Raw genomic sequence first — 110051 nt, 5'->3', positions numbered from 1 at the left:
CCGGATGTGCTCGGTGTGCACGAAGAACTGGTAGACGAGGCTGACCGAGAAGCCCCAGAAGATCAGTGCCGGCGGGACGCCGAGCAGGGGGAGCGGGAGCCAGAACACGATCTCGTGGGCGTTGTTCCACTTCTGGCGCAGCGCGGTGGCGAAGTTGAAGTACTCGCTGGAGTGGTGCGCCTGGTGGGTCGCCCAGATCACCCGCACCCGGTGCGCGACGCGGTGTGCCCAGTAGAAGAGGAAGTCCACCCCGAGCACCGCGATCACCCAGGTCCACCAGGCGTCGACCGGCAGCTGCCAGGGCGCGAGGTAGGCGAAGAGCACGGTGTAGAGGACCAGCGCCCCGGTCTTCCACGCCGTCATCGTCAGCACCGACATCGCGCCGGTGGCCAGGCTCGCCACCGCGTCGGGGCGCGAGTAGGCGCCGGGCGGGGGAGCGGCGCCCGGCTCGTCCTCGAGGAAGCGGGCAGCGAGCGCCTCGATCGCGACGAAGAGCACGAAGAACGGCACCGCCAGTGCGACGGGGTCGCGCAGCGGCTCGGGAAGCGCGCTCCAGAGGTCGGCAAGTGGCTGCATCTCGGTCCTTCGGGGGGTGACGGGGGTCACGCGAGGATAGTCGGAAAGGACTCGAGAGGAGGCGGAGTCGTCCTAGCCGCGCAACTGCGCCTCGACCCGCTCGACGATGTCCTCGACCGGCGAGGCGGCGTCCAGGCTGGTGCCGATCTCGTCGGGCTCCAGCGGCTCGAGCGTCTCCATCTGGGAGCGCAGCAGCGAGGCCGGCATGAAGTGGTCGCGGTCGGCCATCCGGTCGGTGAGCAGCGACTCCGCGCCGTACAGGTGCACGAAGAAGGTGCCCGGGTCGGCGCTACGCAGCACGTCGCGGTAGACCCGGCGCAGCGCCGAGCAGGTGACCACGGTGCTCACCCCCCGCTCGCGGTGCTGCGCGGTCCACCCGGCCAGCGACTCCAGCCACGGCCAGCGGTCCTCGTCGGTGAGCGGGCGCCCGGACGTCATCTTGGCGATGTTGGCCGGAGGGTGGAAGTCGTCGCCCTCGGCGAGCTCGAGGCCGAGGTCGGCGGCGAGGCGGACCGCGATGGTGGACTTGCCGACGCCGGAGACGCCCATCACCACCAGGTGCCGCGAGGCCATCAGAGCACCGCCCACAGCGCGGCGCTGATCACGAACGCGGTGAGGCCGAGCGTGGTCTCCATGACGGTCCAGGTCTTCAGCGTGGTCTTCTCGTCCATCCCGAAGAGCCGGCTGACCAGCCAGAAGCCGGAGTCGTTGACGTGGGAGAGCACGGTCGCGCCGGCGGCGATGGCGAGCACCAGCAGCACCAGCTGGACGTCGCCGAGCGCGGCCGCGCTGGCCGCCGGCGCGAGCAGTCCGGCGGCCGTGGTCAACGCGACGGTGGCCGAGCCCTGCGCCACCCGCAGCAGGGTCGCGATCAGGAACGCCTGGAGGATCAGCGACATCCCGAGGTCCGACAGCGACGTGCTCAGCGCCTCGCCGATGCCGCTGAGCTCGAGCACGCCGCCGAACATGCCCCCGGCGCCGGTGATCAGGATGATCGAGCAGATCGGTCCCAGCGCCTGGTCGAGGATCGTGCTGACATCGGCCATCGACCGCCCGGGGCGCCCCAGCACGAAGATCGCCGCCAGCACGGTGATCAGCAGCGCGACCGTGGTGTTGCCCAGCAGCATCAGCGACTCCGCCCAGGTGGCGCCCTCCTCGATGGTGCCCGCGGTGATCAGCGTGGACAGCACGGTGTCGAAGGAGATCAGCACCAGCGGCAGCAGCAGCAGCCCCAGGACGGTGCCGAACGCGGGAGCCGGCCGGTCGGCGTCGGAGGTGTCCTCCACCTCCCCGAACAGCGCCGTCGGGATGTCGACGTGGAAGCGCCGCCCGAGCAGCCGGGAGACCAGCAGCGACCCGACGTACCAGGACACCACCGCGACCGGCGCGCCGATCACCAGGGTCAGGCCGATGTCGGCGCCGAGCCGCTCGGCGGCCGCGACCGGGCCGGGGTGCGGCGGGACCAGGGCGTGCATGGCGGCGAACGCGCCCGCGGCCGGCAGCGCGTAGAGCAGCAGCGAGCCGCCGAAGCGTCGCGCGACGGTCATGATGATCGGCAGGAAGACGACCAGGCCGGCGTCGAAGAAGATCGGGAACCCGAAGAACAGTGCGGCGACGCCGAGCGCCAGCGGTGCGCGCCGTTCGCCGAAGCGGCCGATCAGGGTGTCGGCCAGCACCTGGGCGCCGCCGGTGACCTCGAGCAGGCGACCGATCATCACGCCGAAGCCGACCAGCAGCGCGACCGAGCCGATCGTGTCGGCGAACCCGAAGATCAGCGCGTCCGGGACGTCGCCGACCGGGATGCCCGCCGCGATCGCGGTCAGCACGCTGACCAGCACCAACGACACGAACGCGTGCAGCTTGACCCGCATGATCAGGAAGAGCAGCAGCGCCACCGCGCCGGCCGCGATCAACAGCAGCACCGTGGTGCCGTAGGCAGGTTCGATTGCTTCCACGAGAGCTCCCCCGTACGTCGCTGCCTGCCCCGAGCGGGCCGGTCCGCCACACGGTGCCGTATGGGCCTGCCTCAGGTAAAGCGGGTCAGGATCGCCTGGGCCAGCTCCTCGGGGGCCTCTTCGGGGATCCAGTGGCTGACGCCGGGCAGCTCCACGAAACGGTAGTCACCGGTCACGAAGTCGCCGCAGGCCTCGGCCGGCGCGCGCCCGATCGCCCAGTCCTGGTCGCTCCAGACCATGGTCGTGGGCACCGACACGGCGGGCAGCTCGGAGAGGTCGGAGCGCATCGCGCGGTACCAGTCCAGCGCCGCGGTCAGGGCGCCCGGCTCCTGGAGGTGGCGCACGTAGGAGTCCTGGAGCTCCTGAGGCACGGCCGCGCCGTACATCGCCCGGATCCGGCGGCCGTCGTCCTCGCTGAGCAGCTCCTCGGCACGGCCGCGCTTGCGGAAGACCTGGATGTACGACGCCCGCTCGCGCTGGTCGGGGTCGTCGCGCAGCGCCGTGCCGTACGCCGCGAGGTGGGGCACCGAGACCGCGGTCAGCGTCTCGAGGCGCTCGCCGTGCCAGGCGGCCACGCACCAGGCGACCGCGGAGCCCCAGTCGTGCCCGACGAGGTGGAAGCGGTCCAGGCCGAGCGCGTCGGCCAGACCGACCACGTCGGCGGAGAGCAGGTCGGTGGTGTAGAAGTCCGCGCCCTCGGGGCGGGCGCCGGGGGAGTAGCCGCGCTGGTCGGGGGCGATCACCCGCAGGCCGGCCTCGACCAGCCGCGCGGCGACCTGGGTCCAGGAGCGCGAGGTCACCGGGAAGCCGTGCAGCAGCATCACCGCCGGGGCGTCCTCGGGTCCGGCGAGGCGGACGTCGAAGGTCAGCTCACCGACGCGCACCGGCACGGTCGAGCCGAAAGCCCGACCGGCCGGTGCCACGGGAATGCTCAGTGCCGGCGGTCTGCGCCGGGGGTGCCGCCACCCTTGCGGGAGCGGACCTTGTCGACGGCGGTCTTGATCCGGGCCTGGTTCGCGGGCTTGCGGGCCTCGTCGTAGAACTTCTTGGCGATACCCAGGGCGGCGACGTTCCTCATGATCTTCATGGACCCACGGTACCCACGCGGCCTAGCGGCACGCGGTCGCAGTGAAGGCGCGTGTGGCCGCCTCGACGATGTCGCCGGGGGAGGCCTCCAGACGCCCCTCCAGCCAGGTCGTGACCAGCTCCGCGACACCGCCGATGAACATCAGTCCGGCCATCTCGCCCGCCTCGTCGGCCCAGGCGGTGGGGCCGTAGAGGGCGCGCGCCTCCCGGGCGGCGAGCTGGGCGAACTGGCGCAGCAGCTCGTTGCGGCGCGGGCGCAGCGCCGGCAGCGCGGCGGAGGCCACCATCGCGACGTGCCCCTTGCGCGGGTCGGCGGTGAGGATCTCGACGAAGGTGCTGATGGCGACCCGGATCCGCTGGGTCGGCTCACCGTCGGCGGACTCCAGCGCGGCGAGGCTGCGCTCGGCGATCTCGTCGGCGATCTGCTCCATCACCGCGGTCAGCGCGGCGTCGAGGTTGGTGAAGTGCTCGTAGAAGTAGCGCTCGGTGAGGCCGGCCTCGGCGCAGACCCGGGTCATCGTCACCGCGGGCCCGTCGCGGCGTCCCCAGACCTCGAGCGTCGCCTCGAGCAGGCGACGGCGGCGCTCGGCGGATCGCTCGGCGGCGCTGACTCCGCGGTACTGCCCCTCCTTGACGGCCATGACACAGATATTGACAGACAGCCCTGTCTGAATCAAAGTGGAGGTCGGATGTCGTCTGCGTCACACGCCTGCAACACACCTATGCCGCGCCCTCGGGAGGCCGCCCCATGACCGTCACCACCCCACCCACCAGCCGGGAGCTGGGGCGTCCGCGCTTCGGCTGGCCGCTGATCGGCGAGAGCCCGTCGTACGCCCGGGACCCGATCGCGATGTTCCGACGGCACTGGGAGGCCGACGGCCCGGTCTCGGCGATGGGCTTCGTGGGGGAGCCGTGGGTGATGCTGCTCGGCCCCGACGCCTGCGAGAGCGCGCTGCGCAACGCCGACAAGGCGTTCGCCAACGGGCCGGCGTGGACGTTCCTGGTCGGGCCGTTCTTCCAGCGCGGGCTGATGCTGCTCGACTTCGAGGAGCACCACCTGCACCGGCGGATCATGCAGCAGGCGTTCACCCGCGACCGGCTGAGCGGCTACACCGCCGGCATGCACCCGGTGATCGCCGAGGGCGTGGGGCGCTGGCAGGCCGGCGAGGGCTTCCGGGCCTACCCGGCGCTCAAGCAGCTGACCCTCGACATCGCCGCCGAGACGTTCATGGGCGGGGCCGAGCACACCACGCCCGAGGAGATGGACCGGATCAACCGGGCGTTCATCGACTGTGTGCAGACCGCGGCGGCGCTGATCCGCAAGGACGTCCCGTTCACCCGCTGGCGCCGGGGGATGAAGGGGCGCCGGGTGCTCGAGGAGTTCCTGCGCGGCTACCTGCCGGCGCGCCGGGCGACCCGCACCGACGACCTGCTCTCGGTGCTGTGCCACCTCGAGACCGAGGAGGGCGAGCGGTTCAGCGACGACGACGTCGTCAACCACATGATCTTCCTGATGATGGCGGCGCACGACACCTCCACCATCACCCTCTCCACGATGCTGCAGCACCTCGGCCAGCATCCGCAGTGGCAGGAGCGCTGCCGCGCCGAGTCCGAGGCGCTGGGCCCGGCCCCCACCCTGGCCGAGCTGGAGCAGCTGACCTCGCTGGACCTGGTGATGAAGGAGTGCCTGCGCCTGGTCGCGCCGGTGCCCGTGGTCGTGCGGCGCACGGTGAAGGAGACCGAGGTGCTCGGCGTGCGGATCCCGCAGGGGCGCTACGTGGCGCTGGCCCCGCAGTTCAGCCACCTGATGGAGGAGTACTGGACGTCGCCGGAGACCTTCGACCCCGAGCGCTTCGCCGAGCCGCGCCGTGAGGACAAGTCGCACCGTTACGCCTGGCAGCCGTTCGGCGGCGGGGTGCACAAGTGCCTGGGCCTGCACTTCGCCGGCGCCGAGGTCAAGGCCGTGCTGCACCACCTGCTGCGCGAGTTCACCTGGTCGGTGGACCCCGGCTACCGCGCCCCGATGAACCACCACTCGCTGCCGTTCCCCAAGGACGGGCAGCCGATCGACCTCGTCCGCCGCTGAGCCCCACCCCCCAGAGAGCAGGAACCCTGATGAAGATCCCCGTGTCGAAGACCCCGCCCCGCAGCCTCGACGGCACCCGTGTCGTGATCACCGGAGCCGGGCGCGGCATCGGCCTGGCCACCGCCCACCGGTTCACCGCCGCGGGGGCCCGGGTGGTGATCGGCGACCTCGACGACGACGTCGCGGCCAAGGCGGCGGCCGAGGTCGGGGGAGGGGCACTCGGGCACGTGGTCGACGTCGCCGACCGCGCGTCGTACGCCGCCTTCATCGGCTACGCCGCCGCGCAGGGGCCCATCGACATCCTGGTGAACAACGCCGGCATCATGCCGCTCTCGCCGCTGGTGGAGGAGAGCGACGAGTCCACCGACCGGATCATCGACATCAACCTGCGTGGCGTGATCACCGGCACCAAGCTGGTGGCGCCGGGGATGATCGAGCGGCGCCGCGGCCACGTCATCAACGTGGCCTCCGCTGTGGGCCGGATCGGGGTGGCCAACGGCGCCACCTACAGCGCCAGCAAGTACGCCGTGGTCGGCTTCACCGAGGCGATGGCGGCCGAGCTCGCCCCCAGCGGCGTCGACGTCTCCTGCATCCTGCCCACCGTCGTGGCGACCGAGCTGGCCGCCGGCGTCTCCGCGGCGCGCGGGATGAAGCCGGTCAAGCCCGAGGAGGTGGCCGCGGCCATCGTCGGGGTCGCCCAGCGGCCCCGCTTCGAGACCTGGGTGCCGGCGTACGCCAAGGGCGTCTACTACTCCTCCAACACCCTGCCGCGCCGGCTGCGCGACACCCTCAGTCACGCGATGGGAGCCGACAAGGCGCTCTCCGACGTCGACCGCGCGGCCCGGGCGGAGTACGAGCGGCGGGCGGCGCACTCGCACTGAGTCGCCGGGTCATGGAGTCGCCGGCGGTGGTCACTCGAAGTCGACGACCAGGCGCGGGGGAGCGGTGAGCGCGAAGACCCGGAACGGGGTGCGGCCGCCTCGGCGCCCGATGAAGACCTGGGTGATGCCTTCGTAGGCACCGGTGGCGTGGAGGTCGACGACGTCGCCGCCGAGCCGTCTTCGAACGGGGCCGCGGCTCTCCGGCGTCAGAGTCGGCGTCCCGGAGACGTGCAGTTGCAGGATCGTGTCGCCGGCCAGGTCGACCACGTCGCCACTTCCCTCGAGCACTGCCTGGTCGACGTACCGCACGTCCCAGCCAGGGCTGCCGGTCCCGGTGAACCTCAGCACGACCCGGTCGTGACCGGAGTGGGTCACTACCGCGGCGCTCGTGAGGATCAGGTCGTAGGGGTCGCGCTGTTCGTGCAGCCGTTGATCGGCACCGGGGATCTCCGAGGACCGCGGGGACGACCCGGGCGAGGCTCCCTCCGTCGCGGCCAAGTCTTCGGCGTCGCCGCCGCACGACGTCACAAGCGCGAGCGAGACGACCACGCTGGACAGCGCCACCAGAACTCTCATGCCCGGTGAGACGCCCGAGGTCGACGAGCGGTTGTCCGCCGCAAGTGCGCGGCGGCTGCACAAAGTTGTCGCTCCTCCGACGGCCTCAGGTTGCGGGGAGGGTGCGGGGCTCCAGGCCGTACCGATAGGGCACGCGGAGGTGTTCGCGCAGCGTCGTCCCGTTGTAGTCGTGGGGGTATAGGCCGCGGTCTCGGAGGATGGGGATGACCTCCTCGACGAAGGTGTCGATGTCGGTCTCGTTGACGTCGGGTGAGACCCAGAACCCGTCGACGGCGTCGGCCTCGAACCACTCCTGGAGGTGGTCGGCGATGACCGTGGGCGGCCCGATCGGTGTCGGGTGGTAGTCGATCACGCCGTGGGCGAGGACCTCGCGGAGCGTCCACCCCTCGCGAGCGACCTGGAGGGCCTTGGCTGACCTGGGGTCGAACGGGCTGGGGCGCGCGGCGCTCAGCTGGACGGGGGTGAGCGGCTCGTCCAGCGAAATCTCGCCGAGGGGCAGGTTGAGCATGGCGCCGAGGTGAGGGAGACGGCTCGCGAAGAGGTCCTGGTTCAGGGCGACGCGGCGTTCCACGGCGTCCTGGACTGTGCTGCCTAGGGCTGGCATGACTCCGGCGAAGTACTTGATGTCGTCGGGGTTGCGGCCTGCTTGGCGTGCTGCCTGCCGGGCGGCTTCGCGCTGGGCGCGAGCGTCGTCGATGGTGAAGGCGGCCCCGATGACGCCGTTGGCATAGCGTCCAGCAATGGTCAGGCCGTACTCGCCGCCACCGGCGGAGAAGATGACCGGCTGCCCCTGCTCGGACGGCGGGATGGGCAGCGGTCCGCGGGAGGCGACGTAGGTGCCACGCAAGTTCACGGGCTGGACCTTGTCGGTGTCGACGAAGACTCCCGTCTGTGGGTCCTTGACCCAGGCGTCCTCCTGCCAGCTGCCCCAGAGCGCTTGGACAACCTGGATGGTCTCGTGGGCGCGTGCGTAGCGCTCGGGGCGGTCGGCGATCGTCTGTCCGAAGTTGGCGGCGGCGGTGGGGTCGCTGGTGGTGACGGCGTTCCACCCGGCGCGGCCGTGGCTGATGACGTCGAGCGCCTTGAACTGGCGGGCGATGTTGTAGGGCTCGTTGAACGTCGTTGAGCCGGTGGCGACAAGGCCGATGCGTTCGGTCGAGCGGGCGATCGCGGCCAGCGTGAGCATCGGGTCGAGGGTGGCCTGAGGTACCTCGCGTTCGATCCCACGGGTGATGGCCAGGGAGTCCGGGAGGAACAGGAAGGCGAAGTTCCCGCGCTCAGCTGCCTGGGCATAGCGCACCTGGGCGTCGATGCTGGTGTAGTTGGCGGGGTCGACGCCGGCGGCGCGCCAGGCCAGGCCCTGGGAGCCGTAGCCGGTTCCCAGGTGCATGCCGAGAATCATCGTGCGGTCGGTCATGGGTGTCCTTGTCGAGGGGCAGGATCAGGCCCCCATGTCGGGTCGGGAGCGCACGCCCCGGTGGGGAATGCCGCCAGGGCATCTCGCATCTGTCGCGTGGTGGGGGTGCTCAGAAGGCGCGACCCGCCACGTCGGGGCGATGCGAGGACGCCAGATGCTCGCGAAGCCGCTGCGCGGGAAGAGGTGCGCCTTCGTCCGCCAGCCAGTCCTGGGCGAAGACGTCGAGATCAGCGACGTAGATGGTCGTGTACGCGCCCGACTCGGGCTCGAAGCGCCACGACTCGGCCAGGGAGCCGGCATCGACCGGGTCGAAGCCGAGGCTGGCGACGAGGGCAGACACCGCCCGCTTGGCCTCGGCGTCGTTGCCGGCGACGGCGAGGCCGGAGCGGTCGGGTGCGTCCGCGGGGCGTGCCAACGAGGGGATGTGGTGGGCGACGATGTTGTTGAACGCCTTGTTGACCACGGCTCCCGGCAGAAGGCTCGATTCGTACTCGGCCGTGGTCAGCGTCCCGGAGTCGAGGACCTGGATCCGACCGTCACGCGAGGGGTAGTAGTTCCCCGTCGACAGCACGATCTTCCCGACGAGCGCCTCGACTGGAAGAGCGTCGTAGGCCACCAAAGGCACAGCGAGGACGACGATCTCGCCGAACGCCGCCGCCTCGGCGGCCTCGCCCGCCCGCGCGTTCGCGCCGAGCTCGCCGACGAGGTCGGCCAGCGACTCGGGACCGCGGGAGTTCGCCAGCACCACTTCATGTCCTGCGGCGACCGCAAGGCGCGCGATCCCGGCGCCGATCGCCCCGCTGCCGATGATTCCAAGCTTCATGTCATCTCTCCTTCATGGGGTGCCCGGACGGAGTGCCCGGCGGGCGAGCGCCTCGACCGTCGCGGTCTGGCCCCTGCCCGTCGGCTCCGAGCCGGGCGCTCATCGCAGGAGCATCGTCCAACCTTCACATCAATGCGAAGGTCAAGTCGTGGAGGCCTCGACGCCCTGTGGGGTGCGTCTCCAGTCGGGCGCCTAGGGCGCGGCCCGCCGTTGCGATCGGGGGCCCCGGTCCATCGCCTCGAGGTAGCGGTTCAGCGCATCGCGGTTCTGCTCGAGAAACGCGATGCGTTCCGACATGCGCTCCCGCTCACGTACCAAGAGCTCGCGCAGCTCGGGATCTGGGTCGGCGACGACTATGCCGTTCGGCTGGTCGAGGCACGGAAGCATGTCGCCGATGATGCGCGTCGGGATGCCGGAGTCGAGCAGTCCGCGCACCTTCATCACGCGGTCGACAAGGTACTCGTCGTACTCGCGGTAGCCGTTGTGGAGGCGCCGCGGCGCGATCAGGCCCTGCTCCTCGTAGTACCGAAGCAGCCGCGGAGCAACGCCGGTTCGCTTCGCCAACTCGCCGATACGCATCTCGGACCCCTTCGTCAGCATGACATGCATGTGAAGGTTAGCCCAACCGCTGTCACTCGACTTTCGCATTGCTATACATTCGTACTGTACGTTCGTATAGAGACGGAGGCTCCGATGAGCAGGCTCGGATGGGAACTGGTGGTCGGCGCGGTCATGGTCGTCGGAGGCCTGGTGATGTTCTTCGCGTTCCACGACGTGGAGACTCCGGTCATCGGCGTGCGCCAGGGCGGCCTGGTGATCGCGGTGCTCGGCGCGGTCGAGATCGCGGCGACCGCGTGGGCGATGGTCCGGTCGAGGCGACTGGAGTCCTGATGCCCGTCACGCGCCTACTCGACGGTGTGCTGACGGTGCTCGCTGAGCAAGGGGTCGGAGCCCTGAGCGTCCGTAGTGTCGCCGTGGCGGCGGGCGTGTCGCCGGCCCAGGTGCAGTACTACTTCCGGACGAAGAGCGAGCTGGTGCGCGCAGGCTTCGACCACGCGGGGGAGCAGTTCCTCGCAGACGTGGAGGCCGCAGAGGCCACCTCGCTGATGGACGTCGTGCAGCAGTGGCTCCCGCTGGACGATCGGCGCGAGCGCCGCGCTCGCGTCTGGCTCGCCTACGCCGCCCTCTCGGCCGTCGACGCGGAGCTGGCTGCCACCTCCGCGCAGCTGGACCAGGAACTGCGTCGATGGTTCGTCGACCAGGGCCTCTCGGACCAGGCGGCCGCGCAGCTCTTCGCGATGATCGACGGCGTCACCGTCCAGTGCCTGATGCTGCCTCAACCGGAGCGTCGCGCGCTCGTCGAGCGCACGGTCGTGCCGTTCGTCGCGGGACTGCGCGCCATCACACCCGCGCACAGCAGGACCTGGGCCGCGACGTAGGTGAGCATCACCCAGAACCCGACCGCGGGCGGGGCCAGGTCGGTGAACGCGTTGAGCGCGATCAGGCCGTCGGAGACCAGGAAGACGACGCCGCCCACCGCTGCCCAGGTGTGTACGCCGGTGGCCAGGACCGCCATTGCGGACAGGCCCCCGGCGTACAGCACGATCGCGGGCAGCAGCACGCCGGCCTCGCCGGCGCACAGCGCGACGAGCGCGAGCGCGCCCGCGACGATCGGTACCAGCGCGAGCGGGTGCCGGCGCAGCACGCTGGCCTCCCGGTAGGGCCAGAACGCGGTGACGTAGCAGAGCTGGGCCAGGAGGAAGAAGCCCACCATCGCCAGGAAGCCGGCCTCCTCGCCGAGCAGCCGCGGCACCGCGTCGCCCAGCCAGGAGAAGCCGAGGGCGGCAAGCGTCCAGGTGACCAGGCGCCCCCGCGGTGTCGGCACCTGGACCGCCAGGGCCCCGGCCAACAGCGGCATCAGCAGCACCTGGGTGACGTCCGCGAGTCCGTCGGCGTCGAGCAGCAGGGCGATGAGATGCACGAGGGTGACGGCGCCGAGTCCGGCGACGAGAACCCGGGCGACCGGACGCAGGGGAGGCATGGGCGGCAGCCTAGGCGCCGAGGACCCAGTCGATCTCGATGCTGGTGGGGCGGTGGTGGATCCGGACGTCGAGGCCGCTGTTGGTGCCGGACGGCGGGACGGGTGGTGGTGGGGCCTTCGAATGGTGGGTGTGGCCGGTGGGGGTGGTGACCTCGACGGTGTGGCGGGTGTGGCGCTCGCTGGTGGTGCGGTGGCGCCAGCCGGGGGCCTCTTTGGCGTAGTTGCAGGCCGCGCACAGTCCTTGGCCCTGGTCCAGGGTGGTGGTGCCGCCGCGGGAGCGGGGGGTGATGTGGTCGCCGTGCCGCACGGGCGCGTCGCAGTACGGCGTGCGGCAGGTCTCGCCGTCGCGGGCGAACAGCATCCGGCGCAGGCCCCCGGTGAACAGCTGGGCGCGGGAGTCCATCGCGACCAGCGCCCCGTCGGCGGGGTTGGTGTACAGCCGCCGGATCGCGACCTCCGCGTCCGGGTCGCCCAGCAGGGTGGCGACCACCTTGGCGGGCACGGGGCCGTAGCCGACCAGGTGCGCGGGGGTGGACTGGTCGGGGTCGAGGAGCATCTCGGCGCTCATCACCAGCTGGATCTCGATGCGCCGTCCACCGGGGGTGGCGGGCTGGTCGAGACGGGCCAGGAACTCATCGGCGATGATCTGGTCGCGGGTGCGGGTGTCGTCGCACGCCTTGAGATGGTCGGCGCGCTCGGCGAGGGCCTGCATCGCCACGATCGCGTCCCAGGCCGGGACGTCGGCGCTGATCCTCACCATCCCCTCACCCAGCCCCCGGTGGGTGACCCGGCGCCGGGCCCGGGCGCGGGTGGCGCGCTGGGCGGCGCCCTCGGCGTCGAGGGCGTAGGCCAGGCGGCGGGTGGCCAGGGTGAGCTCGCGGTTACCCATCTGGCTCAGCTGCGGTGCGAGTGTGGCGTCCACGCAAGCCCGGTCCTCGCGGGTCAGTTCGGCGCTCTCGCGGGCCAGGATCTGCGCGCGGTGCTCGTTGAGGTCGCCGCGGGCCAGCGCGGCCAGGGCGTGGGGCAGGTCCTCGACCAGCGCCACCGCGAGCGTGACGTGCTCGCGGCCCGCGTGCGGGGACTCCCGGCGTGCCAGCGCGACCTCGTGGGCGACACCGCGCCCACACCGCTGCGCCGGGACGCCCCGCGCGGCGTCCTCGGCGCGGCGCCGCGCAGCCAGGTCCGCGGTCAGCCGGGCCTTGGCCGCGGCCGCCGCGGAGGTGAGCCGCTCCAGGCCGGCCAGCTCGTCGACCAGCGCGGCATCGCTGAGCCCCGCGGGTTGGACCGCGGCGAGGATCTCAACCCAGAACTCACCCGGGCGCTCGGCTGCCTCGCACTCCCCGCGCACAGGCGCGTCGGCAGCGTCGTCGCCGCCGTTCAGCCCGTAGCCGGAGAGTTCAAACATAGAAACGATTGTAGTCAAGAGAGGTCGCGCAGGTAACCCCCGCAAGCCAATCTGTGGAGAACTTCTCGAGCAGCGTCTGCCCAGGTCAGAGGCGGTTGCGCCGAGGGCGGGTGGCCAGCCCGACCAGCACCCCGACGAGCACCCCGATCACGGTCTCCACGCCGCGGTCCCAGAGCAGCTCCCCGGTCGGCGCGGGGGAGACGAGGTGGATCATCAGCAGCGCGAGCGGGGTGATCCCGATCAGGGCGATGGCGTAGTTGCGCCCCACCCAGAGCTCGGCCCACGCCTGCATCGCCACCACCATCGCGATCAGCCAGAGGCCGTCCGCGTCGAGGGAGAGCAGCAGCGCCGCGGTCCCGAGTCCGAGGAACGTGCCGAGCACGCGGTGCACCCCGCGCAGCACCCCGGCCGAGAGCTGCGGGGAGGCGAGCGGGACGACGGCGCTCACCATGGCCCAGTAGGGGTGCCCGATGCCGGAGGCGGTGGCGATCGTGCCGGCGAGCAGCACGCCGAGGGCGTTGCGGGCGACGTGGCGCCGGGCGACCTCGGCGTACGCGCCCCGGCGCAGCGAGGTGCGCCGGGCCTGTGTGGGGCGTCGCCAGCCGTGCCAGAACGCGTGGACGTTGCCGACGAGCACCGAGAACAGCGCGGACGCGGCGGCGACGGCGGCGGCGATGCCCAGGTCGCCGGGGGAGGACGGGAGGGAGGCGCAGGCGGTGAACGCGAAGATCGGGAACAGCGGGCCCGGCGGGTGCCAGTCTTGGGCGTCGGAGAGCAGGGAGGTGGCGCTGGCGACCAGGGCCGCGACCGGTACCGCGAGCCAGGCGCGATGCTCGGAGAGCCCGACGAACACACCCAGCGTGCAGGCGGCGGTCAGCACGCCGGCCAGGGTCAGCTGCATCTGCGCGCGGGAGAGGTGGACGTGGTTGCGCCCGTAGAGAGAGGTGAAGGCGCCGAACGCGGCGTAGATGGACCAGTCCAGGTGACCGACGGACCACAGCAGCAGCAGTGGGACCGACACCGAGACGCAGGCCCGCAACGCGACGCGGTGGGCTCCGGCGTGCGGACCGACGTGGACGAGCTGGCGGGCGTGGGTGCTGAGGGTCGATCCGGAGGTCACGGCCGCTATTCTCCGCGCATGTCTTATGAGTTCGACCGCGACACCGCCGTCACCGCCACCGGCCCCGGCGAGCACGAGGCGACCCTGGCCGCCGGCTGGTCGGTGGGCGAGGGGATCAACGGCGGCTACCTGCTGGCGATGATCGGCAACGCGCTGCGCGCCACGGTGCCCGGCAAGCCCGACCCGCTCGCGGTCAGCGCCTACTACCTGTCCGCGTCCACCGCCGGCCCGGCCGCGGTGACCACACGGGTGCTGCGCGACGGGGGCAGCGTCGCCACGATGGCCGCGGAGCTGCACCAGGGCGACGCCGCGCGGATCAGCGCGCTGGCGACGTACGGCGACCTGTCGGCGCTACCCGACGACGTGCGCACCACCGCGCAGCGGCCGGCGATCCCGCCGCCGGACGAGTGCGTGCCGACCACGATGTCGCCGGAGAGCATCCGCAAGTCCGCGCCGCTGATGGAGCGCTTCGACATGCGCATCGACCCGGCCCACATCGGCTGGGCGATGGGGGAGCCGTCGCGCCAGGGTGCGCTGCAGGCGTGGTTCCGCTTCCCCGACGGCCGCGAGCCCGACCCGATCTCGCTGCTGCTGGTCCTCGACGCGCTGCCGCCGGTGACCTTCGACCTCGGGATGCCCGGCTGGGCGCCGACGCTGGAGCTGACCGCGCACATCCGCGCCGTACCGGCACCCGGGTGGCTGCAGGTGCGCCACGCGACCCGCAACATGGCGGGCGGCATGTTCGAGGAGGACTGCGAGATCTGGGACTCCACCGGACGCCTGGTGGCGCAGAGCCGTCAGCTGGCCCGTCAGCCCCGGCGGTAGCCGGCGGGCCTGGCCAGGCCGCAGATCCAGCGCCGCCGCGGGTGCTCGGTGACCGTCCAGAGCAGGTCCGTGCCGGGCCACCAGGTCAGGTCCTCGGGACCCATCGGGGTCGCCCACCGGCGCCGGCGCAGCGCACCGGGCTTGCCGACGTAGAGCGAGCCCAGGGTCCACGGGCCGTGGGACGCGGTCGCGTAGAGACCTCCGGGAGCCCGCACGGCGCCCTGCATCCCGGCCACGCCCGACGACTCGATGCTGAGCAGCCGGGTCACCTCCTGCTCGTCCGGCGCGGGCAGAAACCCCTCGCCGAGTGGGAAGCGGGCCAGCCGCCGGGTCTGCTTGCGCCGGCCGTACTCGCCGACCACCAGCTCCGGGGGCGAGGCGCCGCGGTCCAGCGAGAGGAACGAGTAGCGCAGCCGGTCCAGGCCCTCGGCGGTCTCGGCGCGGTGGGTGAACCGCAGCGGCAGCACGTAGCGGTAGCCCAGCGACTCGTCCGCGTGCTCGTCGGGCACCCGCAGGATGTCGTCCAGGTGGAAGGTGTGGAAGCCGGTCGCGGTCGCCGCCACGTGCAGCCACGGACCCGCCCAGACGATCCCGCCCGCGTGCATCTGCAGCGGGGCGCAGCGCGCCTGCGGTCCCTCCAGGGACGGCGTCACCAGCAGCACGTGGCGGTAGCGCCGGGTCCGCGGGTCGAAGAAGCTCACCCGGGAGCCGTGCTTCTCGCCGTCGACCTCCTTGGCGTACCAGGTGGTCACGAACAGCCGGCGCGGCTCGCCGTCCGTGCCGGTGTAGTGGCCCGACTCGTGCGCGTCGCCCGAGGAGGAGATGCCCTGGGGCCACCAGCGCGGGTCGCGCCGGTCGTGGGCGTCCCAGGTGAAGGCGCGGCGTACGGCGCGCCCCGGCGCCCAGGTGCGGCGCCCGCGCCGGTTCAGGTCGCTCAGCACCGCGTCCAGGCCCACCCGCCCGCCGTAGCGCCGGGCCAGCGCGTCGATCTCGGCGGTGTGGTCGCGGCCGCGGCGCAGCGTGAGCCCGTCGGCGTCGGTGGGGGTCTCGGGCATGGCCGACACGGTAGCCACCGGGTCGTGAGCCCGCACCACCGGCGATGATGAGGCGGTGAGCTCACGCATGCGCGTCGTCGGCGCGGCCATCGTCCGCGACGGCCGGGTGCTCGCCGCCCGCCGTACCGCCCCCGCCTCGGCGGCCGGGCGCTGGGAGTTCCCCGGCGGCAAGGTCGAGCCCGGCGAGAGCCCCGACGACGCGATCCGGCGCGAGATCGCCGAGGAGCTCGCCTGCCCGGTCCGCGTCGTCGGCTGGCTCGCCGGGCTGGTCCCGATCGGCGAGACCCACGAGCTCGCCGTCGCGCTCGTCGAGCTCGTCGCGGGGGAGCCCGTGCCGTCCGAGCACGACGCGGTGCGCTGGTTGAGGGCCGAGGAGCTGGGCGACGTGGACTGGCTGGAGCCGGATCGGCCCTTCCTGTCCGAGCTCGCCCGGGTACTGCGCGACGCCGCTGGGGATCGGGGAGAATCGGTGTCCGTGAGAGGCATCTTCTTCGACGAGGACGACGCCCGGGCCGCGGCCCGGGCCCTGGCGCGCGCCGGCTATGGCGCCGAGGTGACGCGGGAGCGGCTGGCCGGCGAGGACGACGACGAGGATCACCCCTGGGCCGTGCTCAGCGACGCCCCCGAGCCGCAGCTCGAGCTGGTCGTCGACGAGTACGAGGGGTGGCTGGACCGGGGCCCCGAGGCCCCCGTGGTGCGGCTCGCGCCGGTCGAGCTGCCCGACGCCCCGAAGCGGGTCAAGCGGCCGGACTAGGGTGGGGCGCATGACGCAGACTCCCGACCAGCGCCTGCTGCTGGTGCACGCCCACCCCGACGACGAGTCCATCGGCCAGGGGGCCACGATGGCCAAGTACGTCGCCGAGGGGCGCGGCGTCACGCTGGTCACCTGCACCGGCGGCGAGATGGGCGAGATCCTGGTCCCCGAGCTCGAGCACCTCGGCGCCGACCGCGACGACACCCTCGGCGAGCACCGCAAGGGCGAGCTCGCCGCCGCGATGGCCGCGCTGGGGGTCACCGACCACCGCTACCTGGGCGGGTTCGGGCGCTACCGCGACTCCGGGATGAAGTGGCACGAGGACGGCCATGCCATCCCCGCCGACGACATCCACGCCAACGCCTTCTGGGCCGCCGACCTCACCGAGGCCGCCGACGAGCTGGTCAAGGTGATCCGCGAGGTGCGCCCGCAGGTGCTGGTCACCTACGACCAGTTCGGCGGCTACGGCCACCCCGACCACATCCAGGCCCACCGGGTCGCGATGTACGCCGCCCAGCTCGCGGCCGTGCCGTCGTACAAGCTGGAGCTGGGGGAGCCGTGGGAGATCGCCAAGATCTACTGGGGCGCGATGTCGGAGAGCCGGATGCGCGCCGGGCTGCGCGCCCTGCGCGACGCCGGGGACACCGCCAGCTTCGAGGGGATGGACCCCGACGGGCCGCTCCCGCACTTCGTCACCCCCGACTCCCAGCTCGCCGCCGTCGTCGACGGCACCGAGTACTTCGACAAGAAGATGGCCGCGCTCGAGGCGCACGCCACCCAGATCACGGTGGACGGCCCGTTCTTCGCGCTCTCCAACAACGTCGGCAACGAGGCCTGGGGCCTGGAGTTCTACCGGATCGCGAAGGGCACCCGCGGTGAGCTGAACGAGGACGGGCTGGAGACCGACCTCTTCGCCGGACTCTGAGGGTGGAGGCCCTCGCCCGGTCCGGGCTGGCGCTGCTCGCCCTGCTCGCCGGGACCCTGACCAGCCTGTCGCTGGTCGCCCTGCACGGGCGCTGGTGGGGGATGGCCCTCGGCCTCGCCGCCACCACCGCCGCCCTGGTCGCCACCCCACGGGTGTGGTGGGGCCGGCCGGCGTTCTGCCTGGGCTGGATCGCGGTGATCGCACTCGTGCTGCCCGGGCGGCCCGAGGGCGACTACGCGCTGGCGGCGAGCCCGTCGGGCTACCTGGTGCTGTTCAGCGCCCTGGTGGTCCTGGTGTGGGGGCTCGCGACGATGCCGCGTCGGGCTACGCCACCCGCCTAGTATGGCGCCGTGACTTCTGATGCTTCCCCGACCGCGCGCGAGAGCAAGGGGGGACGGGTCGTCGTCCTCCTGCTGCTCGGGCTGGTCCTGCTCTTCGGTGCACTCTACGCCGCGGCCTACGCCTTCGCCGGTGCCGGCGTCCCCCGCGGCACCACGGTGTCGGGAGTCGAGATCGGCGGCATGAGCCGCGCGGAGGCCCGCGCCGAGCTCGAGGAGCACCTTGGCGAGCGCGCCCGCCGCTCGATGACCCTCGAGGTCGACGGGCGCACCCAGCAGGTCAGCCCGGACAAGGCCGGCCTGTCCCTCGACGTGGACGCCTCGGTCGAGGCCGCCGGCGCCGAGCGGAGCTGGTCGCCGCGCCGACTGTGGGAGTACTACACCGGCGGCGACGCGCTCGACGCCGTGGTGAGCACCGACGACGACGCCCTGGCCCGGGTCGTGACGCGGCTGGACAAGGGCGTCGGCACGCCTCCGGTCGAGGGCGCGATCGCGTTCAAGGCAGGCAAGGTCAAGGTCACCGAGCCCGTCGTCGGCGAGGGCGTCGACCCCGACGAGGCCCGCGACGCCCTGGTCGCGGCGTACCTGTCCATCGACGGGCGCGCCGAGCTGGACCTGCAGCCGGCCGAGCCCGAGATCGACGCCGACGACCTGCAGGAGGCGCTCGACGGGTTCGCGAACCCGGCCGTCTCGGCGCCGATCACGCTGGTCTTCGACGCCACCCGGGTCACCCTGCGCCCCGTCGACATCGGCCGCGTCGTCACGATGGTCGCCGAGGACGGCGAGCTGGTGCCCGAGCTCGACGAGAAGCGCCTCACCGCCCGCGTCGACCGCCAGATCGGCGACGCCGGTGCGCCCGTGGACGCGCGCGTGGAGCTGGTCAACGGCAAGCCGAAGGTGATCCAGGGCAAGCCCGGGATCGACTACGACCCCGCCGACATCAGCGACGCCTTCCTCGAGACCGCGGTCGCGGCCTCGGGCAAGCGCGAGATCGCGGTCGAGGCCAAGGTCGCCGAGCCCGAGTTCACCACCCAGGACGCCCGTGACCTGAAGATCACCGAAGAGGTCTCCTCGTTCACCACGTACTACCCCTACGCGGAGTACCGCAACATCAACATCGGCCGGGCCGCGGAGCTCATCGACGGCACCGTGCTCGAGCCCGGGGAGACGTTCTCGCTCAACGACACGGTGGGGGAGCGGACCCGCGAGAACGGCTTCACCGAGGGCTTCATGATCAGCAACGGGATCTTCAAGGAGGACCTCGGCGGCGGCGTCTCGCAGATGGCGACCACGCTGTTCAACGCGATGTTCTTCGCCGGTCTCGAGGACGTCGAGCACAAGCCGCACTCGTTCTACATCGACCGCTACCCGGTCGGGCGCGAGGCGACCGTGGCCTGGGGCTCGGTCGACCTGCGGTTCAAGAACGACACCCCCTACGGCGTGCTGATCAGCGCGAAGGTGTCCCCGGCCAGCTCGGCCGGCCAGGGCGCGGTCACCGTCAGCATGTGGTCGACGAAGGTCTGGGACGTCTCGTCGGTGACCGGGGAGCGGCACAACTTCACCCAGCCGCAGACCCGGACGATGACCACCCCCGACTGCTACCCCAACAGCGGGTACGGCGGCTTCGACATCGACGTCACCCGGATCTTCAAGAAGCCCGGCTCCTCGGCCGTCGAGCGGCGCGAGGTCTTCTCGACCACCTACACGCCCTCGGACTCGGTGATCTGCCAGGACCCCGAGCCGGAGCCCAAGCCGAAGCCGAAGCCCAAGCCGAACGCGAAGCCCAGCACCGAGCCCGCGGCCGAGCCGGCCGGGCGTCAGGCGGGGCGTCAGGCCGGGGTGAGGTAGCGCGCGGCGTGGTGGCGCACCAGCCCCAGCGCGCCGTAGAGCGCCACCGCGGCTGAGTTGTCGGGCTCCACGTGCAGCCACACGGTGCCGGCGCCGGACTCGCCGGCCCAGTCGAAGAGCTCGTCGAGCACCAGCCCGGCCAGGCCGCGGCGCCGGTGCCCGGGCTCGACCTCCAGCGCGTGCAGCCCCAGCCAGTCGCCGTGCAGGGTGCCGCGGCCGACGGCGACCAGGGCGTCGCCGTCGTGGGCCTGGACCAGGGCGTGGTCGCCGTCGGCGGTCAGCTCTGTCTGGAACCGGGGGCCTGGAGAGGGGGAGCGTAGGGAGGAGGCGCGTCGGGAGCGCCTGGCCTTGGCCAGCGAGCCGACCCAGAACTCCGAGTCCCCGTGGCCCAGCGGACGCCAGCCGCGGTCGAGGAACGCGCGCTCGGCCTCGCTGTCGACCTCCACCTGGGCCAGCGGCTCGCGGCCGTGCTCGGCGTAGAAGGCGCCCACCGCGGCGACCGCCTCGTCGTACGACGTGCCGGGCTCGCCCATCGCCAGGCACGAGTTGGCCCGCTTCAGCGGCCGCCCGCGCGGCGCCGGATCCAGGCGCAGCACCCACTCGCCGCCGTCGGCCACCGCGACGCGCTCCAGGCCCGGCCACAGGGCCAGGGTGTGCTCCTCGCAGGCGCGCGCCGAGAGCCGGTGGTGCACCGAGGGGCGCGGCGGCACCGGCTTGCCCGAGACGATGTCGGCGATCGCGATCCGCACCGCGACGCCGTCCTCGCGGCGTACCACCACCTCGCCGGAGCCCCAGGACTCCGCCGTGCCGAGCACGTCGGTCATCGCCGGGCCGCCGGTGGGCCCGCTCTCGCCGCGGACCAGGCGCCGGATCACCACCCGCTGCCCGACCACGTGCGGGCCGAGCAGGTGCTCGCCGGTGGCGGGCTGGTCGGGGCCCCGCTCGGTATCAGGAATGCCGGGTTCCGAGTGATCAGGCATGGGGGGATACTAGGGTTTGCCGAGCATCCGCTCTCGCAAGTGCTCTCAGGAGGAACTGGTGACCTACGTCATCGCCCAGCCGTGTGTCGACCTCAAGGACCGCGCGTGTGTCGACGAGTGTCCGGTCGACTGCATCTACGAGGGCAAGCGGATGCTCTACATCCACCCCGACGAGTGCGTGGACTGCGGCGCCTGCGAGCCGGTGTGCCCCGTCGAGGCGATCTTCTACGAGGACGACACGCCGGAGCAGTGGAAGGACTACTACACCGCCAACGTCGGGTTCTTCGAGGACCTCGGCTCGCCCGGTGGCGCGGCGAAGATGGGTGAGATCGACAAGGACCACCCGTTCATCGAGGCGCTGCCCCCGCAGAACCAGGAGTGAGCTCGCGCCGGGTCGGTGACGACCCCGTCTCGCGACGGCTTCCGGACTTCCCCTGGGACAAGCTCACCTCGTACGCCGCGCAGGCGCGCGGGCACGCCGAGGGGATCGTCGACCTCTCGGTCGGGACGCCCGTCGACCCGACCCCCGAGGTCGTCCAGGCGGCGCTGCGTGGAGCCGCCGACTCGCCGGGCTACCCGCAGACCATCGGCCTGCCGGAGACCCGCCAGGCCGTGATCGACTGGCTCCAGCGGTGCCTGGGCGTCACCGGCGTGGGCCTGGATGCGGTGCTGCCGGTGACCGGCTCCAAGGAGCTGATCGCGAACCTGGCCCTCCAGCTCGGGATCGGCGCCGGCGACCTGGTCGCCTACCCGGAGCTGGCCTACCCGACCTACGAGGTCGGCGCCGCGCTGGCGGGCGCCCGGGCGGTGGCGACCGACTCGCTGACCGCGCTCGGCCCCGAGGTGCCGGCGCTGCTGTGGATCAACTCGCCGTCCAACCCGACCGGCAAGGTGCTGCCGCTGGAGCACCTGCGCAAGGTCGTCGCGTGGTGCCGTGAGCGGGGCACCGTGCTGGTCTCCGACGAGTGCTACATCGAGATGGCCTGGGACCCGAGGAACCGGCCGATCTCGGTGCTGCACCCCGACGTCTGCGGCGGCTCCCACGAGGGGATCCTCGCGGTGCACTCGCTGTCGAAGCGCTCCAACCTGGCCGGGTACCGCTGCGCGTTCGTGGCCGGCGACCCGGCGCTGGTCGGCGAGCTGCTGGCGGTGCGCAAGAACCTCGGGCTGCAGATGCCCGGACCCCAGCAGGTCGCGATGGCCGCCGCGCTGGACGACGACGCCCACGTCGCCGAGCAGCACGCCCGCTACGCCGAGCGCCGGGCGGCGCTGGGTGCGGCCTTCGAGGGCGCGGGCTTCCGCATCGACCACTCCGAGGCCTCGCTGTATCTGTGGGCGACCCGCGACGAGGACTGCTGGGAGACCGTCGCGTGGCTCGCCGAGCGGGGCATCCTGGTCGCGCCCGGCGCCTTCTACGGCCGGGCCGGTGGGCGGCACGTCCGGATCGCGTTCACCGCCACCGACGAGCGGGTCGCGGAGGCGACTCGCCGGCTGGCCTGAGTCGCTGCTCAGTCGGCTCTGGGCTGTCGGCTCTGCTTCAGTCGGCGACGTCGACGTGCACGTGGTCGCGGTGCTCGAGGATCGCGGCCGTGGCGGCGTCGCGCCCGCTGGTGTCGATCTTGTAGTCGCGCCACCCCGCGGTGGAGCGGCGCGCGGTCCAGATCTTGCCGTCGAAGATCACGGTGTCGATGTCGAGGCGCTGGGCCTGGGCCACCAGGTAGCCGGCGATCGCCCAGCCGCGGCGCTTGTTGTCGCGGTTGATCGGGCGCACGAACACGTCCACCGCGCGGCCCTCGTAGTGCGCCGAGCCCTCCTTGTGGCCGCTGGAGACGCCCTCGGGGTCGAAGCCGCCCATCGGCAGCGGCCCGAAGACGGCGCGCAGGTCGCGTCGTACGGCGGCGGCGCGGTCGGTGAGCCCGGCCTCGTCGAGGTCGTCGGACTCGCGCTCCCGGTCCCCGCTGACCACGCAGGTGAAGGTGCCGCCCGGCGAGTTGCCAGTCAGCGCCGAGGCGAGCGCCCGGCCGTCGGCGGCGTGGTCGGCGTAGGCGTCGGGGAACCCCGAGCGCTGCACCTCCTGGGCGGCCTCGGTGATCGGCATCGACTCGTAGCCCTCGACCCGCTCCAGCGCGTCGTAGAACTTGTTGGTCGCGTAGACCGGGTCGAGCACCTCCTCCTCGGTGCCCCAGCCCTGCGAGGGGCGCTGCTGGAACAACCCGAGGGAGTCGCGGTCGCCGAAGTCGATGTTGATGATCTTCGACTCCTGGTAGGCGGTCGCCAGCGCGATCGACGCCGCCCGGGCCGGCATCTGGCGCTGCACCGCGATCGCGGTGATCAGCGCGGCGTTCTCGGCCTGGTCGGTGGTCAGCTCGACCTCGCGCCCGTCCACGCTCGCCGTGCAGCCGCTCTGCCCGGGCAGCCGGACGACGCCCTCCTGGACCGCGAGGACCGAGACGGCGAGGACGGCGAGCAGGCCGACGCCTGCTCCCGTCCAGCGCAGTGCCTTGCCCATGCGTGTTCCTCGGGTGACTCGGGGAGTGGGTGTTGCGGGGGTGGGTGTGGGGGGTGGGGCGGGGCTCAGTTCGCGTGCAGGATCGCGTTGAGCTCGACGCCCTCACCGCGCCACGGCACGGCCTCGATCGCGCCGGTCACCGAGTTGCGGCGGAACAGCACGTTCGAGGCGCCCGACAGGGTGACCGCCTTGACCACCTGCGGCTTGCCGTCCATGTCCTTGACGGTGACCTTGGTGCCGGCGGTGACGTAGCAGCCCGCCTCGACCACGCAGTCGTCGCCCAGCGAGATGCCCAGGCCGGAGTTGGCGCCCAGCAGGCAGCGCTCGCCGACGCTGATCACCTCCTTGCCGCCGCCGGACAGGGTGCCCATGATCGAGGCGCCGCCGCCGACGTCGGAGCCGTCGCCGATCAGCACGCCGGCCGAGATCCGGCCCTCGACCATCGAGGCGCCGAGGGTGCCGGCGTTGAAGTTCACGAAGCCCTCGTGCATCACCGTGGTGCCCTCGGCCAGGTGCGCGCCGAGGCGGACCCGGTCGGCGTCGGCGATGCGCACCCCGGACGGCATCACGTAGTCGACCAGGCGGGGGAACTTGTCCACCCCGTACACCGTCACGTGCTGCCCGGCGGCCTGGAGCCGGGCCCGGGTGCGCTCGAAGCCGGCGACCGCGCAGGGGCCGGCGGAGGTCCACACCACATTGGTGAGCAGCCCGAAGACGCCGTCCATGGAGATCTGGTGCGGCACCACCAGCCGCGAGGAGAGCAGGTGCAGGCGCAGCCAGGCGTCCTCGGTGCTCGCGGGGGCGGCCGAGAGGTCCGTGATCTGCACCAGCCGCACCTCGCGCCGTACGGCGCGCACGTCGTCCTCGCCCTCCAGCGCGCTCAGCTCGGCGGGCGCCGTCGGGTCGGCGGGGGCCGCGCCGAGCGCCGGCTCGGGGAACCACACGTCGAGGATGGTGTCGTCAGCGGTCACGGTGGCCAGGCCGAAGCCCCAGGCGTTAGCAGCAGTCACGCTCCCCAACTCTACGTAACGCCACCCACCCCGCGGTCCGGGGCACGCGCCGCGGACCGGAATGGATTGGTGGGGTGGGGGAGCGGGGCGTAATCTGGGAGGCAAGGCGTCTGAGCCGTCATCAGCGGCGAGCCTCCGGAAGAACGACGCGCGAGCGCTCACTAGAACCGGACGGGTGGGCCCGTCACAGCCTGCGATGAAGTGGTCGCCCGCGTGCGGGTGGCAAGCGAGGTGGTACCGCGGCGTGAGTCGTCCTCGTGGTCTGGACACGATCGACCCGACCCGCCACCAGGAGAAGCCACCGATGACCTACCCGAAGGTCGCCACCAGCGGCACCAGCAACGTCCCGTCCTCCCCGCGCTTCCCGGAGATCGAGGAGCGGGTGCTGGCGTACTGGAAGGACGACGAGACCTTCCAGGCCAGCGTGCAGGCGCGCGAGGCCGGTGCGAACGGCGAGAACGAGTTCGTCTTCTACGACGGCCCGCCGTTCGCCAACGGGCTGCCGCACTACGGCCACCTGCTGACCGGGTACGTCAAGGACATCGTGCCGCGCTACCAGACGATGCGCGGCAAGCGCGTCGAGCGCCGCTTCGGCTGGGACACCCACGGCCTGCCCGCCGAGCTCGAGGCGATGCGCCAGCTCGGCCTGAAGACCACCGACGAGATCCACGAGCTCGGCGTGGAGAAGTTCAACGCCGCCTGCCGCGAGTCGGTGCTGCGCTACACCGGCGAGTGGCGCGAGTACGTGACCCGCCAGGCGCGCTGGGTCGACTTCGACCACGACTACAAGACGCTCAACCCCGACTACATGGAGAGCGTCATCTGGGCGTTCAAGAGCCTGTACGACAAGGGGCTGGTCTACGAGGGCTTCCGCGTCCTGCCCTACTGCTGGAACGACGAGACGCCGCTGTCGAACCACGAGCTGCGGATGGACGACGACGTCTACAAGAGCCGCCAGGACCCGGCCGTCACGGTCGGCTTCCGCCTCGAGCCGCTGCCCGGGCGCCCCGACCCGGTCCTCGACGGCGCGCACGTGCTGATCTGGACCACCACCCCGTGGACGCTGCCCTCGAACCTCGCGGTGATGGTCGGCTCCGACATCGACTACGTCGTGGTCGAGGCGCCCGTGCCCGGCACCGAGGAGACGGCGCGCTACCTGCTGGCCGAGGCCCGGCTGGCGTCGTACGCCCGCGAGCTGGCCGGCGAGGACGGCGAGTTCACGATCCTCGGCCGCTACCGCGGCGCCGACCTGGTCGGGCGCCGCTACACGCCGCCGTTCTCCTACTACCTGGGCCACGAGAACGCCTTCCGCGTGGTCGCCGCCGACGACGCGGTCACCACCACCGACGGCACCGGCGTGGTGCACACCGCCGGCGCGTTCGGTGAGGTCGACAAGGAGGTCACCGACCGCGAGCACATCGAGGCGGTGATGCCGGTCGGCAAGGACGGGCGCTTCACCCACCCCGTCGACGACTACGCCGGGATGCTGGTCTTCGACGCCAACCTGCACGTGATCGACCACCTCAAGGCCGCCACCCGCGGCGCGAGCGAGGGGACCGGCTCGGTCACCCCCGGCACGGTCCTGCTGCGCCGCGAGACCTACGACCACTCCTACCCGCACTGCTGGCGCTGCCGCGAGCCGCTGATCTACAAGGGCGTCTCGTCGTGGTTCGTCGAGGTCACCGCGATCAAGGACCGGATGGTCGAGCTCAACCAGCAGATCCACTGGGTGCCCGAACACATCAAGGACGGCCAGTTCGGCAAGTGGCTGGAGAACGCCCGCGACTGGTCGATCACCCGCAACCGCTTCTGGGGATCGCCGGTGCCGGTGTGGAAGAGCGACGACCCGGCCTACCCCCGCATCGACGTCTACGGCTCCTTCGAGGAGCTCGAGCGCGACTTCGGGGTCACCGTCACCGACCTGCACCGCCCCTACATCGACGAGCTGACCCGGCCCAACCCCGACGACCCGACGGGGCGGTCCACGATGCGCCGCGTCGAGGACGTCCTCGACGTCTGGTTCGACTCCGGGTCGATGTCGTTCGCGCAGGTGCACTACCCGTTCGAGAACGCCGAGTGGTTCGAGCACCACTTCCCCGGCGACTTCATCGTGGAGTACATCGGCCAGACCCGCGGCTGGTTCTACACGATGCATGTGCTGGCCACCGCGCTCTTCGACCGCCCGGCGTTCAGCTCGTGCATCAGCCACGGCATCGTGCTCGGCTCCGACGGCGCCAAGATGAGCAAGTCGCTGCGCAACTACCCCGACGTCAGCGAGGTCTTCGACCGCGACGGCGCCGACGCGATGCGCTGGTTCCTGATGTCGAGCCCGATCCTGCGCGGCGGCAACCTGGTCGTCACCGAGGCCGGCATCCGCGACTCCGTGCGCCAGGTGCTGATGCCGCTGTGGAGCAGCTGGTACTTCTTCACCCTCTACGCCAACGCCGCCGGCGAGAGCGGCTACGAGGCGACGCCGCGCACCGACTCCGCGCACCCGATGGACCGCTACATCCTGGCCAAGCTGCGCCAGTACGTCGCGCAGGCCACCGGCCAGCTCGACGAGTACGACATCGCCGGGGCCTGCGAGTCGACGCGGACCTTCGTCGATGTGCTCACCAACTGGTACATCCGCCGCTCGCGCGAGCGGTTCTGGGCCACCGGCGCGGTCGAGGAGAGCGAGGCTCACGACGCCTTCGACACCCTGGCCACCGTGCTGGACGTCCTCTGCCGGACCACCGCTCCGCTGCTGCCGCTGACCACCGAGGAGATCTGGCGCGGGCTGACCGGCGGGCGCTCGGTGCACCTCACCGACTGGCCGACGCTCGACACGCTGCCGGCCGACGACGCGCTGGTCGCCGCGATGGACGCGGTGCGCGAGGTCTGCTCGGCGGGCTCGGCGCTGCGCAAGGCCGCCAAGCTGCGCAACCGGCTGCCGCTCGCGCAGCTCACCGTGGTGGTGGGCGACGCGCAGGCGCTGGCCGGCTTCGAGGAGATCATCGCCGACGAGCTCAACGTGAAGTCGGTGCGGCTGCTCGACCTGGCCGCCCCCGAGGCCGCGTCGTACGGGGTGTCGCAGAAGCTCAACGTGAATGCCCGCGCCGCCGGCCCGCGGCTGGGCAAGGACGTGCAGCGCGCGATCAAGGGCTCGAAGTCCGGGGACTGGTCGGTCGCCGAGGACGGCACCGTGACCTCCGGCGGGCTGGCGCTGGTGGAGGGGGAGTACACCCTCGAGACCGTCGCCGCGGGCGCCGCGGACGGCTCGGCCACCGGGGTGCTGCCCGGCGGCGGGTTCGTCGTGCTGGACACCGGCGTCTCGCCGGAGCTGGCCGCCGAGGGCCTGGCGCGCGACCTGGTCCGCGCCGTGCAGCAGGCGCGCCGCGAGGCCGGTCTGGAGGTCTCCGACCGGATCACGCTGACGGTGGACGGCCCCGGAGCCGTGCTCGAGGCCGTGCGCACCCACCAGGCGCTGGTGGCCGGGGAGACCCTGGCCACCGAGGTCGTCATCGGCGCCGGCGCGCCCGAGGGCGCCACCGAGGCGCCGGTGGGCGAGGGGGAGACGGCCACGATCTCGGTCGCCCGGCGCTGAGGGGGCGGTGGCTGGTTGGATGGCACCATGACGCAAGCCGCTGTGACCCCGCTGGACCTCGAGGCCGACGTCGTGGCCCTGACCGAGCAGCTGGTCAACATCGAGTCGGTGAGTCGTGCCGAGGGCCCGATCGCGGACGCGGTCGAGGCCGCCCTGCGCGCCTACCCGCACCTGCGCGTGACCCGGCACGGTCACACGGTGGTGGCCCGCACCGAGCTGGGGCTGCCCGAGCGGGTGGTGATCGCCGGTCACCTGGACACCGTCCCGCTCAACGACAACCTGCCGGCGCGCCGCGACGGCGACCTGCTGCACGGCCTGGGCACCTGTGACATGAAGGGCGGCGACGCGGTCATCCTGCACCTGGCCGCGACGCTGCCCGAGCCCAACCGCGACGTCACCTACATCCTCTACGAGGCCGAGGAGATCGAGGCGGTGCACAACGGCCTCAAGCTGCTCGCCGAGAGCCACCCCGAGCTGCTCGAGGCGGACTTCGCGATCCTGATGGAGCCCTCCAACGCCTCGGTCGAGGCGGGCTGCCAGGGCACGCTGCGCGTCGAGGTGCGCACCTCAGGGGAGCGCGCCCACTCCGCGCGCAGCTGGCGCGGCGTCAACGCCATCCACAAGGCGGGCGCGATCCTGCGCACCCTGGAGGAGTTCGAGCCCCGCAAGCCGGTGATCGACGGGTTGGAGTACCACGAGGGCCTCAACGCCGTCTTCGTCTCCGGTGGCGTCGCCGGCAACGTGCTGCCCGACGAGTGCGTCGTCACCGTCAACTACCGCTTCGCCCCGGACCGCTCCGAGGCCGAGGCCGAGGCGTTCTGCCGCGAGCTCTTCGCCGGCTACGACGTACGCCTCACCGACACCTCACCCGGAGCGCTGCCCGGCCTGACGGTGCCCGCCGCCGCGGCGTTCGTGGAGGCGGTCGGCGGCCAGGTGGCGCCGAAGTTCGGCTGGACCGACGTGGCGCGCTTCAGCGCGCTGGGCATCCCGGCGGTCAACTTCGGCCCCGGCGACCCGGTGCTGGCCCACAAGCAGGAGGAACACGTGCCGATCGAGCACATCACCCGTTGCGAGCAGCAGCTGCGGCGCTGGCTGGGAGGCTCCCGATGACCACGCCACCGGCCACCGACCCCGTCGGCGAGCACGACCGCACCCGGGTGCGCCGTCGCGGCGCCGAGGTGATGCGGCGCAGCCAGGTCGACCACGGCACCACCGACCAGCGGCTGCTCGACTCGCGCGGGCCCAGCGACTGGGTGCACACCGACCCGTGGCGGGTGCTGCGGATCCAGGCCGAGTTCGTCGAGGGCTTCGGTGCGCTGGCAGAGCTGGGCCCGGCCATCGGCGTCTTCGGCTCCGCGCGCACCAAGGCCGACCACCCGCACTACGCGATGGCCGAGGAGGTCGGGCGCAAGCTCGCCGAGGCCGGCTTCGCGGTCGTCACCGGCGGCGGTCCCGGCGCGATGGAGGCCGCCAACAAGGGCGCCTCGGAGGCCGGCGGGGTGAGTGTCGGGCTCGGCATCGAGCTGCCCTTCGAGACCGGGCTCAACCAGTGGGTCGACAAGGGCATCAACTTCCGCTACTTCTTCGCCCGCAAGACCATGTTCATCAAGTACTCCCAGGGCTTCGTGGTCCTGCCCGGCGGCGTCGGCACCTTCGACGAGCTCTTCGAGGCGCTGACCCTGGTCCAGACCGGCAAGAAGACGTCGTTCCCGATCGTCCTGCTCGGCGTCGACTACTGGCAGGGGCTGATCGGGTGGCTGCGCGAGACGGTGATGGCCGAGGGCAAGATCTCGCCGCAGGACCTCGACCTGATCACGCTGACCGACGACGTCGACCACGCCGTCTCGCTGATGGTCGAGGCCCGACACGGCGACTGGCCCGCCGACCCCGTTCCCGAGCAGCCGGAGTGACGCCATGGTCTGGTTCTTCGCGGTCCTGATCGTGCTCGCCATGGGCGGGGTCGCGCTCGTCGCCGCCGGGCGGGGCGACCCGCTCCTCGACGTGTACGACGACCGTCCCGACGCCCTGGTGCCGGCCGAGGGGCCGCTGCGCCCCGAGGACCTGCGCCGGGTGCGCTTCTCGGTGGCCTTCCGGGGCTACCGGATGTCCGAGGTCGACGCCCTGCTCGACCGGCTGGCCCGCCAGCAGGAGGACGCCGCCGGCGGGCCCGGCGCCGTACCGCCCGCGGACTCGCGTGGCGGCCCCGACCCGGACTAGGGCACACTGCCCGGGTGTCCACGCAGGTGATCATCTACATCCTGACCGCCCTCGCCGCGGTCGTCGTCGTGCTCACGAGGGTCCGGCTGGGCTCGGAGACCGGAGGTGCGGGGCAGTTCCGGGTCGGCCGAGCGCTGCTGAACCTGCACACGGTGGTCGGTGCGCTGGCCATCGTGACATGGCTGGTCTTCCTCCTCGCCCCGAAGGACTCGGCGCTGGGCGGAGCCGGGTTCGGCGTCGTCTCGCTGGGCCTGTGGTGGGTGGTCGCGCTGGCCGGCCTGGCGATCCTGCTGCGCTGGGCGCCCACCCGCGGCAAGCACGCCTCCGGCAGCCGTGAGGACACCTGGAGCGACGGCCCCGCGCTGTCGCTCCTCGCCCACGTCGGCATGCTCGTCGGTGCCTGCGTGTTCACCGGCGCCTACCTGGTCGCCGCGGTCTGACCCGCGAAGGCTCATCGATGCTCCGCTCACGTCTCCCGGTCCTCGTCGCCGCCCTCGCCCTGGCCACCGGGCTGACCACCGGGCTGGCCACGCCGTGGGCCCCGGCGGTCTCGGTTGAGGCCGCGTCGTCGCAGAGTGCCGCTGAGCGGTCCGCGGTGGTCGAGACCCGGGTGATCGGCCGCTCGGTGCGCGGGCGCGCGATCCGGGCCTTCCGCCTCGGCGAGCCCGGGCGGAAGCGGGTCGTGCTGATCTCGACCATGCACGGCAACGAGCGCCAGACCAAGCAGATCCTCGAGGCGCTGCGCGACGGCCCGGCGATCCGCGGGCTCGACCTGTGGGTGATCCCCACCTACAACCCCGACGGCTTCGCCCGAGGCACCCGCAAGAACGCCCGCGGGGTCGATCTGAACCGCAACTTCCCCTACCGGTGGGCCGACCTCGACGGCAACTACGAGTCGGGCCGGCGACCGGCCTCCGAGCCTGAGACCCGGGCGGTGATGGGCTTCCTCGACGACGTCGAGCCGCACCGCGTCCTGAGCTTCCACCAGCCGCTGCACGGGGTGGACACCGACACGAAGTCGAAGGGCTTCGCGCGGCGGGTGGCGCGTGGGCTGCGGCTGCCGCGCAAGACCTTCTCCTGCGGCAGCGTGTGCCACGGGACGATGACGATGTGGTTCAACCACACCTTCGCCGGGTCCGCGCTCACCGTCGAGTACGGCGCCGCCCCGCGCCGGCGCACGATGCGCGTCGACGCGCCCCGACAGGTGCTGAGGATCTTCGGGGCGCGTCGCTGACGGGCCTCAGCGGCCCTGGAACTCCGGCTTCTGCTTGGCGATGAACGCGGCCACCGCGCTCTCGTGGTCGGCGGTGGCCCCGGTGCGCTGCATCATCCGGCTCTCGAAGGCCAGCGAGTCCTCGAAGCCGTGACCGGCGGCGTAGGAGACCGACTGGCGGATCGAGGCGAGCGCGACCGTCGGGCCGGCGGCCAGGCGGACGGCCAGCTCGCGCACGGTGCTCTCGAGCTCGGCGGGGGGCACCACGCGGCTGGCGAGGCCGATCTCGAGCGCCTCGGCGGCCGGCACCGTGCGGGGGAAGTAGAGCAGGTCCAGCGCGCGGGCCGGACCGACGAGGCGCTGCAGGGTCCAGCTGGCGCCGGTGTCGCAGGAGAGCGCCACCCCGGCGAAGGCCAGGTTGAAGCCGGCGGTGTCCGCGACGATGCGCAGGTCGCAGGCCATCGCCAGGCTCGCGCCGGCCCCCGCGGCGACGCCGTTCACGGCCGCCAGCACCGGCTTGTCCATCGTGGCCAGTGCGGTGACGATCGGGTTGTAGTGCTCGTCGACGGTGCGGAACAGCTGCTCGCTGGAGTCGCTGTGCAGGATCTCGATGTGCTCCTTGAGGTCCTGGCCCACGCAGAACGCCCGCCCGGTGCCGGTCAGCACCACGCAGCGCACCGCGGGGTCCTCGGCGACGCTGGTGACGGTCTCGCGCAGGGCGACCTTCGTGGCCACGTCGAGGCTGTTCATCGCGCCGGCGCGGTTGAGGGTGATCGTGGCGACGCCCTCGGTGACGTCGAGCAGGACGGGGGACTCGGGTGACTGCGTGTCGGACATGGCGTGACCCTATCGGTGGGCGAGCGCTCGGAGGGTTCGATCCCGCGCAGGTGGGTACGGTGCCCAGCGCCCCGGGTGCCGCGACGAGCGTGTCGCAGCGCCGCGCAGACCCCCTCGCGAGACCGTGGCCCGACCTGTGGTCGGCGTCACTTCGCTGATGGGGGATAATGGTGCGGCGCACGGCCCCCCCCGGACCTCCGGGGAGGACGCACGGGGCGCGCAGGTACCACAACACGTACTCACAGAAGAGGTGCACGGATGGCGGCAATGAAGCCTCGGACGGGTGACGGTCCACTGGAGGTCACCAAGGAGGGCCGGGGCATCGTGATGCGCGTGCCTCTCGAGGGCGGCGGCCGCCTGGTGGTGGAGCTCAACGCCGAAGAGGCCGGGGCTCTGGGCAACGCCCTCAAGGACGTCGTCGGCTGATCGCCGTGACATCCCCCGCATCGACCGCAGTGACGCCCCAGCTTCCCAGCCAGGTCTCGCCGCCGGAGTTCGCGCTCAGCGCCACCGCCGCCCACGCCATCCTCGGCGTGGAGGTGGTGGCGCTGCCCGTCATCCCCGCACCCGGCGCGTCCGCCTCCGAGGACAGCGGCGCAGTGCTGCTCGGCCCCGGGGGCGCGGAGCTCTCCGAGGCGCTCGGGGTGGACCTCCTCGAGCTGCTCGAGCAGCAGGAGGCGACCGGCCGCACCGGTGAGATCACCTCGTTCCCGGTGCTCGGCACCCAGGGACTCGACAACGACCGGCTGAGGACCGTTCTCCTGGTCGGCGTCGGCGAGCAGCAGCCCGTCGACTTCCGGCGCGCCGGCGCCGCGCTGGCCCGCGCCACCCGGGACCGCTCCAGCCTGGCCACGACGCTGCCCGCGATCGCCCCCGACGGCGGCCTGGAGGCCTTCGTGGTGGGCGCGATGCTGGGCTCCTTCGTCTTCCACTGGCGCTCGGAGGGACCCGAGCACCACCCGGTCGGCCGGATCGTGCTCGCCGGCCTGCCGGACGCGGACGACGACGCGCGGGCCCTGGAGCTCGACCGGGCCCTGGCCCTCGGCGGTGCCGGCTGGCGGGCGCGGGTGCTGGCCACGGTGCCCTCGAACCTGAAGAACCCGGGCTGGCTGGCCGAGCAGGCCCGCCTCGTCGCCGACGAGGCCGGCCTCGAGATCACCGTGCTCGACGAGACCGAGCTGGCCGCTGAGGGCTTCGGCGGCATCGTCGCGGTCGGGCAGGCCTCCGCCACGCCGCCGCGGCTGATCCGGCTCGACTACACGCCGCCCGGCGCCGATCGTCGTACGCCGCGGGTGGTGCTGGTCGGCAAGGGCATCACCTTCGACACCGGCGGCCTGTCGATCAAGCCCGGCGAGGCCATGGTCAACATGAAGCGCGACATGACCGGCGGCGCCGTGGTGATCTCGGTGCTCGCCGCGCTGGCCGACGTGGGCTGCCCGGTGCGTGTCACCGGCCTGATCGCGGCCGCCGAGAACGCCGTCAGCGGCAACGCGCTGCGCCCCGGCGACGTGATCCGTCACTACGGAGGGCGCACCAGCGAGGTCACCAACACCGACGCCGAGGGGCGCCTGGTGATGGCCGACGCGCTCGCCTTCGCCGCCCGCGAGCTGAAGCCCGCCGCGCTGGTCGACATCGCCACGCTGACCGGCGCGATGAAGGTGGCCCTGGGGCTGCGCACCGGCGGCTTCTTCGCCAACGACGAGGCGCTGGCCGCGTCGATCCGCGAGGCCGGCGAGGTCTCGGGGGAGACGCTGTGGCGGATGCCGCTGGTCGCCGACTACGAGGAGAAGCTCGCCTCGAAGGTCGCCGACGCCGACAACGCCGCCGGCGGGGCCGGCGCCATCACCGCGGCGCTGTTCCTGCAGCACTTCGCCGGTGACGTGCCGTGGGCCCACCTCGACGTCGCCTCGGTCGGCGACTCGCCCGAGGACGTGCACGAGTGGACGGCCGGTCCGACCGGCTTCGGCGCCCGGGCCCTGCTCACCTGGCTCGGCCGGCCCGACCCGCTGGACGGGGTCTCGTGAAGGGGCTGACCGTCCGCTGGTCGCTGCATGAGGCTCCGGCCGGAGTCGAGGAGGAGCTCGCGTCGTACGTCGCGGACTCCTCGCACGCCCGGTTCACCGGGATGGCCGGGCTGCGCTTCAAGACCTGGCGGATGCGCCCGGGGGAGTGGTTCGAGGGCTGCTACGTCTTCGCCACCGATCAGGCGCGCGCCGACTTCCAGGCTGGCTTCGCCGCCGGGGCCGCCGACGCCCCCGGCTCGAAGATCATCGGCAGCGCCCCGGTCCTCATCGAGGAGTGCGACATCGTCGCCATCGCCGAGGGCTGGGACGGCTTCCACGCCACCCCCCGCGCCTGACCCGCCGACTCGGCGCGAGCTCGCACCCAAAGCACGCCGAGTCGGCGTGAACTCGCGCCCGCAGCGTGCCGAGTCGGCGCGAACTGCGGAGTTCACGCCGACTCGCGTCGCACGGCGAGTGAGTTCACGCCGACTCGCGTCGTACGGCGGGTGAGTTCGCGCCGACTCGGCGTAGGGCGGGTGGGTCAGGCGCCGGCTTCGGGGGACCAGACCTTCTTGGCGGCGAGCAGGCCGTCGCCGACGGGGAGCAGGACCGAGAGCAGGGCGTCGTGCTCGGCGATGCGGTGGCCCAGGGAGCGGATGGCGACGGTGTCGGCGTCGCGCTGGGACGGGTCCGCCACCCGGTCGTGCCACAGGGCGTTGTCGAAGACCACGATCCCGCCGGGGCGCAGCAGGCGCAGCGCCTCGTCGAGGTAGGCGCCGTACTCCTGCTTCTCGCCGTCGCAGAAGACGAGGTCGTAGTGCCCGTCTGTCAGCCGCGGGAGCACGTCGAGGGCCGAGCCGGAGATCGTCCGGGCCCGCTGGGCGGGGATCCCCGCGTCGCTGAAGCTCCGCTTGGCCAGGCGCTGGTGCTCGGCCTCGATGTCCACCGTGGTCAGCACGCCGTCCGCGCGCATGCCGCGCAGCAGCCACAGCCCGGAGACACCCGTCCCGGTGCCGATCTCGACGACGGCGCGCGCCTCGAGCAGGGCGGCCAGGAAGCGCAGGGCGGCGCCGGCGCCGGGGCTGACCGGCACCACGCCCATCTCGTCGGCCCGGCTGCGGGCAGCCGCCAGGACGTCGTCCTCGGCGACGAACGCCTCGGCGTAGGACCAACTCGCGGGCTTGATCGGGGTGGTGATGATGACCTCCTGGGGCGAATGCCTGCACTGGCCGGGCAGACGACCGACTCGGGTGGACTCTATCGCGACCGGTCACAGGGAGGATCGGAACAATCGTGTCACCCCAGGCGTTGAACGCAGGGAAGTGGGGGAGCAACCCGTGGCTGGTTCACAGGCTCCTCTCAGCAGCGGTTCCTAGGGTGAGGAGGCACGACGCTTGTTCACCTCGAGCACGCGCAGCAACGCACAGGAGGCCCCGGTGGGCACCACCGAGACCGGCAACCAGTCCGGACTGAGCTGGGACGAGATCGTCGAGCAGCACTCGGGACGGGTCTACCGGCTCGCCTACCGGTTGACCGGGGACCGCCACGACGCCGAGGACCTCACCCAGGAGGTGTTCGTCCGCGTCTTCCGGTCGCTGTCGACCTACACCCCGGGCACCTTCGAGGGCTGGCTGCACCGGATCACCACGAACCTGTTCCTCGACCAGGCCCGGCGCAAGCAGCGGATCCGCTTCGACGCGCTCTCCGACGAGCGCGCCGGCCGGCTGGAGAGCAGCACCCCCAGCCCGGACGCGGCGTTCGCCGAGCGCACCTTCGACGACGACGTCGAGCGCGCCCTGGCCACCCTGCCGCCGGACTTCCGCGCCGCCGTGGTGCTCTGCGACGTCGAGGGCCTGAGCTACGAGGAGATCGCCGACATCCTGGGCGCGAAGATCGGCACGGTGCGCTCGCGGATCCACCGTGGCCGCGCCATGCTGCGTACGGCGCTCGCCCACCGCGCGCCCGCCGCCGGCCGGGTGCGCTACGCCGGTCCCGCTCTCGGCGAGAGCACCAGCGGCGCCGGAGGGGACCGATGAGGCAGCCGCTGGGCCACCTCGGCGACCGGGTCAGCGCACTCCTGGACGGCCAGCTGCCGCCGGAGGAGGAGGAGCGCGCCTGGGCCCACGTGCACCGCTGCCACCCGTGCCGTGACCTCGTCGAGCGCGAGGGCTGGGTGAAGACCCGCCTGGCCGGGCTCGACCTCTCCTCCGCCGACCCCTGCCCGGACCGGCTCAAGGGGTCCCTGCTCGACGCCGCACGCCTGCACGCCAGCACGTACGGCTCGGCCGGCGAGTCGGCGGCCGCGGGGCCTGGCGCCGTGTGGGTCGTCGACCGATCGCGGCACCGCACCGGGCTCGTCGTGCTCGGCACCGGGGCCCTCGGCGCGGCGATGGTCGGGATGCTGGCGCTGGGCACGCTCTCCGGCGGCGCGGGCGCGGACCGCCGTACGCCGCCCGCCGAGATCAGCCCCGGCCGCCAGATCGCCCCCGCCTCCCCAGGCTCCGTGCAGAGCCCCAGCACCTCGCCTTCGCGCCCGAGGGCGAGCACCTCGACGCGGTCGCGTCAGCCACGCAGTGGTCCCGCTCTGGCCCGCCAGCACACGATGGAGTGAGATGGACCCCGTGAACCCGGACGACGAGCCCCGCCACCAGCGCGACGACGCCCCCAGCGACGCCCCCAGCGACGCCCCCCGCGACGACCTCGCGGCGCCGCCGGCCGACGAGCCGCACGACGTCGAGCAGACCTTGCCCCTGCAGGGCCACCAGTGGACCCCGCCGGGCGCCCCGCCCCGCGTCCAGCAGCCCTGGGGCTCCCCGCCGCCCGCGCAGCCGCAGGACGGGCCGCCGCGTGGTGGCACGCAGCCGTACCCGATGGCCCAGCCGCCCCCCGGCTCGCCGTACGCCTTCGCGCCCCGGCCGATGGCGCCCCCGCCGCCGAAGGGCAGGGTGCCGGGCTGGCTCTGGCCCGCGGTCGCGGCGCTGGCCCTGGTGGTCGGACTGGCCGGTGGGACGATCGGCGGCGCCCTCGTCCAGGACTCCGAGGACGGCAGCGGCCTGGTCAGCGGCGGCCTCGACAGCGTCGACACCCGCACCGAGGCGCCGCTGGAGCCCGACAACGGCTCGGTCGCCGCGGTGGCCCAGGAGCTGCTGCCCAGCACCGTCCAGGTCGTCGCCGAGTACGGCGGGGAGGAGGGCGGCGCCACCGGCTCCGGCTTCGTGCTCGACGAGCAGGGCCACATCGTGACCAACAACCACGTCGTCGCCGAGGCCGCCCAGAAGGACGGCACGATCGAGCTGATCGACCACGAGGGCAAGCGCTACGAGGCCACCGTCGTCGGGCGCAGCCCGGTCTACGACCTGGCGGTCCTGGTGACGAAGAAGCCCGGCTCCCTGGTGCCCGCGGCGCTGGGTGCCTCGGAGTCGCTGCTGGTCGGCGAGAGCGTGATCGCGATCGGCTCCCCGCTCGGCCTGAGCTCCACGGTGACCTCGGGGATCGTCAGTGCGCTGAACCGCCCGGTGACCACCGGCGACAGCGACAACGAGTCGTCGTACATCAACGCGGTGCAGACCGACGCCGCGATCAACCCCGGCAACTCCGGCGGCCCGCTGGTGAACCTGAGTGGCCAGGTCGTCGGGGTGAACTCCGCGATCGCCACCACCGGCGGCGGCTTCGGCGGCGAGTCCGGCAACATCGGGGTGGGCTTCGCGATCCCGATCGAGCAGGTGCGCACCACCGCCGACCAGATCCTCAGGAGCGGCGAGGCGCGCTACCCGGTGATCGGCGCCGAGGTGCGCATCGGCGGCAGCGATGGCGCGGGCGCGGAGATCCAGAAGGTCAACGCAGGCACACCCGCCGAGAAGGGGGGCCTGCGCGAGGGGGACATGGTCACCGCGGTCGACGGCGACCCGGTCACCGACGGCATCTCCCTGATCGTGGCCATCCGGACCCACCAGCCGGGCGAGACGATCGCGTTCACGGTGCAGCGCGACGGCTCCGAGCGGGAGGTCGAGGTCACCCTCGGCTCCGAGGTGGGCTGAGCCCGCCGCGGCTCAGGCCTCGGGGCGACCCTCGGCCTCCACGAACGGGTGCTGGTCGACGAAGTCGCGGGTCTCGGCGTACATCCGCTCGATGAACTGCTCGAGCTGCGCGGCCTCCACGCGCCACTGGCCCCGCCCGCCGATCTTGATCGCGGGCAGGTCTCCGCGGCGCACCAAGGCGTAGACCTGGGCGCTGGAGGTGTTCAGGACCTCGGCCACGTCGGCCAGCGTGAGAAAACGGGGGGATGCGGCCATAGGACAACTCTGCCACCTTGCCGGGCAGCGGGGCGCGCTGGCGGGTCCCCTGTGGACAATCGGATGACCGAAGCGCCCCTCTGACGCCATGATGAGCGGGTGAGTCAGTCTCTCGAGGCGTACGACGCCCCCGCTGCCGTGCGGGCCACGGCGCCCGGCTGGCGCGATCCTCGGCTGTGGATCGGTCTCGTCATCGTGGCGGTGTCGGTGCTGGTGGGGGCTCGCGTGGTGGGCGGCGCCGACGCGACCGTCGCGGTGTGGGCGGTCGCCGAGGAGATGGGCGCCGGCGACACGGTGCTGCCCGAGGACCTGGTCCAGCGCCGGGTCCACTTCGACTCCGACGGCGACGCGGCGCGCTACCTCGCCGCCGCGGAGCCGCCCCCCGACGGCAGCCGGCTGACCCGCAGCGTCGGCGCCGGGGAGCTGCTGCCGGTCTCGGCGCTGGGCTCGCAGGAGGACAGCGGCGCGGTGGAGGTGCCCCTCGCGGCGGCGCTGGTGCCCCCGTCGGTCGGGGCCGGCTCGGTGGTGAACGTCTGGGTGACGCCCCCGCCCGGCAGCGCCGACGCCGAGGGTCAGACGGACGACGCGGTGCTGGTCCTCGAGGAGGTCGTGGTGATCGAGGCGCCCCGGGCCAGCGCCGAGTTCGGCGGCAGCGGGCAGCGACAGCTGGTGGTGGCGGTGCCCCCCGAGCAGGCCGAGCGGCTGGGGGACGCCCTCGGCGCGGCGGCCGCCGGCACCGTGACCGTGACCCGGCAGGGCTGAGCGGTGATCTGCGTGCTGGTGGTCGCCTCGGGCGCGACCTGGGAGTCGGGCGCCCTGCGCGTGCTGCAGGAGCGCCCCGGCGTCGTGGTGCTCAAGCGCTGCGTGGACGTCGACGACCTGCTGGCCTGCGCCGCCGCCGGACAGGCCGACGTCGCCGTGGTCGCGCTCGACGCCCCGGGGCTCGACGTGGCTGCCGTGGACCACCTGCGCCGTCACCGCGTCCGCGCCGTCGGCGTCGTACCGGACCCGCTCGCCGAGGAGGCCGCCCGGCTCCGGGCCGGACGGATCGGGATCCACATGCTGGTGCCGGCGCGCGCGCTGGACCAGCTGGCCGACACCGTCTCCGCGCTCGGCGCGGACCCCGGTTGGGGCCCCGGTCCGCGCGTCGAGCTGCCGCCCAGCCGCACCCCGGAGCCGGGTGCCGCCGACCCGGAGCCGGCGGACCCGCCCGAGGAGGGACGCGTGGTCGTGGTGTGGGGTCCTGCCGGAGCTCCCGGGCGGACCCTGCTGGCCACCTCGATCGCCGCCGAACTGGCCCGCCGTGCGGTGCCCACCACGCTGGTCGACGCCGACCCGCAGGGCGCGTCGGTGGCCCAGCAGCTCGGCATCCTCGACGAGGTCTCCGGGCTGCTCTCCGCGTCCCGGCTGGCGGGCAGCGGCGAGCTGGCCGGCAGGTTCGCCACGGTCCAGCGCGCCCTCGGCGCGCACCTGCGCGTGGTCACCGGGCTGCCGCGACCGGACCGCTGGGTGGAGGTGCGCTCCGGCACCGTGGAGCACCTGCTGGAGCTGGCCCGCGCGAGCGGCCACGTCGTGGTCGACACCGGATCCGGGCTGGAGGACGACCTGGGCGCCGAGATCGGCGGCCGGCCGGGGCGTCACCAGATGACGCTGGCGGCCCTCGAGTGCGCCGACGAGCTGGTGGTGGTCGGCAACGCCGACCCGGTCGGGCTGTCCCGGCTGGCCCGCGGGCTGGTCGAGCTGCGCGAGGTCACCGGGGGAGTGCCGGTGCGGGTGGTGATCAACCGGATGCGCCCGACGCTGGGTTGGGCCGAGCGGGAGATCGCCGCGATGGTCGAGGGGTTCGCCCGGCTGCGCGGGCTGCACTTCCTGCCCGAGGACCGGGCCGGCGCCGACCGGGCGCTGGTCGCGGGACGCAGCGTGGTGGAGACCGGCGACTCGGCGCTGGCCCGGGGGCTGGTCACGCTCACCGACGCGCTGGCCCCGCACACCGTCGCCGCCGGCCCGCGGCGCACGATCAGGAGGAGAACAGCAGGTACAGCCCGCCTCCGGTGAACGCCACCATCGCGATCAGCATCGGCAGCTGGCCGACGAGCTGGTGACGCTTGGGCAGCAGCCGCACCGCCCGGTCGTGGCTGGCGATCACGCCGAGCACGTGGCCGATCACGATCGCGATCACCTTGGTGTTGGCCAGGAACGTCGGGTGGTAGGTCAGCCAGGTGTTGGGCTGCAGGTCGGCGGTGCCGAGCAGGTCGCTGCCGTTGCTGAGCGGGTCGCTCATCTGGATCAGCGTCTGCTGGCCGTAGCCGACCAGCATGCTCAGGTAGTGGGCGACGATGTAGCCCACGATGATCGGCACCATCGCGTGCGCGAAGAGGTCCGGCAGCGTGCCGCGCCGTACCCCGGGGCCGACGCCGGTGGCCATGCTGGCGACGCTGAGGATGACACCGACGCCGACGCAGAACGCGAGCAGCGCCAGGTTGTTGAGCAGGCCGGTCGCGATCTCGCTGGACTGGGTGTAGCTGACCCAGGTGGGGGACTCGCTGAAGGAGTCGTACGCCGTGCTGCCGAAGAGCACGGCGGCCACCGCGACCAGCCCCGGCCTCACCTCGACGGTGTCGAGGTTGGCCAGCGGGCTGCGCAGCACCAGCTCGCGCGAGTCCTCGCCGCTGCGACGCCACCCGAAGACCGACAGCTTGCCGACCAGCGTCGAGTAGACCTCGAAGGGGTCCGCGCTCTCGTAGAAGCGGTTGCCGAACAGCGCCCCGCCGATCAGCATCGCCGCCACGTAGACCGCGCACCACAGGCGGGTCGGGCCCACCTCGCTGGAGTAGGGGTAGACCAGCTCCAGCCAGACGAACGCGAACAGGCCCAGCGCCGCCGGCCAGTAGCCGAGCCGCTCGGGGTAGCGGAACAGCCCGTGCCCGGGGTCGGTGCCGCTGACCCGGGCGATCAGCGCGTTGATCGTGCGCAGCGGGCTGATCGCCTTCCAGAACGGCCCGAACAGCAGCGAGAGCGGGACCAGCCCGACCCAGACGTAGACGTAGAAGATGCCTAGGAACGGGTTGGTGGCCAGGTCCTGGCCGAAGATCGCGGCGACGGCGGTGTAGAGGAAGAAGGCCAGGCCGAAGACCCGCAGCGCGCCGCGGAACCACGGCGACGCCACCAGCTCCCCGAGCCAGGCCGGGGCCGGGCGCCCGCCGCTCTCGCCGGTGTAGCGCGGCGAGCGCCAGGCCAGCGCCAGCACCGTGAACGACACCACCAGCGCGGCGACGGCGCCGACGATCGCCAGCTCGGGCGGGATCGGGAGGTCCTTGGCGCCGCCGATGCCGTGCGCCCGGAGCGCGGAGGAGGGGTCGCCCACCTCAGCGGACTTCGAGCTGGACCACGGTCAGCGCCGGGTCGTGCAGCTCGACGGCGACCACGCCCGGGGTCTCGATGGTGAGCTCGTGCTCGGTGGTCCCGGGCGTGAAGGCGATCTCCTGCTCCGGGGCGGAGTGCACGTGCATCTCGCCGGCCACGTCGGAGGTGATCGCGAAGACGATGGTCTCGCCCACGGCCGCCTTGACCCGGTCGCCGCTGGGGGAGACCTTGCCGTCCTCGATGGTGACGTCGATGGTGTTCGCCGCCGGGGCCTCGGCGCTGGCGCTGGGCGAGCCGCTCGCGGCCGACTCCGAGCCGGACTCCGCCGGGGCCGACGAGGACGAGCCGGACGCCGGTGCGTCGCTCTCCTTCGAGTCGTCCCCGCAACCGCCGGTCACCAGCACCATCAGCGCGGCGACGGCGGCAGCCGACACCTTTCCGGCCCGAACCACCACGTCTTGCTCCGTTCTCGTCAACCAACTCTGTGTCTACGCCAACCGCTCGGTCGCGGCTCTGCCAGAATGCCATGTCCGTGTATCGCCGGACGAAGCGGCGCGACGAAAGGGAACCCCATGACCGAGCGGCTCCGACCGCGCGACCTGGCGTTCCTCGCCGGGGAGTCCGCGACCGCTCCGCTGCACAACGCGACCCTGGAGATCTTCGAGCCGGGCCGCTCCGGCTTCGAGTACGGTCAGGCGGTGGACCTGGTCCGCGACCGGATCGCGTTCGTGCCCCGTTACCGCCAGCGGATCCAGCCGGTCCCCGGGCGGCTCGCGAACCCGCTCTGGGTCGACGACCAGTCCTTCGACCTCGGCTACCACGTGCGCCGCTCGGCCCTGCCGCGCCCCGGCACCATGGACCAGCTGCGCGAGCTCACCGCCCGGATCGTCTCGCGCCCCCTCGACCGCAGCCGGCCGCTGTGGGAGATCTACTTCATCGAGGGCCTCGAGGGCGGCCGGGTGGCGGTGCTGGCCAAGTCCCACCAGCTGCTGGTGGACGGGGTCGAGACCGTCGACCTGGGGCAGGTGGTGCTCGACGTCACCCCCGACGTCGCCGAGCTCGACGCCGACGAGTGGCGCCCGCGCAGCCACCCCAGCCCGGCCGCCCTGGTCGTCGACGCGCTGCGCGAGTCCGCCGCCGACCCGTCGCTGGTCGCCAGCACCGTGATCGGCAACACCGAGTCGGCGCTGCGGGCGGTCGGCTCCGTGGCGCACGGGCTCGGGGTGGTGGCGAGCGCGCTGGCCAACCGGCGCACCACCCCGGAGTCGCCGATCCACGCCGAGCTGTCCCAGCAGCGGCGCATCGTCACCGTGCGGACCAGTCTCGAGGACTACCGCAAGGTCCGCCGGGCGCACGGCGGCACGGTCAACGACGTCATCCTCGCCACCGTCACCGGAGGACTGCGGGCGTGGCTGATGGCCAGCGAGGAGGTCGTCCGCCTGCCCCGGCAGCTGCGCGCGATGGTGCCGATGTCGGTGATCGACGACGAGCTCGAGGCGACCTCGCTGGGCACCCAGATCGCCGGGCACCTGGTGGACCTGCCGGTCGGCGAGCCCAGCCCGGTGGTGCGCCTGCACCAGGTCTCCTACTCCTTCAAGGCCCACGGCGAGACCGGCCGCGCCGTCGGTGCGCGCCGTCTCGCCGGGATCGCCGGCTTCGCGCCGACGACGTTCCACGCGCTCGGCTCGCGGGTGGTCGCCAGCGAGCGGCGGGCCTTCGACCTGTCGGTCACGAACGTGCCCGGGCCGCAGTTCCCGCTCTACGCGGCCGGCGCCCAGATGCTGGAGAGCTACCCGCTGCACCCGCTGCTGCCCGGCCACGCGCTCGCGATCGGCGTCACCTCCTACGACGGCTGCGTCTACTACGGGATCACCGCCGACCGCGACGCGCTGCCCGACGTCGACGTGCTGGGCCAGTGCGTGCTGGAGGCGCTCGACGAGCTGGTCGACAGCGCCAGCGAGACCCGCCCGCGAGCCCCCCGCGGACGGCGTACGACGAGGAAGAAGACGGAGCCATGAGCGTGCGGATCTACCTGCCCACCACCGCGACCGGGCTCGCGACCCTGGTCGAGCAGGGCCGCCTGGCGGGCCCGCTGCGCGCCCACGCGGTCACCGAGGGGCTGCGCCGCGAGTGGAGCGAGGGTGACGACGAGGGCTGGGAGTACGCCGCGCTGATGGCCGCCGCTGCCGACTCGGCGCGCCTGCGCACCGGCTCGGAGCGCCCGCGTCGCTACGTCGTCGCCGCGGACGTGCCCGAGGCCTGCGTCGCGCCGGCCGCCGGGGACGCGGACGCGGACGCGGACGCGGACGTCACGCTCGTCGAGGTGAGCGCGGACGTGGTCTGGAAGAACGTCGCCGCCGCCCACGTCGACACCGAGGACTGGCCCGGCGACGCACCCGACCCCGACGAGGACCTGGCCTGGTTCGCGACCCAGGAGATCCGCCACCTGGTGTGACGTTGAGCGCGTCGTGCGGGTCTGACACCATCACACGATGGACGCCATCTCGTTCCCGCCGCCCCCCACCAACGAGCCGAACCTGACCTACGCACCCGGCAGCGCCGAGCGCGAGACGCTGGTCGCGGAGCTGGACCGGCTCGAGGCGCACCAGCGCGAGCTGCCGGCGTACATCGGCGGTGAGTGGCGTCCCGGCGGCGGCGCGGAGATCCAGGTCGTGCAGCCCCACGACCACGCGCACGTGCTGGGGGTGACCCACGACTCGACCACGGCCGACGCGCGGGCCGCCGTCGAGGCCGCCGCGCAGGCGGCCCCGGGCTGGCGGGCGATGCCCTACACCGAGCGCGCCGCGGTGCTGCTGCGGGCGGCCGACCTGCTCGCCGGGCCGTGGCGCCAGCGGCTCAACGCGGCCACCATGCTCGGTCAGTCCAAGACCGCGGTGCAGGCCGAGATCGACGCCGCCTGCGAGCTGATCGACTTCTGGCGCTTCAACGTCCACTACGCCGGCCAGATCATGGCCGAGCAGCCGATCGCGCACGCGCCGGGCGTGTGGAACCGCACCGACCACCGCCCGCTGGAGGGCTTCGTCTACGCGATCACGCCGTTCAACTTCACCGCGATCGCCGGCAACCTGCCCACCGCGCCCGCGCTGATGGGCAACACCGTGATCTGGAAGCCGTCGCCGACCCAGCAGCTGGCCGCCAGCCTCACCATGGAGCTGCTCGAGGAGGCCGGGATGCCGCCGGGCGTGATCAACATGCTGCCCGGTCACGGCCGCGACGTCTCCGAGGTCGCGCTGGCGCACCCCGACCTGGCCGGCATCCACTTCACCGGCTCCACGCCGACCTTCCAGCACCTGTGGGGCACGGTGGGCGCGAACATCGCCGGGTACCGCTCCTACCCGCGGATCGTGGGGGAGACCGGGGGCAAGGACTTCATCCTGGCCCACCCCTCGGCCGACCCGGACGTGCTGCGCACCGCGATGGTGCGCGGCGCCTTCGAGTACCAGGGCCAGAAGTGCTCCGCCGCCTCGCGTGCCTACGTCCCGCGTTCGCTGTGGAGTCGCATCGGCGACGACCTGGTCGCGGAGGTGGAGGCGATCGAGATGGGCGACGTCACCGACCTGTCGAACTTCATGGGCGCGGTCATCGACGCCCGCGCGTTCGCCAAGCACCGTGAGGCGATCGCCCGGGTGCAGGGCGTGGCGCACCTCGACCTGGTCGCGGGCGGGCAGACCGACGACTCCAAGGGCTGGTTCGTCCGGCCCACGGTCGTGGTCTCCACCGACCCGACCGACGAGATGTTCTCCACCGAGTACTTCGGGCCGATCCTCGTCGTGCACGTCTACGAGGACGACGACTTCGAGGCGGTGGCCCGCCAGCTCGAGTCCGTCGCGCCGTACGCCCTCACCGGCGCGATCATCGCCCGCGACCGGCGCGCGGTGGCGTGGGCGGCCGAGGAGCTGCGCTTCGCGGCCGGCAACTTCTACGTCAACGACAAGCCCACCGGCGCCGTCGTCGGCCAGCAGCCCTTCGGCGGGGCCCGGGCCTCCGGCACCAACGACAAGGCCGGCGCCCCGGCGAACCTGCTGCGCTGGACGTCGCCGCGCTCGATCAAGGAGACGTTCGTGGCGCCGACCGACTACCGCTACCCGCACATGGGCTGACAGCGGGCCCCGGGACTACCATCGGGGGCGATGAACACCGTCCTGCTGCCGTTGCACATGGGGGCCCTGCACGCCTACGAGCAGGCGCTGGTGGTGGGCCTTGCGTTCGGGCCGTTCGTGCTCCTCGGCGTGGTCGCGTTCTTCCTGCGCCGCCGCGACGCCCGTGAGGAGAGCGGCACGGCCGACGGGCCCGCCCAGACCCCGCCCTCGGATCAGCCCTCCAAGAACGGGTAGTCGGTGTAGCCCGCGGCCCCGCCGGAGTAGTAGGTGTGCGAGTCGGGCCGGTTGAGCGCGGTGCCCAGCGCCCAGCGCCGCGGCAGGTCCGGGTTGGCGAGGAACGGGCGGCCGACCGCGACCGCGTCGGCGAGGTCCTCGTCGACGAAGGCCTCGGCCTCCTCGCAGGTGGTGATCGAGGCGAAGCCGGTGTTGACCACGGTGAACCCGTCGAAGCGCTTGCGCAGGTGCTGCACCAGCTCCAGGCGCGGGTCCGCGAGGATGCTGAGGTAGGCCAGGCCGAGGGGCGCGAGCGCCTCCAGCAGCGTCGTGTACGTCGCCTCGACGTCGGCCGGGTCGTCCTCGCCTGCGCCCTGGATGTTGTTGGCCGGGGAGATCCGGATGCCCACCCGCTCGGGACCGATCGCCGCGGCGACGGCCTGGGCCACCTCGATGGTGAGCCGGGCCCGGTTGGCCGGCGAGCCGCCGTACTCGTCGCGGCGGTGGTTGGCGCCGGGGGCGAGGAACTGGTGGAGCAGGTAGCCGTTGGCGGCGTGGAGCTCCACCCCGTCCAGCCCGGCCTCCACGGCGTTGCGCGCCGCCTGCACGTACTCCGCGACGATGCCGGGCAGCTCCTCGGCCGCCAGCTCCCGCGGGACCGGGTAGGCCTGCATGCCGGTGGCGGTGAAGATCTGCCCGGGTGCCGCGACGGCGCTCGGCGCGACCGTCTCGGCGCCCTGCTTGTTGTCGGGGTGCGCGACCCGGCCGGCGTGCATCAGCTGCATCACGATGCGCCCGCCGCGCGCGTGCACGGCCTCGCTCACCCGGCGCCAGCCGGCCACCTGCTCGGCGGTGTGGATGCCGGGGGTGTCGGCGTAGCCCTGGCCGACGGCACTGGGCTGGGTCCCCTCGGTGACGATGAAGGCCGCCGAGGCCCGCTGCGCGTAGTACTCCACGGCCAGGTCGGTGGGGACCATGCCCGCGCCCGCCCGGCTGCGGGTCAGGGGCGCCATCACCACCCGGTGGGGCAGCTCGCCGAAGGCGGTGCGGGCGGGGGTGAAGAGGTCGGTCACGTGGATCAGGCTCCTGCCGGTGGGGGATGCTCGTGCCCTGGGCCCAACCCGGGCCGGGAGCAGACCATTCCCGCGCCGCGTCGGGCCTCAGCCGGCGAGGTGCTCTCGCCCGACCTGCTCCTCGATGCGCAGCGCCTTGAGCAGCAGGTCGCTGACCAGGCCCTCGATCTTGCCGCCGACGATCGGGATGGCGACCTTGATCTCCAGGTCGACGGTCTCGGTGGTGCGGCCCTCGGCCTCGACCAGCCGGATCGTCCCGTGGATCTCGCCGGGCTTGTGCGGGATCGTCACGTGCACGTCGGCGTGCTCCGGCGACGTCCAGGTCTCGGTCTGCACGACGTTGATCTCGTCGCCGACGAACTTCCGGGCGAAGCCGGGGATCGACTCGGCGCTCTCGTGCTCGTCGACGGTGACGACGGTGGCCGCGCCGTCGGGCACCACGCTCACCTGGTGGCGCAGCACGTGGCGGGCCTCGCAGACCCGGTCGCGGAAGCCCTGGTCGCGCAGCATCGCGGAGACCTGCGCCAGCGGCGCGTCGTAGGTCAGCTCGTGGGTCAGCCGCCGGGCCATCTCAGCGGACCCCGTTGCGGCGGGAGGGGACGGGACAGGACACGACGACTCGATTCATGGGGGACATGATGACCTAACCACCGGCACCGGCGCGGGGTTACGGTCGGTGGATGACCACCGAGGAACGGTCCCGCCGGCACGACAGCGACGTCTCCTTCGGCGAGCAGGGCGCCCAGCTCACCTACGGCAGCTACCTGCGCCTGCCGCAGCTGCTGGACTGCCAGCACCTGGAGTCCGAGCCGCCCGCCCACGACGAGCTGCTCTTCATCACCGTCCACCAGGTCTACGAGCTGTGGTTCCAGCAGCTGCTGCACGAGCTGCAGGCCGCCCGCGACGCGATGCTCCACGGCAAGCTGTGGTGGGCCCTGCACCTGCTCACCCGGGTGCACGTGATCGAGCGGACGCTGATCGGGCAGATCGACGTGCTGGAGACGATGACGCCGCAGGACTTCCTCGAGTTCCGCCAGCGCCTCGCCCCGGCCAGCGGCTTCCAGTCGGTGCAGTTCCGCGAGCTGGAGTTCCTCTCCGGGGCCGGCGATCGCGGCTACCTCGAGCGGTTCCGCGCGATCACCGACGAGGAGCGGGCCCGCCTCGAGCGCAGGCTGGCGGAGCCGACGCTGTGGGACGTCTTCGTCGAGGTGCTCGCCGCGCACGGGCTGGACGTCGACGACGACGCGGAGGTGCTGTCCGCGCTGCACACGATCGCCCACGACCGCGCGGCGTACGCCGAGCTGTGGGCGCTCGCCGAGGCCCTGCTGCAGCACGACGAGCTCGCCGCCGCCTGGCGCGCCCGGCACGTGGTGATGGTGGAGCGGATGATCGGCGACCGGTCGGGGACCGGCGGCTCCAGCGGCGCCGGGTACCTGCGCTCGCGCCTGGATCTGCGCTACTTCCCGCTGCTGTGGCAGGCCCGCTCCGGGCTCTGAGCGGCCCCTGGGCCGGCCGCCACCGGGCGGTGTTGTCCCGCTCACGGCGGCGTCCTAGGGTCGGGTACGTGCCCATCACCCTCGAGGACGACAAGGCAGAGCTGCTCCGGAGGGCCACCGACCTGGCCCTGGAGGACACCAGGCCCGGCGGCCCACCGCGCGAGGACGTGGCGGCGCTGTTGCGCAGCTACTACCGCCACGTGGCGCCGGAGGACGTCTGCGACCGCGAGGACGTCGACCTGTACGGCGCGCTGGCCTCGCAGTACCGGCTCGCCGCGGACCGGCCCCAGGGCACCGCCCGGGTCCGGGTGATCACCCCGACCGCGGCCGAGCACGGCTGGACGGCGTGCGGGCACTCGGTCGTCGAGGTGGTCACCGACGACATGCCCTTCCTGGTCGACTCGCTGACGATGGCGCTGGCCGGGCAGGACCGCGGCGTGCACGTGGTCGTGCACCCCCAGTTCGAGGTGACCCGCGACGTGGCCGGCGCCCTGCGCTCGGTCACCCCCGCCGAGGAGGGCGTGGTGCCCGGCGGCCGGGAGGACCCCAGCCGCAAGGGCCCGGTCCCCGGCGGCGAGTCGCTGCGCGAGTCGTGGATGCACATCGAGATCGACCGGCTGGGCGAGGACGAGGACGTCGCCGCGCTGGAGGCCCAGCTGCAGAGCGTGCTGCGCGACGTGCGCGAGTCGGTCGAGGACTGGGACAAGATGCGGGCCCGGGCCCTGCAGATCGTGGCCGACGTCGAGCAGTCGCCCCCGGCGCTGCCCGCCGACGAGCTGGAGCAGAGCCTCGGCCTGCTGCGCTGGCTGGCCGAGGAGCACTTCACGTTCCTGGGCTTCCGCGAGTACGACCTGGTCCGCGACGGCGAGGACGACGTGCTGCACGCCGTACCCGGCTCCGGGCTCGGCATCCTGCGCGCGGACCCGGACCTGAGCGACACCACGCCGCTGCCTGCGGAGGTCGCCAAGCGGGCCCGCGAGAAGACGCTGCTGGTGCTGTCCAAGGCCAACTCGCGCGCCACCGTGCACCGGCCCGTCCACCTCGACTACGTGGGCGTCAAGCGCTTCGACGCCTCCGGTGAGGTGGTCGGCGAGCACCGCTTCCTGGGCCTGTTCTCCAGCGCCGCCTACACCGAGTCGCTGACCCGCATCCCGCTGCTGCGCGAGAAGGCGCTCGACGTGCTGCGCCGGGTGGGCTTCGACCCCCGCAGCCACGCGGGCAAGACCCTGCTCTACACGTTGGAGAACTACCCCCGCGACGAGCTCTTCCAGGCCCCGGTCGAGGAGCTGGCCCCGATCGCCGAGGCGGTGATGTACACCCGCGAGCGCCGCCAGCTGCGGGTCTTCGTGCGCCGCGACACCTACGGCCGCTACCTCTCGGTGCTCATCTACCTGCCGCGCGACCGCTACAACACCGGCGTCCGGGAGAAGTTCGCGGCGATCCTCACCGAGCACCTGGGCGGGGACAACATCGAGTTCAACGCGCGCGTCGCGGAGTCCTCGCTGGCCCGCGTCCACTTCGTGGTGCGGCCCCCCGAGGGCCAGCTGATCGCGGACGCCGACATCGAGGACCTCGAGCGGGCCCTGGCCGAGGCGGCGCGCTCGTGGCGCGACGACTTCATGGCGGCCGTCGTCGCCGAGTACGGCGAGACGCTGGGCGCCCGGCTGGGGCGCCGCTACGCCGGCTCCTTCCCCGAGGCCTACAAGGAGGACTTCAGCCCCCGGGTGGGCGCCAGCGACGTCGGCCGTCTCGAGGAGCTCGCCGCTCGGGCGGGCGACGAGGGCCTGGACCTGATGCTCTACCGCCCCGAGGGTGCCGGGCCGCGGGAGGGCCGGCTCAAGGTGTTCCGCACCGGGTCGCCGCTCTCGCTCTCGCAGATCCTGCCGATGCTGTCCTCGATGGGCGTGGAGGTCGTCGCCGAGCGGCCCTACGCGCTCGAGGGGCTGGACAAGCCGGTCCACGTCTACGACTTCGGCCTGCGCTACGCCGCCGAGCCGCGCCCGGGCTCGGCCGAGCTCTTCGAGGAGACGCTGCTCGCGATCCGCGACCGCGCCGCCGAGATCGACGGGTTCAACCAGTTGGTGCTCGCCGCCGAGCTGAGCTGGCGCCAGGTGACGGTGCTGCGCGCCTACGCCAAGTACATGAAGCAGGGCGGCACGCCGTTCGCGCTCTCCTCCATCCAGAACGCGCTGGTCGCCAACGTCGACATCACCCGTCTGCTGGTGCGCCTCTTCGAGGCGCGCTTCGACCCCGGTCTCGCGGGCGCCGGCGCCGGCGCGGACGACGAGGCGCGTCACGCCCTGATGGCGGAGGTGGAGCACCGCATCGAGCAGGCGCTCGACGACGTGGCCAGCCTGGACCACGACCGGATCCTGCGCTCCTACCTGGTGCACATCCGCAGCACCCTGCGCACGAACTTCTACCAGCAGCGCAGCACCGGCGGGTGGCACCGCTACCTCTCCCTCAAGCTCGACCCCACCGAGATCCCCGACCTGCCCCAGCCGCGGCCGCGCTTCGAGATCTTCGTGCACTCCCCGCGCGTCGAGGGCGTCCACCTGCGCTTCGGGCCGGTGGCGCGCGGCGGCCTGCGCTGGTCGGACCGGCGCGACGACTTCCGCACCGAGGTGCTCGGGCTGGTCAAGGCGCAGATGGTGAAGAACACCGTGATCGTGCCGGTCGGCGCCAAGGGCGGCTTCTACTGCAAGGACCTGCCCGACGCCGGCGACCGCGACGCGTGGATGGCCGAGGGGATCGCCTGCTACCGCACGTTCATCTCCGGCCTGCTCGACATCACCGACAACCTCGTCGAGGGGCGCACGGTGCGCCCCAGCGACGTGGTCTGCCACGACGGCGACGACGCCTACCTGGTGGTGGCGGCGGACAAGGGCACCGCGACGTTCTCCGACATCGCCAACGAGGTCGCCGCCCAGTACGGCTTCTGGCTGGGCGACGCGTTCGCCTCCGGCGGCTCGGTCGGCTACGACCACAAGGCGATGGGGATCACCGCGCGCGGCGCGTGGGTCTCGGTGCGCCGACACTTCCGCGAGATGGGCATCGACTGCCAGCGCGAGGACATCACGGTGGCCGGCATCGGCGACATGTCCGGCGACGTGTTCGGCAACGGGATGCTGTGCTCGGAGCACATCCGCCTGGTCGCGGCCTTCGACCACCGCGACATCTTCCTCGACCCCGCTCCCGACGCGAAGACGTCGTACGCCGAGCGCCGGCGGCTCTTCGAGCAGCCCCGGTCGAGCTGGCGCGACTACGACCCCGAGCTGATCTCCGAGGGCGGCGGGGTGCACAGCCGCACCGCCAAGTCGATCCGGATCACCCCGCAGGTCCGCGACGCGCTCGACCTCGACGACTCCGTGGTCAAGCTGACCCCCGCCGAGCTGATCCGCGCGATCCTGCTGGCGCCGGTCGACCTGCTGTGGAACGGCGGCATCGGCACCTACGTCAAGGCCTCCACCGAGAGCCACGCGGACGCCGGGGACAAGGCCAACGACGCGATCCGCGTCGACGGGGGACAGCTGCGCGCGCGCTGCGTGGGCGAGGGCGGCAACCTCGGCCTGACCCAGCGCGGCCGCATCGAGTACGCCGTCGGCGGCGCGGACGGGCGCGGCGGCCGGATCAACACCGACTTCATCGACAACTCCGCGGGCGTGGACACCTCCGACCACGAGGTCAACATCAAGATCCTGCTGGACCGGGTGGTGACGGCCGGTGAGCTGAGCGGCCCGGAGCGCGACACGCTGCTGGCCTCGATGACCGACCAGGTGGCCGAGCTGGTGCTGCGCGACAACTACGAGCAGAACCTGGCGCTGTCCAACGCCGCCAGCCTGGCCGCGCCGCTGCTGCACGTGCACGAGGACTGGATCAAGCGTCTCGAGCGCGAGGGGATCATCGACCGGGACCTGGAGGGGCTGCCGTCGCGCTCGGAGGTGCGCCGCCGCCTCGAGGCCGGGGAGGGGCTCAGCGTCCCGGAACTCTCGGTGCTGCTGGCCTGGACCAAGATCGTGCTGGCCGACCAGCTGCTCGCCTCCGACCTGCCCGACGACCCGTTCCTACGCGCCGACCTGTACTGCTACTTCCCCGAGAAGATGCGCCACGCCTACCGCGAGCAGATGGACCAGCACCCGCTGCGCCGCGAGATCGTGGTGACCCAGGTGGTCAACGACCTCGTCAACGGGGCGGGGATGACCTTCTGGCCCCGGCTGGAGGGCGAGACCGGGGCCGGCCCCGCGGAGCTGACCCGGGCGAACTTCGTGGCGCGCGAGATCTTCGGCTCGCTGGCCATGCGCGACGAGCTGGCCTCCTACGACAACGTGTTGGACGCGCAGGTCCAGACGCACATGCGCCTGGAGATGCGCACGCTGGTGGAGCGCGCCTCGCGCTGGCTGGTCGACAACCGGCGACCGCCGATGGACTCCGAGGCGGTGGTGGATTTCTTCGACGTCACCGTCCAGCAGGTGATGGCGCAGCTGCCCGAGTTGCTCACCGGCCACGAGGCCCAGGCGTTCACCACGCGCCGCGACGCGCTGGTCGAGCGCGGCGTGCCCGAGGACCTGGCCACCCGCGTCGCGGTGCTGCCCCCGGCCTACATGCTGCTGGGGATCGTCGAGACGGCGACCCGCGAGGAGCTGGACCCGCTGGAGGTGACCCGGGTGCACTTCGCGGTGGGGGAGCGGCTCGGCCTGCCGCCGCTGGTCGGGCGGATCCTGGCGCTGCCGCGGGGCGACCGGTGGCAGACGATGGCCCGCGCCGCGCTGCGCGACGACCTGCACGCCGTGCACGCCCAGCTCACCGCGCAGGTGCTCGCCTCCACCCCGGCCGGCGGGGCACCCGAGGAGCGGGTCGCGGCCTGGGACGTCCCCGGCAGCGTCCACGTCGAGCGCGCGGCCGCGACGCTGGAGGAGATCTGCGCCGACGACGGGGCCGACCTGGCCCGGCTCTCGGTCGGGCTGCGGGTGGTGCGGGGCCTGCTCGCGCACGGGTAGCGGTGTGAGCCGGCTGGCTAGGGTCGAGGCGTGAACCGCCCGCTCCTCGCCTGCGACCTGCTGCGGGGGGCGACCGCGCTCAGCGTCGTGGTGGCGGGTCTGGAGTACGGCGCGGTGCCCGCCGCGCTGTTCTTCCTGGTCCTCGGCGGGGCGATGGTGCCGCGGGCGCTCGGCGCCCCGTGGCCGCTGGACCTGTCCTACGTCGCCGCGCTGCTGCTGGCCGGGTGGGCGGCGGTGCTCGACCTCTACCGCAGCGTGCCCGGCCTCGACCTCGTCGTGCACGCGGTGGCGACCGGGCTGGTGGCGCTGATGGTGCACCTGCTGCTGGTGCGGGTGGGCCCCCGCGCGGGCCTCGGTGGCGAGCCCGGCTCGGCGTTCCTGGCCGTCGGCCTCGCGCTGGTCCTCGCGGTGCTCTGGGAGGCGGGGGAGTGGTGGGGACACCTGAGCCTCGACGACCGGATCCAGGTGGGGGTCCGCGACACCCTCGGCGACCTGGGGGCCGGCGCGCTCGGGGCCGTGGGCGCGCTGTGGGTGACGCGGCGATGAGCCGGCCCAGCGTGTCGGTGGTGATCCCGGTCCGTGACGACGCCGAGGCCCTGGCGCACTGCCTGGCCGCGCTGGCCCGCCAGCGGGTCGCGCCGCTGGAGATCGTGGTGGTGGACAACGCCTCCAGCGACGACAGCGCCGCCGTCGCCGCGGCGTACGGCGCGCGGGTGGTGCGCGAGCCGGTGCGCGGCATCCCGCCGGCCGCCGCCACCGGCTACGACGCCGCCCGCGGTGACGTGATCGCGCGCTGCGACGCCGACTCGCTGCCCGGCCCGGACTGGGTGCGGCGGATCGCCGACACGATGGCGCGCGACCCCGGCCTCGACGCGGTCACCGGCACCGGGTTCTTCCACGACGTCGCGCCCGCGTGGCGCTGGCTGCTCGAGCTCGGCTACCTCGGCTCCTACTACCTGTTCACCCACCTGGCGCTGGGCCACACCCCGATGTGGGGCTCCAGCATGGCGCTGCGCCGGGCGACCTGGGAGCAGGTGCGCGAGGACGTGCACCGCGACGACCCCGAGGTCCACGACGACATGGACCTGGCCTTCGTGCTGGGGCCCACGCGGCGGATCCGCTTCGACGCGCGGCTGCGGGTCGGCGTCTCCGGGCGCTCGCTGGTCGGACGCGCCCAGCGCCGGCGCCGGCTGGAGCGCGCGCGCCGCACGCTGGCCGCCAACTGGGCCGTCGCCCCGCCGTGGGTCCGCTGGCAGCGGCGCCTGGAGCGGGCGGCTGCGTCGATGAGTATCAGTCGAGCAGCGCGGCGAAGAGGAAGAGCTGGGTGAGCAGGAACCCGCTCAGGTAGTTGAGCCACAGGAACCGCCGCCAGCCGGCGTTGGCTCGCTCGCAGTCGTCGTCGGCCAGGCCCAGGTACGGCGCCACGTTGGCCAGGTAGGGCAGCGCCAGCACCGCGCTGAGCAGCCACGGCCAGCCGGTGCTCAACAGCAGCGCCGCCGCCGCGAGGTACGCCGCGGCGGCCAGCCGCACGGTCCGGGCCGCGCCGAGCACGGTGGCGATCGAGGCGATGCCGGCGCCGCGATCGGCCTCGATGTCCTGCACCGCGCCGAAGGCGTGCGAGGCCATCCCCCACCCGAAGAAGCCGGCCAGCGCCGCGAACGCGGTCCAGCTCAGCGGCGCCCCGGCCAGCGCCAGCCCGTAGACCGCGGGGCTGACGAAGTGGGTGCTGGAGGTCAGCGAGTCGAGGAACGGGCGCTCCTTGAAGCGCAGCACCGGAGCCGAGTAGGCGATCACCGCGAAGACGCTGAGCGCGAGCACCAGGTTCGCGCCCACCGAGCCGATCGCGACCAGCACGAGGAGGAACGGGAGGTTGAGCCCGGCGGCCAGCCACAGCGTCAGCCGGTGCACCCGGCGGTCGAGGACCACGCCCTCCACGCCGCCCTTGCGGGGGTTGCGCAGGTCGGACTCGTAGTCGAAGACGTCGTTCACGCCGTACATCAGCAGGTTGTAGGGGACCAGGAACCAGATCGTGCCGAGCACCAGCGCCAGGTCTGGCCCGCCCCCGTCGAGCCCGCCGGCCAGCAGGTACGCCGCGGCGAAGGGGTAGGCGGTGTTGACCCAGCTCAGCGGGCGGGAGGCGCCGACGACCTGGCCCAGCAGCCGGGCCGGGCTGCGCTCGGTGAGGTCCGCGCTCATCGCCGGCTCCCGCCGAGCAGCAGCCACAGCGCCGGCAGCCCGGCGACCACCGCGACCGGCCAGGCGAAGTCCTCGATCGGCGCCAGCCCGACGTGCAGGCCCGAGATCTGCGCGTCGGAGTAGCGGAACAGGTCCAGGCCGATCATCAGGTTGTCGAAGACGCCGGTGAGCACCAGCAGCACGACGGCGGTGGCGCCCGTCGCCGCCCACCAGGCGCGCCCCGGTCGGCAGCGCAGCGCCGCGGCGAGCAGGACGAGCAGGCTCGCGGCCACGAAGAGCGCGGAGAGCGCGAGGTAGGTCATCGGGGCTGCACCGCCCGATGGACGCCGGCCCGGGGCCGGCTGCGGGCGGTGAGCAGGCGCAGGGCGCCGGTGTGCACGACCATCGTGTGGTAGCACAGGAAGACGATGAAGAAGAGCTCCTCCAGGGGCAGCTCGGGGGCCAGCTCGAGGCCGGTCATCGCCGCGGACTCCCCGCGACGGTAGATCTCCAGGCCGATCGCCAGCAGGTCCCAGAGCAGGAACGCGACGGTCCCCGCGCCGAGCACCAGCAGGGCCGGCCCGGGCCGGGCGAACAGGAAGAGCCGCCAGCGCCGGTCGATCAGCCCCATGCAGAAGGTCGCCCCCACGATCGCGAGCAGGTAGAGCCACTCGGTCATCGCCGGGCTCCCGCCGGGGCGGCCGGGCCGGTCGAGCGGTCCCCGCGCAGCCGCTTGAGGACGAGCTCGGCGCTGATCAGGCACATCGGCAGGCCGATGCCGGGGATGGTGCTGGAGCCGGCGTAGTAGAGGCCGTCGACGCGCTTGGAGACGTTGCCGGCGCGCAGGAACGCGCTCTGGCGCAGCACGTGGCCGGGGCCCAGCGCGCCGCCGGACCAGGCGTTGAGGTCGGCGGCGAAGTCGCCGGGACCGAGCGTGCGGCGCACCTCGATGCGCTGGGCCAGGTCGGGGATCCCCGCCCAGTCGGCCACCTGCGCGATCGCCGCGTCGGCGACCTTCTCCACCGCGGGGTCGCCCGCCCCGTCCACCCCGCCGCGGCCCAGGGTGACGTCGGCGGGCACCGGCACCAGCACGAACAGGTTCTCGCTGCCGGGTGGGGCCACGCTCGGGTCGGTGGCCGAGGGGCGGCACACGTAGGTCGAGGCGGGGTCGGGCACCCGCGACGGCGAGCCGAAGATGTCGGCGAAGTTGCGCGCCCAGTCCGTGGTGAAGAACAGCGAGTGGTGCTCGAGCTCGGGCAGCTCGCCGCGGACCCCGAGGTAGGCGAGCACCGCGCCCGGGCCCGGGTCGCGCCGGTCCCACCACGACTGCGGGTAGGTCTGCAGGGCCCGCGGCAGCAGCCGGGTCTCGACGTGGTGCAGGTCGGCGGCGGCGACGACCACGTCGGCGGGCAGCCGGTGCTCGACGCCGTCCGCGCCGGTGTGCACCACGCCGGTGACGCGCGCGCGGCGCCGCCCGGGCCGGGTGGTGATCGCGGTGACCTCCGCTGAGGTGTGGATCCGCACGCCGTGCGCGCGGGCCAGCCCGGCGATCGCGTCGATGAGCCGGCTGAACCCGCCCTGGGGGTAGTGCACGCCGTCGGCGAGGTCCATCCAGCTCATCAGGTGGTACAGGCTCGGCGTCCGGTCGGGGGAGGAGCCGAGGAACACGGCCGGGTAGCCGAGGATCTGGCGCAGCCGCGGGTCCTCGACGTACGACGCGACGTGGGCCTGCAGGGAGCGGGTGAGCAGGCGGGCCAGGCGCGGCCCGCGGCGCAGGATGTCGGGGTGCAGCAGCGAGGTGGGCGACTCGAAGCTGGTGTAGAGGAAGCGTCGCACCGCCATCTCGTAGGCCTCGCGCGCCGAGGTCAGGTAGTCGCGCAGGCGCTGCCCGGCGCCGGGCTCGAGGGACTCGAAGAGCGCGACGTTGGCCTCCGCGGTGGCGCCGATCAGCACCGGCTCCCCGCCCGACTCGAAGCGGACCTGGTAGCCCGGGTCGAGGCGGACCAGGTCGAGCTGCTCGGCCGCGGAGGTGCCCATCAGCGCGAAGAAGTGGTCGAACACCTCCGGCATCAGGTACCAGGAGGGTCCGGTGTCGAAGCGGTACCCGCCGTGCTCCCAGGACCCGGCCCGGCCGCCGACCTCGTCGCGCTGCTCGAGCAGGTCGACCGACCAGCCGTCGCGGGCCAGCAGCGCGGCGGTGGCCAGCCCGGAGATGCCGGCGCCGACGACCACCGCGGTGCGGGCCGGCGGCGGGCTCACCGGGCGCCTCGCAGCAGCGACGCGGCGACCACCCGCGCCTTGACCGGGTTGGGCACCCGGACCCGCTCGGAGCGGATCCGGGTGGCCGGCAGCCGGCGCATCCGGTGGGAGAGCTCGGCGAAGAGCGCGTGCGCGGCGCCCACCGCGCGACGGCTGCTGTCGGGCAGCTGCGGGATCACCCGGGCGGCCTGCGCGAGGTCGGCGTCGATGTCGTCGAGCAGCGCGTCGCGCTGGGCGTCGGTGAGCCGGGCCGGGTCCAGGCCGGGGAAGTAGCGTCTGCCGAGCGCGTCGTGGTCCTCGGCCAGGTCGCGCAGGAAGTTGACCTTCTGGAACGCCGCGCCGAGGCGCTGCGCGCCGGGGGCCAGGTCGGCGTAGGAGACGCTCGCGGCCGGGTCGGTGACGAAGACCCGCAGGCACATCAGCCCGACCACCTCCGCGGAGCCGTAGACGTAGCGCGCGAAGCTCTCCGGGTCGTGGCGGTCGGTGACCAGGTCGGTGCGCATCGCCTCGAAGAAGGGCGTGACCAGGCCGGGCTCGATCCCGCAGCGCTGGGCGGTGCGGGCGAACGCGTGGACCACGAGGTTGGCGCTGTGGCCGCTGCACATGGCCTGCAGGGTCTCGCGCTCGAGGGCGTCGAGCAGCCGGGCCTGCTGCTCGGCGCTGCCGCCGGGGCGGGGCGCGTCCACGATCTCGTCGGCGACGCGGACCAGCGCGTAGACGTTGCGCACGTGGGTGCGCACCGGCTCGGCGAGCAGCCGTGAGGCCAGGCCGAAGGAGGTGGAGTAGATCCGGATCACCAGCGCGGCGGAGGCGTCCGCGGCGGCGTCGTAGGTGAGGTGGGCGGGCGCGGTCGCGCGGCCGGCGCGGGTCGCGCCCCCGGACGCACGCTCGCGAAGACCCATGACGCTCATGCTGCCCCCTTGACCAGCTCGTCGGACAGAGCGCCGACCCAGCTGGTCAGGTCGGCGACGCCCAGCTCGGCCGCCTGGGCGGCGGCGGCGTCGAGGTAGCCCTGGGCCAGCTGCTCGATGAAGGCGCGCGACCCGCCCGCCTCCAGCGCGCGTCGTACGGCGGCGGCCTGGTGCTCGTCCAGGTCCGGGTCGCCGAGGTGCGGCTGCACCTGCGCCCAGGTGGGCGTGGTCCGGGCGTGCACGATCAGCGGCGTGCGCTTGCCCTCGCGCAGGTCCCCCAGGGCGCTCTTGCCGGTGCGCGACTCCTCGCCGAAGACGCCGAGCAGGTCGTCGAGGAGCTGGAAGGCCACGCCGAGCTGGCGGCCCACCTGTCCGAGCGCCGCGACGGTGTCCGGCGCGGCCCCGGCGAGCACCGCGCCGGCCTGCATCGGCAGCTGGAAGGAGTAGACGGCCGTCTTGTGCTCCTCCATCGTGAGCACCTCGCCCAGCGAGGGCTCGGAGCCGGGCACCGCCGTGGCCGGCAGCTCCAGGCTCATCCGCACGTCGGCCAGCTCGCCGACCGCCGAGACGTGCAGGGCGTGGTCGAACAGGTCGAGCAGGCCCACGATCACCGCCGGGGGAGCCGAGCAGGTGGCCACCGTCCGCAGGGCGGCGGCCAGGGCCAGGTCACCGGTGAGCAACGCCCCGGCCACGGCGTACCCGCGGGCGGCCCGGGCGTCGGCGCCGCGGGCGTGGGCGGCGGCCAGGAACCGGCCGGGCGCGCTGGGCCGGCCCCGGCGGACGTCGTCGCCGTCGAGGACGTCGTCGTGGATCACGAACGCGGTGTGCAGCAGCTCGAGTGCCGCGCCGACCTCGGCCACCGCGGCCGGTGGGGCGGGCGCGGGGGAGCCGGTCTCGGTGAGCCGGTCGTAGACGGCGCTCAGGAGCGCCGGCCGGAACCGCTTGCCGCCGGCGGTGGCGTCGCCGAGGGCCTGCCACAGGGCGGCGTGGTCCTCGCCCAGGGCGGCACCGCGGGCGGCTCCGGCGGCCAGCACGTCGTCGAGGGCCGCCTGCACGTCCGGCCCGGCGGGTGTCATCTCGAGCCCTCCGCGCTCGGCCACCCGGCTCCCTCGATGCGCGGCAGCTGCTCGAGCAGCCACGGGCTCAGCGCCCACGGGGCGGCCGCCGCGGCGGCGCGCAGCTCGTCGATGCTCACCCAGCGCAGGTCCATCACCTCGTCGGGGTGCGGCCGCGGGGCGTCGGTGCTGCGGGCGGCGTAGACCGGGCAGACCTCGTTCTCGACGATGCCCGAGGCATCCACCGCGCGGTAGCGGAAGTCGGGGACCAGGCTGACCACGTCGGTGACCTCGACGCCGAGCTCGTGCGCGGCGTAGCGGCGCAGCGCCTCGACGCTGTCCTCGCCCGGGCGCGGGTGGCCGCAGAAGGAGTTGGTCCACACCCCCGGCCAGGCGCGCTTGCCGAGCGCGCGGCGGGTGAGCAGGAGCCGGCCGGCGTCGTCGAAGAGGTAGCAGGAGAACGCCAGGTGCAGCGGGGTGTCGCGGGTGTGCACCTCGGCGCGCGCGGCGGCGCCGAGGGGCCGGCCGTCCTCGTCGAGGAGGACCACCTCGTCGGCCGGGGCCTGTGCCGCGGACGGGCTCGTCATGGGATACCTCGCTCCATCGTGGGGCTCCATCGTGGTCCCGCCGATATTACTAGATAATCTAGTAATACGTAAAGTAAGATATCAAGGTGAGTGACGACGAGGCGCGGATGACCGCGTCCTACGACCCGGGCGTGCGCGAGCTGCTGACCGCGCTGCGCGACTTCACCCGCGCCGACCAGGAGATGCGCCGCCGGCTGAGCGCCGAGATGCGGATGAACCTCACCGACCTGCAGGCGCTGCGCCACGTGATCGACTCCGAGCGCGACGCCGACTGGACGACCCCGCGCGCACTCGCGGCCTACCTGGGCATCTCCACCGCCTCCACCACCAAGCTGCTGGATCGGCTGACCGCCTCGGGGCACCTGGCGCGCTCGGCGCACCCCAGCGACCGCCGCTCGGTGGTGGTCACCTCCACCCCGCATGCGCGCGCCGAGGTGCGCGAGCGGCTGGGCGCGATGCACGAGCGGATGCGGGTGATCGCCGAGGCGGTCCCGCTCGAGGCGCGCGAAGCGGTGGTGGCGTTCCTGCAGGCGATGGCGCACGAGGTGGCCCAGGCCGGCACCCCCGACCCGCTGCTTCCGGCTCCTCCGGGGCCCGCTGCTGACTAGGCTGCGGCCATGTCGCTGCCGTCGTCCCCGCCGTCATCGCCCACCGCGCCCTGTGCCGGGGTAGCCGAGCAGGCGCGCAGTGTCCGCGACGCGGAGGTCTCCGCGCGCGAGCTGGTGGAGGCGTCGCTGGCGCGCATCACCGCGCTCGACTCGCGGCTCAACGCGTTCAGCGTGGTGCTGGCCGAGGCCGCGCGCGCCGAGGCCGATGACCGCGACGCCGCGCTGGCGGCCGGCGCCGAGCCCGGCCCGCTGCACGGCGTGCCGATCGCGGTCAAGGAGGAGACCGACGTCGCCGGCTGCGTCACGACGTACGGCGGGCGCGGCAACAGCACCGCCGCCGCCGAGGACTCCGAGGTGGTGCGCCGGCTGCGTGCGGCCGGCGCCGTCATCGTCGGCAAGACCACGATGCCCGAGTTCGGGGCCTGGCCGTTCACCGAGTCGGTGGCCCAGGGCATCACCCGCAACCCCTGGGACCCGACCCGCACGCCCGGCGGCTCCAGTGGCGGCTCGGCGGTGGCGGTGGCCACCGGCATGGTCGCGGCGGCGATCGGCGGGGACGGGGGCGGCTCGATCCGCATTCCCAGCGCGTCGTGCGGGCTCTTCGGCCTCAAGCCGCAGCGGGGCCGGGTCTCCGCGGCGCCGATGCGTCACCTGTGGTGGGCGCTGGGCACCACCGGCCCGCTGACCCGCAGCGTCGGGGACTCCGCGCTGCTCTACGACGTGCTGAGCGGCAGCCTGGACAGCGACCTCTACTGCGCCGGCGCGGCGCCCTCCTTCGCCGCGGCGGCGGACCGCGACCCCGGCCGGCTGCGGATCGGCTGGTCGGTGCAGCCGGTGACCCGCGGGGTGCGCCCGGACCCGGTGCACGTGCGGGCGGTCGAGGAGACCGCGGCGCTGCTGAGCGAGCTGGGCCACGACGTCTCGCGCATCGACCCGGGCTACCCGGACCCGACCGCGGCGTTCGTGCCGCAGTTCTTCGCCGGCATCCGGGCCGAGGCCGACGAGGTGGAGCACTTCGAGTGGCTCGAGCGGCGCACCCGGCAGACCTGCCGGCTCGGCAGCTGGGTGCGCCCGGCGGTGCTGAACCGGGCGCTGGGCGAGACCGAGCGCATCTCGCGGCGCGCCAACCGGGTCTTCGAGCGCGTTGACGTGCTGCTCACCCCGACCACCGCGCACCGGCCGCGCCCGATCGGGGTGCTGGACGGGGTCGGCACGGTGCGCGCCGCGCTGCGGGCGATGCCCTCGATCGCCTACGCCGCGCTGTGGAACGTCGCAGGCAACCCCGCCGCGTCGGTGCCCGCGGGGATGGCGCCGGACGGGATGCCCACCGCCGTGCAGCTGGTCGGGCGCACCGACGACGAGGCCACGCTGTTCAGTCTCAGCGCGCAGCTCGAGCGGGCCCGGCCCTGGGCGCAGCGGTGGCCGCTGTGAGCCCTGCGGCCGGCACCGCGGCGATCGAGGTGAGCGGCCTGACCAAGGTCTACGGCACCACCCGTGCCGTCGACGACGTCACCTTCACCGTGGGCGCGGGGGAGTTCTTCGGGATCCTCGGGCCCAACGGTGCGGGCAAGACCACGGCCCTGGAGATGATCGAGGGCCTGCGCCGTCCCGACGCGGGCGAGATCCGCGTGCTGGGGAGGAGCCCCTGGCCACGCGACCCCGCCCTGCTCCCGCGCATCGGCGTCCAGCTCCAGGCGTCGTCGTTCTTCGAGCGGCTGAGCGCGCGCGAGCAGATCCGCACCTTCGCCGCGCTCTACGACGTGCCCGCCGCGGCCGCGGACCAGTGGCTCGAGCGGGTCGGGCTCGGTGACAAGGCCGACGCCCGCGTGGAGGACCTGTCCGGTGGCCAGGCCCAGCGGCTGTCGATCGCCTGCGCCCTGGTCCACGACCCCGAGCTGGTCTTCCTCGACGAGCCCACCGCGGCCCTGGACCCGCAGGCGCGGCGCAACCTGTGGGACCTGCTCTCGGGGCTCAACGACTCCGGGCGCACCGTGGTGCTGACCACGCACTACATGGACGAGGCCGAGGTGCTCTGCGACCGGGTCGCGGTGATGGACCACGGGCGGCTGCTGCGCCTGGACTCGCCCGCCGCGCTGGTGCGCGCCCTCGACGCCCCCACCCGGATCACGGTGGCCCCCGGCCAGCTCTCGGCCGAGGAGGCCGCCGCCCTGCCCGCGGTTAGCGCGGTCAGCGACGAGCCGGACGGGGTCGTGCTCACCACGCGCGAGCCGGCGGTGGTGCTGAGCACACTCGCCGGGACCGGGCGGCTGGCCGGCGTCCGGGTCACCTCCGGCACGCTCGAGGACGTCTTCCTCGACCTCACCGGACGGGAGTACCGCGCGTGAGCCTCCGCGCGTTCACCAGCCTGTCCGCCGCGATCACCAAGGGGTTCTTCCGCGACCGGGGCTCGGTGTTCTTCGCGATCGTCTTCCCGCTGATGTTCCTGGTGCTGTTCGGGGGCGTGCTGGCCAACCCCGGTCAGTCGCGCATCGACCTGATCCAGGTCGGCGACGTGCCGCTGCTGGACGGGTTCGACGAGAGGACCCGCGCGTCGTTCGACAGGACCTTCGAGGTGAGCCGGGCCGACGACGCCGAGGCGGCGATCGAGGAGGTCCGCACCGGCGACGCCGACGTGGCCCTGGAGATGGTGGACGGCGACCTGGTCGCGCACTACACCGAGACCGACCAGACGGGCGCCGCGATCACCCGCGGCACCCTGCAGGCCTTCGTGGACGGCGCCAACGTCGCCGCGTCGGGGCGGCCCCCGGCGTACACGCTGCGCACCGAGCGGGTCGAGGACGACTCCCTGGAGACCATCCAGTTCGTGACCCCCGGGCTGCTCGGCTGGGCGATCGCGATGAGCGCCAGCTTCGGCGCCGCGGCCACCCTGCAGGGCTGGCGGCAGAGCAAGCTGCTGCGCCGGCTCCAGCTCGCCCCGGTCTCCACGCGCACCGTGGTCGGGGCCCGGATCGCGGTCACCATCGGCATCGCGCTGGTGCAGACGGCGATCTTCCTGGGGCTGGGCGTGCTGGCCTTCGGCCTGCAGCTCACCGGCTCCTGGCCGCTGGTGATCCCGCTGGTCGTGGTCGGCACGCTGTGCTTCATGGCGGTCGGGCTGCTGGCCGGCGCGGTGGCCAAGACCACCGAGGGCGCGGTCAACATGGCCAACTTCCTGGTGCTGCCGATGGCCTTCCTGTCCGGGTCGTTCTTCTCCCTCGACGGGACTCCCGACTGGCTTCAGGCGATCAGCCGGCTGATGCCGCTGCGCCACCTCAACGACGGGATGCTCGACGTGATGGTCCGCGACGAGGGCTGGGCCGCGCTCGGGGTGCCGATGGCCGTGCTGGCCGGCTTCGCGGTCGTCGTCACGCTGCTCGCCGCGCGGCTGTTCCGCTGGGAGAGCGACTGACGCTGCTCACTCAGGGATCGACTGGCCGCGCCGGCCGGGTCGGCGACCACGACCCGGCCCGTCGTCAGCTGGCCTTCTTGGCGGGCGCCTTCTTCGCCGGCGTCTTCTTCGCGGCGCTCTTCTTGGCGGTGCTCTTCTTCGCCGGTGCCCGCTTCGCGGGCGCCTTCTTGGCCGGGGCCTTCTCCTCGGCCTCCTCCTTCTCCTCGGCGGCCGGCTTCTCGCCGCGCGCGGTCTTCGCGGCGTCCACCGAGCGCTGCAGGGCGGCGAGCAGGTCGACCACCTCGCCGGAGGACTTCGTGGAGGTCTCGGTCCGCTTGACCTCGCCGCCCTCGATCTTCGTCTTGACCAGCGCCTCGACCGCCTCGGCGTAGTCGTCCTCGAACTCGCTGGCGTCGAAGTCGCCGGCCAGGGTCTCGACCAGCATGTGCGCCATCTTGACCTCGGAGTCCTTCACCTCGCCGGTGTCGATGCTGAAGTCGGGCGTGCGGACCTCGTCGGGCCACATCATCGTCTGCAGCACGATCACGTCGTCGCGCACCCGCAGCACCGCGACCGTGGTCCGCTGGCGCAGCGCGACGGTCACCACCGCCATCCGGTCGGCGTCCTTGAGCGCCTGGCGCAGCAGCGCATAGGCCTTGGCGCCGGCCTTCTCCGGCTCGAGGTAGTAGGACTTCTCCAGCAGCAGCGGGTCGATCTGCTCGGTCGGCACGAACTTCTCCACCGAGATCTCGCGGCTCGAGGTCGACGGCAGCTCGGCCATGTCCTCGTCGCTGAGGATGACCATCTCGCCGTCCTCGGTCTCGTAGCCCTTGGCGATGTCGGCGTAGGCGACCTCCTCGCCGTCGACCGAGCAGACCCGCTGGTAGCGGATCCGGCCGCCGTCCTTGGCGTGGACCTGCCGGAACGACACGTCGTGGGACTCGGTGGCGGCATACAGCTTCACCGGCACGCTGACCAGGCCGAAGGAGACCGCGCCCTTCCAGATCGCACGCATCGCTCGAACCTTCCTTGCACTCGAAACTCGGGGGAGTCCAGACCAGTCCGGACCAGTATTGCCCTCTCTACCCCGCGGGCGCTGCCCCCAAGCCTGCACACCGTGGGTGACAATGCGGTCCATGCGCCCGATGCTCGCCACCCGCGGCTCCCACGTCCCCACCGGCGAGCAGTGGGTGCACGAGGTCAAGTGGGACGGGATGCGGGTGCTGGCCCACCTGGACCCGGCCGGGGAGCGCCCGGTCCGGCTGACCAGCCGCAACGAGAACGACGTCACGGTGTCCTTCCCCGAGCTGGCCGAGCCACCCGCCGGGCTGACCGGCCGCGCCGCGCTGCTCGACGGCGAGGTCGTCGCCTTCGCCGACGGCGTGCCGACCTTCGCCGCCCTCGGGGAGCGGATGCACGTGCGCAGCGCCCGGCGCGCCGCGGCGCTGGCGAGCACCAACCCCGTCACGTTCATCGTCTTCGACGTGCTGTCCCTCGACGGCGAGGACCTCACCCGGCGCCCGCTCAGCGAGCGTCGCGAGCTGCTCGAGGGGCTCGGCCTCGGCTCGGCGACCTGGCAGGTGCCGCCCTGGTACGACGACGGGGAGATGCTGCTGCGTGCCACCGAGGAGCAGGGCCTGGAGGGCGTGGTCAGCAAGCGGGTCTCCTCGCGCTACGAGCCCGGCGCCCGGAGCAAGGCGTGGCTGAAGTTCCCGCACCGCCGGCGCGCGTCGTACGTCGTGGGCGGCTGGCGCGTCGAGACCGGCTCCGACTCGCGGATCGGGGCAGTGCTGGTGGGGGAGCCGACCGCCGAGGGACTGCTCTTCCGCGGCCGGGTGGGCAGCGGGATCACCGGCCGCACCGGCCCGGTGCTGCTGGAGCAGCTGTCTCCGCTGACCCGGGCCACCAGCCCGTTCGCCGACCCGATCCCGAAGGTCGACGCGCTCGGCACCACCTGGGTGGAGCCCGTGCTGGTGGTCGACGTGGAGGCCCTCGGGCTCGGCGGGCAGGGCCGGCTGCGCCAGCCGTCGTACCGCGGCACCCGCCCCGACCTCGGACCGGAGGACCTGCGATGAGCGACGTCCACGTCGAGGTCGACGGGCGCCGGCTGAAGATCAGCAACCTCGACAAGGTGCTCTACCCGCGCACCGGCACCACCAAGGGGGAGGTGCTGCACTACTACGCCCAGATCGCGCCGGTGCTGCTGCCGCACCTGGCCGACCGGGCGGTGACCCGGATCCGCTGGCCGCACGGGGTGCAGGACGGCAGCTTCTTCGAGAAGAACGCCCCGGCCGGCACGCCCGGCTGGGTGCGCACGGTGCGGGTGCCGACCACCGGGTCGCGCGCCGCCGCCTCCGGCTCGTCGCGCGGCGCCGAGGAGATCGTGTTCCCGATCGTCGACGACCTGGCCACGCTCACCTGGCTGGTCAACCTGGCCGCCCTCGAGCTGCACGTGCACCAGTGGACGGTGGGACGCAACGGGCGCCCGCGCAACCCCGACCGCCTGGTCATCGACCTCGACCCCGGGGAGCCCGCCGGGCTGCACGAGTGCTGCCAGGTGGCGCTGCGGGTGCGCGAGGAGCTCGCCGGGCGCGGGCTGGAGTGCCGGCCGGTGACCAGCGGCAGCAAGGGTCTGCACCTGTACGCCGACCTGCCGGGGCGCCGGCGCAGCTCGGAGGCCACCAGCGCGCTCGCCAAGGAGGTCGCCGAGGGGCTGCAGGCGCAGCACCCCCAGCTGGTCACCGCGACGATGACCAAGGCCAAGCGTCCCGGCAAGGTCTTCCTGGACTGGTCGCAGAACACCGGCTCGAAGACCACGATCTCGCCGTACTCGCTGCGCGGGCGCGAGCTGCCCACGGTGGCTACGCCGGTGACCTGGGCCGAGGTGGAGGCCGGTGCGCAGGACCCGCTCGGCCTGGACCAGTTCCGCTTCGAGGAGGTCCTCGAGCGGGTGGCCGAGCACGGCGACCTGTTCGCCTGAGCCGACCGGTCCGGGAACGGGGCCGTGGGAATGGCGTCCACCTGCCGCCAAGCCACCTATGCTTCCCAGCGTGGACCCGCACGTACTCGTCATCGAGGACTCCGACGACATCGCGATGCCGTTGGTCCGGATGCTCGAGCGCGAGGGCTACGTGGTGTCCTGGACCCAGGACGGTGCCGGTGCGCTGAGCCACCTGGCCACCCAGCGCGTCGACGTCGCGATCCTCGACCTCGGGCTGCCCGACATGGACGGCCTCGAGGTCTGCCAGCGCGCCCGCGACGCCGGCTTCGAGGGCGGGATCATGATCGTCACCGCGCGCGCCGAGGAGCTGGACCGGGTGGTCGGCCTGGACTACGGCGCCGACGACTACCTGGCCAAGCCGTTCAGCGTGGCCGAGCTCCAGGCGCGGGTGCGCGCCCTGCTGCGGCGCAGCGCCCCCCGCCGGGCGGAGCCGGTGCCGGTGACCGACCCGGGCCAGCTGCGCATCGACGTGGCCGCGCGCCGGGTGTTCTCCGGGGGCCGGGAGATCCAGCTCACCACCAAGGAGTTCGACGTCCTGGCGCTGCTGGACGGGACCCGCGACGCGGTGGTGTCGCGCCAGCGGCTGATGGACGAGGTCTGGGACCTGAACTGGTACGGCTCGACGAAGACGCTCGACGTCACCGTGGGCCGGCTGCGCCAGAAGCTGGCCGAGGCGGGGGTGGCGGAGAAGGTCGTCACCGTGCGTGGGGTCGGGTTCCGGCTGGAGACGAGTGCCACAGTCTGAGCCTGTTCTCTCCCCGGCGCAGACGGTTCAAAATAGAAGTATGACGTCACCTCGACCAGTGCAGACCTGGCTCACCGACATGGACGGTGTGCTGGTGCACGAGGACGTCCCGATCCCCGGTGCGCAGGAGTTCATCGAGGCCCTCAAGGCCTCGGGCCTGCGCTTCCTGGTCCTCACCAACAACTCGATCTACACCCCGCGCGACCTGCGCGCGCGTCTGCTCGGCAGCGGCATCGACGTCCCCGAGCAGGCGATCTGGACCTCCGCGCTGGCGACCGCGCAGTTCCTCGCCGACCAGCGCCCGCACGGTTCGGCGTACGTCGTGGGGGAGGCGGGCCTGACCACCGCGCTGCACGACGTGGGCTACGTGATGACCGACCGCAACCCCGACTACGTGGTGCTGGGGGAGACCCGGACGTACTCCTTCGAGGCGATCACGCGGGCGATCCGGCTGATCGCCGCCGGCGCGCGGTTCATCGCCACGAACCCCGACCCGAGTGGTCCCAGCCAGAACGGGCCGGTGCCGGCGACCGGCTCGGTCGCCGCGCTGATCAGCACCGCCACCGGCCGGCGGCCCTACTTCATCGGCAAGCCGAACCCGTTGATGATGCGCAGCGCGCTGAACCGGCTCGAGGCGCACTCGGAGACCACGGTGATGATCGGCGACCGGATGGACACCGACATCATCAGCGGTCTCGAGGCCGGGCTGCGCACGGTCCTGGTGACCACCGGCTCCACCCGCCCCGATCAGATCAGCACGTTCCCCTACGCCCCGACCCGGGTCTTCGACTCGGTGGCGGACCTCGTCGACCTGGTGGGGACCGGCGTATGAGCGTCCCATCTGCCCGGCGGCCGCCAGTGGAGGAGGAGCACACCCGTAGGGTGGGGCCGGTGTATGACGTCCCGCCCGCTGTCCGTCACCCCGTCCCCAGCGCGATCCAGCACCTGGACGTGGGCGCGAAGGCGATCCTCCTGCTGCTGTTGGTCCTCGCGACGCTGAACCCCGAGCTCGGCAACGTGGAGGGCAAGGCCGCGGGCCTGCGCACGATCGGCTACTCGCTGCTGGCCTTCACGGTGCCGGTGATCTGGTACGTGCGCTGGCGCGAGCGGGCGTCGTTCCCCTGGCTCGCGGACCTGCTGGTGACGCTCACCTGCTTCACCGACACCCTCGGCAACCGGCTCGACCTCTACGACGCCGTGTGGTGGTTCGACGACTGGATGCACTTCATGAACACCGGTCTGCTCGCCGCCGCCGTGCTGATGCTCACCCTGCACCACAGCGCGACGCTGGCCGCCACCATCGAGCGGGCGCTGGCGTTCGGCGTCACGGCCGCGCTGGCCTGGGAGATCGCCGAGTACTTCGCGTTCATCAGCAAGTCCTCCGAGCGGGCCGGGGCCTACGCCGACACCCTGGGCGACCTCACCCTCGGCACGATCGGCACGGTCGTCGCGGCCCTCGTCGTGCACGCGCTGTGGCAGCAGGGCCGGTTGCGCACCACCGCCCCGCAGCTGGTCGGCCGGCTCTAGGCGTACTCGACCCGGTTGCGGCCGGCCTCCTTGGCCCGATACAGCGCCTGGTCGGCCGCGCGCAGCATCTCCTCCACGGCGCTCTCGGCCGGCTCACCGTCACCGGTGTCGGCCACCCCGACGCTGGTGGTGACCACGCCCCACGGCGAGTTCAGCTCGTGGCCGATGGCCAGCGCCTGGATCGCCCGGCGCAGCCGCTCGGCCAGGGCCGCGGCGCCGGCGCGGTCCCGGGTGGGCAGGACGACGAGGAACTCCTCGCCGCCGTAGCGGTAGGAGGCGTCGCCCACGCGGCACTGCGCGGTGATCGTCGCCGCGACGCGCTGCAGCACCTGGTCCCCGGCCTGGTGGCCGTAGTGGTCGTTGTAGCTCTTGAACCTGTCGATGTCGCAGAGCACCACGCTGCACCCGTCCCCGTAGCGGCGGATCCGGCTGGTCAGCACCTCGAGGTCCTCGCTCAGCCTCAGCCGGTTGCCCAGCGCGGTGAGCGGGTCGGTGCGCGACTGCTCGCGCAGCTGCGCGGTGAGCCGCTCCAGGTCGACGTTCTGCTCGCTGAGCCGGCGGTGCGCGGAGGTGACCCGGTCCGCGCTGCGCAGCCGCGCCTGCAGCTGCCGGGCGTCGAGGGGCTTGGTCATGTAGTCGTCGGCGCCGGCGTCGAGCCCCTGGACCAGGTGGGAGTCGCTGAGGCCGGTGAGGAAGATGAAGTAGGGGTAGGCCCGGTCGCCGCTGTCGCGCACCCGGCGGCACAGCTCGAGGCCGTCCATCTCGGGCATCATCCAGTCGCTGATCACCACGTCGATGCCCGGGGCGTCCTGGAAGAGCTGCCAGGCCTGCTGGCCGTCCTCGGCGAGCAGCACCTCGTGGCCCTCGGTGACCAGGTGGGTGTGCAGGACCAGCCTCGAGACCTCGTCGTCCTCGGCTACCAGAATCCTCACGCCCGCCTCGCTTTCCCCTGCACCCTAAGGGCGCAGCGCCGCTCAGGCGCGAGGTTCCGACGCCTGGATCGCGGTGACCACGCGCGGTGCGGGGTCCAGGGGGCTCAGGCGGAGCGGCGGGCGATCGCCGCGGCGATACCGGCGAGGACCGGCGCCGCGGCGACGCCGTCCGCCAGCAGGTCCTCGGGCACGTCCTCGAGCAGGGCGGCCCAGTAGGCGTTGATCCGCGCCACGCTGTCCGCGGCCAGCGGGGTCGGCACCAGCGCCACCGACCGGGCGTTGCCCGCGACGTGCTCGCGGACGACCAGCCCGCCCGCCTCCAGGGCGCGCACGGCCGTGCTCACGTTGCTGCGGCGCAGGCCGGTGGCCTCGGCGATCTCACTGGGGGTGGAGCGGGGAGCGCGGTGGATCTGGCGGATCACGGCGATCTCGGTGCCGGTCAGCGGGACCACGTCGCGCAGGTCCGGGTGGCGCAGGTCGAGCTGGTGGGCGAGCTCGAGGACGACGTCGGCGAGGTCGGCCAGCTGGGCGCTGGTGGGGGCGCTTCTCGGGGGCACGGGGACACCCTATCTGCTGTTATGATTATGGAATCATAACTCAGTGATCACCCTGTGCAGAAAGAGGAGACGCGTGACCAACGCCGCCCCCCAGCTCGACCCAGAAAGCGCGGCCATCCCGTCCCGTGGCAAGCCCGGCCTGACCCTGATCGCGGTCTGCTTCGGCCTCTTCATGGTCGGTCTCGACTCGACCGTGGTGCACATCGCCAACCCGGCCATCCAGGCCGACCTCGGAGCCTCGTTCGGCGAGCTCCAGTGGATCATCAACTCCTACCTCCTCGCCCTCGCCGTCTTCCTGATCCCCGGGGGCAAGATCGGCGACCGGCTCGGCCGCAAGCGGCTCTACCTGCTCGGGGTCGGGCTCTTCGGCGTGGCCAGCATCGCCATCGGCCTGGTCGGCAGCGTCGAGGGCGTCCTGGTCTTCCGCGCCCTGCAGGGCCTGAGCGCGGCGCTGCTGATGCCGCAGACCATCTCCCTGCTGCGCGCGACGTTCTCGCGCGAGATGTTCGGCATGGCGGTCGGCATCTGGGGCGGGATCTCCTCGGTCGCCATCGCCGGCGGGCCGCTGGTCAGCGGAATCATCGTGGAGCACTTCGGCTGGGAGTGGGTCTTCTACATCAACGCCCCGATCGCGGTCGTCGCGATCATCTTCGGCGCGATCGTCATCAAGGAGACGCCCAAGGTCGTCGAGGGCCGCCTCGACTGGGCCGGCGTGGTGCTGCTCGGGCTCTCACTCTTCGCTGTGGTGTTCGGCGTCGTCCAGGCGCAGGCCTGGGGCTGGGCCTCGGTCGAGATCATCGCCACGTTCGTGGCGGCGCTGGTGCTGTTCGCGATCTTCCTGCGCGTCGAGAGCCGCGTCGAGTTCCCGCTGCTGCCGCTGAGCCTGTTCCGCTCCGCGGGGGTCAGCGTCGGCGGGCTGGTGTTCGTCGCGAACTTCTTCGCGATCCTCGGCGTCACCTTCCTGATCACGCTGTTCCTGCTCAACACGATGGGCCACTCCACCACCAAGGCCGGCCTGCTGATGCTGCCGATGAGCGCATTCTCGATCCCGTCGGCCCCACTCGGCGCGTTCCTGACCACCAAGATCGGTCCCCGCAAGGTGGCCGCGCTCGGTCTGGCGCTGATGGCGGTCGGCCTGCTCGTGCTCACCCAGGTCGACGCGACCACGTCGTACTGGTGGATGGCGGTGCCGTTCGTGGTGATCGCGTTCGGCTCCGGCTTCGCGATCCCCTCGGCCGCGGACCTGCTCGTCGGCGGGGCGCCGGTGCACCTGGCCGGCGTGGCCGGCGGCTTCCAGACCACCTGCATCCAGGTCGGCGGCGCGATCGGCACCGCCGTGCTCTCGGCCATCGTGGCCGCGAAGGTCACCCCCGCGGTCAAGGCCGCGGGGCTGCCCGCGGACGCGCAGGAGGCGGGCGCCGCGGGCGTGGTCTTCGACGGCCTGCCGGCGATCAACGACGCCTTCGTCAGCGGCATGCACGTCGGCCTCGTGGTGGCTGCGGGGCTGTGTGCCGTGGTGGCCGCGGCGGTGGTGATCGCGGTGCGCGAGCCCGAGCACCACGACTTCTCCACCGTGCTCGAGGAGACCGTGGAGGGTCAGGCCGGGCACGACTGAGCGCCCCTGCCCCGTCCCTTGACAGGCTCGGCGGCCGCGGAGGAACGTCGATGGTCCGACTAGAGCAGAGCCGCCTCCGCGAGGGCATGCACCCTCGCCCGGACGAGAGGGTGACGACATGTTGGCACGGACCCAGGCACGAGCAGCCGCGATGGCAGGTGGAGCCGCCCTGCTCACCGCGGCCGTCATCGTGACGACGAACGGCGTCGGCGGCGCGGCGGACAACGGCGGCCGAGCCGCCGGCGCCGCCGCCGCACCGAGCCATCAGCACACGAGACCACATCACAGCAGGACGGAGCAGGTCGTGCTGCGCGACGTGGACGGTCGGCGCGTCGGCCGGGTCTCGCTGCAACAGCGCGGCGACGTGGTGGTGGTCCAGGGACGGTTCCGGTCGCTGTCGCCGGGCTTCCACGGCTTCCACGTCCACACCACCGGTCTGTGTGAGGCGGACGCCCCCGCCGGGCCGTTCACCACCGCGGGCGGGCACTACACCGGCGGGGAGACGACCCACGGCGACCACGCCGGGGACCTGCCCTCGCTGCTGGTGACCGAGTCGGGGGAGGCGTACGCGCAGTTCGCCACGGATCGGTTCACCCTGGCGGAGCTGCGCGACGCCGACGGCTCCGCGGTGATGGTGCACGAGGGCCGCGACAACTTCGCCAACATCCCGGAGCGCTACTCCTCCGCGGGGACCCCGGGGCCGGACGCCAGCACCTTGGCCACCGGTGACGCGGGCACGCGCGCCGCGTGCGGGGTGATCCGCTGAGCGCGTGTGGGCAGGCGTGGATCGGGGTAGACGCGCCGCATGGGATGGAACTGCACGATCGCCGTCGTCGAGGGAGCCACGCTCGAGGACCTCGCCCGTATCGGCTGGCGCGTCACCGACTCGACCCTGACGTGGGAGGAGGCGACGACCAACGAGAACCAGGGCCTCGCGGGCTGGGCGCAGGACGGCCGCCTCGTGCTGGCCAGTGGCGACTTCGAACTCGTCGACCGCGTCGACGAGCTCGCCACGCTGGGGACGGTCTACTCCGGGCTGTTCGGCTCGGTCACCGACACCTACGACTGGCGGGTGGCCGGGCCGGGCATCGAGCGCCGGTGGGCCTGGTCGGAGTACGAAGAGGTGCTCAACGAGGGTGATCCGCATCCTGCGGAGGAGGGCCTCGAGAGCCTCGACGAGGACAACCTCTTCCTGCTGCTCGAGCGGATGGGCGGGCTGCGCTACGACGAGCGGCTCGAGGAGGCGCGGTTCGTGGTGATCGACCCGGCGGGCGCCGCGGCGAGTGACCCGGTGGAGGCGCCGGTGCCTGCGAGCAAGCGGCGGCGGTGGTTCCGTTAGCTGAGGACCCCGCTGGGTTCGACGTCGTCCTGGGCAAGCGCCGCTCTGAGGACCGCGACGAGTGACCGCGACGGCGAGCACGAGGTCGCGCCCAGATCGCTGATCGTGTTGTCGAGCAGGCTGTACGGCGCGGTGGCGACCGCAGCCGCGACGAGCTCGCACACGACGGTCAGCGGCTGGACCAGCCACATCAGCGCCCACCCGGGTGCTCGAGCGAAGGGGTGTCTCGAAGGTGGTCGCGGCCATGGCGGTCTCCCTGGTGGCTGCTGGCGAGCTCCTGGCCGGATTCTGCCGCTGTCTGCGGGCCACCGGCAAGCGTTGGGGTCGGCGTCAGTGCCGGGCATGTGGTGGTTCTTGGCGGCGTTCGGATATTGCCGTAACGCCACGCCGAACTCTCCGGGCTGGTGAAGTGACGCTCACATCTACGGCTACTAAGGAGAAGGTTCTCGTGCGGCGGATCGGGCTTGTTCTAGGGATGGTGGCGGCTGCGTTCACGCTCCAACCACCTGCATCCGCGGCGGACATGGACTGCGGTGATTTCCCCTCGCAGAAGGCTGCTCAGCTCTTCTTCCTCAACCACAGTCCGGCAGCTGATCCCCACAGGCTCGACGGCGACGGGGACGGAATCGTGTGCGAGTCGCAGGGAGCGCCGTACTACTACGGGAGCGACCCGACTCCCGGCGGCGGGGGTGGTGGGAACTCGACCCAGCAGCCGACAAAGCCGGCGTCGATCAAGGTCGTCAAGGTGCTCCAGGGTGATCTGCTGAAGCTGCGGCAGGGCGCGAGGCCCGCATACAAGGTCCGCCTCGTCGGCGCGCTGGTTCAGGGGAACTCGTGCGTGAGGATCGGCGCCAAGCGCGACCTGCAGTCCTGGATCAAGCCTGGGCGCGTCGTGAAGGTGAAGTTGGACCGGCGGGCACCGCGTCGGGACAAGCAAGGCATTCAACTTGCGCACGTCGTCACGAAGCGCGGCAACTACACCATCGGCGGCACCCAGGTGGCATCCGGATGGGCAGTGCTTCCGGGGTACCAGTTCACCGATCGAGCGCGCTACACGCGGTGGGCTGAGCTAGCGGAGCGCGAGGGCCTGGGGATGCATGGAGCGTGTGGCTAGAGCGTCACGGCCCGGCAGAGGGATGAGTGAGGCCGTCCGGTACGAGTGGGCCGGTTTCGCGCGCAAGCGCTGGGGCCCGGTCAGCGTCACAGTCAGGGTCCACTCCGTCGAGGCCACAGCCGGCGACGCCACCATCGTGCTGAACCTCACCGACCGCACCCCGCGACACGAGCCCCGCCCTCACCTGCCCGTGCCGTTCAGACATGGAGTGCCCGTCGAGCTGAACGGCCGCCATGTCGCGACCGTGCGCAACGAGCCTGGCGGCCCGCTTGGGTTGTTCGTGCGCTGGGCTCGCCAGGAGATCAATGGCGACCCGGGCTTCGTGCTGCCTGGGATGCGGCTGGCGAACCGAGCCTTCCCCGGGCTGACGAGCCTGACGTGTGATGCCGGCACGCTCGTGAGGTCGAACGTGCTGGCGGCGCCGTGGAACGACCTGGCCTGGCACTACACGGTGCCGGGCATCGCAGCCGGCGCGCCCTACGTCAGAGCTGGCACGCGCCCTGAGCACGTCGCCCTGTGGTTCGCGCTCCGCGAGACCACCCGCGCCTGAGTCAGAACCGTCCGCGGGCGATCGGCGTGCGCAGCTCGACCCAGGTGCCTGCTTCTCATCCGCCCCACAAGTATTTGTTGTCCACAGGTGCGTGAAGTGACCCTTCCTCGTGGGTGTGATCGGCGGTAGAACTCTTTGGGGGGAGCCTTACGGGGGACGGTGCGGATGACGTTGACCACGGCACACGGGCACGGCGCGTCGGGTCACGCCGCCCTGGTGGAGCTCCTCGATGAGCGGGTGCGCGAGATCGTGCGCCGCGAGAACATCGACCCCCAGCGTGATGCCGGCGTGGTACGCCGCATCGCGGAGGCCGTGGTCCGTGAGCACGACGAGCGCAGCCTGACCGGTGCGGTGGCGCCGGTCGCGGACCCGGCGGTGCTGGTGGGGGAGCTGCTGGCCCGGGTCTCCGGGTTCGGCCCGCTCCAGGCGTTCCTCGACGACCCGAGCGTGGAAGAGGTCTGGATCAACGACCCGAGTCAGGTGTTCGTGGCCCGCAACGGGCGCCATGAGCTGACCAACCTGGTGCTGACCGCGGCGCAGGTGCGCGAGCTGGTGGAGCGGATGCTCAAGTCCAGCGGGCGACGCATCGACATCAGCCAGCCGTTCGTGGACGCCATGCTCCCCGAGGGACACCGCCTCCACGTGGTGCTCGAGGGGATCAGCCGCGGCTTCTCGGCCGTCAACATCCGCAAGTTCGTGCTCAAGGCGGCCCGGCTGCACGACCTCGTCGACCTCGGCAGCCTGACCCCGCGCGCCGCGGTGTTCCTCGAGGCCTCCGTGCGCGCCGGCCTCAACGTCCTCGTCGCCGGCGGCACGCAGACCGGCAAGACCACGATGCTCAACTGCCTGGCCGCCTCGATCCCAGGCGGCGAGCGGGTCATCTCCACCGAGGAGGTCTTCGAGCTGCGCTTCCCGCACCCGGACTGGGTCCCGCTGCAGACCCGGCAGTCGGGGCTCGAGGGCACCGGCGAGATCCGGCTGCGCGACCTGGTCAAGGAGAGCCTGCGGATGCGGCCGAGCCGGATCATCGTCGGTGAGGTGCGTGCCGAGGAGTGCCTCGATCTGCTCCTCGCCCTCAACTCGGGCCTGCCGGGGATGTGCACGCTCCACGCCAACAGCGCCCGCGAGGCGCTGGTCAAGATGTGCACGCTGCCGCTGCTCGCCGGGGAGAACATCTCGTCGCGGTTCGTCGTGCCCACGGTGGCCAGCTCGGTGGACCTGGTCGTCCACCTGGGGCTGGACCCTCGCGGCGTGCGCCGGGTCAACGAGATCGTGGGCGTGCCGGGGCGCGTCGAGAACGACATCATCGAGAGCGAGGTCCTCTTCGCCCGGCAGGGTGGTGAGCTGCGCCGCGGTCCGGGCATGCCGCCGCACCTGGAGCGCTTCGAGCGGGTCGGCATCGACGTCCACCGCGTCCTGAACGAGGGCGCCTGATGGGAGCGCTGCTGGGGCTCGGCGTCGGGGTCGGGCTGGCGATGGTGTGGTCGGCGTTCTTCTGGCCCCGCCAGCCGCGACGCGCCGCTCCACGACCCGGGCGGCTCACCCAGCTGCTCGCCCGGGCGGGGCTCGGACAGGTCAGTGCCTCCAGCCTGCTGGTGCTGTGCCTGGTCCTCGCGTTGGTCACTGCGGTGGTCATCCAGCTCGTCTCCGCGACCCCGCCGGTGGCGCTCACCTTCGCCGCGATCGCGGGCTACCTCCCGGTGGCCGTCGTGGCGGGACGGGCGCGGCGGCGCCAGCAGGAGTTCGCGGAGGTCTGGCCCGAGGCGGTCGACAACCTCGCCTCCGGGGTCCGGGCGGGGCTCTCGCTGCCCGACGCGCTGGCAGCGCTGGGCGTCAGGGGGCCGGAGCCGCTGCGCGACGCCTTCGAGCAGTTCGCGCTGGACTACCAGGTCACCGGCCGCTTCGGGGCGTCGCTCGACAAGCTCAAGGACCGGCTCGCGGACCCGGTCGGTGACCGCGTGGTCGAGGGGCTGCGGGTGGCCCGCGAGGTGGGCGGCGGCGAGCTCGGGCGCCTGCTGCGCAACCTCTCGGGCTATCTGCGTGACGAGGCGCGGACCCGCTCGGAGATGGAGTCCCGCCAGGCGTGGACGGTGAACGGGGCCCGGCTGGCCGTGGCGGCGCCCTGGCTGGTCCTGCTGCTGCTCTGCTTCCAGTCGGAGGCCATCTCGCGCTACTCCTCCCCGGCCGGGGTGCTCGTGCTCGTCTTCGGTGCGGGGGCCTGCGTGCTGGCCTACGGGCTGATGATGCGGCTGGGCCGGCTACCCACCGAGCGGCGGATCCTGTCATGAGCCTGACCCTGTGGGGCGCCCTACTCGGCGCGGTGGTCGGGGGAGCGCTGCTCCTGATCGGGCAGCGCATCGCCTTCATCCGCCGGCCCCAGCTGGCGCTGCGGGTGCTGCCCTACGTGCGCGACCTGCCGCAGGTCGGGCGCACCCCGACGCTCACGCTCCCGGGCTCGACGCCGGTCTCCGCGGCGAGCGGCGTGTTCGGCCCGGTGCTCCGCTCGGCGGGGCAGTGGGTGGAGCGCATCCTGGGCGGTGCCACGTCCGTACGACGCCGACTCGAGCGCGCCGGCCTCGACAAGAGCGTCCAGGAGTTCCGCGTCGAGCAGGTGCTCTGGGGCCTCGTCGGCTTCGCCCTCGTCGCGACGTACGGCGTGCTCGAGGCGCTGCGCGACCCCAGCGGCTCCCTCGGCACGCTCATCCTGTGCCTGACCGCGTTCGCCACCGGCGTCCTCGCCCGCGACTACCACCTCACCGGTCAGGTGAGGGCCCGCGAGCGGCGGATCCTGGCGGAGTTCCCGACGGTGGCCGAGCTGCTGGCGCTCTCGGTGGCGGCGGGGGAGAGCCCGGTGGCTGCGCTGGACCGGGTGGTCCAGCGCAGCGGAGGCGAGCTCTCGCGCGACCTCGGCCGGGTGCTCGCCACCATCCGCACCGGTGCCCCGGTCGGAGAGGCGTTCGACCGGCTGGCCGCCCGGACAGGGCTGCCGCTGGTGGCCCGCTTCGCCGAGGGCATCGCGATCGCGGTGGAGCGGGGCACCCCACTGGCCGACGTGCTTCACGCGCAGGCCGCCGACGTGCGTGAGGCAGGCCGGCGCGAGCTGATCGAGGTGGCGGCCCGCAAGGAGGTCCTGATGATGGTGCCGGTCGTCTTCCTGGTGCTGCCCGTCTGAATCAGTACTCTTAGGGCGTGGCAACCACCCGCGTCATCCTCTACGCCCGCTTGTCCATCTCTACCGATGAGTCTGTCAGTGTCGAGCGTCAGCTGGAGGCCGGACGCAAGTACTGCGAGTCCCGAGGGTGGCAGGTTGTTGCCGAACACGTTGACGATGGCGTGAGCGCGTCGGCAAACACCCCTGAGGAGCGCTTGGGCTGGCAGGCGGTCTTGGCTCATCCCAAAGGCTCGTTTGATGTTGTCCTGGTCTGGAAAGTCGACCGGTTGGCGCGCAAGGTGCTGGACTTCTTGAACGCTCACAAGGCCCTTGAGGAGCGCGGAGCTGCAGTAGCTGCGGTCGATGACCCAGTTGACATGTCCACGGCTCAGGGACGTGCGTTCGCAACGATGCTGGCGGTTTTTGCTGAGATGGAGGCAGAGAGCATCCGTGCCCGTGTGTCTGCCGCGCGGCGGGCACTCATCAAGGCGGGCCGTGTACCCGGGGGAGCTGCCCCGTTCGGGTACTGGAACGCACCGAACCCAGACGGGCCGGGAAAGGTGCTGGCCAAAGACCCGGCCACCGTCCCGGTACTGGTTGAAGCGGTCGCTCGTGTGCTCCGTGGCGAAACGCTCAACAGCGTTAGCACGTACTTGGACTCGGCTGCGCCACGCGCCGGGAGGAAGAACAACGCGGCGTTCTGGACCATCACAGTCACCAAGCGAATGATGGAGAACCCCATCCTTGCGGGCATGACGCTTTTCAACCCGGGCAACGACGGCAAACTGCGCGGTAAAGACGTGCTGAGGGATGAGTCAGGGATGCCAATCATCCGAGAAGACCTTGCCATCGTCTCCATAGAAGAGTTCCGCGAGCTACAGGGAAGACTGAGGGCAAAGGTGCCCAAGGCGGCAAAGACCGAATCCTACCTGGCTGGAATCGTTTGGTGCGGCCACTGCAGCCGCAAGATGTATCGCAACGCGAAGAACATACGCGGCGAGAGGGTTCAAGTCTTCCAATGCCAAGGTAAGCAAGGATGTGGGCAGCAAGTTAGCCGCTTGGAGGAGATTGTCGAGCAAAGGTTCCTAGAGAAATGGGGAAATCTTCCTGAAGTGGTCTTTGAGTGGACTGCCTCGGACTATGACCATAACGAGATTCGCAACCAGATTGCGGAGACGGCTCAGCGGATGCAGGAAGACAATGCTGACGTGATGGCGCTGGCTGAGCGGATGCAAGGTCTTAAGGAACTGATGCGTAGTCGACCAGAAATCTCCTATACCAAGACCACTGCAACTCGCACGGGTCGAGAGATGTGGGAGCAAGACCCCCGCTCAGCGGTGTTGGGCGTGAGTGGGGGCGTCCAGCTTGTTCGGGGACGAGTTGGTCGCAACTTCGACCAGTCCCGACTGTCCTTCCGCCCTCAACCCGTGGCTACTCCCGCCGAGAAGGCTCAGCTAGCGGAGCACCTGGAACGGGTCCTGAAGGCCCCTAGGAGCGCTCAGCGGCCAATCTGAGGACCTCGGAGTTTATCGCTGGAGACTTCCTCGAACGTCAAATACTCTTGTGGAAGGGAGACGTCCTCAAGGCTTTCGGAACAATGCTGGATTAATGCTGGACGGGGGTAAGTCGACATTTTTACTGTAGTCGCGTTGGGAAACGATGTGCGGTAGAATATACATGTACGGTCCGACCACCAATCAACAGACAAGGCTGACTCTGCGTTTGCTCTAGCAAAGAATGAAGAATCCTCAGACGGTGATTGTGGTGGTCTCCCGTCTGGGGATTTTTCTTTGTCCCCAAGCAAGATGAGTCAGCATCACGCCAGGCCGCTAGTGCGGATAGGTTCCCCACCCTGGCAAATCCGGAGAGACAGCCGGTGACGTGCAACCCACGGTAGGTGCTGGTAGTAGCCCGGGATAGGTCCAGGAGAGAATCCTGGCTCGGTAACTCTAGAGCAATGAACGAGATTCTGACAGTTGGCTAGCAATATCGGCCGTACGCGATACCGAAGTATGTTGTTTTGGAAGGAAGGTGCGAGACCGTCCCCACAGATTGGTGAAAACCATGAGGTGGCATCCGTCCACGTGAAAAGTCTATGACTGAGTAGGGGTTGGGCGATGTATGCCCACTCATGGTAAGGGTAATAGGGAACTGAAAGGTTAGATAGAAGACAATATAGTTTAGTATAGGAGAAACAAAGTGAACAACATTCAACAAGAGGCGGTCATGAGGCTCGCCCATCAAGAAAATATTGAACGAAGGCGCTCGGAACAGTACGAGATTGATTGCAAGAGAGTGCTGAACGGGTACCTGAGCGCGTCGGACCTATGCAAGCTGTTTGCAGATGGCGAAGACCAGTGGCAAGAAGCGCCGGGAGCAACGGCCCGTCGTCTAATCAGCGAGAAGAAGTTGCCCTTCTTGGAGATTGGGCCTGGGAAGTTCGCGGTCGGTCACGGCGTCTCGATACCGGGAGACGCGTCATGAGTGCCGTTGGCGGCCTGGAACAGCCATGGCAAGTCATGGAACTAGCACATGCCGAGTTCCTTGTGTGGGCAAAGGGTCAGCAAGAGGCGGGGAAGCGCCTGGTCGTTGAATCACTGGTCAACGGTTATCAGAATAATGACAATGAGTGGTTCACGGACTACATAGCTTTAACAGATGCTGCAACTGGCGAGTTGATTGCTTCCTATGACCCTTATGAGGAGTCACTACCTATTGACAGCAAGACTATTGTGATTGTGCAGCGAGTGATTACAGAGTCCTAGGCCAACCAAGTCGGTCCCTCTTGTGGTGCAAGAGAGGGACCGACTATGGCGGGTTGAAAGAACATACATAGACGGTCTTTCGTCATGGCGTGTGGCGGACAGAGAAGGCGCCGTGTGATGGAGGACGCGGTATGGCCCCTCAGCGTAAATCAGCGTCGCTGGACCATGCCAGACGAGAACCACTGGACCAGTGTCACCGCGAGGGTGACCGCCGTCTCCGCTTCCTCTTGAGTCACCGGGCCAGCCCCCGGCACTCCACCGTGCCTGTCGTGGTGACCCTTCCAAAGCGCTCGGGCCATGGACAGCACGATGCCCGAAGTGCGGGCGTTGTCGTCCTCTCGGCTGAGGGGGAGCGACCAGTCACCGTTCTGGGCTAACTGGCTGATGACGTGCCCCAGCGTCGCATTCGTCTGGTTCGGTACCACCACGGGAATGGTGGCGTCCTCTACCGCACGCACAGCCAGTGCGTAACCAGTTGAGGGGTCTGGGTGTACGGCGAACACCCTGCCCCAAGCTTGCGCAAGCTGAACGCCCGCTTGACCCGAAGACCTCATCACCGCGTCGGCGTTCGCTTGGACCCCCTTAGGGAGCCGACGAAGGAGGCCCTGAGTTCCCAGTCGTTGGCCGACGGCCCAGGCAGAGCCGGACTCGCGGAGTACCTCGTCTAGCGCCGTGCCGCTCTGTGCGCTGGAACGCGACAGCAGGTAGTCCGCTACGCGGAGTTCGGTGCCCTTGAGGGTAGAGCGCAGCAGCTTCATGGCCGTATCACCGTCGTCGCCGGTGTAGGGCAGGGACACGCGGCACACACGCTCTATTTCCCTCAGGACCGCCGGCTGCACGTCCCACCAACCGTTCGGGTTCCATTGGCATACGGCAGACCGCATCCACGCCCAGAAGGACTCAGCCATCCACGGGGGTACGCCGTCGTGTAAAGCGTCGTAGGTCGCGGACTTTTCGCCTTCGAACCCGAGCGGGCGCCACACATCATCTGTCACGGTCTGATTGTTAACACCTCAGGCCTGCATGCTCCGGTAGGCACGCGGTCGCGAGGACGGCAGTGACGTCGTCAGCTAGCGGCGGCGTCTAGTGCGACGGAGACCAACACCCCCTTGACTGTGCTCGGATACCAGGAAGCACCGCCTCTCGCGGTCGGGATGGCATCGGCGTTGAGACCCGCAGCAATAGCAGCCATCGTGCGACCCTGCGACCGCTCGTGAACGATGCGTGCGCTTACAGCTGGGTCAAGCGTACGAGGGCGACCCAGCCGCACTCCCTGAGCCTTCAACTGCTGCATGGCTGCACTTGTCCTGGCCCCAATGAGCTGCCTTTCATACTCCGCGAAGCAAGCCATGATGTTGCCCATCAGAGCACCGCTTGGGGTCGTGGTGTCCAGTGCAAGGTCGAGAACGACCAACTCCCAACCCCCACGGCGGGCGCGGTCAACGAGCGTCACGAAGTCGAGGATGGAGCGTGACAGCCGGTCCAGCTTGCTGACGACCAGAACGGAGGCGTGACCCTTGTCGAGCATGGTCAGCGCTTCCGCGATGGCGGGCCTTGAAAGGTTCTTTGCGGAGAAGCCTTCGTCGGCCATGTATTCAACGTCTAACCAGCCGCGTCGGCTTGCTTCGACAGCGATGACCTGACGTTGGTCGGAGAGCCCGAGACCAGATACTGACTGCTCTTCGGTAGAGACACGCAGATAACCGATTACCTTCTCGGAACGCTTCTTCATAGAGTCATCATACAAGAAAGGTTCCTATCGTGTATGCGTATTCACAGATGAAGCTGCAAGTTCGCTATATCGGACTAGTGAACCAGCGAATAGGTCGTGAGCGAGTTGAACAAGGGGTCTTAGGTGCTCTTCGCTTAAGGTGAGATGCACTCCAACCCCGCCCGGTATAAGCACGGGCTTCGTGGCGCTCGCCAGGTTCATCAGCGGCCAGGTTCTGCCGTGGGCGAAGGCGCTCGCTTCTCGCCAGCGGGCCCTCGCCTCTTCCCGGTCCCAGCCCACGGCCTTGCCGCCTTCAGCGACGACATCGGAGTAGGCCAGCCGGGTTGAAACGGTTGTGGGCTTGATGCCGAGGTGGGTAGCCAGCTCCACCATCTCCACGGCACGCTGAGCCCCGCTCTTGCCGCGTGTTGGCGGCATGCGACCGGTGTCGCGTTCCCAGAGCTGCCGCTCAGTAAAGTCGTGATGCCAGACGCGGAGTGCTCGACCTTGTCGAGCCCTTCTGGTGTTGGGCACCATCAGCCACATCGCTAGACCTGCAGACTCAACCGCAGCGCGAAGCAGCGTCCACGGTGCCGACACGGTCACGGTGCCGTCTTCGCGTGTCACAAGGTCTCTCAGAGTGATGACGTGGTCCAAGCATGTGACGAGCCCAGTGTTGACAACCATGGATGCCCACATGCCGTTGAGTTCCAGGTCGTCTTTCCGCAGTTCACTGTCAGGGTCGATGGCACCTAGGCCCATGGCGAGTTCGGTCAGGTCGTCGCTCTCGGATAGGGAACCTGCCAGGTCGAAGAGCGGGCCCATAAAGGAAAGCTCTGCCATGTTGTCATCGGTCACGGCTGCAGTCTCGCTGTGAAACAGGCTCGTGGCAACGGGGCCACTTAGCCCCTGACTGGACTATGGGCGCACTATCCAGTCGGAGTATCAGGCTTGAAGGCGACGTATCGTCACTGTGGGCAAAATTTATGCATTCCGGAACTGAGATGTTCTTGCTCCGGCGTCAGGTATGGTCTAGGTCAGGTGGCAACGCGTGTTCATCGCAAAGGAGAGTGTGTAGTGGGTATCAAGCAAATTATCCAGGTCACGGATGACCTGACAGGTAAGACGCTTAATGAGACTCCGGAGCCGACTTCTATCACCTACAAGGGGCAGAAGTATGACGTCTACCTGAGTGCGGAGTCGGTAGCCCTCTTCGAGAAGTTTCTCGAAGGTGATGCGCCTTTGACAGGGGTGAAGCCTGGCGGCAGCGCTGCGAATCCCTACGGCTACGACATGAAGGCCGTACGTGCGTGGGCGATTGGAAAGAAGCTCAGGAACGGGGTCAAGAAAGACAAGGTCATCACGGACACGACTCCCATCCTGTCAAAGCACATCTACGACCTCTACCACGAGCAAGAGGGCAAGGCCTAGACTTAGTCGAGCGCCGACTTGACTTGAGTACCCGACCGGCGCACTGCGCTCTTCGTCTGCGACCGGGCTGCTAACGAGCGGCATCGCATCGTGCCCTACGGTGGAAGGGAAGAACCCCGAGACACTTGCACTGTCTCGGGGTTCTCCTATTGACCGGGCTTCCCCTCCCGGTCGAGGGTTGTGCTGAGGCGGCTCTACTTCCCCTTCTTGACCGTCTCATTCACCGTGGTCTTCGGGCGGCTCTTGACCACCCGCTGACTCACGAACTTGCCAGTGCCCGCATCGCGGCCACGCTTCCCGGCGCTTGAACTGGACTTGCTAGCCATACTTCCTCCTTGGCCCGGGGCTCCGCCCGGTGCGGGCCCGCCTTTGGCGGCGCACCTCCATTACACCATTTGAATGACATCGGTGTAATCCGCGCTCGGTGTGTCTGGTCCAGTTGGCCTCAAGGGGCTGTGGTACGTGATGCGAACAAGGTGCCTGTTCCGGACTGGTGCGGTGCTGCCCGTGACCGTGCTCTTCGCCCTGTGCCTTTTGTGGGCATCAAAGAAGAATGGCGACCTGGGTTCGATGATGTCGGTTGCCCTGAGAGGCGGCGCTCTCTGAGGTTGTTGACTCCTCCGACCGCCGGGCCGAGACTTCGGGCCATGCAACACCAGGAGAGCGGCTTTACCGCGCAGTACGACAGTGGCACCTGCACCTCATGCGGGGACTCGATCGAGGCAGGCCAGGAGATCGCAAACTCGGGTTACGGAGGTCGGTTCGAGCGGTATCACCACGTGCCCTTCTGTCCTGGCTCTCACATCACGTGCAGCATCTGTGGTGAGAACTGGTATGAGTGCGACTGTCCCTGAGTCGAGCGTCCATCGACTAAACCATGGGCAGGAAGACCTCAGCGGACCGTAGTGAGGCATCGGCGCCCCAGCCGTGCGCCGCTCCAACTGGTCGGCGGGGTCTGTTAGACCTAGGAGTCATGGAGACCCAGATGCTGGAGGCGCGGGTTCTCTCCGTCGTTGAGGCTGTGCTCGCAGGACGTCAGGTCGAGGACGACCGCGTCGAACTGAAAGCAGAGTGGCCTGTGGCTGAGCACAAGGTTGCGCGCCAGATCGCTGGGCATGCCAACTCAACCGGGGGTGAGCCGATCCTGTGGATCATCGGACTGGACGAAGGGCGACAGCGTCTGGGCAGTACCGCAGGCGTAGAACCGGCCAACTGGTGGAGCGCCGTAAGAAAGCACTTCGTGGAGGTGAACCCAGAGTTGGTCTTTCTCCGGGTGCCCGTCCTCGGCGGCCGGGATGTGCTGGCTCTCCAGTTCACGACCGACCGCGCTCCGTACGTAGTTGGTGTGCTCGGAGGTGGAAGAGTTGAGCGCGAGGTGCCATGGCGTGAGGGCAACTCGACGCGAACGGCCCACCGCCACGAGATGATCCGGTCGGTTGTGTCAGAGGCGTCCGTACCCGCTCTTGAACTTGTAGGTGGGGCTCTCGAAGTCCACGAGTACTTGCGGGACGACCACACCGGTAGTGACGCAGGTGTGGAGGTGGGAGATCTCAAGGTCCGATGCGCTCTGGACATGTTTCTTTCTGCTCGAGGTCAGGCTTACCTCCCGGAGCACAGGCAAACGCTGACTCTGCGAACGTCCCGGATCGATCGACTCGATCTCGGGTCATTTGCGCTTCACGGCTCCTACCGCTTCGATGGCGTGTCACAGAGCGGCATACGTCGACGAGTCCCCTCCGGCAACGTCGCGGTTCTTGGTCACAGCACCGTGGAGGTAGGTGGACCGGGAGATCTACGCCTCCGGGGTGAGCGCGTCTTCAAGCAAGAAGCGGTGGCTGAGATCCTCAGTGCGCGCAAGGTCGTCATTGACCTTCGCTTGCCGGTCGACATGAGTGATCGATCGGCTCGGCTGATCTGTACCATGTCGTTCGTCCCGGGTAGCGGAGAGACGGAGGACGACAGGTCCACTTGGCGGACGAGGTCCCGGTTCACTACCGGAACGGCCGCTCACTGGTGGATCTAGTCCCGAAGTCTCGTTCGGCAAAGGCCTCGGCTCGATCTGCTCGCTGAGGGGACAGTGCGAGCGAAGGAGTGCCTCACAGAGCCTTGCTCATCTCGTGTGGTCTGGTCGTTCCTACATCACGTCCAGGGACTTCCCGAACACGAAGGTGCCGTCCTTGATCTGCGTGTGTAGTGCGTAGCGTCGCTCAAACATTCGGGGAAAGCCGGTAAGCCCATCCCTCGCTGTGACTCTCACAAGCAGTTCGTACTGCTGGTCCGCCTCGGGGCGCAGGAGGTCGACGGTTGCCTCGTCGAAGCGGATGCGTTGAGCGTAAGGAGCCGTCGTGCTGCGGGGGCGGTAGCCAGGGATGACGCTGCGGGACGCGCGCGTGAGATCTACGCGACGGAGCACGCTCACCGGGCCGTGCTCACCCTCTCGTGCCTTGGGTACCGTACGGGTGCGAACGGTGAAGGCAGCGAGTTCGACGTCAACGCAGGACCGGAAACTCTTGTTCACAAGCTTGATCCGGTAACGATGGGTAGGATCGGCTTCCCCCGTGGGCGTCCTTGCAATGCAGCCCGAGATCTGGAGGCGCGGCCGCATGAGGGCAAGGACGACGAAGAAGACCGCTGAGGCCACGAGCCCCGCGACGATGCCTATGCCGAGATCCCCCATGATGTACTCCATTGGCTTCTGGGCGCGTCCGGCGCATAATTGAGTGCTTCGGGGTCAAAGATGTCAGAGTGACGCCATGGTTGGGTGCTATTCGGGAGCACTCGACGGATAGAGAGGAGCAAACATGATGTTCCGAGACGAAGAAGAAGAGTGACCTAAGGTCACCTCGCCCCCGGGGAGTGTCCTCCTCGGGGGCTTTCGTGTCTCAGGGAGCGCCCATCGCCAACTCTCCCGGCAAGGAGCGAGGCCTGGATCGCCCGGTCTAGACGGAGGCGGGTTGGGGCATCGCCGATCACAGCGTCCTAGCGGTGCCGCATCCGGGGCAGTTGCTTCTCTCGAACGCGCGGTGCTTGCTGCAAGGGTCGTCCAACGACACCGAGGTGCGCACTTCAGCGCCCGGGTGTCGGGCGATTAGCGCTCGGATCTCTTCGGCGTTGCCACCCGTTGTGCTCGGGAAGATGCCCAGCAGGTCTCCTGTGCGAGTGCGCACCTCTAGGCGTGAGTGCACCTCTTCACCTCCAAACTCAGTCTGGGAGCCGGATAGTGCCGGCAACGTACCCCTCCGCGAGTGCGCACATGACGGAGTTGCGGTTCGTGCCAGCCTCGTCTGCTTTGTCTTTCACCGCGTTCCACAGGTCCTCGTCGATCCGGATGCCGCGCACGGGCTTCCTGCCACGGTCCTTGTTTGCCCCCGGGACGCCGCTTCGTGGGTCCGGTCGCTTCGTCGTGTCCGCCATGGTTCTAGTGTCTCGCGTTCCGGGTCAGACTCTCGGCAGGCCGAGCCAAGGTCGAGAGAGCGCCAGTCCCCGTCCACCAGGGGAGTCGGGCAGGTGCCCCTTCCTCGGTTCAGAGACCGACGTCCAGACGGCTCGCCTCCTGTGTATGGATCACGTAGATGCCGCGTGTGTCATCCCAACTCGCGGCAAGGACCCGCAGAACCGGCTGCGGTGCCGCCCCCGTTGGCGCTTCTATGACGTAAGGGGCTAACTCTCCGCCTCTCGTACTGAGCAGAACAGGCGCAGCCTGGTGGCGAAGCGCCGCAAGCGCGTCGCACAACTCAGAAACGCTCATCGGTGTCATCGACTTGATCCTCTTCTCCTGGCTTGGCTTCCTCAGGCGGGAGGGAGCCACCCTGTCCGCGACCGTGAGGCGATCGGCCCCCGGTTTCGCCTCTACCGAGATCGGAAGACGTAGACGCCTCCGTGCGGGGTTGGCTCGGTTGAGTAGTCGTAGGCAAGGTCTTGGGTCCATGCGGCCCAGTTGAAATAGGCGGCAAGGTCGTCGGGGAGGCTGGACAGCAGGCCGCAGCCGTCCGCCAGGTCTTCGGCGTACTCGCTGAACGTGTCCCACTCGCCGCAGAACTGCTCCTCGAAGTCGGGCAGGCTCGGCAGGTCGGTATCCCAGTCGGTGACGAGGTCCCCGGAGCGGACCCAAGCCGCGAAGGGGGTCCTGAGGTGTTCGTCAACCTCTGCGAGGAGCCTGCCCCAACTTGCTGCGTGGCCGGGGGAGCACTCTCCCGTGATCGGCAGGTTCTCGTGGTCCATAACCCAGAGTTCTTTGCACGAGGCGCGCGTGACGCTTCCCGCGTCCCTGTGGAGGTCGTTGACGCTGATCTCGTCAGCAGTCGTGGCGTCGTACCACTCGCCGACTAGGTCTCCGGAGTTGTAGCAGGCCAAGCAGCCGATCCATACGCGAGGTGTCGTGACCGGCGCGGTCATCATGTTCATGGTGTCCTTCTTGCTCGATGTGGTGTTGCAACACCAGGGTGGCGCAAGGGCTTCGGTGTTGCAACACCATCTCGCATTTTGAGACTCTGGTTGGAGGGGAGGGGGAGAGAACGGCTCCGGATGGTGGTTCAGGGCTACCCCCCGGGAGCCTGCGCTTCTTGGCGTTCACGGATGAGGGGGCGTGTCGTCCGAGGCGGCAAGCGACTACGCATAGGCACACTCGCGGCGGAGATCACACCGCTGAGTTGGCGTTCGCTCGCCAGGTGATGGGTTCCGCAGTGGTGCAGAAGGGGTGTCCGGGCCGTGGGTGGGGGTATGTCCCCATCGGCGGCAACGAGGGCACCGGCAGTAGATAGCAGCCGAGGGGCTGCCACAGTTCCAGATGTCGCCTCTCTGGTGCGTCCGGTGCTCGTTGTGGGCCGTTGTTGCAGGCCGGAGGCAGGTGGAACGCCGTCAGCCCCCCTCGTCGGTGGGCCGATAAGGGGGGCTGCAACGGCTTTCGGCCGTCTCCGGCTAGGTGGCCTCGTCTACGAGGGCACGCGGCTGGCGAACTCGACGCTCACCGCGATCCTCTGGGTCGTGTCGTTGGCGCGGCTGGGGGACTCGTCTGGCAGCAGGGTCACCGAGGTGATGCGCCCCAGGCCGTCTTGGCACTGCCCGACGAGCGCCTTCAGGTAGGCGGTCGCCTCAGAGCCCATGGCTCCCCACGACATCGCGCGGGAGGAGAGGGCGATCTTCACTTCCACGCTGGTGAGCCGCTCGCCCTTCGTCTCCTGTGTGCCGGTGATCCGGCCCTCGCCCTGGGCGCGCACGGCGGCCCCCATCGCCGTGGTCGAGCCAAGTCCCCCGTCGAAGCGGGCCTCGCGGGGCTCGCCGCGTCGCCCGATCGAGAGGTGACGCGCCACAGATCCGGCCAGGCCCTGGCCGAACCTGTCAGCCCCGCTGGGCTTCGCGATCACAGGCACGGGCTGCCATGCGCCACGCACGGTGAAGCGCACGCGATCCTCAGCGACCTCGCCGACCTTGACGGATCCCGAGGGGTGAACGTCGGTCCACACGCCGTTCTTGGCTAGTGCCTCTGGGGCGTCTTCGACGTCGAGGGGCTGACCCCAGAGGGGGCGGTGGAGGATGGCTTCGACGGTGCCCTTCGACCGGCCGGAAATGGTGTCGTGGACGGGTGCCTCGGTCTGCACAAGGTGCAGCGTCGGCTTGGTCAGCGACTCGGGCATCTTCGGCATCTCGGCGGTGGCGACCACGTCGAAGACATCGAGGCTCGGCAGTGCCCGCAGGGCGTCGGCCAGAACGGTGGCGATGGTGGTGTCGTCGTTGAGCAGGTCGCGCCGCGCCTTCGCTAGGCGGGTCTTGGCGTACGTGAGGTCGTCCTCGGCGAACGTGACCCGTGCACGGGCCGCAGCGAGGTCTTCGGGCGTCGCCGACTTGTCACCGGCTCGGCGGCCCTGGCGCATCGTGGCCACGACATCCTCAGCCAGGGTGAGCGCGCTCTCGGCGGCCTTGTGCTCAGCCTCCGCCTCGGTGAGTTCGGTCTTGCTCTGTGCGACTCGCTCGGCGAAGGTCGTCGCAGGGTTCTTGGGCTTGTTGGCCACGGTGATGGTTCCTTTCGGTGTGAGGGCGCGCGACAGCGGCCCCCGGAGGGGTGGGGTAGAGGTGTTGGTGTGCGTCAGCGCCGCGTGGCGCGGTTGGCCCGGTAGGACGGGTGGACGCGCACGGCCAGGGGTGCGGGCCAGCGTCGGCGGCGGGTGAGGGGAGCAAGGTGCTCCCAGGGCTCCCAGGGCTCCCAGGGCTCGGCCAGTAGGCCGTTGCGGAGGCGAGTGACGATGTTGGCGGCGTAGGTGTCTGCCACGGTTGTGAACTCCTTGAACTTCGGGGCGGCTGGTCCGCCCGTCATGCACCTCCTTTCTGGTTTCTGGATCGGACTTGTACTGCATGACTGACACGCCGCAAGGCGCAGTGGCGGATGCCGGGGTTGGGCCATGTCGGCAAAGGCGCGATCTCGCGTCCGGGGGAAGCCGGTCTATGCCCCCTTCGGGGGCGCATCGTCCTTCTCTGGTGTGGGTTAACCCCGTGACGCCCCCTTCGGGGGCAAAGACGTCTATGGGTTAGGCCCACACCTACCTCTACTTCTGCCTCTGCCTCTGCCGCCTCGCCTCCGCTCGTGCAGGACGGGAGCACGACTCTGCGCCTGCGGCGCGCTGCCGTATGCCGTACATGACGAGGCCTCGGAGACGCGGTTACTACTTATGGCCATTTGTTGTTCGGGACGTGATCTTCCTGCCGATCACCCGGGGCCAGAGAGAACGTGGTCCTCGCCCCACGTCCTCGCCCGTCTGTCACGACGCGTAGCCACCCGGCGTCGCTCAGGGAGGACACTCCCCGCTCGGTGTAGGCGCGGAGTCTCCCCGCCTTGTCACGCTGGCCTACGGCGTCTGCGAGTGATCTCCACGGCAACTGAACCTCCGTGCCGTTTCCGCACAGGCGAGCGACCTGCCGACCTACGTCGCGGCCGCTGCGAGGTTGGTGGAGTGTCACGTCCCGGTACCAAAGCGCTGCCTGGCCCACCGGGTGGGCATGCTCCGCTGATGCCGGGAACCCTCGCTCGGAGAGTGCCATTCGCCTTGACTCGACCCTGTCGTTGAAGGTCCTCGACATCATTCGCTCGCGGCGAGTCGCTCCCGATCGCGCCGGATGAGTTCCGACGTCAGGAGGTAGTGCTCGCGCTCGGTGGCATGGTCGAAGCAGCGCCAGATCACCCGCCGCCCGCCTCGCCGCTGCCGCTTGGTCCTGCCGTGATCGGCAAGCACCTCGATACTCCCGATCTTCTGCCCGACTCGATCGCGGTACGTGCTCACTGCGTTGCCTCTGCTCTGGCGTCGCCGTCAGGGTCCGTCAGCGCCGTCAATGACGGTGTTCCCAGGGTTCGCAGGTTCGGGCGGGGTGTTCCCTTGCGCTTCGCTCCTGTGGCGAGGCTCCACCGGTCGGTGACAGTGACGAACTCAGCCCACGGCGTGATGCCGTGCTGGCCACTGGCGACCTCGGTGAAGTGCTGGGGCTTGCGGCGCAGAGCCGTGATCACGCTGCGCTGCGCGGACCAGATCCGCACGATGTCGTCGGCATCCGACAGGTTGACCGTTGTTTCGCGCTCGGCGGCGGACAGTGTCGCGCCGGGGGGCGCTGCTGTGCGGTTGGTTGCCTCGTGCTCGGTGAGGTCGATGGTTGGCAAGCGGTGCTCCTTCAGGTTGTTGGTTGGGTGTGGTCATGTGCCTCCGGTGGTGGGTGCGGTCGGCTTCAGTCCGACTGGGCAAACATAGCGCAAGCATCATGGACTCTACAACTTGGGGAGTCTAACGTTCGTGCTCTAGGATTCCTCTGTGACTGAGATCGTCTGGGGCGAGCCGAAGCCCGCCGGCAAGGGACAACCGCACTACGTGCTGAGCGCCACTGGCGTCAACGGGCTGGCCCGAGTGACCGCGAGGTGGGATGGGCTGATGCCGAACGCTCCCGCGACGGCGCCGGGGAGGGTAGGGATCACTCGAGTGCGCCGGGAAAATGAACGTGCCGAACGTGGTGTGACCTCTCCTGTGTTGGCCGATGCGCAGTCCGTTCTCACTCGGATGGCTCAGGAGATCCCGGCCCGAACGCGAGGGCTGGACGGCCTCGATCCGATGGACGAGGTCAGAGAGCGGGTGCGACGGATGCCGTCGGGCCCACGGGTCTCGCCGGACTACTACGACCATCTGCTCGCGATTGCTGGACTCATTGAGCAGATCGAGCCGCATCGTCCTATCCAGGTCCTCGCGGAGGTGACCGGCAAGCCGGAGAGCACGCTGCACCTCCATCTGCGCAAGGCTCGTGCGCGGACGTAACGGGTGGGAGATGTGAGCGCGAGGGGGCTGCCAAACCGATATCCCGGTGGGTCGGGGGGCTGTGATGGTTCGGTGCAGCCATGTGTCGTGGCCGAGCAGCGGCTTGTCCAGCGTCAGGTCTCTGTGCTCACGCCGTGTGCGGCTAGGACGCCAGAAGCGGGCACTCTCGGTGTCGCAACGTGTGTCCGTGATGGCGCCGTAGGTGCTCGCGGAGACCTGTCTGGCTTTACGTGCGAGGGTGGAGCGTCGATGACCGGCCCTCGGGCCCGCGACGGTATTGTCCGTGGCGTGCGATCCGTGGAACTCTTCGCAGGTGCTGGTGGACTAGCTCTCGGTGGAGAGGCGGCTGGCTTCCACCCTGAGGTTGTCGTCGAGTGGGATCGGTGGGCCTGTGACACCGTGCGGCAGAACAAGGCAGCCGGGTACCCACTAGTTGGGCCGTGGCGCGTCCATGAGGGTGATGTCAGGGGTGTCGACTGGTCGAAACTGGATGCCACCGTCGATGTCGTCACCGGGGGGCCCCCATGCCAACCCTTCAGCATGGGGGGCAAGGCTCGGGCGGCCGACGACAAGAGGGACATGTTCCCGGCCGCCATCGAAGTGATCCGCACTCTCCAGCCGAAGGCTTTCATCCTGGAGAACGTCCGGGGGCTAACGCGGACCGCCTTCGCCAACTACTTCCAGTACATCCAGCTCCAACTTCAGCACCCCGAGATCGTCAGTCGAGACGGGGAGTTGTGGGTTGATCATTACAACCGACTCCAGGTCGAGCACACAACGGCGAGCGCCGACGGCCTCCGCTACAACGTGGTGCCGACCCTCGTGAACGCGGCGGACTACGGAGTGCCCCAGCAGCGGCACCGCGTTTTCATCGTCGGCTTCCGCTCTGACCTCGATGCCGAGTGGGCCTTCCCGAAGGCCTCCCACTCGTACGACGCTCTGCTCTACGACCAATGGGTGAGCGGCGACTACTGGGAGCGGCACCGAGTGGCCAAGGGCGACCAAGTGCCTCTGAGTCCACGACTGATCAACCGGGTCGCTGCGCTTCGGGGCCTTTTAGATGCGACCGAGTTGGGTGCTCCCTGGCAGACAGTGCGAGACGCCATCTCAGACCTTCCCACGCCAACACTCAGTGGGAGTCGCAAGTACAAGAACCACATTCTCCAGCCAGGCGCCCGCTCCTACCCTGGCCACACCGGTTCTCCGGTGGACATGCCCTCGAAGGCGCTCAAGGCGGGGGGCCATGGAGTTCCAGGGGGGGAAAACATGCTGCGTAACCCCGATGGATCGATCCGATACTTCACCGTGCGCGAGAGCGCCCGCATCCAGACGTTCCCCGACGGCTACGAACTTCACGGGGCCTGGGGGGAAGCCATGCGACAACTGGGCAACGCGGTTCCGGTCCTTCTCGCACAGAAGGTCGCGCAGAGCGTGGCGGATCACTTGCAAGTGGCTGACCTGCGTGAGCGTGCCTCGAAGAAGAGGAATGCTGCAAGCGCCTGACGGGCGAGGGGGCGCACGCTAGCGTCTTGGCGTGACGGAGACACCTGAGGGCTTCAACCCGCTAGACATGGTTCACCTCGCTGAGAGCGTGGGCAATGCACTCCTGAGTGCACGTCCGACGAAGGCGACTCAGTTGCAGGCGTTTCGGGGCGCTGGCGTGTACGCGATGTACTACGTGGGATCTGAAGCCCCCTACGAGGCCCTAGGGGCGGCGAATGAGGGCCTCGCTGACGGGGCGGTGGGCGTTCCGATCTACGTCGGCAAGGCGGTGCCCCGTGGAGGGCGCAAGGGTCTGGTCGTGGAGACGAACTCGTCCGCTCTCTATAGCCGCCTGCGGGAGCACCGCACATCGGTGACTCAGGCAACGAACCTTCATGTCGATGACTTCTACTTCAGGTGGCTCGTGGTCCAGGACATCTGGATACCCCTGGGTGAGTCCATCCTCATCAAGAAGTTCGCACCCGTGTGGAATGTCGTCGGCGAGGGTTTCGGCAAGCACGCTCAGGGTGGCAACCGCAACGAGGAGTTGTCGCCTTGGGACACACTCCATCCCGGCCGCTACAGCGTCCCCAGGGGGCAAAAAGAGCCGGTTCTTTGGTCACAGGTCAGCCTGCCGAACCAGAAGTCGCAAGGTGAGTGGCAAAGCGCGGCCCGTGAGCACGTGGCCAAGACGCTCTCGGGAATGCCAAGTGGCCAACTAGTGGGAGTTGAGTCTCTTCCGACGGTTGAGCCCGAACCTCTCTCTCCCAGCGGGAGTTGGTACGCGCTGACCGGCCCCGCCTAGGTCCCGTCCCCATAGAACCGCTGCCAAGCCTCCAGCGCCTCCTCTCGGGTTGCGTTTGGAGTGTCGGGCGCGCTGGCTTTGCGCCGCCGGGGCTGACGTTCTGCTACGGCTTGCTGAACACGCTCAGCAACGAGGTCCGGATCCTCGTGTTCCCAGGCAACCAGCACCACCCAGCCGGCATCTCTCAACCTGCGCTCCGTGTCGAGGTCCCGGGCAACATTGCCCTCTAACTTGGTGGTCCACCAGTCTGCGTTCGCCGCTCCTCGGCGGGAGTGATCAGGACAGCCATGCCAGAAGCACCCGCGAACATCCACGGCGACACGAGCGCCTACGAACGCGAGGTCCACAGTCCGTCGTACCCCTGAGAGGGGGCGCACTTGCTTCCGATAGCCGGTGAGTCCGCGTGCTCGCAGGGCGCGCCGAATAGCCCTCTCTGGCGCGGTGTCTTTCGTCTTCTGCTTCTGCATCGCGCTCTGCCTGCCGGGGGTGGCCGGGGGTGGAGAGGAGCGCGTCATGCTGCCACGTTAGCCACTAAAGGGATCTACGGAGGGCATGGCCTTCCTCTGCCAGCCACGGGGGCCCCTGGTAGCGCCTCGGACGTATCTAACGAGCGGTGAGAGTCGTCCGGGCAAGCCGCTTGGGGCGCGATCGGTGTGCCCGTTCTCCACTAGCCACTGAGCGGCCCCGGCAAGCGAGGTGATGTTCTGGGGCTGCTCACGTACGAGGATGTCAGCGAGGGCTTCGTAGGTGGCCGCTGACGGTGCCAGGGCGCCTCCATGGCGCTCGTCGAGGGCTGCCCACGTCCGGCCACGCATGTCAGTCACGTGCACTGTGACCTGCTGCTTCATTGGCAGGTTGCGCTTACGGTTCTTAGGCCACAACTTGATCTCTGCAAGGTCTTCGAGCACCCGTCGCTGACCCCACAAGTCGAGCGCGAGGAAGTTGCGAGCCTCCTCCCAACGAAGGTTGGTGTCCTCGGGCTCCCGAGCCGCGTCCTCGATCCGGCCCTCTACCTCTTCGAGTTGCTCTTGCAGGGACGTGGAGCCAGCCTCGAACATGCGGTCGTTGATAACCCCTTCGGTCCAGGAGACGGTCAGTTTGTCGAGCCGAGTGTTGATCCGCTCGCGTTCAGACCACAGGTCCGAGGAGATCGTCTTGTCCCGTGCTTTGGTGAGCGTGCCGGGAATGGTCAAGCCAACCGCGAGCGCGAGGGATGTCCGCACGATGTTGTCCGCATCCTCTCGGTGAGTCGTGATGTGGTCGCCGACGGGGTTGGAGCACTTATAGACCTTCCGGCCATTGCTTGACCCTGCCTCGACTGTCCAGCCGCACTCTCCGCAGCGAGCGATGCCGGACAGCAGGTTTCTGGGCTTGTTGCCGAGGGTCTTGTCTCCCCGGGAACGTGAGGAATGGGTCAAGGTCGCTACGAGGAGGATGTGGGTCTCTTCCGAAAGAATGGGTTCCCACTTCCCTTTGCCAACCACCTCCCCGTTGTAGACGGCCAGGCCAGCGTTCCTAGGGTTGAGCAGGATGCTCCGCACGCTGTTGTGGGTCCACCCGTCCATGTTCTTCCGGCTCCGAGGCGTCGGGATCTGTAAGTCCTTCCAGCGACGCACTATCGACCGCAAGGGAGCCCCGTTCAGTACGTCTTCGGCGGCCTCTCGGATCAGGGTGGCTTCGGTTTCGACGACTTCACCTTGCGTCGTGTATCCGAAGGCTCGAAAGCCCGTGCTCTTGAATACCCCCTGACGGGCTCGTTGCTCGTTTGCGCGCTTCTGGCGCGCGCCCTTGCGTTCGACTTCAGCCCGGGCAACAGCGGCAAGGATGCGAGCGACCATGCGTCCCACATCAGTGGTTAGGTCGATGTCTCCAGTGACGGTAGAGACGCCCACGCCGTGTTCGTCAGCGACCAGGATCAACTTCTCTAGTTCGACCATCGAGCGGGTTAGTCGGTCCATGTGCCACGCGATGACGAGGTCAACCTCACCGTCTCGGACCATGTCGAGCACTCGGTTCCAGGCGGGGCGTTCCGTCCCCGAGTAACCGGAGATGGAAATGTCCGCCTCGACCGCGACGACGTCCCAGCCCCGGAGGTCGGCCCACTTGCGGCAGTCCTCTTCCTGCCGCTGGTTCGCGGCTCCCTCTCCCGAGTCATCGCGGGAGATGCGGGTGTAGATGACTGCGCGCTTGGCTCGGGACACCGTTTCAGCATACCTGCAACGCGCTAAGGACGTTCGCGTTCTGGCCCGGCGTCGTCGGGCTCAGCCTCACCGCCCCCTGACCCACAGACCACGATGAGAAGAGGAACCCATGGACCCGATCTCGCTGGCGATGACCCGCCTCTACGTCCTGTTGAGCCTGCCGAGGGCACCCGAGCGCGACGAGCGCGGGGACGTGCCGGGCTGGGTGATGATCACGGTGATGACCGCCGGTCTCGTCGGCGGTCTGCTCGCCATCGCCCGGCCCCAGCTCAACCAGATGCTCAAGAGCGCGCTCGCCGGCGTCGGCGGCGGCTGAGCGTGTCCGGGGCCGGCCGACAGGCCGGGACGGACGAGCAGGGGTCCGCGGTGGTCGACTTCGTGCTGGTGATGGTCGTGCTCGTCCCGCTCGTGCTGGGGATCCTGCAGGTCGGGCTCGTCCTGCACGTGCGCAACACGCTCGCCTCGGCCGCCTCGGAGGGCGCCCGTCACGCCGGCACCCTCGACGCCGGCCCGGCGGACGGGGCGGCGCGGACCCGGGCGGAGATCACCGGGGCGCTCTCGGGCCGCTACGCCAGTGACGTCACGGCCCGGCAGACGTCGGTGGACGGCGCCCCCGGCGTGGTGGTGACGGTGCGCGCCTCGGTGCCGCCGCTGGGGCTGTGGGGTCCGGGCGTCGCGCTGGAGGTCAGCGGGCACGCGGTCGAGGAGGAGCGGTGAGCCGCCGGCGCGGCGAGCAGGGCAGCGCGCTGGTCGAGCTGATCTGGCTGGGGCTCCTGCTGCTGGTGCCGCTGGTCTACCTGATGCTCTCGGTCTTCGAGGTGCAGCGCGGCGCGTTCGCGGTCACGGCGGCCTCGCGGGCCGCCGCCCGCGCCTACGCGCTGGCCGAGAACGACGCGGCCGGCGAGCGCGACGCCCGGTCGGTCGCGCGTCGTGCGCTCGCGGACCAAGGCCTCCAGGACGCACCGCTCGACCTCCACGTCAGCTGCCGTCCGGACCCGGGCGACTGCCACAGCGGCACCTCGGTGATCACCGTGCGCATCGACTCGCAGGTGAGGCTCCCGCTGGCGCCCGCCCTGTTCGGTGGCGGCGCCCCGACGTTCCGCCTCGACGCCACCCACTCCGTGCCCGTCGGCCAGTTCCAGGAGCGCTGAGATGGGCCGCTCGAGCTCCGGCGACGAGCGCGGTCAGACGTCGCTGATGATCATCGGCTTCGTGACGATCCTGCTGCTGGCCGTCGCCGTGGTGGTCGACGCCTCGGCCGCCTACCTCCAGCGTCAGGGGCTCGCGACCCTCGCCGACGGCGCCGCCCTGCACGGTGCCGACGGTGGCGCCCGGGGTCAGGAGACGTACACGACCGGGCTCGCCGACGACCGGCTCGCCCAGGCCGCCCCCGGGGCGCGGGCCGCGGTCGCCGACTACCTGCGCGCCACCGACGCCTATCGGCGCTACCCGGGCCTGACCTACCAGGTGCGCGCGGACGCGGAGCGGATCGTGGTCCAGATCCGGGCCCCGCTGGACCTGCCGCTGAGCCTGCCCGGCTCCCCGGGCAGCGCCACGATCGGCGCCCAGGGATCGGCGGTGGTGACCATCGAGCGCTGAGTGTGGCGCGTCCCACCCTCGGCGCCGGTGGGGGTTGGGCAGGGTGCGCGGGCTTGCCACGATGGGACGCTGCACTCGCTCCAACCAAGGAGGAACGTTGTTCCCCAGCAAGCAGCTCGGCGTGACCCTGGCCCTGACGGCAGCGACGCTGCTGGTCCCGACGTCGACCACGCCCGCCCAGGCCACGCAGGAGCGCACCACGCTGACCCCGGAGCGCTACGAGAACCAGGCCGTCAAGGCGACCAACCGGCAGCGCCAACGCCGCGGCCCCAGGGCCCTGGTCGTCAACCGCTGCCTCGAGCGCCAGGCTGACCGGCAGGCGCTGAAGATGGCGCGGCAGCGGCGGATCTTCCACCAGGACCTCACCCGGGTGCTGCGCGCGTGCGGGTTGCGCAGCGTGGGGGAGAACGTCGCGGTCGGCTACCCCAACGGCAGGGCCGTGGTGAACCGCGGCTGGATGCGCTCGGCCGGGCACCGCCAGAACCTGCTCAACCCGAGCCACCGACTCGTCGGCATCGGAGCGGTGAAGCGGGGCGGCCGCTGGTACGTCGCGCAGGTCCTCGGCGCGAAGCGCTGAGGCAGCCGCCGAACCCGGGCGCCCTCAGCGGCGTACGACGGCCGCCACCGCGCGCGCGACCGCGTCCGCGAAGTCGTCGCCGCCCAGCGTGCCGGGGGAGGCGGTGGTTTGATCGTCCTCGAACAGGGCCTGCGAGGCGCCCAGCGCGAAGAGGATCCGCCAGGCCGCCTCGGCGTCGGGCGCGGTCGCGCCGAAGCGCTGCTGCAGCCAGCCCACCACCGCGCCGGCGAGCAGCCGGCTGCTGCGCAGGTTGCGCTCGGTGAAGTCCCCGGTGCCCTGGCCCTCGACCAGGAACGCCCGCATCGCGGCCCGGTGCTCGGCGAAGATGCCGAGCGCCTCGCGGGCCAGCAGCGCCAGCGCCCGCTCGTCGTCGGGCTCGGCGTCGGCGCGCGCGAAGGCCGCCGCGGTGCTCTCCTCGATGGCGCTCAGCGCGCGCTCCTGAACGGCCAGCAGCAGGCCGGTGCGGTCGCGGAAACGGTGGTACAGCGAGCCGTTGGACGTCCCGGCCGCCCGGGCGACCGCCGCGACGGTGACCGCCTGCAGGCCACCCGCGGCGAGCAGGTCCAGCGTGGCGTCGAGCATCCGGTCCGCCGAGGACGAGCTTCGAGACTGCAGAGGGGCGCGCACGGCCACAGGCTATCGAGCACCCTCGCCGACCCCTTTACGGAGTAGAGCGTCCGCTCTAGTCTGGCGCGATGAAGCGCGATCACTGGAAGGTCCTCAACGACTCCCTCGACCCCGAGCGCGACTACGTCGAGATCTATCGCAACGTGGTGATGCACGAGTTCCCCTGGGACATGAACCAGGCGCTGAGCTTCGCCCTCTTCCGCACCTACGCCGTACCCGGGGTGGGGCGGCTGCTGTTCGAGACCGGCCAGTTCACCGGCCAGGTGCAGAAGCGCTACGACGACACCGCGCTGCTGCTCGAGCCGCCGGTCCGCCACGGCTTCGAGGACCCCCGCGCGCGGGCCGCGATCCGGCGGATCAACCAGATGCACCGCAGCTACGACATCCCCGACCACGAGATGCGCTACGTGCTGGCGACGTTCGTGGTCGTGCCCAAGCGCTGGCTCGACGACTACGGCAAGCGCCCGCTGAGCGACAACGAGGTGCGTGCCTCGGTCAACTACTACCGCCGCCTCGGCCGGCACATGAACATCGGTGACATCCCCGAGACCTACGCCGGCTTCGCCGACTTCATGGACGCCTACGAGGCCGAGCACTTCGCCTTCGACCGAGGCGCCCGCGCCGTGGCCGACTCGACGATGGCACTGATGCAGACCTTCTACCCCGCCTTCGCCGCGGGTGCGGTCGAGGTGTTCAGCCGGTCGTTGATGGACCGTCCCCTGCTCACCGCGTTCCGCTACGACGAGCCCCCGGCTGCGGTGGTGCGGGCCTCCCGCGCCGCCCTCCGAGCGCGCGGCAAGGTGCTGCGGCTCTTCCCCGCCCGGGTGAGGGGCAAGGCGATCGAGGACCTGTCCTGGATCCGCAGCTACCCCGACGGGTACGACGTGGAGCAGCTCGGCACCTTCCCGTCCGGCTGCCCGGTCCCGCACCCCGCCAGCTGACGCCGCGCCGAAACCCGCGAGTCGGCGCTACCTCGCACCCGAGTGGGCGCGAGTCGGCGCTACTTTTGCCGCCCGCTGCGCCTACCCGCAGGTAACTGGAGGATCACACGCACCAGGTGAATGGGAATCTCCAGTTACTTGCCGGTCACCTGGGGGCGCCCACGTTCGCAGGCGAGTCTGGCTGGTTAGCGCCGGGAGCGGGTCGGGCCGAGGGGCATTTCCCGTTGGCGTCGGGGGTGCAGCGGAGTGTGTGGGGCACGCCTACCCGCAGGTAACTGGAGGATCGCACGCACCAGGTGCACGGGAATCTCCAGTTACTTGCCGGTCACCGGGGGGCGCCCCACGTTCCGTCGGCGATGGGGGTGACGCTTGCCCAGACAGTCCCATCCACCCCCATCGCACCGGCACGGGCCGACTGTTAGCCGAAGTGACGTAACCTTGGTTGACGTGGCAGGCCCCGATTATGACCAGAAGATCAAGCAGCTCCAGGCGACGATGCACACCATCGAGCAGGTGCTCGACATCGACGCGATGCGCGTCGAGATCGGGCGGCTCGGCGAGGAGGTGGCCGCACCCGACCTGTGGGACGACCAGGCCAACGCGACCCGGGTGACCGGGCGGCTCTCGCTGCTCCAGGGTCAGGTCGACCGGTTCGTGGAGCTCAGCGAGCGCATCGACGACCTCGCGATCATGGTCGAGCTCGCCCAGGACGAGAGCGACGCCGACTCGCTGGCCGAGGTCGACCGTGACCTGGAGAAGATCACCAAGGCCGTCGACGGCCTGGAGGTCCGCACCCTGCTCTCCGGCGAGTACGACGCCCGCGAGGCGCTGGTGATGATCCGCGCCGGCGCCGGCGGCGTCGACGCGGCCGACTTCGCCGAGACCCTGATGCGGATGTACATCCGCTGGGCCGAGCAGCACGGCTACCCGGTCGAGGTCTTCGACACCTCCTACGCCGAGGAGGCCGGGCTCAAGTCCGCCACCTTCGCCATCCACGCGCCGTACGCCTACGGCACGCTCTCGGTGGAGGCGGGCACCCACCGCCTGGTGCGGATCAGCCCCTTCGACAACCAGGGCCGGCGCCAGACCAGCTTCGCCGCCGTCGAGGTCGTCCCCGTGCTCGAGCAGACCGACGAGATCGAGGTTCCCGACGACGAGATCCGCGTCGACGTCTACCGCTCCGGCGGCCCGGGCGGGCAGTCGGTCAACACCACCGACTCCGCGGTCCGGCTGACCCACATCCCCACCGGCACGGTGGTCAGCTGCCAGAACGAGAAGAGCCAGCTGCAGAACAAGGCCAGCGCCATGGTCGTGCTCAAGGCCAAGCTGCTCGCGCTGAAGAAGGCCGAGGAGAAGGCCCACCTCGACGGCCTGCGCGGCGACGTCCAGGCGTCGTGGGGCGACCAGATGCGCAACTACGTGCTGAACCCCTACCAGGTGGTCAAGGACCTGCGCACCGGCTACGAGTCGGGCAACCCGCAGTCCGTCTTCGACGGCGACATCGACCCGTTCCTCGAGGCCGGCATCCGCTGGCGTCGCGGCATGGACAAGGCCGAGGCGAACTAGTCGCGGCTCAGCCGGCGACGCTGGTGGCGACGTTGACGCACCACGCGTCGGCGCGCTCCAGCAGCGCGTCGGCCTCGGCGCCCGGCTCGGAGACCGAGCAGGTCAGCCACGCGTCGCCGAACAGCCCGCGGAACGACGCCTCGGCCGGCCTATCGCCCGCGGCGTCGCACACCCGGGCGAGGCTCGGGGCGCCGAACGCCGGGGCGTCCGCGACCACCCGGCAGCCCTGCGCGCGGCCCAGCTCGCGGACCAGCCGCCTGGCGCGCGCCTGGGTGACCGGGGGGACGAACACCCACGCCCGGGCCTGGGCCCCGTCCTCGGCGGTGAACACGCAGCCGAGCTCGTGCGAGACGTCCTCGACGCCGTCGGTCAGCTGGGCGGTGTCACCGTTGCCGTAGTGCGCCGTGGCGTCGACCGGGTCGCCGAGCGCCTCCTCGACGGCCGCCGGGGGGATCGCGTCGCAGAACTCGGCGCGAGGCACCGCCAGCGTGGTGGTGTCGAGGTCGCGCAACGGCGTGCTCACCGCGCTGGCCTCCGCGCTCGGCGCGTCGTCAGCGCCGCCGGTGCACCCGGACACGCCGGCCAGCACCAGGCTCAGCAGAGCCGGGCAGGCGAGGGCGGACAGGACGCGGGGCATGTGGCCAAACATACGTCGCTGAGGCTCTCCGAGAGGGCGCGGGTGCGGGGATCGCGACCGTCTCTCGGCTACTCTCGGCCCAGTGATTCGCTTCGAGAAGGTCACCAAGACCTACCCCGGCCAGGGCCGCCCCGCGCTCGACCAGATCTCGGTCGATGTCGACAAGGGCGAGTTCGTCTTCCTGGTCGGCGCCTCCGGTTCGGGCAAGTCGACGTTCCTGCGCCTGACCTTGCGTGAGACCCGGCCCACCAGCGGCCGGGTGTACGTGGCAGGCAAGGAGATCAACCGGCTCGCGAGCTGGAAGGTGCCCCGGCTGCGCCGCGACATCGGCACGGTCTTCCAGGACTTCCGGTTGCTGCCCAACAAGACCGTCAACGAGAACGTCGCCTTCGCCCTGCAGGTGATCGGCAAGCCCCGCAAGGAGATCAACGCGCTGGTCCCCGAGACCCTCGAGCTGGTCGGCCTCGAGGGCAAGGGTGACCGGCTGCCCGACGAGCTCTCCGGCGGCGAGCAGCAGCGCGTCGCGATCGCGAGGGCGTTCGTGAACCGGCCGATGATCCTGATCGCCGACGAGCCGACCGGAAACCTCGACCCCACGACGTCGGTGGGCATCATGAAGCTGCTGGACCGGATCAACCGGACCGGCACCACGGTGCTGATGGCCACCCACGACGCCGGCATCGTCGACCAGATGCGCAAGCGCGTGATCGAGCTCGAAGACGGCCACGTCATCCGTGACCAGGCCCAGGGCGTCTACGGCTTCCAGAACTGATCGTCCCTTCCCCCCGAAGAGAGTCTCTCCTCCATGCAGCTCCGCTACGTCTTCTCCGAGCTCGGCCAGGGCCTGCGCCGCAACCTGTCCATGCACATCGCGGTCGTGCTCACGCTCTTCGTCTCGCTCACCCTCGTCGGTCTCGGCGTACTGCTCAACCAGCAGGCCACCAAGGCCGCCGACCACTGGGGCAGCCAGCTCCAGATCACGGTCTGGCTGTGCACCGCGCAGGACGACAACCCGGCCTGTGCCGGGGAGGTGACCGACGTGCAGAAGGAGGCGATCCTGGACAAGATCGAGGAGAGCCCCGAGGTCGCCGGCTCCCACGTGGAGTCCAAGGAGGAGGCCTTCGAGAAGGTCAAGGAGCTGCTCGGCCCCGACAAGTTCGATGGACCCAATCCGGCCGCCACCGCCGAGGCGATGCCCGAGTCGATCTGGATCGAGCTGAAGGACCCCGACGAGTACGAGGGCGTCGTCAGCGCCGTCCAGGGCCTCGACGGCGTCTCCGGCATCCGTGACCTGCGCGACGTCCTCGAGCCGATCTACGGCTCCATCAACGCCCTGCAGTGGGCAGCGCTGGGCACCGCCGCGTTCCTGGTGCTCGCCGCGCTGCTGCTGGTGGGCAACACGATCCGGCTGGCCGCCTTCGCGAGGCGCAAGGAGATCGGCATCATGCGCCTGGTCGGCGCCTCCACCCTCTACATCGCGCTGCCGTTCCTGCTCGAGGCCGTGGTCACCGCGCTGATCGGGGTGGCGCTGGCCGCCGGGGCGCTGGGGGGCTTCATGTACTTCGGGATCCACGAGCGCGCCGGCGACTCGCTGAAGTTCATGCCGTGGATCGGCATGGAGGAGTACTGGTGGGCGGTTCTGGCCGTGGCCGCGCTCGGCCCGGTGCTCACGCTGCTTCCGACACTCGTGCTGACCCGCAAATACCTCAAAGTCTGACTCCGCTCGGTTACGGTCGTCGCGTCCATGTTCTCGTGACAACCGAAGGTCTACCGGTGCGATCCTTCCCCCGTGCCGCGCACCGTCGCCTGCCCGCTGCTACCGCAGCGTTGGCTCTGGCGCTTGGCGCGCTCACGTCCCCCGCAGCCTCCATCTCCAGCCTCTCCTCCGCCTCCGCAGCCGCCCCTGACGACCTCACGGGCAAGCAGCGCAAGGTCGAGAAGCAGATCGACCGCGCCCACGACCACCTCGAGGAGTCCAGCGCCGCCTGGCGCCGGGCGTCCGCCCGGCTCGGCGCTGCCCAGAGCGCCCTGGCCGAGGCCCGCGCGGCCCAGGCCAAGGCCCGGGCCCGGCTCGGCGAGGCCCGCGTCAAGGACGCCCAGATGAAGGCGGCCCTGGCCCGCGCGCAGAGCCGTCTGGTCAGCGCCCGCTCGGCCCTCAAGGCCAGCCGGGGCGAGCTGGAGGACCAGCGCGGCGTCGTCGCCGGCGTGGTCACGTCCTTCTACAAGCAGGGCGACCCCGAGCTGCTGGCCTTCGCCTCGGCGCTCGGCGCGGAGGACCCCTCCGACCTGACTCGTGGTGCCCGGGCCCGTGACGTGATCGTGGGCAACGAGACCCGCGCCTACGACGAGCTGCGTGCCACCGAGGTGCTGCTCGGGGTGCGCGAGCAGACGGTCGAGCGGGCCCGCGACGAGGTCGCCACCCAGCGTGAGGCGGCCGCCGAGCACCTGGTCACGATGACCGAGGTGACCCAGCAGGCGCAGGCGGCCACCGCCAGCGTGCGGTCCAAGGTCGTCAGCCAGCGCACCGCCGCTCAGCAGGCCAACCGGGTCAAGGCCCGGGACCGCCAGGTCCTGGAGCGCCTCGAGCGCCAGGAGGAGCGGATCTCGGAGATGCTGCGCCGCCGGGCCGCGCAGGCGCGCCGCCAGGCGGGCGGAGGCGGACCGGTCGGCAACCCCGGGGGATACCTGAGCTGGCCCGTGCGCGGCGCCTCGGTCACCTCGTCGTACGGGATGCGCACCCACCCGATCTACGGCTACCAGTCCCTGCACGACGGCACCGACTTCGGTGCGGGCTGCGGGCAGGCGCTGTACGCCGCCGCCGACGGCCGGGTCGCCTCGCGCTACTACCAGACCGCCTACGGCAACCGCCTGATCCTCGACCACGGACTGGTCCGCGGCGTCGGTCTGGCCTCCATCTACAACCACGCCACCCGCTACGTCGTGAGCCCGGGACAGCGCGTCCAGCGCGGCCAGGTGATCGGCTACGTGGGCAACACCGGCTGGTCGACCGGCTGCCACCTGCACTACACGGTGATGGTCAACGGCACGGCGACCAACCCGATGAACTGGCTCTGATCAACCGGCTTGCCACGACTTGAGAGAATGGGTGCATGGTCAAGGAGCAGGGCCTCAAGATGGTCGCGCAGAACAAGAAGGCTCGCCACGACTACCACATCGAGGACACCTATGAGGCGGGCATGGTGCTCGTCGGCACCGAGGTGAAGTCGCTGCGCGCCGGGCGCGCGTCGCTGGTCGACGGGTTCGTCGAGATCGACGCGAGCGAGGCGTGGCTGCACGGGGTCCACATCCCCGAGTACAGCCAGGGCACGTGGACCAACCACTCCGCGCGCCGCAAGCGCAAGCTCCTGCTCAACCGCCAGGAGATCGACAAGATCGAGCGCCGCGTCAACGAGAAGGGGCTGACCGTGGTGCCGCTGTCGATCTACTTCAAGGACGGCCGCGCCAAGATCGAGATCGCGCTGGCCAAGGGCAAGAAGTCGTGGGACAAGCGCCAGACGATCGCCGAGCGCACCGCGAACCGGGAGAAGGAGGCGGCGCTGGGTCGCCACCTCAAGGGCATGGACTGACGGTGACCGACGAGCCGCTGGCGGCCACCCGCGCCTTCTGGCGGGACCTCGCGCTGCCGGGGCTCTTCGACATCCACACCCACTTCCTGCCGCCGCGGGTGACGGCCAAGGTCCGCGCGGAGTTCGACGCGGCCGGCCCGCTGATCGGCCGGCCCTGGCCGCTGCGCTACCGCGACACCGACGACGCTCTCGTCGACACGCTGCGCGCGCTCGGCGTACGCCGCTTCACCGCCCTGCCCTACGCCCACAAGCCGCAGATGGCGGAGTTCCTCAACGACTGGGCGGCCGGCTTCGCCGCGCGGGTGCCCGAGGCGCTGCACTGCGCGACGCTCTTCCCCGAGCCCGGCGCCGCGGCGTACGTCGAGCGCCGCATCGCGCAGGGGGCCGAGGTCTTCAAGGTCCACGTCCAGGTCGGCGCCTTCCACGTCACCGACCCGCTGCTGGACGCCGCCTGGGGGGTGCTCGCGGAGGCGGGCACGCCGGTGGTGCTGCACGCCGGGTCGGGGCCCGTCCCCACCGAGCACACCGGGCCCGGTCCGGTCGCCGAGCTGCTGGCCAGGCACCCGCGCCTGTGCCTGGTGATCGCCCACATGGGGGCGCCGGAGTACGCCGAGTTCCTCGACCTCGCCGAGCGCCACGAGCGGGTCCGCCTCGACACCACGATGGCGTTCACCGCCTTCTTCGAGGAGATGGGCGGGCCCTACCCGGCCGACCTGGTCGCGCGCCTGGGCGACCTCGGCGACAAGGTGCTGCTGGGCTCGGACTTCCCGAACATCCCCTACGCCTACCTCGAGCAGCTGCGCGGCCTGGAGCGGCTCGGGCTGGGGGAGGAGTGGCTGCGTGCGGTGTGCTGGAGCAACGCGGCCGCGCTGCTGGGGACACCGTCCGGGGAATAACCTGCAGCGCCTGCTTGCTGCATCCCGTAGACTGCCCAGCAGTTCGACAACTCAAGAGGGGCTGATCGGTTTCGACTTGGGACGTTAGTCCCAGGGGAAGCGGGTCGAGGAGCCAGCGTTATCTCGTTAACGATCGCTGGAAACCAATAACTGCCGAAACCAAGCGCAGTAACTTCGCTCTCGCTGCCTGAGCAGTGATCGAAGGGTCGGTCTGGGGGCGCCTCCGCTCCAGTAGCCGGCCTCATCTAGGAGGCTTGCTGATCAACGCACGTCAGGGGTGTTGATCGGGACTTTTTCCTGACTGAGCCTGTCGGTGACCTGTTCGTGGGAGCACCGGGGCTGAGAAAACGGCATCACGAACTGCACCCGGAGAAGCCCTGGTACGACGCTCGAGGACGCGGGTTCGATTCCCGCCAGCTCCACGCGTTCGCCCTCTTGATCGTGAGCCGCTCCGACACCGTCGGAGCGGCTCACGTGCGTTCTCTGCCCCGTCACTAGCAATCCGTCTGCGCCGTGCTCATGCGGCGGGCGGGGCGACTGTCGCGTCGCGCCTACCTGATCGGACGAGCGCCTCGGCGATGAAGCCGGTGGCTTTCAGGTCCTCGACGAAGGCGTGCAGGAATCCGAGCGTCTGGGGGCTGCGGGTCCGCGTGGTGCCCACGGCCTGCTGGATCTCCATGAAGCACGCCTCGAGCAGCCGGGTCCCGGGATGGGCGGCAACGAAGTCGGCGACTGGCTGACGGATGCCGGCAGCGACCTTCAGTTGCTGTTCGGCGAACACCGTGGTGCCCTCGCTGCCACGCACCACCTCCGCCTGAGCCAGGGTGCGCGTGGCCCGGTGGACCGGGAACTACCGGCACGGCAACGAGCGCGTGGCTCGCCAGCCTCCCCGCAACAGGCGCTGAACGGCCGTTTCAGGTGGCCTGAACGATGGGTGCTGATCGGGGGCCCGGGGGAGACCGAGGTCACGTCTCGTGGACTTGCTCCCGAGGGGGTCAGCACGTAGTGTTCTCCGGGTTGCCCCCAGTGCGGCGGGTGCGGGTCCGATCAGGAGCCGCAGCCCAAGCCAGGGGTGGCCGTCTTGTTCGCGCAAAGGTCGCGACGCCATCGCGGTGTCATGTCCAAAAGCGGCCCGGACGGGGACTTTCTCCCGAATTGCTTGTCGGCCGGTTGTAAGGCAAGATTCTCCACGGAGATTCACGCCGAATAGCCGCAAAAGTTTTCGAACTTCCACATCCTGAATTGGGTGCGGGAAACGAAAATGGGCCGGTTTGCAAAGCGGGAAAGTCCGAAGTAAGGTAGGACAAGCCCCGACAGGGAGGCCGAGAGGCCGAACGTCGAGAGCGTGTGATGTTTGAGAACTCAACAGTGTGTCATATTAGTCGACGAATTAGTTTGATGCCTCGTCGATCACCTTTGGTGGTTGATGATTTCTTTGGCAAGGATTATGTCTGACAGTTAGTGATAATTGTCAGTGGTTGTTCTTGCTGGGATGTGGCTCTTTTTTCATGACTGGCTGCTCTTTGGGGTGGTTGGTTGTGTGTTGTTTTTCAACGGAGAGTTTGATCCTGGCTCAGGACGAACGCTGGCGGCGTGCTTAACACATGCAAGTCGAGCGGTAAGGCCCTTTCGGGGGTACACGAGCGGCGAACGGGTGAGTAACACGTGAGCAATCTGCCCTTCACTCTGGGATAAGCCTCGGAAACGGGGTCTAATACCGGATATGACTGCGCCATGCATGTGGTGTGGTGGAAAGTTCTGGCGGTGGAGGATGAGCTCGCGGCCTATCAGCTTGTTGGTGGGGTA

Annotated in this window: 120 protein-coding genes, 1 rRNA gene and 1 other RNA gene (1 of these 122 running past the window's edge); 72 read left to right on the top strand and 50 right to left on the bottom strand. The window is 70.9% G+C overall.

All coding sequences use genetic code 11. The features are described from left to right. The 6 genes from AC6EI4_RS06685 to AC6EI4_RS06660 form a co-directional block, all read right to left on the bottom strand. Window positions 1-576 carry the 5' portion of a sterol desaturase family protein gene (locus AC6EI4_RS06685; protein ID WP_498450981.1) on the bottom strand. The gene continues 342 nt to the left of window position 1, outside the view, so 576 of the gene's 918 nt are visible here — the first part of the coding sequence; it begins with the start codon at window positions 574-576; its stop codon lies beyond the left edge, outside the window. A 72-nt stretch (window positions 577-648) separates the two neighbouring features. Then, window positions 649-1149: a gluconokinase gene (locus AC6EI4_RS06680; RefSeq protein ID WP_498421523.1), complete on the bottom strand. Its 501-nt coding sequence runs from the start codon at window positions 1147-1149 to the stop codon at window positions 649-651. After that, the gene (locus AC6EI4_RS06675; RefSeq protein ID WP_498450980.1) at window positions 1149-2531 is read right to left on the bottom strand and encodes a GntP family permease; all 1383 of its coding nucleotides are present in this window, start codon (window positions 2529-2531) and stop codon (window positions 1149-1151) included. The genes AC6EI4_RS06680 and AC6EI4_RS06675 overlap by 1 nt, the downstream gene beginning before the upstream one ends. A gap of 71 nt (window positions 2532-2602) precedes the next feature. Beyond that, window positions 2603-3454: an alpha/beta fold hydrolase gene (locus tag AC6EI4_RS06670; protein WP_498450979.1), complete on the bottom strand. Its 852-nt coding sequence runs from the start codon at window positions 3452-3454 to the stop codon at window positions 2603-2605. Between the two features lie 8 nt (window positions 3455-3462). Further along, window positions 3463-3618 carry a hypothetical protein gene (locus tag AC6EI4_RS06665; RefSeq protein ID WP_498450978.1) on the bottom strand — a complete coding sequence of 52 codons (156 nt, stop codon included), beginning with the start codon at window positions 3616-3618 and terminating at the stop codon, window positions 3463-3465. A 22-nt stretch (window positions 3619-3640) separates the two neighbouring features. Then, window positions 3641-4258 carry a TetR/AcrR family transcriptional regulator gene (locus AC6EI4_RS06660; RefSeq protein ID WP_498450977.1) on the bottom strand — a complete coding sequence of 206 codons (618 nt, stop codon included), beginning with the start codon at window positions 4256-4258 and terminating at the stop codon, window positions 3641-3643. A gap of 107 nt (window positions 4259-4365) precedes the next feature. On the opposite strand from AC6EI4_RS06660, the gene AC6EI4_RS06655 reads away from it, so the two are divergent. Together AC6EI4_RS06655 and AC6EI4_RS06650 are read left to right on the top strand one after the other, a co-directional pair. After that, window positions 4366-5703 (top strand): cytochrome P450, encoded by a 1338-nt coding sequence (locus AC6EI4_RS06655; protein WP_498421534.1) that lies wholly within the window; start codon window positions 4366-4368, stop codon window positions 5701-5703. Between the two features lie 29 nt (window positions 5704-5732). Next, window positions 5733-6584 carry an SDR family oxidoreductase gene (locus AC6EI4_RS06650; RefSeq protein WP_498450976.1) on the top strand — a complete coding sequence of 284 codons (852 nt, stop codon included), beginning with the start codon at window positions 5733-5735 and terminating at the stop codon, window positions 6582-6584. A gap of 30 nt (window positions 6585-6614) precedes the next feature. Here AC6EI4_RS06650 and AC6EI4_RS06645 read toward each other — a convergent pair whose 3' ends face one another. From AC6EI4_RS06645 to AC6EI4_RS06630, 4 genes are all read right to left on the bottom strand, one after another. After that, a complete protein-coding gene (locus tag AC6EI4_RS06645; RefSeq protein ID WP_498421538.1) occupies window positions 6615-7160 on the bottom strand; it encodes an AMIN-like domain-containing (lipo)protein in 546 nt (181 codons plus the stop codon). A gap of 85 nt (window positions 7161-7245) precedes the next feature. Then, window positions 7246-8577 carry an NtaA/DmoA family FMN-dependent monooxygenase gene (locus AC6EI4_RS06640; protein ID WP_498450975.1) on the bottom strand — a complete coding sequence of 444 codons (1332 nt, stop codon included), beginning with the start codon at window positions 8575-8577 and terminating at the stop codon, window positions 7246-7248. A gap of 109 nt (window positions 8578-8686) precedes the next feature. Further along, on the bottom strand, window positions 8687-9400 hold the full coding sequence (locus AC6EI4_RS06635; protein WP_498421542.1) for an NADPH-dependent F420 reductase: 714 nt from the start codon (window positions 9398-9400) through the stop codon (window positions 8687-8689). Between the two features lie 192 nt (window positions 9401-9592). Then, on the bottom strand, window positions 9593-10000 hold the full coding sequence (locus AC6EI4_RS06630) for a MerR family transcriptional regulator (RefSeq protein ID WP_498450974.1): 408 nt from the start codon (window positions 9998-10000) through the stop codon (window positions 9593-9595). Between the two features lie 93 nt (window positions 10001-10093). Here AC6EI4_RS06630 and AC6EI4_RS06625 point away from each other — a divergent pair, with 93 nt between their 5' ends. After that, complete coding sequence (locus AC6EI4_RS06625; protein ID WP_498450973.1) at window positions 10094-10291, top strand: DUF5708 family protein; 198 nt, start codon at window positions 10094-10096, stop codon at window positions 10289-10291. After that, a complete protein-coding gene (locus AC6EI4_RS06620; RefSeq protein WP_498450972.1) occupies window positions 10291-10839 on the top strand; it encodes a TetR/AcrR family transcriptional regulator in 549 nt (182 codons plus the stop codon). Before AC6EI4_RS06625 ends, AC6EI4_RS06620 begins: the two co-directional genes overlap by 1 nt. On the opposite strand, the gene AC6EI4_RS06615 is transcribed toward AC6EI4_RS06620, so the two are convergent. From AC6EI4_RS06615 to AC6EI4_RS06605, 3 genes are all read right to left on the bottom strand, one after another. Next, window positions 10737-11441, bottom strand: a complete 705-nt coding sequence (locus tag AC6EI4_RS06615) for a lysoplasmalogenase (RefSeq protein ID WP_498450971.1) — start codon at window positions 11439-11441, stop codon at window positions 10737-10739. The two genes, AC6EI4_RS06620 and AC6EI4_RS06615, sit on opposite strands and share 103 nt — an antisense overlap. A 10-nt stretch (window positions 11442-11451) precedes the next feature. Beyond that, window positions 11452-12846, bottom strand: a complete 1395-nt coding sequence (locus AC6EI4_RS06610; protein ID WP_498450970.1) for an HNH endonuclease — start codon at window positions 12844-12846, stop codon at window positions 11452-11454. Between the two features lie 85 nt (window positions 12847-12931). Then, entirely contained in the window at window positions 12932-13966 is a 1035-nt protein-coding gene (locus AC6EI4_RS06605) for an FUSC family protein (RefSeq protein WP_498450969.1), read from the bottom strand. An 18-nt stretch (window positions 13967-13984) separates the two neighbouring features. On the opposite strand from AC6EI4_RS06605, the gene AC6EI4_RS06600 reads away from it, so the two are divergent. Next, window positions 13985-14791 (top strand): thioesterase family protein, encoded by an 807-nt coding sequence (locus AC6EI4_RS06600; RefSeq protein ID WP_498450968.1) that lies wholly within the window; start codon window positions 13985-13987, stop codon window positions 14789-14791. Here the strand turns inward: AC6EI4_RS06600 and AC6EI4_RS06595 are convergent. Continuing rightward, a complete protein-coding gene (locus AC6EI4_RS06595) occupies window positions 14776-15846 on the bottom strand; it encodes a hypothetical protein (RefSeq protein WP_498450967.1) in 1071 nt (356 codons plus the stop codon). The two genes, AC6EI4_RS06600 and AC6EI4_RS06595, sit on opposite strands and share 16 nt — an antisense overlap. A gap of 55 nt (window positions 15847-15901) precedes the next feature. Between AC6EI4_RS06595 and AC6EI4_RS06590 the strand changes: the two genes are divergently transcribed. Genes AC6EI4_RS06590 through AC6EI4_RS06575 form a run of 4 tightly spaced genes read left to right on the top strand, consistent with a single transcriptional unit; the run spans window position 15902 to window position 19711 of the window. After that, window positions 15902-16600 carry a (deoxy)nucleoside triphosphate pyrophosphohydrolase gene (locus AC6EI4_RS06590; protein WP_498450966.1) on the top strand — a complete coding sequence of 233 codons (699 nt, stop codon included), beginning with the start codon at window positions 15902-15904 and terminating at the stop codon, window positions 16598-16600. A gap of 10 nt (window positions 16601-16610) precedes the next feature. Continuing rightward, entirely contained in the window at window positions 16611-17525 is a 915-nt protein-coding gene (gene mshB, locus AC6EI4_RS06585) for an N-acetyl-1-D-myo-inositol-2-amino-2-deoxy-alpha-D-glucopyranoside deacetylase (protein WP_498450965.1), read from the top strand. A 2-nt stretch (window positions 17526-17527) separates the two neighbouring features. Next, on the top strand, window positions 17528-17866 hold the full coding sequence (locus AC6EI4_RS06580) for a hypothetical protein (protein WP_498421564.1): 339 nt from the start codon (window positions 17528-17530) through the stop codon (window positions 17864-17866). A gap of 9 nt (window positions 17867-17875) precedes the next feature. Next, window positions 17876-19711, top strand: coding sequence for a VanW family protein (locus AC6EI4_RS06575; protein WP_498450964.1), 1836 nt, complete (start codon window positions 17876-17878; stop codon window positions 19709-19711). Here the strand turns inward: AC6EI4_RS06575 and AC6EI4_RS06570 are convergent. Continuing rightward, complete coding sequence (locus AC6EI4_RS06570) at window positions 19693-20691, bottom strand: GNAT family N-acetyltransferase (protein WP_498450963.1); 999 nt, start codon at window positions 20689-20691, stop codon at window positions 19693-19695. The genes AC6EI4_RS06575 and AC6EI4_RS06570 overlap by 19 nt on opposite strands. A 58-nt stretch (window positions 20692-20749) precedes the next feature. On the opposite strand from AC6EI4_RS06570, the gene fdxA reads away from it, so the two are divergent. Further along, window positions 20750-21073, top strand: a complete 324-nt coding sequence (fdxA, locus tag AC6EI4_RS06565; protein WP_498421570.1) for a ferredoxin — start codon at window positions 20750-20752, stop codon at window positions 21071-21073. Continuing rightward, a complete protein-coding gene (gene dapC, locus AC6EI4_RS06560) occupies window positions 21070-22191 on the top strand; it encodes a succinyldiaminopimelate transaminase (protein WP_498450962.1) in 1122 nt (373 codons plus the stop codon). Before fdxA ends, dapC begins: the two co-directional genes overlap by 4 nt. Window positions 22192-22228: 37 nt before the next feature. On the opposite strand, the gene AC6EI4_RS06555 is transcribed toward dapC, so the two are convergent. Then, window positions 22229-23200, bottom strand: coding sequence for a VldE C-terminal domain-containing protein (locus tag AC6EI4_RS06555; RefSeq protein ID WP_498421574.1), 972 nt, complete (start codon window positions 23198-23200; stop codon window positions 22229-22231). 65 nt (window positions 23201-23265) lie between these two features. Beyond that, window positions 23266-24210, bottom strand: a complete 945-nt coding sequence (gene dapD / locus AC6EI4_RS06550) for a 2,3,4,5-tetrahydropyridine-2,6-dicarboxylate N-succinyltransferase (protein ID WP_498421577.1) — start codon at window positions 24208-24210, stop codon at window positions 23266-23268. Between the two features lie 304 nt (window positions 24211-24514). On the opposite strand from dapD, the gene ileS reads away from it, so the two are divergent. From ileS to AC6EI4_RS06520, 6 genes are read left to right on the top strand one after another with little or no spacing between them, the layout of a single operon-like run. Next, a complete protein-coding gene (gene ileS, locus AC6EI4_RS06545; RefSeq protein ID WP_498450961.1) occupies window positions 24515-27796 on the top strand; it encodes an isoleucine--tRNA ligase in 3282 nt (1093 codons plus the stop codon). A gap of 27 nt (window positions 27797-27823) precedes the next feature. Further along, window positions 27824-28906: a succinyl-diaminopimelate desuccinylase gene (gene dapE / locus AC6EI4_RS06540; RefSeq protein ID WP_498421584.1), complete on the top strand. Its 1083-nt coding sequence runs from the start codon at window positions 27824-27826 to the stop codon at window positions 28904-28906. After that, window positions 28903-29706, top strand: coding sequence for an LOG family protein (locus AC6EI4_RS06535; protein WP_498421587.1), 804 nt, complete (start codon window positions 28903-28905; stop codon window positions 29704-29706). The genes dapE and AC6EI4_RS06535 overlap by 4 nt, the downstream gene beginning before the upstream one ends. 4 nt (window positions 29707-29710) lie before the next feature. Then, window positions 29711-30013 (top strand): DivIVA domain-containing protein, encoded by a 303-nt coding sequence (locus AC6EI4_RS06530; protein ID WP_498421589.1) that lies wholly within the window; start codon window positions 29711-29713, stop codon window positions 30011-30013. Between the two features lie 14 nt (window positions 30014-30027). Then, window positions 30028-30453 (top strand): hypothetical protein, encoded by a 426-nt coding sequence (locus AC6EI4_RS06525; protein ID WP_498421591.1) that lies wholly within the window; start codon window positions 30028-30030, stop codon window positions 30451-30453. 17 nt (window positions 30454-30470) lie between these two features. Further along, window positions 30471-31247, top strand: coding sequence for a DUF2817 domain-containing protein (locus AC6EI4_RS06520; protein ID WP_498450960.1), 777 nt, complete (start codon window positions 30471-30473; stop codon window positions 31245-31247). Between the two features lie 6 nt (window positions 31248-31253). Here AC6EI4_RS06520 and AC6EI4_RS06515 read toward each other — a convergent pair whose 3' ends face one another. Further along, window positions 31254-32063: an enoyl-CoA hydratase/isomerase family protein gene (locus tag AC6EI4_RS06515; RefSeq protein WP_498421596.1), complete on the bottom strand. Its 810-nt coding sequence runs from the start codon at window positions 32061-32063 to the stop codon at window positions 31254-31256. A 258-nt stretch (window positions 32064-32321) separates the two neighbouring features. Here AC6EI4_RS06515 and AC6EI4_RS06510 point away from each other — a divergent pair, with 258 nt between their 5' ends. Genes AC6EI4_RS06510 through AC6EI4_RS06500 form a run of 3 tightly spaced genes read left to right on the top strand, consistent with a single transcriptional unit; the run spans window position 32322 to window position 34422 of the window. After that, complete coding sequence (locus AC6EI4_RS06510) at window positions 32322-32489, top strand: DUF3117 domain-containing protein (RefSeq protein WP_081795029.1); 168 nt, start codon at window positions 32322-32324, stop codon at window positions 32487-32489. 5 nt (window positions 32490-32494) lie between these two features. Beyond that, window positions 32495-34087 carry a leucyl aminopeptidase family protein gene (locus AC6EI4_RS06505; protein ID WP_498421599.1) on the top strand — a complete coding sequence of 531 codons (1593 nt, stop codon included), beginning with the start codon at window positions 32495-32497 and terminating at the stop codon, window positions 34085-34087. Beyond that, a complete protein-coding gene (locus AC6EI4_RS06500; protein ID WP_498421602.1) occupies window positions 34084-34422 on the top strand; it encodes a hypothetical protein in 339 nt (112 codons plus the stop codon). The genes AC6EI4_RS06505 and AC6EI4_RS06500 overlap by 4 nt, the downstream gene beginning before the upstream one ends. 185 nt (window positions 34423-34607) lie before the next feature. Here the strand turns inward: AC6EI4_RS06500 and AC6EI4_RS06495 are convergent, their stop codons facing one another. Further along, on the bottom strand, window positions 34608-35168 hold the full coding sequence (locus AC6EI4_RS06495; protein WP_498450959.1) for an O-methyltransferase: 561 nt from the start codon (window positions 35166-35168) through the stop codon (window positions 34608-34610). Between the two features lie 334 nt (window positions 35169-35502). Between AC6EI4_RS06495 and sigE the strand changes: the two genes are divergently transcribed. The 3 genes from sigE to AC6EI4_RS06480 are packed head-to-tail and all read left to right on the top strand — an operon-like array spanning window position 35503 to window position 38103. Then, window positions 35503-36102: an RNA polymerase sigma factor SigE gene (sigE, locus tag AC6EI4_RS06490; protein WP_498421606.1), complete on the top strand. Its 600-nt coding sequence runs from the start codon at window positions 35503-35505 to the stop codon at window positions 36100-36102. Then, the gene (locus AC6EI4_RS06485; RefSeq protein WP_498450958.1) at window positions 36099-36677 is read left to right on the top strand and encodes an anti-sigma factor; all 579 of its coding nucleotides are present in this window, start codon (window positions 36099-36101) and stop codon (window positions 36675-36677) included. The genes sigE and AC6EI4_RS06485 overlap by 4 nt, the downstream gene beginning before the upstream one ends. A 1-nt stretch (window position 36678) precedes the next feature. Next, window positions 36679-38103, top strand: a complete 1425-nt coding sequence (locus AC6EI4_RS06480; protein ID WP_498450957.1) for a trypsin-like peptidase domain-containing protein — start codon at window positions 36679-36681, stop codon at window positions 38101-38103. Window positions 38104-38115: 12 nt separating this feature from the next. On the opposite strand, the gene AC6EI4_RS06475 is transcribed toward AC6EI4_RS06480, so the two are convergent. Continuing rightward, window positions 38116-38358, bottom strand: coding sequence for a helix-turn-helix domain-containing protein (locus AC6EI4_RS06475; protein ID WP_498421612.1), 243 nt, complete (start codon window positions 38356-38358; stop codon window positions 38116-38118). Window positions 38359-38457: 99 nt separating this feature from the next. Between AC6EI4_RS06475 and AC6EI4_RS06470 the strand changes: the two genes are divergently transcribed. Continuing rightward, window positions 38458-39120, top strand: coding sequence for a hypothetical protein (locus AC6EI4_RS06470; RefSeq protein WP_498450956.1), 663 nt, complete (start codon window positions 38458-38460; stop codon window positions 39118-39120). A gap of 3 nt (window positions 39121-39123) precedes the next feature. After that, window positions 39124-40413 carry a CpaE/TadZ family protein gene (locus tag AC6EI4_RS06465; protein ID WP_498450955.1) on the top strand — a complete coding sequence of 430 codons (1290 nt, stop codon included), beginning with the start codon at window positions 39124-39126 and terminating at the stop codon, window positions 40411-40413. Here the strand turns inward: AC6EI4_RS06465 and AC6EI4_RS06460 are convergent. Next, window positions 40376-41722, bottom strand: a complete 1347-nt coding sequence (locus AC6EI4_RS06460; RefSeq protein WP_498450954.1) for a hypothetical protein — start codon at window positions 41720-41722, stop codon at window positions 40376-40378. The two genes, AC6EI4_RS06465 and AC6EI4_RS06460, sit on opposite strands and share 38 nt — an antisense overlap. A gap of 1 nt (window position 41723) precedes the next feature. Beyond that, window positions 41724-42173: a hypothetical protein gene (locus tag AC6EI4_RS06455; RefSeq protein WP_498450953.1), complete on the bottom strand. Its 450-nt coding sequence runs from the start codon at window positions 42171-42173 to the stop codon at window positions 41724-41726. Window positions 42174-42293: 120 nt separating this feature from the next. On the opposite strand from AC6EI4_RS06455, the gene AC6EI4_RS06450 reads away from it, so the two are divergent. The 4 genes from AC6EI4_RS06450 to AC6EI4_RS06435 are packed head-to-tail and all read left to right on the top strand — an operon-like array spanning window position 42294 to window position 46076. Then, window positions 42294-43739 carry a WS/DGAT/MGAT family O-acyltransferase gene (locus AC6EI4_RS06450; RefSeq protein WP_498421624.1) on the top strand — a complete coding sequence of 482 codons (1446 nt, stop codon included), beginning with the start codon at window positions 42294-42296 and terminating at the stop codon, window positions 43737-43739. After that, complete coding sequence (locus tag AC6EI4_RS06445; RefSeq protein ID WP_498450952.1) at window positions 43736-44176, top strand: DUF6912 family protein; 441 nt, start codon at window positions 43736-43738, stop codon at window positions 44174-44176. Before AC6EI4_RS06450 ends, AC6EI4_RS06445 begins: the two co-directional genes overlap by 4 nt. A gap of 37 nt (window positions 44177-44213) precedes the next feature. Beyond that, a complete protein-coding gene (pruA, locus tag AC6EI4_RS06440) occupies window positions 44214-45842 on the top strand; it encodes an L-glutamate gamma-semialdehyde dehydrogenase (protein ID WP_498450951.1) in 1629 nt (542 codons plus the stop codon). Between the two features lie 30 nt (window positions 45843-45872). Continuing rightward, window positions 45873-46076 (top strand): hypothetical protein, encoded by a 204-nt coding sequence (locus tag AC6EI4_RS06435; protein WP_498450950.1) that lies wholly within the window; start codon window positions 45873-45875, stop codon window positions 46074-46076. Here AC6EI4_RS06435 and AC6EI4_RS06430 read toward each other — a convergent pair. Both AC6EI4_RS06430 and AC6EI4_RS06425 read right to left on the bottom strand, forming a co-directional pair. Further along, the gene (locus tag AC6EI4_RS06430; protein WP_498450949.1) at window positions 46055-47128 is read right to left on the bottom strand and encodes an alkene reductase; all 1074 of its coding nucleotides are present in this window, start codon (window positions 47126-47128) and stop codon (window positions 46055-46057) included. The genes AC6EI4_RS06435 and AC6EI4_RS06430 overlap by 22 nt on opposite strands. An 87-nt stretch (window positions 47129-47215) precedes the next feature. After that, window positions 47216-47698, bottom strand: coding sequence for a DUF2505 domain-containing protein (locus tag AC6EI4_RS06425; protein WP_498421630.1), 483 nt, complete (start codon window positions 47696-47698; stop codon window positions 47216-47218). 110 nt (window positions 47699-47808) lie between these two features. Between AC6EI4_RS06425 and AC6EI4_RS06420 the strand changes: the two genes are divergently transcribed. From AC6EI4_RS06420 to AC6EI4_RS06405, 4 genes are all read left to right on the top strand, one after another. After that, the gene (locus AC6EI4_RS06420; protein WP_498450948.1) at window positions 47809-48624 is read left to right on the top strand and encodes a tryptophan 2,3-dioxygenase; all 816 of its coding nucleotides are present in this window, start codon (window positions 47809-47811) and stop codon (window positions 48622-48624) included. Window positions 48625-48692: 68 nt separating this feature from the next. After that, window positions 48693-53621, top strand: coding sequence for an NAD-glutamate dehydrogenase (locus AC6EI4_RS06415; protein ID WP_498450947.1), 4929 nt, complete (start codon window positions 48693-48695; stop codon window positions 53619-53621). 30 nt (window positions 53622-53651) lie between these two features. Then, entirely contained in the window at window positions 53652-54167 is a 516-nt protein-coding gene (locus tag AC6EI4_RS06410; protein WP_498450946.1) for a DUF2238 domain-containing protein, read from the top strand. Continuing rightward, a complete protein-coding gene (locus tag AC6EI4_RS06405; RefSeq protein ID WP_498450945.1) occupies window positions 54164-54949 on the top strand; it encodes a glycosyltransferase family 2 protein in 786 nt (261 codons plus the stop codon). Before AC6EI4_RS06410 ends, AC6EI4_RS06405 begins: the two co-directional genes overlap by 4 nt. Here AC6EI4_RS06405 and AC6EI4_RS06400 read toward each other — a convergent pair. Genes AC6EI4_RS06400 through idi form a run of 7 tightly spaced genes read right to left on the bottom strand, consistent with a single transcriptional unit; the run spans window position 54912 to window position 60608 of the window. Further along, a complete protein-coding gene (locus tag AC6EI4_RS06400; protein WP_498421635.1) occupies window positions 54912-55817 on the bottom strand; it encodes a prenyltransferase in 906 nt (301 codons plus the stop codon). The two genes, AC6EI4_RS06405 and AC6EI4_RS06400, sit on opposite strands and share 38 nt — an antisense overlap. Then, complete coding sequence (locus AC6EI4_RS06395; RefSeq protein ID WP_498450944.1) at window positions 55814-56119, bottom strand: lycopene cyclase domain-containing protein; 306 nt, start codon at window positions 56117-56119, stop codon at window positions 55814-55816. Before AC6EI4_RS06395 ends, AC6EI4_RS06400 begins: the two co-directional genes overlap by 4 nt. Then, window positions 56116-56475, bottom strand: coding sequence for a lycopene cyclase domain-containing protein (locus AC6EI4_RS06390; protein WP_498421637.1), 360 nt, complete (start codon window positions 56473-56475; stop codon window positions 56116-56118). Before AC6EI4_RS06390 ends, AC6EI4_RS06395 begins: the two co-directional genes overlap by 4 nt. Then, window positions 56472-58055: a phytoene desaturase family protein gene (gene crtI / locus AC6EI4_RS06385; protein WP_498421638.1), complete on the bottom strand. Its 1584-nt coding sequence runs from the start codon at window positions 58053-58055 to the stop codon at window positions 56472-56474. Before crtI ends, AC6EI4_RS06390 begins: the two co-directional genes overlap by 4 nt. Further along, window positions 58052-58966 carry a phytoene/squalene synthase family protein gene (locus AC6EI4_RS06380; RefSeq protein ID WP_498421639.1) on the bottom strand — a complete coding sequence of 305 codons (915 nt, stop codon included), beginning with the start codon at window positions 58964-58966 and terminating at the stop codon, window positions 58052-58054. The genes crtI and AC6EI4_RS06380 overlap by 4 nt, the downstream gene beginning before the upstream one ends. Then, window positions 58963-60066, bottom strand: coding sequence for a polyprenyl synthetase family protein (locus tag AC6EI4_RS06375; protein WP_498450943.1), 1104 nt, complete (start codon window positions 60064-60066; stop codon window positions 58963-58965). Before AC6EI4_RS06375 ends, AC6EI4_RS06380 begins: the two co-directional genes overlap by 4 nt. Then, window positions 60039-60608: an isopentenyl-diphosphate Delta-isomerase gene (gene idi, locus AC6EI4_RS06370; protein ID WP_498421641.1), complete on the bottom strand. Its 570-nt coding sequence runs from the start codon at window positions 60606-60608 to the stop codon at window positions 60039-60041. Before idi ends, AC6EI4_RS06375 begins: the two co-directional genes overlap by 28 nt. Window positions 60609-60694: 86 nt before the next feature. Between idi and AC6EI4_RS06365 the strand changes: the two genes are divergently transcribed. Genes AC6EI4_RS06365 through AC6EI4_RS06350 form a run of 4 tightly spaced genes read left to right on the top strand, consistent with a single transcriptional unit; the run spans window position 60695 to window position 64625 of the window. Further along, complete coding sequence (locus tag AC6EI4_RS06365) at window positions 60695-61216, top strand: MarR family winged helix-turn-helix transcriptional regulator (protein WP_498450942.1); 522 nt, start codon at window positions 60695-60697, stop codon at window positions 61214-61216. Window positions 61217-61225: 9 nt separating this feature from the next. After that, window positions 61226-62647, top strand: a complete 1422-nt coding sequence (locus tag AC6EI4_RS06360) for an amidase (protein WP_498450941.1) — start codon at window positions 61226-61228, stop codon at window positions 62645-62647. Next, window positions 62644-63561: an ABC transporter ATP-binding protein gene (locus AC6EI4_RS06355; RefSeq protein ID WP_498450940.1), complete on the top strand. Its 918-nt coding sequence runs from the start codon at window positions 62644-62646 to the stop codon at window positions 63559-63561. The genes AC6EI4_RS06360 and AC6EI4_RS06355 overlap by 4 nt, the downstream gene beginning before the upstream one ends. Beyond that, window positions 63558-64625 carry an ABC transporter permease gene (locus tag AC6EI4_RS06350; protein ID WP_498421645.1) on the top strand — a complete coding sequence of 356 codons (1068 nt, stop codon included), beginning with the start codon at window positions 63558-63560 and terminating at the stop codon, window positions 64623-64625. Before AC6EI4_RS06355 ends, AC6EI4_RS06350 begins: the two co-directional genes overlap by 4 nt. Before the next feature lie 64 nt (window positions 64626-64689). Here AC6EI4_RS06350 and ku read toward each other — a convergent pair whose 3' ends face one another. Beyond that, window positions 64690-65619, bottom strand: a complete 930-nt coding sequence (ku, locus tag AC6EI4_RS06345) for a non-homologous end joining protein Ku (RefSeq protein ID WP_498421646.1) — start codon at window positions 65617-65619, stop codon at window positions 64690-64692. 121 nt (window positions 65620-65740) lie between these two features. Between ku and ligD (AC6EI4_RS06340) the strand changes: the two genes are divergently transcribed. From ligD (AC6EI4_RS06340) to AC6EI4_RS06320, 5 genes are all read left to right on the top strand, one after another. Then, entirely contained in the window at window positions 65741-66679 is a 939-nt protein-coding gene (ligD, locus tag AC6EI4_RS06340) for a non-homologous end-joining DNA ligase (RefSeq protein WP_498450939.1), read from the top strand. Beyond that, entirely contained in the window at window positions 66676-67584 is a 909-nt protein-coding gene (gene ligD, locus AC6EI4_RS06335) for a non-homologous end-joining DNA ligase (protein WP_498450938.1), read from the top strand. Before ligD (AC6EI4_RS06340) ends, ligD (AC6EI4_RS06335) begins: the two co-directional genes overlap by 4 nt. Before the next feature lie 70 nt (window positions 67585-67654). After that, window positions 67655-68350 carry a response regulator transcription factor gene (locus AC6EI4_RS06330; protein ID WP_498421649.1) on the top strand — a complete coding sequence of 232 codons (696 nt, stop codon included), beginning with the start codon at window positions 67655-67657 and terminating at the stop codon, window positions 68348-68350. A 40-nt stretch (window positions 68351-68390) separates the two neighbouring features. Next, window positions 68391-69182, top strand: coding sequence for an HAD-IIA family hydrolase (locus AC6EI4_RS06325; protein WP_498421650.1), 792 nt, complete (start codon window positions 68391-68393; stop codon window positions 69180-69182). A 59-nt stretch (window positions 69183-69241) separates the two neighbouring features. Next, entirely contained in the window at window positions 69242-69877 is a 636-nt protein-coding gene (locus tag AC6EI4_RS06320) for a DUF2238 domain-containing protein (protein ID WP_498421651.1), read from the top strand. Here AC6EI4_RS06320 and AC6EI4_RS06315 read toward each other — a convergent pair. Beyond that, window positions 69874-70809 carry a diguanylate cyclase gene (locus AC6EI4_RS06315; protein WP_498450937.1) on the bottom strand — a complete coding sequence of 312 codons (936 nt, stop codon included), beginning with the start codon at window positions 70807-70809 and terminating at the stop codon, window positions 69874-69876. The genes AC6EI4_RS06320 and AC6EI4_RS06315 overlap by 4 nt on opposite strands. Before the next feature lie 104 nt (window positions 70810-70913). Beyond that, window positions 70914-71366 carry a MarR family winged helix-turn-helix transcriptional regulator gene (locus AC6EI4_RS06310; protein WP_498450936.1) on the bottom strand — a complete coding sequence of 151 codons (453 nt, stop codon included), beginning with the start codon at window positions 71364-71366 and terminating at the stop codon, window positions 70914-70916. A gap of 73 nt (window positions 71367-71439) precedes the next feature. Between AC6EI4_RS06310 and AC6EI4_RS06305 the strand changes: the two genes are divergently transcribed. The 3 genes from AC6EI4_RS06305 to AC6EI4_RS06295 all read left to right on the top strand — a co-directional run bounded on the left by AC6EI4_RS06305 (window position 71440) and on the right by AC6EI4_RS06295 (window position 74320). Next, window positions 71440-72981 (top strand): MFS transporter, encoded by a 1542-nt coding sequence (locus tag AC6EI4_RS06305; protein ID WP_498450935.1) that lies wholly within the window; start codon window positions 71440-71442, stop codon window positions 72979-72981. Between the two features lie 118 nt (window positions 72982-73099). Continuing rightward, window positions 73100-73747, top strand: a complete 648-nt coding sequence (locus AC6EI4_RS06300) for a superoxide dismutase family protein (protein WP_498450934.1) — start codon at window positions 73100-73102, stop codon at window positions 73745-73747. Between the two features lie 39 nt (window positions 73748-73786). After that, window positions 73787-74320: a hypothetical protein gene (locus tag AC6EI4_RS06295; RefSeq protein ID WP_498450933.1), complete on the top strand. Its 534-nt coding sequence runs from the start codon at window positions 73787-73789 to the stop codon at window positions 74318-74320. On the opposite strand, the gene AC6EI4_RS06290 is transcribed toward AC6EI4_RS06295, so the two are convergent. Then, window positions 74317-74511, bottom strand: coding sequence for a hypothetical protein (locus AC6EI4_RS06290; RefSeq protein ID WP_498450932.1), 195 nt, complete (start codon window positions 74509-74511; stop codon window positions 74317-74319). The genes AC6EI4_RS06295 and AC6EI4_RS06290 overlap by 4 nt on opposite strands. A 218-nt stretch (window positions 74512-74729) precedes the next feature. Here AC6EI4_RS06290 and AC6EI4_RS06285 point away from each other — a divergent pair, with 218 nt between their 5' ends. The 8 genes from AC6EI4_RS06285 (at window position 74730) to AC6EI4_RS06250 (ending at window position 81900) form a co-directional block, all read left to right on the top strand. Beyond that, window positions 74730-75434 (top strand): excalibur calcium-binding domain-containing protein, encoded by a 705-nt coding sequence (locus tag AC6EI4_RS06285; protein ID WP_498450931.1) that lies wholly within the window; start codon window positions 74730-74732, stop codon window positions 75432-75434. A 22-nt stretch (window positions 75435-75456) separates the two neighbouring features. Further along, the gene (locus AC6EI4_RS06280) at window positions 75457-75984 is read left to right on the top strand and encodes a hypothetical protein (RefSeq protein ID WP_498421659.1); all 528 of its coding nucleotides are present in this window, start codon (window positions 75457-75459) and stop codon (window positions 75982-75984) included. A gap of 165 nt (window positions 75985-76149) precedes the next feature. Next, entirely contained in the window at window positions 76150-77418 is a 1269-nt protein-coding gene (locus AC6EI4_RS06275) for a TadA family conjugal transfer-associated ATPase (protein ID WP_498450930.1), read from the top strand. Next, window positions 77418-78272, top strand: coding sequence for a type II secretion system F family protein (locus tag AC6EI4_RS06270; RefSeq protein ID WP_498450929.1), 855 nt, complete (start codon window positions 77418-77420; stop codon window positions 78270-78272). The genes AC6EI4_RS06275 and AC6EI4_RS06270 overlap by 1 nt, the downstream gene beginning before the upstream one ends. Beyond that, window positions 78269-79156, top strand: coding sequence for a type II secretion system F family protein (locus AC6EI4_RS06265; protein WP_498450928.1), 888 nt, complete (start codon window positions 78269-78271; stop codon window positions 79154-79156). The genes AC6EI4_RS06270 and AC6EI4_RS06265 overlap by 4 nt, the downstream gene beginning before the upstream one ends. A gap of 17 nt (window positions 79157-79173) precedes the next feature. Beyond that, the gene (locus AC6EI4_RS06260) at window positions 79174-80649 is read left to right on the top strand and encodes a recombinase family protein (RefSeq protein WP_498450927.1); all 1476 of its coding nucleotides are present in this window, start codon (window positions 79174-79176) and stop codon (window positions 80647-80649) included. 685 nt (window positions 80650-81334) lie between these two features. After that, entirely contained in the window at window positions 81335-81619 is a 285-nt protein-coding gene (locus AC6EI4_RS06255) for a hypothetical protein (RefSeq protein ID WP_498450926.1), read from the top strand. Next, complete coding sequence (locus AC6EI4_RS06250) at window positions 81616-81900, top strand: hypothetical protein (RefSeq protein ID WP_498450925.1); 285 nt, start codon at window positions 81616-81618, stop codon at window positions 81898-81900. The genes AC6EI4_RS06255 and AC6EI4_RS06250 overlap by 4 nt, the downstream gene beginning before the upstream one ends. Window positions 81901-82049: 149 nt before the next feature. Here the strand turns inward: AC6EI4_RS06250 and AC6EI4_RS06245 are convergent, their stop codons facing one another. From AC6EI4_RS06245 to AC6EI4_RS06235, 3 genes are all read right to left on the bottom strand, one after another. Next, complete coding sequence (locus AC6EI4_RS06245) at window positions 82050-82697, bottom strand: hypothetical protein (RefSeq protein WP_498450924.1); 648 nt, start codon at window positions 82695-82697, stop codon at window positions 82050-82052. Between the two features lie 269 nt (window positions 82698-82966). Continuing rightward, window positions 82967-83632: a recombinase family protein gene (locus AC6EI4_RS06240; protein ID WP_498450923.1), complete on the bottom strand. Its 666-nt coding sequence runs from the start codon at window positions 83630-83632 to the stop codon at window positions 82967-82969. Between the two features lie 24 nt (window positions 83633-83656). Then, the gene (locus tag AC6EI4_RS06235) at window positions 83657-84469 is read right to left on the bottom strand and encodes a hypothetical protein (RefSeq protein ID WP_498450922.1); all 813 of its coding nucleotides are present in this window, start codon (window positions 84467-84469) and stop codon (window positions 83657-83659) included. Window positions 84470-84688: 219 nt separating this feature from the next. Between AC6EI4_RS06235 and AC6EI4_RS06230 the strand changes: the two genes are divergently transcribed. Next, on the top strand, window positions 84689-85042 hold the full coding sequence (locus AC6EI4_RS06230) for a hypothetical protein (RefSeq protein WP_498450921.1): 354 nt from the start codon (window positions 84689-84691) through the stop codon (window positions 85040-85042). A gap of 973 nt (window positions 85043-86015) precedes the next feature. Next, window positions 86016-87065 carry a hypothetical protein gene (locus AC6EI4_RS06225; RefSeq protein WP_498450920.1) on the top strand — a complete coding sequence of 350 codons (1050 nt, stop codon included), beginning with the start codon at window positions 86016-86018 and terminating at the stop codon, window positions 87063-87065. Window positions 87066-87176: 111 nt separating this feature from the next. Here AC6EI4_RS06225 and AC6EI4_RS06220 read toward each other — a convergent pair whose 3' ends face one another. From AC6EI4_RS06220 to AC6EI4_RS06190, 7 genes are all read right to left on the bottom strand, one after another. Continuing rightward, on the bottom strand, window positions 87177-87731 hold the full coding sequence (locus AC6EI4_RS06220; RefSeq protein WP_498450919.1) for a hypothetical protein: 555 nt from the start codon (window positions 87729-87731) through the stop codon (window positions 87177-87179). 512 nt (window positions 87732-88243) lie between these two features. Then, a complete protein-coding gene (locus tag AC6EI4_RS06215; protein ID WP_498450918.1) occupies window positions 88244-88456 on the bottom strand; it encodes a hypothetical protein in 213 nt (70 codons plus the stop codon). Between the two features lie 435 nt (window positions 88457-88891). Next, entirely contained in the window at window positions 88892-89446 is a 555-nt protein-coding gene (locus AC6EI4_RS06210; RefSeq protein ID WP_498450917.1) for an antirestriction protein ArdA, read from the bottom strand. A gap of 527 nt (window positions 89447-89973) precedes the next feature. Next, a complete protein-coding gene (locus tag AC6EI4_RS06205; protein WP_498450916.1) occupies window positions 89974-91050 on the bottom strand; it encodes a hypothetical protein in 1077 nt (358 codons plus the stop codon). A gap of 74 nt (window positions 91051-91124) precedes the next feature. Then, a complete protein-coding gene (locus tag AC6EI4_RS06200) occupies window positions 91125-91307 on the bottom strand; it encodes a hypothetical protein (protein WP_498450915.1) in 183 nt (60 codons plus the stop codon). 805 nt (window positions 91308-92112) lie between these two features. Further along, window positions 92113-92313, bottom strand: coding sequence for a hypothetical protein (locus AC6EI4_RS06195; RefSeq protein WP_498450914.1), 201 nt, complete (start codon window positions 92311-92313; stop codon window positions 92113-92115). Then, on the bottom strand, window positions 92310-92684 hold the full coding sequence (locus AC6EI4_RS06190; RefSeq protein WP_498450913.1) for a hypothetical protein: 375 nt from the start codon (window positions 92682-92684) through the stop codon (window positions 92310-92312). Before AC6EI4_RS06190 ends, AC6EI4_RS06195 begins: the two co-directional genes overlap by 4 nt. A gap of 148 nt (window positions 92685-92832) precedes the next feature. Between AC6EI4_RS06190 and AC6EI4_RS06185 the strand changes: the two genes are divergently transcribed. From AC6EI4_RS06185 to AC6EI4_RS06175, 3 genes are all read left to right on the top strand, one after another. Beyond that, entirely contained in the window at window positions 92833-93327 is a 495-nt protein-coding gene (locus tag AC6EI4_RS06185) for a hypothetical protein (RefSeq protein WP_498450912.1), read from the top strand. Between the two features lie 297 nt (window positions 93328-93624). Next, window positions 93625-94830, top strand: a complete 1206-nt coding sequence (locus tag AC6EI4_RS06180; protein ID WP_498450911.1) for a DNA cytosine methyltransferase — start codon at window positions 93625-93627, stop codon at window positions 94828-94830. A gap of 31 nt (window positions 94831-94861) precedes the next feature. Beyond that, window positions 94862-95614, top strand: a complete 753-nt coding sequence (locus tag AC6EI4_RS06175; RefSeq protein WP_498450910.1) for an Eco29kI family restriction endonuclease — start codon at window positions 94862-94864, stop codon at window positions 95612-95614. Here the strand turns inward: AC6EI4_RS06175 and vsr are convergent. After that, the gene (gene vsr, locus AC6EI4_RS06170; RefSeq protein WP_498450909.1) at window positions 95611-96129 is read right to left on the bottom strand and encodes a DNA mismatch endonuclease Vsr; all 519 of its coding nucleotides are present in this window, start codon (window positions 96127-96129) and stop codon (window positions 95611-95613) included. The two genes, AC6EI4_RS06175 and vsr, sit on opposite strands and share 4 nt — an antisense overlap. Before the next feature lie 9 nt (window positions 96130-96138). Continuing rightward, entirely contained in the window at window positions 96139-97815 is a 1677-nt protein-coding gene (locus AC6EI4_RS06165; RefSeq protein ID WP_498450908.1) for a recombinase family protein, read from the bottom strand. A 109-nt stretch (window positions 97816-97924) separates the two neighbouring features. Here AC6EI4_RS06165 and AC6EI4_RS06160 point away from each other — a divergent pair, with 109 nt between their 5' ends. The 5 genes from AC6EI4_RS06160 (at window position 97925) to AC6EI4_RS06140 (ending at window position 99991) form a co-directional block, all read left to right on the top strand. Beyond that, complete coding sequence (locus AC6EI4_RS06160; RefSeq protein ID WP_498421663.1) at window positions 97925-98131, top strand: hypothetical protein; 207 nt, start codon at window positions 97925-97927, stop codon at window positions 98129-98131. 50 nt (window positions 98132-98181) lie between these two features. Then, window positions 98182-98532 carry a TadE/TadG family type IV pilus assembly protein gene (locus AC6EI4_RS06155; RefSeq protein WP_498421664.1) on the top strand — a complete coding sequence of 117 codons (351 nt, stop codon included), beginning with the start codon at window positions 98182-98184 and terminating at the stop codon, window positions 98530-98532. After that, window positions 98529-98966, top strand: a complete 438-nt coding sequence (locus AC6EI4_RS06150; protein ID WP_498421665.1) for a hypothetical protein — start codon at window positions 98529-98531, stop codon at window positions 98964-98966. Before AC6EI4_RS06155 ends, AC6EI4_RS06150 begins: the two co-directional genes overlap by 4 nt. A 1-nt stretch (window position 98967) precedes the next feature. After that, the gene (locus AC6EI4_RS06145) at window positions 98968-99414 is read left to right on the top strand and encodes a pilus assembly protein TadG-related protein (RefSeq protein ID WP_498421666.1); all 447 of its coding nucleotides are present in this window, start codon (window positions 98968-98970) and stop codon (window positions 99412-99414) included. 97 nt (window positions 99415-99511) lie between these two features. After that, a complete protein-coding gene (locus AC6EI4_RS06140) occupies window positions 99512-99991 on the top strand; it encodes a CAP domain-containing protein (protein WP_498450907.1) in 480 nt (159 codons plus the stop codon). 24 nt (window positions 99992-100015) lie between these two features. On the opposite strand, the gene AC6EI4_RS06135 is transcribed toward AC6EI4_RS06140, so the two are convergent. Beyond that, a complete protein-coding gene (locus AC6EI4_RS06135; RefSeq protein WP_498450906.1) occupies window positions 100016-100618 on the bottom strand; it encodes a TetR/AcrR family transcriptional regulator in 603 nt (200 codons plus the stop codon). 68 nt (window positions 100619-100686) lie between these two features. Between AC6EI4_RS06135 and AC6EI4_RS06130 the strand changes: the two genes are divergently transcribed. Further along, a complete protein-coding gene (locus AC6EI4_RS06130) occupies window positions 100687-101559 on the top strand; it encodes an oxygenase MpaB family protein (RefSeq protein ID WP_498450905.1) in 873 nt (290 codons plus the stop codon). 447 nt (window positions 101560-102006) lie between these two features. Beyond that, window positions 102007-103125: a peptide chain release factor 2 gene (gene prfB, locus AC6EI4_RS06125; RefSeq protein ID WP_498450904.1), complete on the top strand. Its 1119-nt coding sequence runs from the start codon at window positions 102007-102009 to the stop codon at window positions 103123-103125. 7 nt (window positions 103126-103132) lie between these two features. Here the strand turns inward: prfB and AC6EI4_RS06120 are convergent, their stop codons facing one another. Then, complete coding sequence (locus AC6EI4_RS06120) at window positions 103133-103762, bottom strand: hypothetical protein (RefSeq protein ID WP_498450903.1); 630 nt, start codon at window positions 103760-103762, stop codon at window positions 103133-103135. Window positions 103763-103844: 82 nt separating this feature from the next. Between AC6EI4_RS06120 and ftsE the strand changes: the two genes are divergently transcribed. From ftsE to ssrA, 6 genes are all read left to right on the top strand, one after another. Further along, window positions 103845-104534, top strand: coding sequence for a cell division ATP-binding protein FtsE (gene ftsE / locus AC6EI4_RS06115; RefSeq protein ID WP_498421672.1), 690 nt, complete (start codon window positions 103845-103847; stop codon window positions 104532-104534). Window positions 104535-104567: 33 nt separating this feature from the next. Next, window positions 104568-105479 carry a permease-like cell division protein FtsX gene (ftsX, locus tag AC6EI4_RS06110; RefSeq protein WP_498421673.1) on the top strand — a complete coding sequence of 304 codons (912 nt, stop codon included), beginning with the start codon at window positions 104568-104570 and terminating at the stop codon, window positions 105477-105479. Between the two features lie 56 nt (window positions 105480-105535). Then, window positions 105536-106837, top strand: a complete 1302-nt coding sequence (locus tag AC6EI4_RS06105; protein WP_498450902.1) for a M23 family metallopeptidase — start codon at window positions 105536-105538, stop codon at window positions 106835-106837. A gap of 35 nt (window positions 106838-106872) precedes the next feature. Beyond that, window positions 106873-107349, top strand: a complete 477-nt coding sequence (gene smpB / locus AC6EI4_RS06100) for an SsrA-binding protein SmpB (protein WP_498421675.1) — start codon at window positions 106873-106875, stop codon at window positions 107347-107349. Window positions 107350-107351: 2 nt separating this feature from the next. Continuing rightward, window positions 107352-108245, top strand: a complete 894-nt coding sequence (locus AC6EI4_RS06095; protein WP_498450901.1) for an amidohydrolase family protein — start codon at window positions 107352-107354, stop codon at window positions 108243-108245. Window positions 108246-108302: 57 nt separating this feature from the next. Next, window positions 108303-108670, top strand: a transfer-messenger RNA (tmRNA) gene (ssrA, locus tag AC6EI4_RS06090). A 92-nt stretch (window positions 108671-108762) separates the two neighbouring features. On the opposite strand, the gene AC6EI4_RS06085 is transcribed toward ssrA, so the two are convergent. Next, window positions 108763-109050 carry a type 2 periplasmic-binding domain-containing protein gene (locus AC6EI4_RS06085; RefSeq protein WP_498450900.1) on the bottom strand — a complete coding sequence of 96 codons (288 nt, stop codon included), beginning with the start codon at window positions 109048-109050 and terminating at the stop codon, window positions 108763-108765. A gap of 745 nt (window positions 109051-109795) precedes the next feature. Between AC6EI4_RS06085 and AC6EI4_RS06080 the strand changes: the two genes are divergently transcribed. Next, a 16S ribosomal RNA gene (locus AC6EI4_RS06080) occupies window positions 109796-110051 on the top strand; the annotation flags it as partial.

The sequence above is a fragment of the Nocardioides sp. Z43_10 genome, assembly GCF_059766615.1.
This window is presented reverse-complemented; position numbering and strand designations above follow the sequence as displayed.

Excerpts from the sequence above, each read along its gene's own strand:
- AC6EI4_RS06680 (WP_498421523.1), bottom strand. The coding sequence starts at position 1,149 with ATGGCCTCGCGGCACCTGGTGGTGATGGGCGTCTCCGGCGTCGGCAAG.
- AC6EI4_RS06665 (WP_498450978.1), bottom strand. The coding sequence starts at position 3,618 with ATGAAGATCATGAGGAACGTCGCCGCCCTGGGTATCGCCAAGAAGTTC.
- AC6EI4_RS06660 (WP_498450977.1), bottom strand. The coding sequence starts at position 4,258 with ATGGCCGTCAAGGAGGGGCAGTACCGCGGAGTCAGCGCCGCCGAGCGA.
- AC6EI4_RS06655 (WP_498421534.1), top strand. The coding sequence starts at position 4,366 with ATGACCGTCACCACCCCACCCACCAGCCGGGAGCTGGGGCGTCCGCGC.
- AC6EI4_RS06650 (WP_498450976.1), top strand. The coding sequence starts at position 5,733 with ATGAAGATCCCCGTGTCGAAGACCCCGCCCCGCAGCCTCGACGGCACC.
- AC6EI4_RS06645 (WP_498421538.1), bottom strand. The coding sequence starts at position 7,160 with ATGAGAGTTCTGGTGGCGCTGTCCAGCGTGGTCGTCTCGCTCGCGCTT.
- AC6EI4_RS06640 (WP_498450975.1), bottom strand. The coding sequence starts at position 8,577 with ATGACCGACCGCACGATGATTCTCGGCATGCACCTGGGAACCGGCTAC.
- AC6EI4_RS06635 (WP_498421542.1), bottom strand. The coding sequence starts at position 9,400 with ATGAAGCTTGGAATCATCGGCAGCGGGGCGATCGGCGCCGGGATCGCG.
- AC6EI4_RS06630 (WP_498450974.1), bottom strand. The coding sequence starts at position 10,000 with ATGCTGACGAAGGGGTCCGAGATGCGTATCGGCGAGTTGGCGAAGCGA.
- AC6EI4_RS06625 (WP_498450973.1), top strand. The coding sequence starts at position 10,094 with ATGAGCAGGCTCGGATGGGAACTGGTGGTCGGCGCGGTCATGGTCGTC.
- AC6EI4_RS06620 (WP_498450972.1), top strand. The coding sequence starts at position 10,291 with ATGCCCGTCACGCGCCTACTCGACGGTGTGCTGACGGTGCTCGCTGAG.
- AC6EI4_RS06615 (WP_498450971.1), bottom strand. The coding sequence starts at position 11,441 with ATGCCTCCCCTGCGTCCGGTCGCCCGGGTTCTCGTCGCCGGACTCGGC.
- AC6EI4_RS06610 (WP_498450970.1), bottom strand. The coding sequence starts at position 12,846 with ATGTTTGAACTCTCCGGCTACGGGCTGAACGGCGGCGACGACGCTGCC.
- AC6EI4_RS06600 (WP_498450968.1), top strand. The coding sequence starts at position 13,985 with ATGTCTTATGAGTTCGACCGCGACACCGCCGTCACCGCCACCGGCCCC.
- AC6EI4_RS06595 (WP_498450967.1), bottom strand. The coding sequence starts at position 15,846 with ATGCCCGAGACCCCCACCGACGCCGACGGGCTCACGCTGCGCCGCGGC.
- mshB (WP_498450965.1), top strand. The coding sequence starts at position 16,611 with ATGACGCAGACTCCCGACCAGCGCCTGCTGCTGGTGCACGCCCACCCC.
- AC6EI4_RS06570 (WP_498450963.1), bottom strand. The coding sequence starts at position 20,691 with ATGCCTGATCACTCGGAACCCGGCATTCCTGATACCGAGCGGGGCCCC.
- AC6EI4_RS06555 (WP_498421574.1), bottom strand. The coding sequence starts at position 23,200 with ATGGGCAAGGCACTGCGCTGGACGGGAGCAGGCGTCGGCCTGCTCGCC.
- ileS (WP_498450961.1), top strand. The coding sequence starts at position 24,515 with ATGACCTACCCGAAGGTCGCCACCAGCGGCACCAGCAACGTCCCGTCC.
- dapE (WP_498421584.1), top strand. The coding sequence starts at position 27,824 with ATGACGCAAGCCGCTGTGACCCCGCTGGACCTCGAGGCCGACGTCGTG.
- AC6EI4_RS06535 (WP_498421587.1), top strand. The coding sequence starts at position 28,903 with ATGACCACGCCACCGGCCACCGACCCCGTCGGCGAGCACGACCGCACC.
- AC6EI4_RS06530 (WP_498421589.1), top strand. The coding sequence starts at position 29,711 with ATGGTCTGGTTCTTCGCGGTCCTGATCGTGCTCGCCATGGGCGGGGTC.
- AC6EI4_RS06520 (WP_498450960.1), top strand. The coding sequence starts at position 30,471 with ATGCTCCGCTCACGTCTCCCGGTCCTCGTCGCCGCCCTCGCCCTGGCC.
- AC6EI4_RS06515 (WP_498421596.1), bottom strand. The coding sequence starts at position 32,063 with ATGTCCGACACGCAGTCACCCGAGTCCCCCGTCCTGCTCGACGTCACC.
- AC6EI4_RS06510 (WP_081795029.1), top strand. The coding sequence starts at position 32,322 with ATGGCGGCAATGAAGCCTCGGACGGGTGACGGTCCACTGGAGGTCACC.
- AC6EI4_RS06495 (WP_498450959.1), bottom strand. The coding sequence starts at position 35,168 with ATGGGCGTGGTGCCGGTCAGCCCCGGCGCCGGCGCCGCCCTGCGCTTC.
- AC6EI4_RS06485 (WP_498450958.1), top strand. The coding sequence starts at position 36,099 with ATGAGGCAGCCGCTGGGCCACCTCGGCGACCGGGTCAGCGCACTCCTG.
- AC6EI4_RS06480 (WP_498450957.1), top strand. The coding sequence starts at position 36,679 with ATGGACCCCGTGAACCCGGACGACGAGCCCCGCCACCAGCGCGACGAC.
- AC6EI4_RS06475 (WP_498421612.1), bottom strand. The coding sequence starts at position 38,358 with ATGGCCGCATCCCCCCGTTTTCTCACGCTGGCCGACGTGGCCGAGGTC.
- AC6EI4_RS06450 (WP_498421624.1), top strand. The coding sequence starts at position 42,294 with ATGACCGAGCGGCTCCGACCGCGCGACCTGGCGTTCCTCGCCGGGGAG.
- AC6EI4_RS06445 (WP_498450952.1), top strand. The coding sequence starts at position 43,736 with ATGAGCGTGCGGATCTACCTGCCCACCACCGCGACCGGGCTCGCGACC.
- pruA (WP_498450951.1), top strand. The coding sequence starts at position 44,214 with ATGGACGCCATCTCGTTCCCGCCGCCCCCCACCAACGAGCCGAACCTG.
- AC6EI4_RS06435 (WP_498450950.1), top strand. The coding sequence starts at position 45,873 with ATGAACACCGTCCTGCTGCCGTTGCACATGGGGGCCCTGCACGCCTAC.
- AC6EI4_RS06425 (WP_498421630.1), bottom strand. The coding sequence starts at position 47,698 with ATGGCCCGGCGGCTGACCCACGAGCTGACCTACGACGCGCCGCTGGCG.
- AC6EI4_RS06420 (WP_498450948.1), top strand. The coding sequence starts at position 47,809 with ATGACCACCGAGGAACGGTCCCGCCGGCACGACAGCGACGTCTCCTTC.
- AC6EI4_RS06405 (WP_498450945.1), top strand. The coding sequence starts at position 54,164 with ATGAGCCGGCCCAGCGTGTCGGTGGTGATCCCGGTCCGTGACGACGCC.
- AC6EI4_RS06400 (WP_498421635.1), bottom strand. The coding sequence starts at position 55,817 with ATGAGCGCGGACCTCACCGAGCGCAGCCCGGCCCGGCTGCTGGGCCAG.
- AC6EI4_RS06395 (WP_498450944.1), bottom strand. The coding sequence starts at position 56,119 with ATGACCTACCTCGCGCTCTCCGCGCTCTTCGTGGCCGCGAGCCTGCTC.
- AC6EI4_RS06390 (WP_498421637.1), bottom strand. The coding sequence starts at position 56,475 with ATGACCGAGTGGCTCTACCTGCTCGCGATCGTGGGGGCGACCTTCTGC.
- AC6EI4_RS06380 (WP_498421639.1), bottom strand. The coding sequence starts at position 58,966 with ATGAGCGTCATGGGTCTTCGCGAGCGTGCGTCCGGGGGCGCGACCCGC.
- idi (WP_498421641.1), bottom strand. The coding sequence starts at position 60,608 with ATGACGAGCCCGTCCGCGGCACAGGCCCCGGCCGACGAGGTGGTCCTC.
- AC6EI4_RS06360 (WP_498450941.1), top strand. The coding sequence starts at position 61,226 with ATGTCGCTGCCGTCGTCCCCGCCGTCATCGCCCACCGCGCCCTGTGCC.
- ku (WP_498421646.1), bottom strand. The coding sequence starts at position 65,619 with ATGCGTGCGATCTGGAAGGGCGCGGTCTCCTTCGGCCTGGTCAGCGTG.
- ligD (WP_498450939.1), top strand. The coding sequence starts at position 65,741 with ATGCGCCCGATGCTCGCCACCCGCGGCTCCCACGTCCCCACCGGCGAG.
- ligD (WP_498450938.1), top strand. The coding sequence starts at position 66,676 with ATGAGCGACGTCCACGTCGAGGTCGACGGGCGCCGGCTGAAGATCAGC.
- AC6EI4_RS06325 (WP_498421650.1), top strand. The coding sequence starts at position 68,391 with ATGACGTCACCTCGACCAGTGCAGACCTGGCTCACCGACATGGACGGT.
- AC6EI4_RS06300 (WP_498450934.1), top strand. The coding sequence starts at position 73,100 with ATGTTGGCACGGACCCAGGCACGAGCAGCCGCGATGGCAGGTGGAGCC.
- AC6EI4_RS06295 (WP_498450933.1), top strand. The coding sequence starts at position 73,787 with ATGGGATGGAACTGCACGATCGCCGTCGTCGAGGGAGCCACGCTCGAG.
- AC6EI4_RS06290 (WP_498450932.1), bottom strand. The coding sequence starts at position 74,511 with ATGTGGCTGGTCCAGCCGCTGACCGTCGTGTGCGAGCTCGTCGCGGCT.
- AC6EI4_RS06280 (WP_498421659.1), top strand. The coding sequence starts at position 75,457 with ATGAGTGAGGCCGTCCGGTACGAGTGGGCCGGTTTCGCGCGCAAGCGC.
- AC6EI4_RS06275 (WP_498450930.1), top strand. The coding sequence starts at position 76,150 with ATGACGTTGACCACGGCACACGGGCACGGCGCGTCGGGTCACGCCGCC.
- AC6EI4_RS06270 (WP_498450929.1), top strand. The coding sequence starts at position 77,418 with ATGGGAGCGCTGCTGGGGCTCGGCGTCGGGGTCGGGCTGGCGATGGTG.
- AC6EI4_RS06265 (WP_498450928.1), top strand. The coding sequence starts at position 78,269 with ATGAGCCTGACCCTGTGGGGCGCCCTACTCGGCGCGGTGGTCGGGGGA.
- AC6EI4_RS06250 (WP_498450925.1), top strand. The coding sequence starts at position 81,616 with ATGAGTGCCGTTGGCGGCCTGGAACAGCCATGGCAAGTCATGGAACTA.
- AC6EI4_RS06240 (WP_498450923.1), bottom strand. The coding sequence starts at position 83,632 with ATGAAGAAGCGTTCCGAGAAGGTAATCGGTTATCTGCGTGTCTCTACC.
- AC6EI4_RS06225 (WP_498450920.1), top strand. The coding sequence starts at position 86,016 with ATGGAGACCCAGATGCTGGAGGCGCGGGTTCTCTCCGTCGTTGAGGCT.
- AC6EI4_RS06220 (WP_498450919.1), bottom strand. The coding sequence starts at position 87,731 with ATGGAGTACATCATGGGGGATCTCGGCATAGGCATCGTCGCGGGGCTC.
- AC6EI4_RS06215 (WP_498450918.1), bottom strand. The coding sequence starts at position 88,456 with ATGGCGGACACGACGAAGCGACCGGACCCACGAAGCGGCGTCCCGGGG.
- AC6EI4_RS06210 (WP_498450917.1), bottom strand. The coding sequence starts at position 89,446 with ATGAACATGATGACCGCGCCGGTCACGACACCTCGCGTATGGATCGGC.
- vsr (WP_498450909.1), bottom strand. The coding sequence starts at position 96,129 with ATGACGCGCTCCTCTCCACCCCCGGCCACCCCCGGCAGGCAGAGCGCG.
- AC6EI4_RS06160 (WP_498421663.1), top strand. The coding sequence starts at position 97,925 with ATGGACCCGATCTCGCTGGCGATGACCCGCCTCTACGTCCTGTTGAGC.
- AC6EI4_RS06145 (WP_498421666.1), top strand. The coding sequence starts at position 98,968 with ATGGGCCGCTCGAGCTCCGGCGACGAGCGCGGTCAGACGTCGCTGATG.
- AC6EI4_RS06130 (WP_498450905.1), top strand. The coding sequence starts at position 100,687 with ATGAAGCGCGATCACTGGAAGGTCCTCAACGACTCCCTCGACCCCGAG.
- AC6EI4_RS06120 (WP_498450903.1), bottom strand. The coding sequence starts at position 103,762 with ATGCCCCGCGTCCTGTCCGCCCTCGCCTGCCCGGCTCTGCTGAGCCTG.
- ftsX (WP_498421673.1), top strand. The coding sequence starts at position 104,568 with ATGCAGCTCCGCTACGTCTTCTCCGAGCTCGGCCAGGGCCTGCGCCGC.
- smpB (WP_498421675.1), top strand. The coding sequence starts at position 106,873 with ATGGTCAAGGAGCAGGGCCTCAAGATGGTCGCGCAGAACAAGAAGGCT.